Source organism: Reichenbachiella carrageenanivorans (genome assembly GCF_025639805.1).
Classification (GTDB): domain Bacteria; phylum Bacteroidota; class Bacteroidia; order Cytophagales; family Cyclobacteriaceae; genus Reichenbachiella; species Reichenbachiella carrageenanivorans.
In genome coordinates, this window is record NZ_CP106735.1 from 3,884,632 (window position 1) to 3,999,974 (window position 115,343).

Annotated in this window: 109 protein-coding genes, 3 tRNA genes and 1 other RNA gene (2 of these 113 only partly in view); 55 read left to right on the forward strand and 58 right to left on the reverse strand. The window is 40.9% G+C overall.

Going from position 1 to position 115,343, the window contains the following annotated elements; all coding sequences use genetic code 11:
* Positions 1 to 518, reverse strand: the 5' portion of a protein-coding gene (locus N7E81_RS15760) for an SH3 domain-containing protein (RefSeq protein ID WP_263050559.1). Its footprint begins 229 nt before the window's first position; the window shows 518 of its 747 coding nt (coding positions 1-518); its start codon is at positions 516 to 518; its stop codon lies beyond the left edge, outside the window.
* Between the two features lie 74 nt (positions 519 to 592).
* On the opposite strand from N7E81_RS15760, the gene N7E81_RS15765 reads away from it, so the two are divergent.
* Positions 593 to 665, forward strand: a tRNA-Lys gene (locus tag N7E81_RS15765).
* Positions 666 to 796: 131 nt separating this feature from the next.
* Positions 797 to 869: transfer RNA gene (locus N7E81_RS15770), tRNA-Lys, on the forward strand.
* Positions 870 to 926: 57 nt separating this feature from the next.
* Here N7E81_RS15770 and N7E81_RS15775 read toward each other — a convergent pair.
* From N7E81_RS15775 to N7E81_RS15790, 4 genes are all read right to left on the reverse strand, one after another.
* Entirely contained in the window at positions 927 to 1,523 is a 597-nt protein-coding gene (locus tag N7E81_RS15775) for an EF-hand domain-containing protein (RefSeq protein ID WP_263050560.1), read from the reverse strand.
* A gap of 58 nt (positions 1,524 to 1,581) precedes the next feature.
* Entirely contained in the window at positions 1,582 to 2,481 is a 900-nt protein-coding gene (locus N7E81_RS15780) for a PorP/SprF family type IX secretion system membrane protein (RefSeq protein ID WP_263050561.1), read from the reverse strand.
* Positions 2,482 to 2,485: 4 nt separating this feature from the next.
* Positions 2,486 to 5,683: a gliding motility-associated C-terminal domain-containing protein gene (locus N7E81_RS15785; RefSeq protein ID WP_263050562.1), complete on the reverse strand. Its 3,198-nt coding sequence runs from the start codon at positions 5,681 to 5,683 to the stop codon at positions 2,486 to 2,488.
* Positions 5,684 to 5,819: 136 nt separating this feature from the next.
* The gene (locus tag N7E81_RS15790; protein ID WP_263050563.1) at positions 5,820 to 6,827 is read right to left on the reverse strand and encodes an amidohydrolase family protein; all 1,008 of its coding nucleotides are present in this window, start codon (positions 6,825 to 6,827) and stop codon (positions 5,820 to 5,822) included.
* Positions 6,828 to 6,952: 125 nt separating this feature from the next.
* Between N7E81_RS15790 and N7E81_RS15795 the strand changes: the two genes are divergently transcribed.
* Entirely contained in the window at positions 6,953 to 7,387 is a 435-nt protein-coding gene (locus N7E81_RS15795) for a peptidylprolyl isomerase (RefSeq protein WP_263053095.1), read from the forward strand.
* A gap of 125 nt (positions 7,388 to 7,512) precedes the next feature.
* Positions 7,513 to 8,394, forward strand: a complete 882-nt coding sequence (locus tag N7E81_RS15800) for an SMP-30/gluconolactonase/LRE family protein (protein WP_263050564.1) — start codon at positions 7,513 to 7,515, stop codon at positions 8,392 to 8,394.
* Positions 8,395 to 8,443: 49 nt separating this feature from the next.
* Here the strand turns inward: N7E81_RS15800 and N7E81_RS15805 are convergent, their stop codons facing one another.
* Entirely contained in the window at positions 8,444 to 8,995 is a 552-nt protein-coding gene (locus N7E81_RS15805; protein WP_263050565.1) for a hypothetical protein, read from the reverse strand.
* 160 nt (positions 8,996 to 9,155) lie between these two features.
* Between N7E81_RS15805 and N7E81_RS15810 the strand changes: the two genes are divergently transcribed.
* A complete protein-coding gene (locus N7E81_RS15810; protein ID WP_263050566.1) occupies positions 9,156 to 10,571 on the forward strand; it encodes a TonB-dependent receptor in 1,416 nt (471 codons plus the stop codon).
* Between the two features lie 155 nt (positions 10,572 to 10,726).
* Positions 10,727 to 12,118 (forward strand): sodium-dependent transporter, encoded by a 1,392-nt coding sequence (locus tag N7E81_RS15815; RefSeq protein ID WP_263050567.1) that lies wholly within the window; start codon positions 10,727 to 10,729, stop codon positions 12,116 to 12,118.
* A gap of 69 nt (positions 12,119 to 12,187) precedes the next feature.
* Here the strand turns inward: N7E81_RS15815 and N7E81_RS15820 are convergent, their stop codons facing one another.
* Positions 12,188 to 12,961 carry a hypothetical protein gene (locus tag N7E81_RS15820; protein ID WP_263050568.1) on the reverse strand — a complete coding sequence of 258 codons (774 nt, stop codon included), beginning with the start codon at positions 12,959 to 12,961 and terminating at the stop codon, positions 12,188 to 12,190.
* 75 nt (positions 12,962 to 13,036) lie between these two features.
* Positions 13,037 to 14,266 carry an ABC transporter permease gene (locus N7E81_RS15825; RefSeq protein WP_263050569.1) on the reverse strand — a complete coding sequence of 410 codons (1,230 nt, stop codon included), beginning with the start codon at positions 14,264 to 14,266 and terminating at the stop codon, positions 13,037 to 13,039.
* 302 nt (positions 14,267 to 14,568) lie between these two features.
* Here N7E81_RS15825 and N7E81_RS15830 point away from each other — a divergent pair, with 302 nt between their 5' ends.
* From N7E81_RS15830 to N7E81_RS15845, 4 genes are all read left to right on the forward strand, one after another.
* Positions 14,569 to 15,825, forward strand: a complete 1,257-nt coding sequence (locus tag N7E81_RS15830) for an asparagine synthetase B (RefSeq protein ID WP_263050570.1) — start codon at positions 14,569 to 14,571, stop codon at positions 15,823 to 15,825.
* Between the two features lie 80 nt (positions 15,826 to 15,905).
* Positions 15,906 to 16,730: a prohibitin family protein gene (locus N7E81_RS15835; protein WP_263050571.1), complete on the forward strand. Its 825-nt coding sequence runs from the start codon at positions 15,906 to 15,908 to the stop codon at positions 16,728 to 16,730.
* 75 nt (positions 16,731 to 16,805) lie between these two features.
* Positions 16,806 to 18,095, forward strand: a complete 1,290-nt coding sequence (locus tag N7E81_RS15840) for a citrate synthase (RefSeq protein ID WP_263050572.1) — start codon at positions 16,806 to 16,808, stop codon at positions 18,093 to 18,095.
* Between the two features lie 100 nt (positions 18,096 to 18,195).
* Positions 18,196 to 18,645: a hypothetical protein gene (locus N7E81_RS15845; protein WP_263050573.1), complete on the forward strand. Its 450-nt coding sequence runs from the start codon at positions 18,196 to 18,198 to the stop codon at positions 18,643 to 18,645.
* On the opposite strand, the gene N7E81_RS15850 is transcribed toward N7E81_RS15845, so the two are convergent.
* The 3 genes from N7E81_RS15850 to N7E81_RS15860 are packed head-to-tail and all read right to left on the reverse strand — an operon-like array spanning position 18,642 to position 21,994.
* Positions 18,642 to 19,217 (reverse strand): Maf family protein, encoded by a 576-nt coding sequence (locus N7E81_RS15850; RefSeq protein WP_263050574.1) that lies wholly within the window; start codon positions 19,215 to 19,217, stop codon positions 18,642 to 18,644. The genes N7E81_RS15845 and N7E81_RS15850 overlap by 4 nt on opposite strands.
* Entirely contained in the window at positions 19,192 to 20,493 is a 1,302-nt protein-coding gene (locus N7E81_RS15855; protein WP_263050575.1) for a DUF1015 domain-containing protein, read from the reverse strand. The genes N7E81_RS15850 and N7E81_RS15855 overlap by 26 nt, the downstream gene beginning before the upstream one ends.
* Before the next feature lie 13 nt (positions 20,494 to 20,506).
* Positions 20,507 to 21,994 (reverse strand): acetyl-CoA carboxylase biotin carboxylase subunit, encoded by a 1,488-nt coding sequence (locus N7E81_RS15860; RefSeq protein WP_263050576.1) that lies wholly within the window; start codon positions 21,992 to 21,994, stop codon positions 20,507 to 20,509.
* Positions 21,995 to 22,163: 169 nt separating this feature from the next.
* Between N7E81_RS15860 and N7E81_RS15865 the strand changes: the two genes are divergently transcribed.
* The gene (locus N7E81_RS15865) at positions 22,164 to 23,411 is read left to right on the forward strand and encodes an aminotransferase class I/II-fold pyridoxal phosphate-dependent enzyme (RefSeq protein WP_263050577.1); all 1,248 of its coding nucleotides are present in this window, start codon (positions 22,164 to 22,166) and stop codon (positions 23,409 to 23,411) included.
* A 106-nt stretch (positions 23,412 to 23,517) separates the two neighbouring features.
* Positions 23,518 to 23,694: a histone H1 gene (locus tag N7E81_RS15870; protein ID WP_263050578.1), complete on the forward strand. Its 177-nt coding sequence runs from the start codon at positions 23,518 to 23,520 to the stop codon at positions 23,692 to 23,694.
* A gap of 35 nt (positions 23,695 to 23,729) precedes the next feature.
* Here the strand turns inward: N7E81_RS15870 and dapA are convergent, their stop codons facing one another.
* From dapA to ligA, 3 genes are read right to left on the reverse strand one after another with little or no spacing between them, the layout of a single operon-like run.
* Positions 23,730 to 24,623 carry a 4-hydroxy-tetrahydrodipicolinate synthase gene (gene dapA / locus N7E81_RS15875; protein WP_263050579.1) on the reverse strand — a complete coding sequence of 298 codons (894 nt, stop codon included), beginning with the start codon at positions 24,621 to 24,623 and terminating at the stop codon, positions 23,730 to 23,732.
* On the reverse strand, positions 24,616 to 25,134 hold the full coding sequence (locus N7E81_RS15880; RefSeq protein ID WP_263050580.1) for a DUF6913 domain-containing protein: 519 nt from the start codon (positions 25,132 to 25,134) through the stop codon (positions 24,616 to 24,618). Before N7E81_RS15880 ends, dapA begins: the two co-directional genes overlap by 8 nt.
* Before the next feature lie 9 nt (positions 25,135 to 25,143).
* On the reverse strand, positions 25,144 to 27,153 hold the full coding sequence (gene ligA, locus N7E81_RS15885) for an NAD-dependent DNA ligase LigA (protein WP_263050581.1): 2,010 nt from the start codon (positions 27,151 to 27,153) through the stop codon (positions 25,144 to 25,146).
* A 255-nt stretch (positions 27,154 to 27,408) separates the two neighbouring features.
* Here ligA and der point away from each other — a divergent pair, with 255 nt between their 5' ends.
* Positions 27,409 to 28,725: a ribosome biogenesis GTPase Der gene (gene der, locus N7E81_RS15890; RefSeq protein ID WP_263050582.1), complete on the forward strand. Its 1,317-nt coding sequence runs from the start codon at positions 27,409 to 27,411 to the stop codon at positions 28,723 to 28,725.
* Positions 28,726 to 28,727: 2 nt separating this feature from the next.
* Entirely contained in the window at positions 28,728 to 29,342 is a 615-nt protein-coding gene (locus N7E81_RS15895) for a transcription elongation protein SprT (protein ID WP_263050583.1), read from the forward strand.
* On the opposite strand, the gene N7E81_RS15900 is transcribed toward N7E81_RS15895, so the two are convergent.
* Both N7E81_RS15900 and N7E81_RS15905 read right to left on the reverse strand, forming a co-directional pair.
* Entirely contained in the window at positions 29,339 to 30,355 is a 1,017-nt protein-coding gene (locus tag N7E81_RS15900; protein WP_263050584.1) for an agmatinase family protein, read from the reverse strand. The genes N7E81_RS15895 and N7E81_RS15900 overlap by 4 nt on opposite strands.
* Positions 30,356 to 30,358: 3 nt before the next feature.
* Positions 30,359 to 30,862, reverse strand: a complete 504-nt coding sequence (locus tag N7E81_RS15905; RefSeq protein ID WP_263050585.1) for a SixA phosphatase family protein — start codon at positions 30,860 to 30,862, stop codon at positions 30,359 to 30,361.
* 115 nt (positions 30,863 to 30,977) lie between these two features.
* Between N7E81_RS15905 and topA the strand changes: the two genes are divergently transcribed.
* The gene (gene topA / locus N7E81_RS15910; protein ID WP_263050586.1) at positions 30,978 to 33,383 is read left to right on the forward strand and encodes a type I DNA topoisomerase; all 2,406 of its coding nucleotides are present in this window, start codon (positions 30,978 to 30,980) and stop codon (positions 33,381 to 33,383) included.
* Positions 33,384 to 33,389: 6 nt separating this feature from the next.
* On the opposite strand, the gene N7E81_RS15915 is transcribed toward topA, so the two are convergent.
* A complete protein-coding gene (locus tag N7E81_RS15915; RefSeq protein ID WP_263050587.1) occupies positions 33,390 to 34,034 on the reverse strand; it encodes a Crp/Fnr family transcriptional regulator in 645 nt (214 codons plus the stop codon).
* Positions 34,035 to 34,185: 151 nt separating this feature from the next.
* Between N7E81_RS15915 and N7E81_RS15920 the strand changes: the two genes are divergently transcribed.
* The 3 genes from N7E81_RS15920 to N7E81_RS15930 are packed head-to-tail and all read left to right on the forward strand — an operon-like array spanning position 34,186 to position 35,787.
* On the forward strand, positions 34,186 to 34,716 hold the full coding sequence (locus tag N7E81_RS15920; RefSeq protein WP_263050588.1) for a CopD family protein: 531 nt from the start codon (positions 34,186 to 34,188) through the stop codon (positions 34,714 to 34,716).
* Positions 34,709 to 35,356, forward strand: a complete 648-nt coding sequence (locus N7E81_RS15925; RefSeq protein WP_263050589.1) for an SCO family protein — start codon at positions 34,709 to 34,711, stop codon at positions 35,354 to 35,356. Before N7E81_RS15920 ends, N7E81_RS15925 begins: the two co-directional genes overlap by 8 nt.
* Positions 35,353 to 35,787 carry a c-type cytochrome gene (locus tag N7E81_RS15930; RefSeq protein ID WP_263050590.1) on the forward strand — a complete coding sequence of 145 codons (435 nt, stop codon included), beginning with the start codon at positions 35,353 to 35,355 and terminating at the stop codon, positions 35,785 to 35,787. Before N7E81_RS15925 ends, N7E81_RS15930 begins: the two co-directional genes overlap by 4 nt.
* Here the strand turns inward: N7E81_RS15930 and N7E81_RS15935 are convergent.
* Both N7E81_RS15935 and N7E81_RS15940 read right to left on the reverse strand, forming a co-directional pair.
* The gene (locus tag N7E81_RS15935) at positions 35,784 to 36,215 is read right to left on the reverse strand and encodes a hypothetical protein (protein WP_263050591.1); all 432 of its coding nucleotides are present in this window, start codon (positions 36,213 to 36,215) and stop codon (positions 35,784 to 35,786) included. The two genes, N7E81_RS15930 and N7E81_RS15935, sit on opposite strands and share 4 nt — an antisense overlap.
* A 251-nt stretch (positions 36,216 to 36,466) precedes the next feature.
* Positions 36,467 to 37,018: a DinB family protein gene (locus N7E81_RS15940; protein WP_263050592.1), complete on the reverse strand. Its 552-nt coding sequence runs from the start codon at positions 37,016 to 37,018 to the stop codon at positions 36,467 to 36,469.
* Between the two features lie 253 nt (positions 37,019 to 37,271).
* On the opposite strand from N7E81_RS15940, the gene N7E81_RS15945 reads away from it, so the two are divergent.
* Positions 37,272 to 38,522, forward strand: a complete 1,251-nt coding sequence (locus N7E81_RS15945; RefSeq protein WP_263050593.1) for a cation:proton antiporter — start codon at positions 37,272 to 37,274, stop codon at positions 38,520 to 38,522.
* Between the two features lie 2 nt (positions 38,523 to 38,524).
* Here N7E81_RS15945 and N7E81_RS15950 read toward each other — a convergent pair whose 3' ends face one another.
* Positions 38,525 to 39,364, reverse strand: coding sequence for a universal stress protein (locus tag N7E81_RS15950; protein WP_263050594.1), 840 nt, complete (start codon positions 39,362 to 39,364; stop codon positions 38,525 to 38,527).
* A 294-nt stretch (positions 39,365 to 39,658) separates the two neighbouring features.
* On the opposite strand from N7E81_RS15950, the gene N7E81_RS15955 reads away from it, so the two are divergent.
* From N7E81_RS15955 to N7E81_RS16045, 19 genes are all read left to right on the forward strand, one after another.
* Positions 39,659 to 40,588 (forward strand): glutaminyl-peptide cyclotransferase, encoded by a 930-nt coding sequence (locus N7E81_RS15955; RefSeq protein WP_263050595.1) that lies wholly within the window; start codon positions 39,659 to 39,661, stop codon positions 40,586 to 40,588.
* A 1-nt stretch (position 40,589) separates the two neighbouring features.
* On the forward strand, positions 40,590 to 40,886 hold the full coding sequence (locus tag N7E81_RS15960; RefSeq protein WP_263050596.1) for an SCP2 sterol-binding domain-containing protein: 297 nt from the start codon (positions 40,590 to 40,592) through the stop codon (positions 40,884 to 40,886).
* Between the two features lie 96 nt (positions 40,887 to 40,982).
* Entirely contained in the window at positions 40,983 to 41,525 is a 543-nt protein-coding gene (locus tag N7E81_RS15965) for a YfiT family bacillithiol transferase (protein ID WP_263050597.1), read from the forward strand.
* Between the two features lie 84 nt (positions 41,526 to 41,609).
* A complete protein-coding gene (locus N7E81_RS15970) occupies positions 41,610 to 42,197 on the forward strand; it encodes a TetR/AcrR family transcriptional regulator (RefSeq protein ID WP_263050598.1) in 588 nt (195 codons plus the stop codon).
* Positions 42,194 to 43,537 (forward strand): FAD-dependent oxidoreductase, encoded by a 1,344-nt coding sequence (locus tag N7E81_RS15975; RefSeq protein WP_263050599.1) that lies wholly within the window; start codon positions 42,194 to 42,196, stop codon positions 43,535 to 43,537. Before N7E81_RS15970 ends, N7E81_RS15975 begins: the two co-directional genes overlap by 4 nt.
* Before the next feature lies 1 nt (position 43,538).
* Positions 43,539 to 44,612 (forward strand): 1,2-phenylacetyl-CoA epoxidase subunit PaaE, encoded by a 1,074-nt coding sequence (gene paaE, locus N7E81_RS15980; protein ID WP_263050600.1) that lies wholly within the window; start codon positions 43,539 to 43,541, stop codon positions 44,610 to 44,612.
* A 51-nt stretch (positions 44,613 to 44,663) separates the two neighbouring features.
* Complete coding sequence (paaA, locus tag N7E81_RS15985; RefSeq protein WP_263050601.1) at positions 44,664 to 45,602, forward strand: 1,2-phenylacetyl-CoA epoxidase subunit PaaA; 939 nt, start codon at positions 44,664 to 44,666, stop codon at positions 45,600 to 45,602.
* Positions 45,603 to 45,622: 20 nt separating this feature from the next.
* Positions 45,623 to 45,910: a 1,2-phenylacetyl-CoA epoxidase subunit PaaB gene (paaB, locus tag N7E81_RS15990; protein WP_263050602.1), complete on the forward strand. Its 288-nt coding sequence runs from the start codon at positions 45,623 to 45,625 to the stop codon at positions 45,908 to 45,910.
* Position 45,911: 1 nt separating this feature from the next.
* On the forward strand, positions 45,912 to 46,670 hold the full coding sequence (gene paaC / locus N7E81_RS15995; RefSeq protein ID WP_263050603.1) for a 1,2-phenylacetyl-CoA epoxidase subunit PaaC: 759 nt from the start codon (positions 45,912 to 45,914) through the stop codon (positions 46,668 to 46,670).
* A 2-nt stretch (positions 46,671 to 46,672) separates the two neighbouring features.
* Complete coding sequence (gene paaD / locus N7E81_RS16000; RefSeq protein WP_263050604.1) at positions 46,673 to 47,158, forward strand: 1,2-phenylacetyl-CoA epoxidase subunit PaaD; 486 nt, start codon at positions 46,673 to 46,675, stop codon at positions 47,156 to 47,158.
* A gap of 15 nt (positions 47,159 to 47,173) precedes the next feature.
* Entirely contained in the window at positions 47,174 to 47,953 is a 780-nt protein-coding gene (locus tag N7E81_RS16005; RefSeq protein ID WP_263050605.1) for an enoyl-CoA hydratase-related protein, read from the forward strand.
* A 62-nt stretch (positions 47,954 to 48,015) separates the two neighbouring features.
* Positions 48,016 to 49,173, forward strand: coding sequence for a 3-hydroxyacyl-CoA dehydrogenase NAD-binding domain-containing protein (locus N7E81_RS16010; protein ID WP_263050606.1), 1,158 nt, complete (start codon positions 48,016 to 48,018; stop codon positions 49,171 to 49,173).
* Positions 49,173 to 49,586 carry a hydroxyphenylacetyl-CoA thioesterase PaaI gene (gene paaI, locus N7E81_RS16015; RefSeq protein WP_263050607.1) on the forward strand — a complete coding sequence of 138 codons (414 nt, stop codon included), beginning with the start codon at positions 49,173 to 49,175 and terminating at the stop codon, positions 49,584 to 49,586. The genes N7E81_RS16010 and paaI overlap by 1 nt, the downstream gene beginning before the upstream one ends.
* 3 nt (positions 49,587 to 49,589) lie before the next feature.
* Positions 49,590 to 50,795: a 3-oxoadipyl-CoA thiolase gene (gene pcaF, locus N7E81_RS16020; RefSeq protein WP_263050608.1), complete on the forward strand. Its 1,206-nt coding sequence runs from the start codon at positions 49,590 to 49,592 to the stop codon at positions 50,793 to 50,795.
* Between the two features lie 29 nt (positions 50,796 to 50,824).
* Positions 50,825 to 51,418, forward strand: a complete 594-nt coding sequence (locus tag N7E81_RS16025) for an acyltransferase (protein ID WP_263050609.1) — start codon at positions 50,825 to 50,827, stop codon at positions 51,416 to 51,418.
* A gap of 89 nt (positions 51,419 to 51,507) precedes the next feature.
* Positions 51,508 to 53,574 carry a phenylacetic acid degradation bifunctional protein PaaZ gene (paaZ, locus tag N7E81_RS16030; RefSeq protein WP_263050610.1) on the forward strand — a complete coding sequence of 689 codons (2,067 nt, stop codon included), beginning with the start codon at positions 51,508 to 51,510 and terminating at the stop codon, positions 53,572 to 53,574.
* A gap of 48 nt (positions 53,575 to 53,622) precedes the next feature.
* Positions 53,623 to 54,378, forward strand: coding sequence for an enoyl-CoA hydratase/isomerase family protein (locus N7E81_RS16035; protein WP_263050611.1), 756 nt, complete (start codon positions 53,623 to 53,625; stop codon positions 54,376 to 54,378).
* A gap of 55 nt (positions 54,379 to 54,433) precedes the next feature.
* A complete protein-coding gene (locus tag N7E81_RS16040; RefSeq protein WP_263050612.1) occupies positions 54,434 to 56,521 on the forward strand; it encodes an alpha-ketoacid dehydrogenase subunit alpha/beta in 2,088 nt (695 codons plus the stop codon).
* Positions 56,522 to 56,589: 68 nt separating this feature from the next.
* On the forward strand, positions 56,590 to 57,078 hold the full coding sequence (locus N7E81_RS16045) for a pathogenesis-related family 1 protein (RefSeq protein ID WP_263050613.1): 489 nt from the start codon (positions 56,590 to 56,592) through the stop codon (positions 57,076 to 57,078).
* On the opposite strand, the gene N7E81_RS16050 is transcribed toward N7E81_RS16045, so the two are convergent.
* From N7E81_RS16050 to tsaD, 5 genes are all read right to left on the reverse strand, one after another.
* On the reverse strand, positions 57,075 to 58,409 hold the full coding sequence (locus N7E81_RS16050) for a sensor histidine kinase (RefSeq protein ID WP_263050614.1): 1,335 nt from the start codon (positions 58,407 to 58,409) through the stop codon (positions 57,075 to 57,077). The genes N7E81_RS16045 and N7E81_RS16050 overlap by 4 nt on opposite strands.
* A gap of 112 nt (positions 58,410 to 58,521) precedes the next feature.
* Positions 58,522 to 59,031 carry an HNH endonuclease gene (locus N7E81_RS16055; protein WP_263050615.1) on the reverse strand — a complete coding sequence of 170 codons (510 nt, stop codon included), beginning with the start codon at positions 59,029 to 59,031 and terminating at the stop codon, positions 58,522 to 58,524.
* A gap of 101 nt (positions 59,032 to 59,132) precedes the next feature.
* On the reverse strand, positions 59,133 to 59,900 hold the full coding sequence (locus tag N7E81_RS16060) for a C40 family peptidase (protein WP_263050616.1): 768 nt from the start codon (positions 59,898 to 59,900) through the stop codon (positions 59,133 to 59,135).
* 1 nt (position 59,901) lies between these two features.
* Positions 59,902 to 60,363, reverse strand: coding sequence for an SsrA-binding protein SmpB (gene smpB / locus N7E81_RS16065; RefSeq protein ID WP_263050617.1), 462 nt, complete (start codon positions 60,361 to 60,363; stop codon positions 59,902 to 59,904).
* 73 nt (positions 60,364 to 60,436) lie between these two features.
* The gene (tsaD, locus tag N7E81_RS16070; protein WP_263050618.1) at positions 60,437 to 61,441 is read right to left on the reverse strand and encodes a tRNA (adenosine(37)-N6)-threonylcarbamoyltransferase complex transferase subunit TsaD; all 1,005 of its coding nucleotides are present in this window, start codon (positions 61,439 to 61,441) and stop codon (positions 60,437 to 60,439) included.
* Between the two features lie 142 nt (positions 61,442 to 61,583).
* Between tsaD and N7E81_RS16075 the strand changes: the two genes are divergently transcribed.
* The 4 genes from N7E81_RS16075 to N7E81_RS16090 all read left to right on the forward strand — a co-directional run bounded on the left by N7E81_RS16075 (position 61,584) and on the right by N7E81_RS16090 (position 68,230).
* Positions 61,584 to 66,146: a translocation/assembly module TamB domain-containing protein gene (locus N7E81_RS16075; protein ID WP_263050619.1), complete on the forward strand. Its 4,563-nt coding sequence runs from the start codon at positions 61,584 to 61,586 to the stop codon at positions 66,144 to 66,146.
* 75 nt (positions 66,147 to 66,221) lie between these two features.
* A complete protein-coding gene (locus N7E81_RS16080; RefSeq protein ID WP_263050620.1) occupies positions 66,222 to 66,608 on the forward strand; it encodes a YbjN domain-containing protein in 387 nt (128 codons plus the stop codon).
* A gap of 47 nt (positions 66,609 to 66,655) precedes the next feature.
* Positions 66,656 to 67,055: RNase P RNA component class A (gene rnpB, locus N7E81_RS16085), an RNA gene on the forward strand.
* A gap of 14 nt (positions 67,056 to 67,069) precedes the next feature.
* Positions 67,070 to 68,230: a sigma-54-dependent transcriptional regulator gene (locus tag N7E81_RS16090; RefSeq protein WP_263050621.1), complete on the forward strand. Its 1,161-nt coding sequence runs from the start codon at positions 67,070 to 67,072 to the stop codon at positions 68,228 to 68,230.
* Between the two features lie 273 nt (positions 68,231 to 68,503).
* Here the strand turns inward: N7E81_RS16090 and N7E81_RS16095 are convergent, their stop codons facing one another.
* Entirely contained in the window at positions 68,504 to 69,358 is an 855-nt protein-coding gene (locus N7E81_RS16095) for an acyl-CoA synthetase family protein (RefSeq protein WP_263050622.1), read from the reverse strand.
* A 227-nt stretch (positions 69,359 to 69,585) separates the two neighbouring features.
* On the opposite strand from N7E81_RS16095, the gene N7E81_RS16100 reads away from it, so the two are divergent.
* Positions 69,586 to 70,425: a hypothetical protein gene (locus N7E81_RS16100; protein WP_263050623.1), complete on the forward strand. Its 840-nt coding sequence runs from the start codon at positions 69,586 to 69,588 to the stop codon at positions 70,423 to 70,425.
* 4 nt (positions 70,426 to 70,429) lie between these two features.
* Here the strand turns inward: N7E81_RS16100 and N7E81_RS16105 are convergent, their stop codons facing one another.
* Positions 70,430 to 72,838 (reverse strand): alpha-ketoacid dehydrogenase subunit alpha/beta, encoded by a 2,409-nt coding sequence (locus tag N7E81_RS16105; RefSeq protein WP_263050624.1) that lies wholly within the window; start codon positions 72,836 to 72,838, stop codon positions 70,430 to 70,432.
* Between the two features lie 317 nt (positions 72,839 to 73,155).
* Between N7E81_RS16105 and ald the strand changes: the two genes are divergently transcribed.
* Positions 73,156 to 74,268 (forward strand): alanine dehydrogenase, encoded by a 1,113-nt coding sequence (ald, locus tag N7E81_RS16110; RefSeq protein ID WP_263050625.1) that lies wholly within the window; start codon positions 73,156 to 73,158, stop codon positions 74,266 to 74,268.
* Here the strand turns inward: ald and N7E81_RS16115 are convergent.
* Complete coding sequence (locus tag N7E81_RS16115) at positions 74,265 to 74,717, reverse strand: type I restriction enzyme HsdR N-terminal domain-containing protein (RefSeq protein ID WP_263050626.1); 453 nt, start codon at positions 74,715 to 74,717, stop codon at positions 74,265 to 74,267. The genes ald and N7E81_RS16115 overlap by 4 nt on opposite strands.
* Before the next feature lie 128 nt (positions 74,718 to 74,845).
* Here N7E81_RS16115 and N7E81_RS16120 point away from each other — a divergent pair, with 128 nt between their 5' ends.
* Positions 74,846 to 75,619, forward strand: coding sequence for an AMP nucleosidase (locus tag N7E81_RS16120; protein ID WP_263050627.1), 774 nt, complete (start codon positions 74,846 to 74,848; stop codon positions 75,617 to 75,619).
* Here N7E81_RS16120 and N7E81_RS16125 read toward each other — a convergent pair.
* From N7E81_RS16125 to N7E81_RS16190, 14 genes are all read right to left on the reverse strand, one after another.
* A complete protein-coding gene (locus tag N7E81_RS16125) occupies positions 75,597 to 76,895 on the reverse strand; it encodes an MFS transporter (RefSeq protein ID WP_263050628.1) in 1,299 nt (432 codons plus the stop codon). The two genes, N7E81_RS16120 and N7E81_RS16125, sit on opposite strands and share 23 nt — an antisense overlap.
* A gap of 91 nt (positions 76,896 to 76,986) precedes the next feature.
* On the reverse strand, positions 76,987 to 77,445 hold the full coding sequence (locus tag N7E81_RS16130) for an ExbD/TolR family protein (protein WP_263050629.1): 459 nt from the start codon (positions 77,443 to 77,445) through the stop codon (positions 76,987 to 76,989).
* Between the two features lies 1 nt (position 77,446).
* Positions 77,447 to 78,088 (reverse strand): ExbD/TolR family protein, encoded by a 642-nt coding sequence (locus tag N7E81_RS16135; protein ID WP_263050630.1) that lies wholly within the window; start codon positions 78,086 to 78,088, stop codon positions 77,447 to 77,449.
* Positions 78,089 to 78,092: 4 nt separating this feature from the next.
* Positions 78,093 to 78,416: a hypothetical protein gene (locus N7E81_RS16140; RefSeq protein ID WP_263050631.1), complete on the reverse strand. Its 324-nt coding sequence runs from the start codon at positions 78,414 to 78,416 to the stop codon at positions 78,093 to 78,095.
* A gap of 26 nt (positions 78,417 to 78,442) precedes the next feature.
* Entirely contained in the window at positions 78,443 to 79,288 is an 846-nt protein-coding gene (locus N7E81_RS16145) for a MotA/TolQ/ExbB proton channel family protein (RefSeq protein ID WP_263050632.1), read from the reverse strand.
* A 66-nt stretch (positions 79,289 to 79,354) separates the two neighbouring features.
* Positions 79,355 to 79,442 (reverse strand) — tRNA-Ser (locus N7E81_RS16150).
* 87 nt (positions 79,443 to 79,529) lie between these two features.
* Positions 79,530 to 80,603 carry an asparaginase gene (locus N7E81_RS16155; RefSeq protein WP_263050633.1) on the reverse strand — a complete coding sequence of 358 codons (1,074 nt, stop codon included), beginning with the start codon at positions 80,601 to 80,603 and terminating at the stop codon, positions 79,530 to 79,532.
* A 9-nt stretch (positions 80,604 to 80,612) separates the two neighbouring features.
* Positions 80,613 to 81,377 (reverse strand): TatD family hydrolase, encoded by a 765-nt coding sequence (locus tag N7E81_RS16160; protein ID WP_263050634.1) that lies wholly within the window; start codon positions 81,375 to 81,377, stop codon positions 80,613 to 80,615.
* Between the two features lie 21 nt (positions 81,378 to 81,398).
* Positions 81,399 to 82,388 carry a glycosyltransferase gene (locus N7E81_RS16165; RefSeq protein WP_263050635.1) on the reverse strand — a complete coding sequence of 330 codons (990 nt, stop codon included), beginning with the start codon at positions 82,386 to 82,388 and terminating at the stop codon, positions 81,399 to 81,401.
* A gap of 86 nt (positions 82,389 to 82,474) precedes the next feature.
* Positions 82,475 to 83,038 carry a polysaccharide deacetylase family protein gene (locus N7E81_RS16170; protein ID WP_263050636.1) on the reverse strand — a complete coding sequence of 188 codons (564 nt, stop codon included), beginning with the start codon at positions 83,036 to 83,038 and terminating at the stop codon, positions 82,475 to 82,477.
* A gap of 60 nt (positions 83,039 to 83,098) precedes the next feature.
* Positions 83,099 to 84,313: a PP2C family protein-serine/threonine phosphatase gene (locus N7E81_RS16175; protein WP_263050637.1), complete on the reverse strand. Its 1,215-nt coding sequence runs from the start codon at positions 84,311 to 84,313 to the stop codon at positions 83,099 to 83,101.
* Positions 84,314 to 84,565, reverse strand: coding sequence for a hypothetical protein (locus tag N7E81_RS16180; RefSeq protein ID WP_263050638.1), 252 nt, complete (start codon positions 84,563 to 84,565; stop codon positions 84,314 to 84,316). It lies immediately after the preceding gene.
* Positions 84,566 to 84,591: 26 nt separating this feature from the next.
* Positions 84,592 to 85,704 (reverse strand): glycosyltransferase, encoded by a 1,113-nt coding sequence (locus N7E81_RS16185; protein ID WP_263050639.1) that lies wholly within the window; start codon positions 85,702 to 85,704, stop codon positions 84,592 to 84,594.
* Positions 85,701 to 86,642, reverse strand: coding sequence for a lysylphosphatidylglycerol synthase domain-containing protein (locus N7E81_RS16190; protein ID WP_263050640.1), 942 nt, complete (start codon positions 86,640 to 86,642; stop codon positions 85,701 to 85,703). The genes N7E81_RS16185 and N7E81_RS16190 overlap by 4 nt, the downstream gene beginning before the upstream one ends.
* Before the next feature lie 123 nt (positions 86,643 to 86,765).
* On the opposite strand from N7E81_RS16190, the gene ruvC reads away from it, so the two are divergent.
* Positions 86,766 to 87,317, forward strand: a complete 552-nt coding sequence (gene ruvC / locus N7E81_RS16195; RefSeq protein ID WP_263050641.1) for a crossover junction endodeoxyribonuclease RuvC — start codon at positions 86,766 to 86,768, stop codon at positions 87,315 to 87,317.
* Here ruvC and N7E81_RS16200 read toward each other — a convergent pair whose 3' ends face one another.
* Positions 87,318 to 87,767, reverse strand: coding sequence for a CBS domain-containing protein (locus N7E81_RS16200; RefSeq protein WP_263050642.1), 450 nt, complete (start codon positions 87,765 to 87,767; stop codon positions 87,318 to 87,320).
* 302 nt (positions 87,768 to 88,069) lie between these two features.
* Here N7E81_RS16200 and N7E81_RS16205 point away from each other — a divergent pair, with 302 nt between their 5' ends.
* A complete protein-coding gene (locus N7E81_RS16205; RefSeq protein ID WP_263050643.1) occupies positions 88,070 to 88,942 on the forward strand; it encodes a sigma-70 family RNA polymerase sigma factor in 873 nt (290 codons plus the stop codon).
* Positions 88,943 to 89,200: 258 nt separating this feature from the next.
* Here the strand turns inward: N7E81_RS16205 and N7E81_RS16210 are convergent, their stop codons facing one another.
* From N7E81_RS16210 to N7E81_RS16220, 3 genes are all read right to left on the reverse strand, one after another.
* A complete protein-coding gene (locus N7E81_RS16210; protein WP_263050644.1) occupies positions 89,201 to 90,406 on the reverse strand; it encodes a sensor histidine kinase in 1,206 nt (401 codons plus the stop codon).
* Between the two features lie 161 nt (positions 90,407 to 90,567).
* On the reverse strand, positions 90,568 to 92,391 hold the full coding sequence (locus tag N7E81_RS16215) for a LysM peptidoglycan-binding domain-containing protein (RefSeq protein ID WP_263050645.1): 1,824 nt from the start codon (positions 92,389 to 92,391) through the stop codon (positions 90,568 to 90,570).
* Positions 92,388 to 93,029, reverse strand: a complete 642-nt coding sequence (locus N7E81_RS16220) for an O-methyltransferase (RefSeq protein ID WP_263050646.1) — start codon at positions 93,027 to 93,029, stop codon at positions 92,388 to 92,390. Before N7E81_RS16220 ends, N7E81_RS16215 begins: the two co-directional genes overlap by 4 nt.
* Before the next feature lie 135 nt (positions 93,030 to 93,164).
* Between N7E81_RS16220 and N7E81_RS16225 the strand changes: the two genes are divergently transcribed.
* The 4 genes from N7E81_RS16225 (at position 93,165) to N7E81_RS16240 (ending at position 97,116) form a co-directional block, all read left to right on the forward strand.
* Positions 93,165 to 93,797, forward strand: a complete 633-nt coding sequence (locus tag N7E81_RS16225) for a deoxynucleoside kinase (protein WP_263050647.1) — start codon at positions 93,165 to 93,167, stop codon at positions 93,795 to 93,797.
* Between the two features lie 103 nt (positions 93,798 to 93,900).
* Positions 93,901 to 95,919 carry a dipeptidyl peptidase 3 gene (locus N7E81_RS16230; RefSeq protein ID WP_263050648.1) on the forward strand — a complete coding sequence of 673 codons (2,019 nt, stop codon included), beginning with the start codon at positions 93,901 to 93,903 and terminating at the stop codon, positions 95,917 to 95,919.
* Positions 95,920 to 95,994: 75 nt separating this feature from the next.
* The gene (locus N7E81_RS16235) at positions 95,995 to 96,588 is read left to right on the forward strand and encodes a TetR/AcrR family transcriptional regulator (protein WP_263050649.1); all 594 of its coding nucleotides are present in this window, start codon (positions 95,995 to 95,997) and stop codon (positions 96,586 to 96,588) included.
* Positions 96,589 to 96,717: 129 nt separating this feature from the next.
* Complete coding sequence (locus tag N7E81_RS16240) at positions 96,718 to 97,116, forward strand: hypothetical protein (protein ID WP_263050650.1); 399 nt, start codon at positions 96,718 to 96,720, stop codon at positions 97,114 to 97,116.
* 56 nt (positions 97,117 to 97,172) lie between these two features.
* On the opposite strand, the gene N7E81_RS16245 is transcribed toward N7E81_RS16240, so the two are convergent.
* A complete protein-coding gene (locus tag N7E81_RS16245) occupies positions 97,173 to 97,658 on the reverse strand; it encodes a hypothetical protein (RefSeq protein ID WP_263050651.1) in 486 nt (161 codons plus the stop codon).
* 142 nt (positions 97,659 to 97,800) lie between these two features.
* Here N7E81_RS16245 and N7E81_RS16250 point away from each other — a divergent pair, with 142 nt between their 5' ends.
* Positions 97,801 to 100,227 (forward strand): ABC transporter permease, encoded by a 2,427-nt coding sequence (locus N7E81_RS16250; RefSeq protein WP_263050652.1) that lies wholly within the window; start codon positions 97,801 to 97,803, stop codon positions 100,225 to 100,227.
* A gap of 216 nt (positions 100,228 to 100,443) precedes the next feature.
* Positions 100,444 to 101,010: a carbonic anhydrase gene (locus tag N7E81_RS16255; protein WP_263050653.1), complete on the forward strand. Its 567-nt coding sequence runs from the start codon at positions 100,444 to 100,446 to the stop codon at positions 101,008 to 101,010.
* A 75-nt stretch (positions 101,011 to 101,085) separates the two neighbouring features.
* On the opposite strand, the gene N7E81_RS16260 is transcribed toward N7E81_RS16255, so the two are convergent.
* From N7E81_RS16260 to N7E81_RS16305, 10 genes are all read right to left on the reverse strand, one after another.
* Positions 101,086 to 101,523 carry an outer membrane insertion C- signal gene (locus tag N7E81_RS16260; protein WP_263050654.1) on the reverse strand — a complete coding sequence of 146 codons (438 nt, stop codon included), beginning with the start codon at positions 101,521 to 101,523 and terminating at the stop codon, positions 101,086 to 101,088.
* 162 nt (positions 101,524 to 101,685) lie between these two features.
* Entirely contained in the window at positions 101,686 to 103,212 is a 1,527-nt protein-coding gene (locus N7E81_RS16265) for a peptide MFS transporter (RefSeq protein ID WP_263050655.1), read from the reverse strand.
* 176 nt (positions 103,213 to 103,388) lie between these two features.
* On the reverse strand, positions 103,389 to 105,152 hold the full coding sequence (locus tag N7E81_RS16270) for a peptide MFS transporter (RefSeq protein WP_263050656.1): 1,764 nt from the start codon (positions 105,150 to 105,152) through the stop codon (positions 103,389 to 103,391).
* A gap of 515 nt (positions 105,153 to 105,667) precedes the next feature.
* Complete coding sequence (gene trpA, locus N7E81_RS16275) at positions 105,668 to 106,438, reverse strand: tryptophan synthase subunit alpha (protein ID WP_263050657.1); 771 nt, start codon at positions 106,436 to 106,438, stop codon at positions 105,668 to 105,670.
* A gap of 36 nt (positions 106,439 to 106,474) precedes the next feature.
* Complete coding sequence (gene trpB, locus N7E81_RS16280; protein ID WP_263050658.1) at positions 106,475 to 107,656, reverse strand: tryptophan synthase subunit beta; 1,182 nt, start codon at positions 107,654 to 107,656, stop codon at positions 106,475 to 106,477.
* A 7-nt stretch (positions 107,657 to 107,663) separates the two neighbouring features.
* The gene (locus tag N7E81_RS16285; protein WP_263050659.1) at positions 107,664 to 108,275 is read right to left on the reverse strand and encodes a phosphoribosylanthranilate isomerase; all 612 of its coding nucleotides are present in this window, start codon (positions 108,273 to 108,275) and stop codon (positions 107,664 to 107,666) included.
* Positions 108,272 to 109,066 (reverse strand): indole-3-glycerol phosphate synthase TrpC, encoded by a 795-nt coding sequence (gene trpC / locus N7E81_RS16290; RefSeq protein WP_263050660.1) that lies wholly within the window; start codon positions 109,064 to 109,066, stop codon positions 108,272 to 108,274. Before trpC ends, N7E81_RS16285 begins: the two co-directional genes overlap by 4 nt.
* A 3-nt stretch (positions 109,067 to 109,069) precedes the next feature.
* The gene (gene trpD, locus N7E81_RS16295) at positions 109,070 to 110,083 is read right to left on the reverse strand and encodes an anthranilate phosphoribosyltransferase (protein WP_263050661.1); all 1,014 of its coding nucleotides are present in this window, start codon (positions 110,081 to 110,083) and stop codon (positions 109,070 to 109,072) included.
* Positions 110,084 to 110,087: 4 nt separating this feature from the next.
* On the reverse strand, positions 110,088 to 110,654 hold the full coding sequence (locus N7E81_RS16300) for an anthranilate synthase component II (protein ID WP_263050662.1): 567 nt from the start codon (positions 110,652 to 110,654) through the stop codon (positions 110,088 to 110,090).
* Positions 110,654 to 112,090 carry an anthranilate synthase component I family protein gene (locus tag N7E81_RS16305; RefSeq protein WP_263050663.1) on the reverse strand — a complete coding sequence of 479 codons (1,437 nt, stop codon included), beginning with the start codon at positions 112,088 to 112,090 and terminating at the stop codon, positions 110,654 to 110,656. The genes N7E81_RS16300 and N7E81_RS16305 overlap by 1 nt, the downstream gene beginning before the upstream one ends.
* A 325-nt stretch (positions 112,091 to 112,415) precedes the next feature.
* Here N7E81_RS16305 and N7E81_RS16310 point away from each other — a divergent pair, with 325 nt between their 5' ends.
* Positions 112,416 to 112,835, forward strand: a complete 420-nt coding sequence (locus tag N7E81_RS16310) for a tellurite resistance TerB family protein (protein WP_263050664.1) — start codon at positions 112,416 to 112,418, stop codon at positions 112,833 to 112,835.
* Between the two features lie 50 nt (positions 112,836 to 112,885).
* Here N7E81_RS16310 and N7E81_RS16315 read toward each other — a convergent pair whose 3' ends face one another.
* Positions 112,886 to 113,701, reverse strand: a complete 816-nt coding sequence (locus N7E81_RS16315) for a PorT family protein (RefSeq protein ID WP_263050665.1) — start codon at positions 113,699 to 113,701, stop codon at positions 112,886 to 112,888.
* A gap of 254 nt (positions 113,702 to 113,955) precedes the next feature.
* Here N7E81_RS16315 and N7E81_RS16320 point away from each other — a divergent pair, with 254 nt between their 5' ends.
* A protein-coding gene (locus N7E81_RS16320; RefSeq protein WP_263050666.1) for a PorP/SprF family type IX secretion system membrane protein crosses the window boundary here: on the forward strand, positions 113,956 to 115,343 show its 5' portion. Its footprint extends 190 nt past the window's final position; only the first 1,388 of its 1,578 coding nucleotides appear in the window; the start codon lies at positions 113,956 to 113,958; its stop codon lies beyond the right edge, outside the window.

Genomic DNA, 115,343 nt, shown 5'->3' on the forward strand with positions numbered 1-115,343 from the left:
AAAACTACCACCGCAGAAATGGCATAAGGTTTGGCATTAGACCCTGACTTAAATTTGCGATACAGCACCACAATAATTAAGAATAAGACCACACTGAATAACAGGATATTGAACGCTAAATAATACTTATTAGCCAACCCTTTGAACCTAGTCGTATCGGTCAATGAAAAGCCAAAAAGCTCATGCTCATCGGCCAGTTCCTGCATCTTATTTTGTGCTCTTTTGTCAGAAGTCTGCAAATAATATTTATTCAGATAGATCAATGCTTGACTATAGTCTCCCAAGCCTTCTTTGATATAAGCCATCTTCATCAGCATCTGTGGTGATGCTTCATTCTGCTCAGTCATCAATTCATCATAAATTTCGAATGACTCCGTATACTTTTGAAGCTTAAAAAGGGAATCTGCCCGTGCTAATTTTCCTTCAATTTCGCCTCCAAAGGAGAAAAATGGAGTCATCAAGAAGCTGACAAAAAGTATTGTAATAAAATTGAAGATATTGTTTTGTTTTTTACTCATCTCGTGCCTACATTTGCAACCGCAAAATAAGGGAAGGATTGACAAAAACGAAACTTTCCAGTGCGAAAAAGTATGATTCGTTAGCTCAGTTGGTAGAGCAACGCCCTTTTAAGGCGTGGGTCCTGGGTTCGAGCCCCAGACGAATCACTGATAGTGAAAGCCTTTGACAAGGCAAGGAATTTAGTTCGATTTAAGTTAGATTAAACTCAATAATTCTAGGACAAATCACTTTCTAAAATAACCTTGGTAAAAGCCGAGTATTATTGTCCGCGTTTAATGATTCGTTAGCTCAGTTGGTAGAGCAACGCCCTTTTAAGGCGTGGGTCCTGGGTTCGAGCCCCAGACGAATCACTCAAGCACCGAGAATACTTGGTGCTTTTTTTATGCCTTCATTCTAATCACTCACCATCACACTTCAGTATACAATGTCCTTCGGGTATCGAACTGATAGTTTTCTGGATTACCAAACAAAAGATTTCCAGGCTTCTTCGTATCTTCACTCAAGAAGAACTCTTTAATCGCCCCTACTAATTCTTCTTTACTCAGTTGCAAATCATTGTTGAGGTCTAGTTTTTTGAAACAGATATCTACAAATTTGATCTCCACTCGCAATGAAACAAAAAAGCACATATACTCTTGCTTAGACAGGTAGCCGTTTTTGTCTTTATCATAAATGTAAAAAATATCGTCAGCAGCTTGCTGGGCAATTTTATCAAAAGGACCATAAATTTCACCTACAACTACAGCTTCAAGGTATTTCAACCAATTGGTCAAGTTGCACCTATTCGGCGTCTGACTACTTAAGAAATCCCTCAGCTGCGTCCAAAAATCCTGCCCCCTCTGAGTAATAAAGTCCTCCACCTCAGAAGGAGGCATCAGACAACGAAAAATCGCTACATTCTCACCCAAACTCATGAAGTCCCGCTCCTGAAGCAGTCCGTCATGATCAAAATCTAAAATTTTGAAAAGGTGTGTATATTTTTGAGTTAGTCTATCAGAAAGCATGTTTGAAATTACGCTTTTTCAAGCTTAATTTCAAACATGCACTATTTTGGGTACTATATTACTCTACATGAAATGGGTTGTACTTGATCATCAATCCATGCATATTGCTCCATGCATTTGGGTTTTGATCCAAAGTGGTATCATAGTGATACACCACAAAAAACTGATTAGTGATATGCAAGCCAATCAAAAAATTGACCCCAGCAACCGAGCGATAACCCACACCTGCTTCAAATTTTCCACTATATTCTATAATGGCATTGACATCAAACTGAATAGGCGCTCCTGAGACATATTTGACCAACATAGCTGGTTTTAAAAAATAATCTCTTGCCAGAGCCGTTTTATATCCAGCTTGGAGATAATAATGATTTTGCAAAGACAGGTTTGCATCTGCGCTAAACATTGACCCTGTAATTCTCGGCGCAGATAGCCCTACATAAAAATGCTTTTGGCTATAAAAAACGCCCATACCTATGGTCGGCAGAAAGGTATTAATGTCCTGCGCATACTCAGGATCATTGACCACACCCAAGTCCGTCAATCTCTCGCTCACATGACTCATCCCTGCCTGAATCCCAAAAGACAAAACGCTCGGATAAAAACCCCAGCTTGTATATGAGTTTCGATTTCTCGAAAACAACTTATAACTATAAGCCATCGAAAACTCCGTATTGCTATACACCCCCACTTTATCTGAAGTAATGGTTGCCCCTAAGCCCACACTTCTTATACCTACAGGACTATTGATAGTAAAATTACCAAACTGCGATCCTCCTTCAATAAACGGCACAGTCCTCGTGGCCTCAAGTGCTACATCTAAATGACCATAATATCCCGCATAGGCAGGATTGACCGTCATCAGATTATAAGTATAGGTCGATAGTACAGGTACTTGCTGCGCCAATCCAGCAATAGACTTGACCAACACCAACAATAGTATAACTCTAGTTTTCATTCTATTATCTTTTAATCATAATATATCCATCTGTTTTTTCTATATCATGCCCGGATGGAATATCGATATGATAGAAATAAGTACCTTCTGGCAATTGCCCTGTGCTTAAACCAGTGAGGTTATTGGCTTGTCCGTCAAATGATCTAGATTGATTGTCATAACCACGTTGCTCATAGATCAGGTTGCCCCAGCGGTTGTAGACATATACCGTATTATCTGGATATTTCTCAATACCTTTAATCTGCCAAGTATCGTTGATTCCGTCTCCGTTGGGAGAAAACCCAGAACTAAAAACAGGCTGCTCTACCCATACCGTTACCTGATCTTCTCCTACACAACCCTCTACTGTTTCCAACTGGACAGTATAATCCGTGGTAAACTCTGCTGTAGTAGTAGGCGACATGGTTTGGGTATCTGCCAAGCCATAGTTTGGTGACCAGGTCACTACTCCACTATGTATCGAACGAACCGATAGCTGTGTAGACTCTCCCTCTAAAATGACCTGATCTTCGCCAGCATCAACTTCAATGTCTTCAATTTGAATTTGAAAAATACAGCTAGAACTATTACCATATGAATCAGTAGCTACAAGTTCCACTTCCGTATCTACCACAAGTATCTCCCCTGCTTTTGGCGACTGTGTTACCATCTCGATCTCTGCACACACATCGGTTGCCCTTAAAGAACTCGTAAAGTCTGGCATTAAATTTCCACAAGTGAGCACCTGATCGGAGGGGCAGTTTAAGACTGGCCCTAGCAAATCCTCTTGTACCAAAATCTGAAATGTGATCTCATAGAAATTACCCGCATCATCAAGACCCTTTATATCCACAAGCATACCATCCACCACTTCTACCCCAGCTGCTGGCGACTGAATCAGCTGAATGTCTATATCACAATTGTCGGAGACCGAGGTCAGACTCGTATAATCTTGCAAAAGCGTACCACAACCCACTGTTTGGTCATCAATCGTTGACAACATGGGTGACTCTACATCGGCATGAATAAACACCTGAAAAATAAAATCATCTGCATTGCCTACTGCATCAGTAGCCGTAAGGGTCACAGTCATGCCGTCTGTCACAGCCGTACCGATGGCTGGAGACTGGGTAACCACAGGTGCCGCATCACAGTTGTCTATCACTGTACCTAGCGTCCTATAGTCAGACAATACCTCTCCACAATTCACGATTTGATTGGTCAGTCCCACGATGCCAGGGGCAACGGCATCAGGTTTAATATTTACCACAAAAGTATAATCCGCGGTATTGCCAGCATCGTCTGTAGCACTGAGCGTGACGATCATACCATCTACCACTGTACTACCAACTGCTGGCGACTGCACCACAGATGGAGATAGGTCGCAGTTATCAGACACAGTTCCTAATCCTGTATAATCCAACAAAACGGTATTACAATTCACATCTTGATCGGTAAGACCAGTGATCACAGGATCTTCTGCATCAGAAGTCAAAGAAACCATAAACGTACATACATCCGTATTGCCACTGTTATCTGTAGCCGTAAGAGTCACCGTCATACCATCGACAGCCATGCTGCCTACAGCAGGCGATTGAGTTATAGTAGGATTTGGGTCTACATTATCTGTAGCAGTTGCCAATGAAGTATAATCTGGTAATATAGTCGTACAACTAAGGGACTGATTAATAGGACAAGTAATATCAGGGTCAGTAGCATCACCAAAAGTATTGACTATGAATGTACACGTATTATTTACATTGCCAGAAGCATCGGTAGCGATTAGTGTCACTGTCATACCTGATATAACTGCAGTACCTACTGCTGGTGATTGTGTAATCACAGGCGCACTATCACAGCCGTCCCAAGCTGCCGCACTAGCAGTATAGTCTAAAAGAGTAGAACCTGCTGTTACAGACTGGTTTCCTGGGCAAGTGGTGAAATCAGGTGCACGCACATCGTCAGAGCACGGAGAAATAGCCGCCAACCATACATTGCCTACTACAGACTTATTACCTGATGCAGAAGTTTGATGCGTACTTGTTGCCATCACATAGTGATCAGGACTAATTTCTAGTACATGAGCATAATAATCAACAGAAGCTGACCCATAGAGTTCTTGCCATTCTATTTCTCCAGAAGCATCCAGCTTGACCACCACATTGTCGTACGAACCAAACGCTCCAGCATGATTGAGAATCCTACCACCCACGATGTAACCACCATCACTGGTTTCTCTCACACTCAGGCAATACTCTTCAGAGACGCTTCCGATTGTCCTGCACCACTCTTTGTTTCCTGAGGCATCTACCTTCACTATAAACATGTCATTGCCTCCAAATAAAGTAGCAATATCATGGTCACTTGAATTCGTACTCCCATACGTAATGAACCCTCCATCAGAAGTAGCCAAAACACCAGCTGTGTAGTCATTGCCACTGCCTCCAAAATTTTTCTCCCAAGTAAGGTCTAAATCCAGGTCCGTTTTCAGTACCCAAATATCAGAATACCCCCCGTAATGATTACTTACATCTCCGCTTGCATGAGTAGCCACTCCTGATAGGATTACTCCTCCAGATTGACTCACAGCCACATAGCCATCTCGCTGTATACCTGATGAGCCATAGCTACCAAAATCAAGGGTATTACCATCAGTATCTATCTTTAAAGCATACAAGGTCCCATTGCCGCCTCCAATCGTCTCATCTATAAAATCTAAATCTTGAGAAAACGTTCTTCCCGTAATCACAAAATCTCCGGAAAGCATCTTAGCCACACCGAAAGCCTCATCTAGACGTGTCCCTCCAAAGTTTTTGTTCCATACAATATTGCCATCTACATCAAATTTGACGGCCCAAATATCATCTTGTATACCATAATTACCAGGCACATCACCATCATCAGATTCAGTAGACCCCACAGCGATATACCCACCGTCGTCAGTGAGGGCTACCTCAATAAAATCGTCGGCCGAAGTCCCACCAAGTGTATGTGTCCACACCTCTGCTCCTGCATCGTCCACTTTCATAATAAAGGCATCTGAGGGGTAATTTTGGCTGGCTCCTACTAGGATGAATCCTCCATCTTGGCCTGGCTTCATGTCACGGATGTAAGCTCTATTTACCACTGTATGGCCAACTTCCCACTCCACATAATTTTGGGCATGACTATTAGCACTCAATGTAAGTGCTAGCAATAGCAATATAACTGGCAACCTTTTCATAAATAATACACATAAATCTTAAATATGTGCAAAATTCACTTTTAGTCAACTCAAATACATCGCCAGAAAATAGGGTTTTTAAAACTCACTAGAAGTAGTAGGTTTTGGAATAATTAAGGTTGCAAATCAACTCATGTTATATCTCCACACTCAACCAGTCCAAGGTAGACTGATACATGATATTGTCTTTATCTTTTTGAGCAATGTCACTGTCTTCGATAAATTTACCAATCTCCAAATCGCCTAACGGGAAAGGGTAGTCTGAGCCAAGCGTGATCTTATCTGAACCAATCATTTCCATGATGTATTTAAGATAAGGAAGGTCATGCGTAATACAATCCACCCAAAACTTACCCAAATATTCACGTGGATTAATCGAATTATCAATGGCAACTAAGTCTGGACGGCAATTGAATCCATGCGCTACCCTACCAATAGTCGCCAACAAAGAACCTCCCGCATGAGAGAAGTTGAACCTCACCTTAGGAAATTTCTCCAGTACCCCACCGAATATAAGTGAACAGGCTGCTCGCGAAGTTTCGGCAGGCATACCTACCAACCACGGCAACCAATACTTACTCATGTGCTCGCTGCCCATCATCTCCCACGGATGAATCATCACCGCCAGACCCAACTGCTCACAAGCCTCCCATATGGGATAAAACTCTGGCTCGTCAAGATTTTTATTATTGATATTCGATCCGATTTGAATACCAGGCAAGTGGAGTTCATTTTTTATTCTTTCCAGTTCTTGTACGGCATGCTTGGGCGATTGCATAGGTATCGTACCTAGCCCCAAATAGTGTTTGGGATAAGCTGCCACTACCTGAGCAAGGTGGTCATTCAGAAATTGAGAAATCTCTAGCCCATCCTGCGCTTTAGCCCAATAGCTAAACATGACAGGAATGGTACAAATAACTTGATACTGCGTGTGATACTGAGCATACTCAGCTATTCTTATTTCAGGATCCCAACAGTTTTCGTTGATTTCTCTAAAAAACACTCCGCCCTTCATCATATCGGCATACTGTGGGCGCTTATGCACGAGGTGTATAAAATCTCCATACCCAAATTTCTTTGCAAAATCAGGCAATTTCTCTGGCAAGATATGCGTGTGCATATCAATCTTCAGGCTTCTACTCATGGGATGCTGTTTCTTGGGTGGATGAATCAAAAAAATCAGTTCAATCCATTTCCGAAATTAATAATTTAAGTCAGCATTTGCGCCAAAAGCATTTAGATTTGCATTTTTGAAATTACAATTAAGAAATTATGACCGCAGAAATCCACACCACAAAAGGTGTAATGAAGTTGGAGTTTTTTGAAAAGGATGCTCCTAATACAGTTAAAAACTTTACCGACTTAGCCAAAAAAGGCTTTTATGACGGGTTGACTTTTCACAGAGTTATTCCTGACTTCGTTATCCAAGGCGGATGTCCTGACGGTACTGGCGCTGGCGGCCCAGGCTACCAAATCGACTGTGAGCTTGATGGCGACAATCAATTCCACGATCGTGGCGTACTCTCTATGGCTCATGCAGGTAGAAACACTGGTGGGTCTCAATTTTTCATTTGCCACAGCCGCACCAATACCGCTCACTTGGACAGAAATCACACCGTTTTTGGCAAAGTAGTAGAAGGTCTGGATGTGATCGATGAGATCAACCAAGGCGACAAAATGACCAAAGTAGTCGTGATCGACTAATCTTCATAGAAGCTGTTTGAGAGCTGATAAGTACTCTCGATGTATTTGCTAATCTCAAACAGCTTCTTATTATTACCCATGGGTTTTATTAATTTAGTAGCTCTTCAACTAATAAAATAAAACCTATGAAAACCAATATCCTTCTTGCTTCTCTACTCCTAGCAGGCATTGCTTGCACACCTACCAAAAATAAAGAAGAAGCACAGACACCACCCAAAACCATCACTCCTCCCTCCCTCTCCAAAGTATGGGAAACAGATACTGTGCTTACGACTAGTGAATCCGTGATCTATGATCCATTTCGCAAGGTGCTCTACGTATCCAATATAAATGGCGTACCGCCCACAGCGAAAGACAACGACGGGTTTATCTCTATCATTAATACTGACGGTACAGTAGCCACACTCAAATGGATCACCGAACTCTCTGCCCCCAAAGGCATGGGCATTGTGGACAGCAGTCTATTTGTCGCCAACATAGACGAAGTGATAGAAATCGATATCCCTAGTGGGGAAATCATCAAAAGGCATCCCATCGAAGGCGCGCAGTTTCTCAACGACATCACAGTATCCAAAGACGGCGATGTGTTTATTTCCGACACCATGACCAACAAAATTCATTTACTCAGCAAAGGGGAAATGACCACTTGGCTAACCGATAGCACTATGAAAGGTCCTAATGGTTTGCTACATCAAGGCAGCCACATCATGGCATCTTCCTTTGGTGGCGACGAATACTATCGAATAGATATCAATACCAAAATGATAGAGACTCTTACTGACTCTATCCCCGCGGGAGATGGTGTGACATCGTATCACGAACATTACTTTGTATCCAACTGGAATGGAGAAGTTCATTTTGTAGACAGCACCAACGCAAGAACAATTCTAATCGACACTAAGGAAATCGGTCAAAATGCCGCAGATATTTATTACCTGAAAGAAAAAGGCCTGCTGCTTGTGCCTACTTTCTTTGCTAATACCATAGCCGCCTATCAGGTAAAATAATATAGTATTAGAAAGTCCGAAGGAACCTCTAGAGGTTCCTTCGGACTTTCTAATAATTCAATTCTTTACTTTCTACGTTTCTAAACATACCTTCCGACTTGTAAAATGCACCACCTTCAATCATCCCAATATATTCGGTATGTTCCTCACGCCTTTCATACACATAGTGACGACCTAAATTGTCCAACGAATACAAATCGAAGCCCATTGATATATCTGAATCTCTAACAACGAGCGCATCGAAAAGCATTCCTGTATGCGTTTGATAATTGTGGTCAATATAGAAATATAAAACATGCCCTTTTTCACCAACAGGGTCCAATACATATTCAGCCTCCATCTTTGTCTGAATATTTTTCATTTTCAGCTTTCGCCAAATAAAAAACGGAGCACCCTTACTCGCCAACAACTTCCACTTGTACCAATAAGTAACCTCTACATCTCCCATCTTAAACGCTACCTTTCGATAATAAAACAGATTGAGAGAATCGATATAAATTGCGATGACCCCCAGTAAAAAAACAGTAAAAAAAAGCAAACCTCCCCAAAGAAGCCAATCGTTCGAATGCCCAGTGGCGTAGAGTAGAATGGTAGGATTCAAATTGCTATACAGTTGGTTATATCATGCTAAACGTTCATTTTCAATGGAAATTGACCTCCAGCAGCTCATAATTAAATTATTATCCAAAAATAGCAAAATCAAAGGGTTCCTCCTTTCAATTCGGCTTCCTTCTGGATAGTTTTGTACAAGCAAATATATTATGGAAGCAGGCATACACACCACCAAAGAAAAAGCACTCTCGCTCAATCTCAACGAATCCATTTATGGCACATTAGCCGAAATCGGTGCAGGACAAGAAGTAGCATCCAATTTTTTCAAAGCTGGAGGAGCCTCTGGTACGATTGCCAAAACCATGTCGGCCTACGACATGAAATTTTCTGACGCCATCTATGGCGCTACCAAGCGCTACGTATGTGAAGAAAAACTCCTCAAAATGCTTGACAAAGAATACCATTTGCTCTCCAAGCGACTCAACCACCGAGCAGACGAAACCAGATTTTTTGCTTTTGCCAATACAGTAGAAACTATCAACTACCAAAAAACCAACGAAGGACATGGCTGGGTTGGTGTTCGGTTTCAATTAACTCCTTTTGCAGAACCTAACGATTGTATTATTCACGTGGTACTCAAAGACCCCGACATGATCTGGCAACAAGAAGTGTTGGGCAAAATCGGAGTCAACCTTATCTATGGCTGTTTCAATCATTTTGCTGACCCAGAGCAGCTGATGATCTCTATTGGAGACAATTTCAGCAAAGATCGAATTGAAATAGACATGTTTAGACTCGAAGGCCCTGCCTTTGATGGGATCGACAACCGATTGATGAGTTTGAAACTAGTAAAGCATGGACTCACTAAAGCAGCTATTTTCAACCAACACGGAATTGTAAAACAGCCGACTTCATTCCTATACAAGAAAAATGTATGCGTACTACGTGGCAGATTTAGACCCGTCACGCATGTCAATGTGGACATGATGATAGCTGGTGTACGCCAATTCAAAAAAGAACTAGACAACAAAAACGAAAGCTTTGATGTGATCGCCGAACTCACACTTAGAGACCTTACTCTCGGAGGTGAAATAGATGAACAAGATTTTCTAGATCGTGTAGACCTATTGAATTCACTAGGTCAAACGGTATTGATCTCCAACTATCAGGAGCATTACCGGTTAGCTGTTTACCTGAGTAGAATCACCAAAAAAGGCAAGATTGCTTTCATACTCGGCACCAACAACCTCTCTCACCTGTTTGAGGAAGAGTACTACACCAATCTGCCTGGCGGTATTATGGAAGCTTTCGGGAAATTGTTTGCCGCCAATCAACAAGTATTTGTATACCCTAGTCTATCCCCTGATACTAAGGAGGTTCGTACCAGTCAAAATTTCGAAGCAGCAGACCACTTAAAACATCTCTATCAGCATCTCGTCACCAATCACTTCATTCAAGATGTAAAAAATGCTAAAGTGGAAAACCTCCATATCATTTCTGATGATGTACTCGCCATGATCAAAAAAGGCGAAGCAGGCTGGGAAGAATTCGTACCATTCAAAGTAGCCCACATGATTAAGGAGAAAAAAATGTTTAAGTACAAAGACCTAGCAGCCAAAGTATAAGTCACCAATCCTCATAATCCGCCTTTGTTAAAAAAAATGTGGGTTATTCCGTTTCGTCTTTTATATTCGTGTTTTCATGCGATTGTATAAGGAACGGTATATTCTGTATATGGCACCTTTACTACACGCCGTACGAACTCATTAAACAACAAAAAATGGCAGGAAGAGGAAATTTCAGCAACCGATTAGGATTTATTTTGGCAGCAGCAGGCTCAGCCGTTGGCCTTGGCAACATTTGGAAATTTCCTTTCGAAGTAGAAGCTGGTGGCGGAGCAGCCTTCGTCCTTATCTACCTTATTTTCTGCTTTGTACTCTGTTTCCCCGTCATGGTCACCGAAATTGCTATTGGTAGAAAAACCAATAAAAATGCAGTAGGCGCTTTCAATGCTTTAGGATACGACAAATGGAATATCATTGGCAAAATGGGCATCCTCGCAGGAGTAGTCATTCTTTCCTTTTACAACGTAGTCGCAGGCTGGGCTTTCGGGTACTTCTTCGAAATGGCTCAGGGCAATTTCAGTGTGGGCAAAACATTCGGAACTTATGTTTCCGATGCTGGCACTACAGGAGTATATGCTTTGATCTTCATGTCATTTACCGCATATGTAGTCTCTAAAGGAGTCTCTGCTGGCATAGAAAAAGGGGCTAAAATCCTGATGCCCACTTTGATCATTATGATTCTAGGACTACTGGCTTATTCACTCACACTACCCAATGCCATGACTGGTGTCAAATACTATCTCATCCCTGAGTTTTCTGAGTTGAATCTCAAAACCATAGGAGGTGCATTACGACAGTCATTTTTCTCACTCTCATTAGGCATGGGCACTATCATTACATATGGCAGCTATTTATCTAAAAAAGAAAACATCGTCAGTGCTTCGGTATCAGTTACTTTCTTTGATGTAGGTATTGCTCTTTTAGCTGGGCTCATGTTATTTCCTCTGGTGGCTTATAGCACAGGCGGCGACATGTCCAACATTCAAGGTGGTGCAGGATTAATTTTTGCTGCATTGCCTAGCGTATTCGAATCGTTGGGCTCTGGGCTCGGTAGTATTCTTGGCGCCTTATTCTTCTTATTGCTGTCCTTTGCTGCACTTACCTCTACAGTATCTCTACTAGAGGTTCCTGTATCTTATGTAGTAGACGAACATAAGATAAGTAGGCCAAAAGCCACAGCCATTACCGCTGGCATAGTCTTTCTAGTAGGCCTACCTTCTCTTTTAGGCAATGGATATAGCGACACATTTACTTCATTCATCACCTATATAGGCGCTGAAAATGCTGTCACTTTTATGGATTTCTTAGGCCATTTGGCTGACTGCATGTTGCTTTTGGGAGGGTTCTTGATCGTTACCTTTGCTGGATATGTTTGGAAAAAAGAAAACCTCAACGAAGAATTAGCCATTGGCTACGAAGGTTATGAAAACTCTAAAGTAAAAGTATTTCTAGGGTTTGCGGTTCGCTACCTCTGCCCCGCTCTTCTCGGTCTCTTGTTTGTATTGGTGGTTTTGAGCAACTTCTTCGGAGTAGATATTATCAACTAGCCTAATAGACGATCTTCATTTCAAACCTTCAGGAGGTAAAAGCCCTGAAGATTTAACAAACCATTTTTTTTATTTCTTCACAAAACCCTCTTCCTCGCCACCATTAAGCACGATCGTGTAGTCACCAGGAGCTAACATGCGCAAGGGGATTTCTTTGGCTTTGCCTTGCAGCACACTTTCATCTCCTCTGAATATTTCGTAAGAGGCTTCTTGTGAAAAAGTCATTTTATCAGTAACGATACGAGGTGAAAAAGTCACACTTTCTGGATAGTGGTAAAATTCCATTTCCATAGAATACAGATACCTGCCTTCTGGCAATTCATATTTGATTCTATATTTATTGCCCCCCTCTACATGCTCAGGGAAATACACATACTGTGCCCCGTCAAACCTACCTTTGGCTCGCATCACTTTCACCACATCCCAATAATCATTCTTTAGTTTTTCGATCTTAAACTTGCCATCTCGCCGATCTCCTTTGGTATACCAATGCATGATGGAATCGTTGAGTACAAGGCTATCAAACTTAAAATTGCTATGATAAAGTACCGCCTCTGGATTCACTATCCGTGGCCTACAACTGTCGCCATGCATGATTTTTACTGAGACTGGCGTGTACAAATCCACCCCTTTGAAATTCAACCGAACAGCTGTAAGCTGTAGATTGGTGCTGGTTTTCTTACCATTCACTAAAATGGACTGCACACAAAATTGCCCAGAGTCTGCCTGATATGGATTTTGTATATAAAGACCTTCACCTTTATATACGCCACTAAGCAGCAGCTCTTGACCGAAGGTCGTTTGTGAGATTAAAAATATAAGAAAAATTAAATAACGCTTCATTGTATACTATGGGAATGACGTAAAGCTCGCAATATTTTTAGTTCTAACGAAACTCCATCCCAAAATAATACAATTCTATTCAAAACGTAAAGAAACGATTGGATCTAACTTAGAAGCTTTATAAGCTGGCAGATATCCAGAAAGCAAGCCAACGATCATACCGATCCCAAAACCTACCAACATCCACAGCCAAGGCACCACAAAAGTATCTGCCAAAAGTGTAGAAATGATATTACCTACAATAAAGCCAAGCAGAACACCTCCCAGTCCACCGATTTGTGTGATCACTATCGACTCGATCAGAAACTGCTGTCGGATACGCTTAGGTGTAGCTCCCAAGGCTTTCCGGACACCGATTTCCCTTGTGCGTTCTGTCACTGATACCAGCATGATATTCATCAGACCAATAGAAGCTCCCAGCAGCGTGATAAAACCAATAGTAAAGCCCCCAATACGCAAATAGCCTGTGATCTCTCCGAGCCTTTCGGCTAATGATTTCTTCTCCTGGACATCAAAGGATTTTTCACCCCCTGGCGTATCTTTTCTAATCGCTTTCATCAGACCTGTGGCTTCGCCCATGAGGTGATCCATGTTCGTAGGATCTTTTACCGACACACCTATTTTATAGTTTAGCGAACGATTTTTTGCCAGCCGTCTGGCTACACCCAAGGGGACGATCACTGCTCGATCTGCTCTTCCGCCTTCTGTCCCTTGTTTAGCCAATACACCTACTATTTTAAACTTCATACCCAAAAAAGAAATAGACTTATTTAGGCTTTTTTCATTCTCCTTAAAGAGCGTATTTAATACTTCATGACCAATCAGTGCAACGTTAGCACCGTTTTGGTGTTCGAATGCAGAAATGCTTCTCCCATCTTCGATATCATACCCTTCTACATATAGATAATTGATGTCTCCCCCAATCACCGACACATTGGGGTTAGTCACTTCCGATCCATACTTCACTTCAGCATTACGTGTCACCGAGGTGTACAATGCCGTCACTTCCCCTACTTTATAGTGATCCACAAATTGCGAAACCTGATCAAAAGTCAGCCTAGGATAGTTTTTTTGTGCAACGCCACCTTTTTTACCTCGCTCTAGACGAATGTCTTCTATCACGAAAGTATTAGACCCTAAATTGGAAAAACTATCATTGATAGAATTTTGAATACCATCTATTGCCGTAAGGATACCTACTAAAGAAGTGATGCCAATTGCAATAATGGCAGCCGTCAAGGTGGTTCTGAGCTTATTGGCCATAATAGACTTCACAGCCTCTCGGATATTTTCTATTTGATTCATAGGCAAACGCTTCGTGCTTTAGTCGCAAGTCAAGGTAGTTTATTACAGCGAATCAACTAATATTTACCTTAAATTGTTATTAGAAATTTATTCCTTACATAATCTCCTCAAAACAGTCACTACATTTCGTTTTATCCCTTTTATCATAACGATACTTTGCTTCTTTCGTAAGATTCCCTGTAGAAAACCACTGATTTACTCTGATTTACAGACTCATTGCAACGTTCTAATGACAAATTAGGGTTTAAAGTTTGAGCTTTAAAAAATAGGAGTTTGTAAATTGGCCTCAAAATACGATGTACATGCGCAAAAGCTTAGTTCTATTTCTCTTATTAATTTCATTTGGACTCAAAGGGTCTCACCTTCTACTTCCGATGGACAATACCCAATCTAATCATTTGAAGGCTTATGGCATCGCCTATTGGGTCTTACAAAAAGAGATAGAAGTAGATTGGCTACTCAACTATAAAGGAGGAGCCTTTATGTTTAAATATTTCCAAGACTTTGAAAATGAACTAATCATTCGTGGCGTGAGCTACCAGGTAATCTCTGATGCTCAGGCCAATGGCATACTCAGTGAGATCGCAAGTCCAGCGTCCAATATGGACGCTATGAAATTGGAGAAGTACCCCAAGATTGCTGTGTATTCGCCTAAAAGCAAACAACCTTGGGATGACGCTGTTACCCTGGTATTGACCTATGCAGAAATCCCCTATGATGTGGTGTTCGACGATGAACTGATGTACGATGAGCTACCCAAATACGATTGGCTACATTTGCATCACGAGGACTTCACAGGACAATACGGTCGTTTTTTTCGAGTGTATCAGCACTACCCATGGTACCAGCAGCAACAGCGTGAGTATGAAGAGTCTGCCCGCAAACATGGCTTCTCTAAAGTCTCTCATCTCAAATTAGCCATCGTCAAAAAAATACAGTCTTATGTAGCTAGTGGTGGTTTTCTATTCGCCATGTGCTCTGCTACAGACACCTACGACATTTCGTTGGCAGCCGAAGGCATAGACATTTGCGAAAGCATGTTCGACGGAGACCCTGCCGACCCACAGGCACAAAACAAATTAGATTTTAGCAAAACCTTTGCTTTCGAAAACTTCACCATCGAACGAAACCCCTACATCTACGAGTTTTCTAACATAGACAATCAACCCAATCAACGAGGTCTTACAGAAGATAATGACTACTTCTCTCTCTTCCAGTTTTCTGCCAAATGGGATCCCATTCCTACCATGCTCACACAAAACCACGAACACATCATCAAAGGCTTTATGGGACAGACTACAGCGTTCAAAGACCGTTTGGTTAAATCAGATGTAGTACTACTCGGAGAAACCAAATCGATCGAAGAAGCCAAATACATTCATGGTATTTTTGGCAAGGGATTTTGGACTTTTTATGGCGGACACGACCCTGAAGACTACCAGCATTTAGTCAATGAAGAACCTACAGATCTGAACCTACACCCCAACTCACCTGGATATCGGTTAATACTGAACAACATCCTCTTTCCAGCCGCCAAAAAGAAAAAGCAGAAGACTTGATCTAGCCATACTTTAACCCTCATTTAACCAATACTTTATATTACATTTGGCTCCTAAACATTTAACAAAATCTACTTCTCATGGATAACAGAAAATTTTTACCCTTTTTAGTCATTGCAGCCGTTGGTCTTTTTGTAATCGTCGGTCTGTCCTCTAGTTTGTTTTACACACTCGGACCAGCAGAAAGAGCGGTGGTGTTCTACAAATTTGGCAATGGCCTAGATAAGGAAAATGTAATCGGGCCTGGGTTCCATGTGAAGGCGCCTTGGAATAATGTCTATGTATTTGACGTATCAGAAAACAAAGTAGAAGAAGGCATGGATGTGCTCGATAAAAGCGGCTTATCTGTAAGTGTAGACGTATCTGTAAGATTCACCCCTATGCCTTCTAAAATCGGATACATCCAAGAAACCTTCCAACAAGACTATATAAACAGATTAGTCATTCCAGAAGTACGCTCTTCGGTTCGACAGGTCATGGGTAGATATACTGCAGAAGAAATCTACTCTACTAAGAGAAGTGAAGTAGAAGGTGCTATCAAAAATGAGACAGCAGCTATACTAAGCGCAGATGGCAACAATGTAATTATGAAAGCATTCTTGATACGTGCCATTAATCTACCTGCTCAGATCAAGCAAGCTATTGAAAACAAACTACAACAAGAACAAGAGGCTTTGGCTTATCAGTTTAGACTAGACAAAGAACTAAGTGAAGCAGAGAGAAAAAGAATTGCAGCAGAAGGAGAAGCTGCTGCCAACAAAATTGTTAACTCAAGCTTAACACCTGAATTACTGAAAATGAGAGGAATTGAAGCTACCATTGAGCTTTCAAAATCACCTAATTCGAAAGTTGTAGTGATCGGGGGCGGCAAAGAAGGCCTTCCATTAATATTAAACAATAATTAGACTTTAAAATAAGTCAACAATTCACTATTTTCGCGTTAAAATTTTATTAGTCCTTTCACTTAATCAGAAAAATCAATGGCAGAAGAAACCGCAGAAATTAAAGTAGGAGATAAGAGCATTGAACTTCCATTAATCACCGGCACCGAAAATGAGACCGCCATCAATATTGGGGCGTTACGGGCGCAAAGTGGACTAATCACACTTGACCCTGGGTATAAAAACACAGGAGCGACCAAAAGTGCTATTACGTTTTTGGATGGAGAAAAAGGCATCCTAAGGTATAGAGGTTATTCGATAGAAGAACTAGCAGAGAAATCTACATTTCTGGAGGTAGCTTATTTATTGATATATGGCGAATTGCCAGATACAAAAACGCTTGAGGAATTCAAATCAGGAATTACTCACCACACCTTAGTACATGAAGACATTAAGAAAATCTTGGAAGGCTTCCCTTCTAATGCACATCCAATGGGTGTACTTTCTTCTTTGGTGACTTCATTGACTGCTTTTTACCCTGAATCATTAGATCCAAATAGATCAGCAGATGCTGTGGACCTAAGCATCATTAGAATACTGGCTAAAATGCCAACATTCGCCGCATGGGCGTACAAAAATGAAGTAGGCCAACCAGTAGTATATCCAGACAATGGACTAGACTACTGTAGTAACTTCTTGAAAATGATGTTTGCTCTTCCTACAGAAGAATACAAAATTGACCCAGTAGTAGCGAAAGCACTTGATACACTACTTATTCTACATGCAGATCACGAACAGAACTGTTCTACTTCTACTGTAAGAATTGTAGGCTCTTCTCAAGCCAGCTTATACGCTTCACTATCAGCAGGTATCAATGCGCTATGGGGCCCACTACACGGTGGGGCCAATCAAGCAGTAATTGAAATGCTAGAAAACATCAAAGCTGACGGTGGAGACACTGAAAAGTGGATGAACAAAGCAAAAGACAAAAACGATCCTTTCCGTTTGATGGGCTTCGGACACAGAGTTTATAAGAACTTTGATCCAAGAGCTCGAATCATTAAGAAAGCTGCTGACGATGTATTGACTAAATTGGGTGTAGTAGATCCTGTATTGGATATTGCTAAGGGCCTCGAAGAAGTAGCATTGAAAGATCCTTATTTCGTAGAAAGAAACCTCTACCCTAACGTAGATTTCTACTCAGGCATCATCTACAGAGCACTCGGTATTCCTACCGAAATGTTTACCGTGATGTTTGCCCTAGGCAGACTACCAGGTTGGATCGCTCAGTGGAAAGAAATGAGAGAAAACAACGAACCAATCGGTCGTCCAAGACAAGTATATGTAGGCGCAACTGAAAGAGGTTACACCGATATTAACAAGAGATAAGTAGAACCTACGTACTCTTTAGAAAATAAACCCTGGCGAAATCGTCGGGGTTTTTTATGGTCTGTATTACCTTAGCCTTATCACTATCAATTCAACATCTATGTATACTATTATATTATATACTCACTCCTGGCTCAGGTGGGTCGTTTTGATCCTAGCCCTAGTCAATATCTACAAATCCTTTGTTGGGTTTAGAGGGGCTTTACCTTACGGTAAATCAGAAAAAAGCCTGGCAGCCTCGTTCGTTGGCACCCTGCATTTAACCTTTGTATTAGGTCTAATTCTTTATTTTATTAGCCCATATGCCTATCAGGCATTCGGCGGATCAGAATCTGTGATGAAAAACCCAACCCTTAGGTTTTGGGCTGTAGAGCATGCATTCGTCATGATACTAGCCATAGCCGCCGCTTCGATCGGAAACGCCAAAGCCAAAAGAGCAGCTACTGACCCTGAAAAATTCAAAGCTCAACTGATATTCTTCTCTATTGCTTTGATCTTGATATTATCAAGAATCCCTTGGGGAGAAGCGGGGAGATTGTTCAGGTTTTAAACTGGATAGATACCAAAATCTGATTTCAGCATTTGATATACCCGATGGATGGGCAACCCCATGACATTATAAAAAGAGCCTTGGATAGAATCAATGCCAACCATCCCAATCCACTCTTGAATACCATAACTACCAGCTTTGTCATAGGGCTGGTAGTTTTTTATATAATACCTAATCTCCTCTGGAGACAAGCCCCTCATTTGCACGGTAGTGACCTCGCTAAAACTCACCTTATGATCTGGGCTAGAAATACAAACACCCGATACTACCTCATGGCTATACCCAACTAGACTAGTGATCATTTTAAAAGCTTCTTTTTCATCCTTTGGTTTACCCAAAATCTGCCCCTTGGAAATCACCACTGTATCCGAGGTTAGTACAACTTCGTCTTTGAATAAAGCTCTATAAGCTTTGTTTTTCTTTTCTGCCAAAAACTCAGCTACTTCCAAACTAGCCACTCCTTCTTCAAGCGACTCGTCTACATCAAGTACATGTACATCGAATTGGAATCCAGCATCTTTCATCAGTTGTTGACGACGAGCAGAATTAGAAGCTACGATCAATTTTTGCATGGTTATCTTCTGGTTTAATAGACCCAAACAAGTATCCACAGATTACTTTAGGGTAAAAATAAGTTGATTTCTGAGGCAGTGTATAGCCTGAAAAGCAAACGTCTTTCACCGTCTGCATGGGGATTTCTTGGGTAAGTATGGCTGCCTGTGCTTTTCCAGAGATTACCTCCTTCACACAAGCGGACAGATTTCGCTCAAACCTGATCTTCTTGGAGATGGGCTGTTTTTCCTTCTTGATCTCCAGTACTTTTTCCATGATAAAATAATGCAAAATGGTAATGTCCAATTGCTTGAGTATATCAGGGATTGCCCAAGCAATCTCATAGTATTTTTCCTGTCTCAGTCTAATTTTATAAACATCATCTCCGATCATTAGCCCAAAAGCCCACTTTTTTCCTGCTATTACAGCCATGATATCCTCATCATTGTCCATCGATCGGATATGAAAATATTCAGACAAATCATCCAAAAACTGTTCTGCCGAAAATTCATTAATCCCTTGAATCAACCTATGTGTAGGAAATATGCGTAGATCGTCCGACTCGGTATTGGTCAAGTACATGGTGTGAAAATTATACGGTTCGTTGCCCGTATGCAGCTTATCTTTTGCTTTTTGCTCCTTCAGGTAAGCCAATGCCCCTTGGTACCGGTGATGCCCATCGGCTAATATCACCTGTTTGTCTTTGAGCAAAGACCGAATCTTTTGAATTACCTCATAATCCTGAATGACACCCAACACATCACGTACGCCTTGATAGTCCTCACTGTCATACAAAGGTGATTGCATCGCATCTTCCATATATTGTTCGATGGATTTGTCTACATCCGTATACAGTCCATGCGTAGGGCTCACATGCATATGAGTATGCTCTAGCAATTTTTTTCGATCATTCACTGAATGTGGCATGGTGTCCTCGTGGCGAAGTATTATCTGCTCTTCCCAATCATACAAGCGAATATTACACACAATCCCTTTCCTACAAAAAGACCGTGTATGGCCTGGTAGTTTGAAATGCTGATAGTACACATAGATCGCAGGGGTCTGATCTTGTACAATCACTCCCTTTGCTTTCCACTCTTCGATTCGGTGCTCTAGCAGAGCTCCATCAGGCCCTTCTAAAGGCACGGATATATGAATACTATTGTATTCGCTTTGATATAGTTTCTCTCGATACTTTTCCGAAACCACATCGAAAAGCGGAGACGTAAGTTTATCAATATTTTCGCCTAAGGCCTGATTATACCTAAAGGCGCGAAAGGGTTTAATTTCTGCCATAGTTAATGCCTTTTCAACGATAGCTACTACGAGATTTCCACACCTTAGAAGGCTCGTTTGACTTCATTACTCTGCCCCTATTTTCTCCCAAAGCCATCACTGCCATGATCGCAGCAACCTGCTCTTCCTCCACTGTACCAGCATCAAGAAATTCTGGTTTAAAATGAGTATCCACGAATTTGGTGTCGAAGTGGCCACTCACAAACGCCTCATGATTGATGGCAAATCGACAAAAAGACAGAGTAGTTTCTATCCCATTGATTTGAAATTCGTCAATAGCCCTAGTCATACGGTCGATAGCTTCTTTTCTAGTGGCTCCTTTAGTGATCAACTTGCCAATCATCGGGTCATAATAAATAGGAATATCCATACCTTCTTCATAGCCATCGTCTACCCTTACGCCTGGTCCATGCGGGCGTTTGTAGGTCAATAGTTTCCCAATATCTGGAAGAAAATTAGTTTTAGGATTCTCCGCATAGATCCGAACCTCAAGGGCATGCCCATTGATTTTCAAATCATCTTGAGAAAAACTAATCTTTTCCCCTTGAGCTATTTTGATTTGCTCTTTGACTAAATCTATACCTGTGATTTCTTCTGTCACACAATGTTCTACTTGGAGACGTGTATTCATTTCTAAAAAGAAGAAATCATGATTTTCGTCTACAATAAACTCGACGGTACCCGCTCCTACATAATCACACGCTTTGGCTACCTTGATCGCAGTCTCTCCTATAGCCTTTCGCTTGGCTTCGCTAAAAATAGACGACGGAGCTTCTTCTATTACCTTCTGGTGGCGACGCTGTATACTACACTCTCTTTCGAATAGGTGTAGTATGTTGCCATGCTCATCACCAAGCACTTGTACCTCTATATGTCTGGGAGAGGCTATGTATTTTTCTATAAAAACTGACCCATCACCAAAAGCAGACTTAGCTTCGCTAATGGCACGAGTCATACCCTCTTCCAATCCATCGGCGTCTTCTACTACTCGCATCCCTTTGCCACCACCACCAGCACTGGCCTTGATCAATACTGGGTAGCCTATTTCATCTGCTACTTTTTTGGCTAAAGCCAAATCCTCTATAGCCTCATTGATCCCTGGTACCATAGGAATGTCGTAGGTCGCAACGGCTTTTTTAGCGGCAAGCTTATCTCCCATTACTTCCATAGATTTAGCAGATGGGCCAATAAGAATGACTCCTGCTTTTTTCAAGCGTCTTGCAAACTCTGCGTTTTCGGAAAGAAAACCATAGCCTGGATGCACAGCATCTACGTGGAGTGCCGTACATACTTTGATGATATTGTCTATCACGAGATAGGATTCAGCAGAAGCCGCAGGACCAATACAAATGGCCTCATCTGCTAACTTGACATGTGGTGCCAGTCGATCTGCCTCACTAAAAACAGCCACTGTAGTTATACCCATTTCTCTCGCCGAACGAATGACGCGGATAGCAATCTCACCTCGGTTAGCGATTAACACCTTCTTAATATTCTTCATTTGGGATAAAGTATTGTTCGAAATTTCTATGTAATAGCGAATATAGAGGAAAATACGCCAATGAAATTGCTCTGGGGAATATCAAATAATATTGCGTAAATGTTAAGAGAAATGTTAACTTTGCAATCGTTTTTAAAACAGCATTGTTGCATTAAATCAAAGCAAATTAATGGATTTATTTGAAAAATTTAATGAGGATAGAGGCCCTCTAGGTCAGCATTCCGACATGGATCATACAAACTTTTACATGTTTCCAAAGTTGGAAGGACCCATCGCCCCTCGTATGCAATTTCGAGGCAAAGAGGTCTTGACTTGGAGCTTGAACAACTATCTTGGTTTAGGCAATATGCCTGAAGTAAGAGAAGCCGACACTCAAGCTACCGCTGATTGGGGCTTAGCCTATCCTATGGGTGCCAGAATGATGACTGGCAACACAAAATATCACGAACAACTAGAGAATGAGCTAGGAGACTTTGTACAAAAGGAGTCTTGTATGCTTTTGAACTATGGATACCAAGGCATCATGTCGATCATCGATGCGGTAGTGAACAGAAAAGATGTGGTAGTATATGACGCAGAGTGTCATGCTTCTATCATCGATGGTCTCCGACTACATGTAGGTAAGAGATTTGTATACTTGCACAACGACATGGAAAGTCTAGAAAAGCAACTCGTAAGAGCTGAAAAACTAGCCAAAGAAAATGGCGGAGGTGTATTAGTAATCACCGAAGGTGTATTTGGCATGTCTGGTAGCATGGGCGACCTAGCTGGAGTTGTGGCTTTGAAAGAGAAATTCGAATTTAGAATTTTGGTAGACGATGCACACGGGTTCGGCACTATGGGTAAAACAGGTGCTGGTACAGGAGAAGAACAAGGCGTTCAGGATGGTATAGATCTTTACTTCTCTACGTTTGCAAAATCAATGGCAAGCATTGGTGCTTTCGTAGCAGGAGATAAAAATGTGATCGAATACTTGAAATACAATGTAAGATCTCAAATCTTCGCTAAGTCGCTCCCTATGCCATTGGTTATCGGTGCATTGAAGAGACTTGAGCTGTTAAAAACTCGTCCCGAGATGAAAGACAAGCTATGGACCATCGTAAATGCTATCCAACAAGGCTTGAGAGATAAAGGGTTTAACCTAGGCAAAACACAATCGCCTGTAACTCCCGTATTGCTAAATGGTGGCTGGAAAGAAGCTGCTAATATGATTACCGACCTTAGAAACAACTACAACATTTTCTGCTCTATGATTGTGTATCCAGTTGTACCTAAGGGAGTTATTATGTTAAGAATTATACCAACTGCTGCGCATTCTTTGAATGATGTGAAAGAGACTATTCAAGTCTTTGAAGTGATCAAAGGAAAGCTTGACGCAGGTGTATATAGAGATGCAGAAATAACACAATTGGCATAACTTAAAAAATTATTAAAAATCATGGCCTACGTCATTGATTTATGGTTTTTTAATATAAATTGCCAGTTCTTGTTTAATATTCAATAACCTTAAATAGTAAATTAATATGAAAAGATTTAATGAAGTAAGAGACCTTATCGCTTCTTTAGAAGGGGATTTCGAGAAATTCTACGACAAAAAGAACCAGGCTGCTGGTACTCGTGTAAGAAAAGGGATGCAGGATCTTAAGAACCTTGCTCAGGAAATCAGAATCGAAGTTCAAGATATCAAGAACGAAGGTTAATCCACTGATTACTATAAGACATAAAAAAGGGATGATTAAATCATCCCTTTTTTTGTGTCCAATACTTTGTATTCATTGGCAATTTTTTCCTTGAGCCCCTCACTGGCCTCTACCAACGGCAACCTGAGTCCTCCATTTCCGATCCCCATCTGCCTTAACAATTCTTTTACTCCTGTGGGATTGCCTTCTGAAAAGAGCAACCCAAGAATCTCTTCCATATCATTGGCCATGACTTTGGCCTTAGAATAATCTGCTGCTAATGCCGCATTGACCAAATCTGAAGTATGACCAGGCAATGCATTGGCTATCACGGAGATCACACCATGCCCCCCACATTTGATAAACGGAGTAATCAAATCATCGTCTCCAGAAATCAGCAAAAAGTCATCTGGCATTTTACGTGCGATCTCTTCAGCTTGCACCACTGTATCTCCTGAGGCTTCTTTGATACCTATGATGTTGGGATGCTGAGCCAGTGCCACTACCGTCTTTGCTGTCATGTTTACGGACGTGCGTTTCGGTACATTGTAAAGAATAACAGGCTTCTTTGCAGCAGCAGCGATGGCTTCAAAGTGCAACTGCAAACCACGCTGAGAAGGCTTGTTATAAAATGGACATACTACCAAGAAAGCATCCACATCTTCTTGGAATTTCTTGAATTTAGAAACCAAAGCCATCGTATCGTTGCCACCTAACCCATAGACAACAGGAAGATTTTTGTGATTCTTCGATTTTACAAATCGCAAAACCTCCAACTTCTCTGCGCCTGTCAATGTAGGCGATTCGGCCGTAGTACCCATGACTACAAGGTAATCTACCCCTCCTCCACTCACATGATTGACCAACTGTTCTAATGCGGTATAATCCACACTCAGATCCTCCTTAAATGGCGTCACTAACGCCACTCCTGTCCCTTTAAATTTATCCATTTCTTACGTTTGTTAAATAGTGATAGACCTCATCCATATACGACTCATACTTGTCATCACTAGGATTTATCATCATTTCAAAATACTGGCTCTTGCCTTCTTCGTACCTCCCAACTCTACATTTGGCTTTTGACCCAGCCAGTATATTTTGTGTATACTTATTTTGACTCCAGTCTAAACTGACTAAAAAATCAAAAGGCGTGTTACGAAACTGCGTAACGGTCTCTTTTGTCCAATTGCCTCTGGTATTCAAATCCTTTTCATCAAAATAAGCATAACCAGGATCTGTTATTTTGGCTGCTACGGGCACAAAAGTCATCGTAGACACATCCTTTTGGTCAGATTCAAATTTGGCAATCAAACTACTTAGCATCGCCTTAGACCTGTTGTCATCCAAACTATAAATCAGGCCAATCGACTTCGCCTCTTTATAGGCATCAGACATCCGAAACGCATCATTTTTTTTGAGCGCAAGAGCGGTTTTAAGTTTTACTAAAAATTTACCTATCATTTTCTGAAGTCAATTGATCATCTCCTCAAATTGAGTTTCTGATATGATGTTAATGTTAAGTTTTTCTGCTTTTTCGAGTTTAGCAGGTCCCATTTTATCTCCAGCCAGCAGGTAGTCGAGCTTGGCTGAAATAGAACTTACTACCTTACCCCCATGATCTTTAATGATCGATTTGAGCTCGTCTCTTCCGTACTTTTCAAATACCCCCGAAATCACAAAGCTCTTCCCTGCCAACACATCACTACTGGTTTGATATTTACTTTCGTCTATTTGAAAATTGAGACCTGCAGCCTTTAGTTTTTCAATCAAAACCTGATTTTCTTCTTTCGAAAAATATAAAATCAGGCTTTCTGCAATTCGATCTCCTATTTCTGGAACTTCTATTAACGCTTCAAAATCAGCCACCATTAAGGCGTCCATGCTTTTGAAATGCACAGCGAGCTTCTCTGCTACTGTCTTGCCCACAAAACGAATACCCATACCAAATAGTACTTGCTCGAATGGCGCTTGCTTTGACTCGGCTATGCCTTTGAGTAAATTACGAACACTCAAATCCTGAAACCCTTCTAAGTCAATCAGGTCTTCATATTTCAAATCATATAAATCTGAAATATTGGTAAGTAGTCCCTTCTCATACAGCGTTTTGATTGTCTGCTCACCCATCGAGTCTATATCCATCGCCTTTCGGTGAATGAAATGCTCAATTCTTCCTTTGATCTGTGGTGCACACCCGTCTATATTAGGACAGTAATGATTGGCTTCACCTTCATACCTTACCAACGGCGTCTTGCATTCTGGACACGCGGTAATGTAATGAAACGCTGTACTATCCAAAGGTCGCATGGTCAAATCTACCCCTGTGATTTTAGGAATAATCTCTCCTCCTTTTTCCACATATACCTGATCTCCTATCCTCACTCCAAGTCGTTCGATCTCGTTGGCATTGTGGAGCGACGCTCGCTTCACTGTAGTCCCAGCCAACTGCACAGGCTCCAGCTCTGCTACTGGGGTTACCGAACCCGTTCGCCCTACTTGATAGACTACTTCTTTGAGTCTGGTCATGGCACTTTCTGCCTTATATTTATACGCAATCGCCCATCGTGGGCTTTTGGCGGTAAAACCCAAATCATTTTGCTGCTTCAGGCTATTTACTTTGATCACAATCCCGTCGGTATCTACAGGCAGTTCTTTTCTTTTTTCGCCCCACTTGTCTATATACGCCAAGACTTCTTCGATATTTTGACATTTTTGATAAGTAGGCGATACATTAAAACCCCAATCGCTAAGTGATTCTACAGCATCGAAATGAGTAGCTACCACATGTCTATCCGTCATCAAACTATACAGATAACAATCCAATTTCCTAGACGCTACAATACTAGAGTCTTGCATCTTCAATGTTCCTGACGCGGTATTTCTTGGGTTTGCCAGCGGCTCTTCCCCATCAGCTATTTTTTGTTTATTAATTTCTTCGAAAGCTGATATTGGCATATATACTTCTCCACGTACCTCGAAGCGCTCTGGGTAGCCCTGCCCAATCAATCGCAAAGGAATAGAGCGAATAGTTTTTGCATTGGCAGTCACATCATCTCCTTTGGTTCCATCACCTCGAGTCACAGCACGCACCAACTGTCCCTGCTCATAAGTAAGGCTGATAGCCACACCATCAAACTTGAGTTCACATATATATTCGTAAGCCTGTCCTTCTAGTCCTTTGCTTACTCGAGTATCAAAATCTCTTAAATCTTCGGCTGAATAGGTATTAGACAACGACAACATCGGATATTGATGCGTGACCGTTTCAAAATTTTTAGTAATCGTACCTCCCACTCGCTGCGAAGGTGAATCGGGTAATTTTAATGCTGGAAACTCAGTTTCGAGCTGAATAAGGCGCACCAGCAACTGGTCAAAATCATAATCAGATATCTCAGAAACACTTTCCTGATAATACTTTTGATTATGATAATTGATTTGCTCGCTTAAGGAAGTAATCTCTTTTTTGGCCTCTTCTGCTAACATACAATTTCACTAGTATAAGAAGACAAATCTATAAAGACTTTAGCTTTTCAAATCGAGTTCTGTTCATTTATAAACAGTGATTTTAAAATATTAACTTATTCATTAAAAATTGTTAGAAAGAAAAATGAGTTCTTCTGAATTTAGAGCCATCTATCAAGATTTATGTTTTTGATTTTGGCATTTGAAATTTAGCATTTCCATGCCGCTTATAGCCGATAATGTCTAAATTTGCGACTTCAAAAAAATCATATCGCTTTGTCGAATATATTAGCAATTACTGGTCGCCCTAATGTGGGTAAATCAACACTTTTCAACAGGTTAGTGGAAAGAAAAAAAGCCATCATGGACAATGAAAGCGGAGTAACTCGCGATCGGCATTATGGCTTTGGCCAATGGAATGGCAAATACTTTACGATCATAGATACTGGTGGGTATGTGACTGGCTCCGATGATATATTCGAAGAAGCCATCAGAGACCAAGTAAAGCTAGCACTAGACGAAGCTAGCGTCATCCTTTTTATGGTAGACTGCAAAGACGGCCTCACCGACATGGATCAAGACTTTGCCAACATCCTAAGAGAGTTGAAAAAACCCGTATTCGTGGTTGCTAATAAAGCGGACAACCCTGACTTGATCATGATGGCTAATGAATTTTATGGACTGGGGCTAGAGAGCGACATTCATGTGATTGCTTCTACTTCTGGTGCTGGCACTGGAGATTTGCTAGACGCAGTAGTGGAGCATTTCGAAGACAGCGACTTGGAAAACCCAGAAGAGGGCATTCCTAGAATCTCTATTTTAGGAAGACCTAACGCAGGTAAGTCCTCTTATCTAAATGCACTTTTAGGCAAAGACAGGTCTATCGTCACTGACATTGCTGGCACGACCAGAGATGCCATCAATACGCGATACAAACTATTCGGCAAGGATTTTATTCTTACCGACACTGCGGGTATCAGAAAGAAATCAAAAGTAAAGGAAGACATCGAATTCTACTCGGTACTACGTGCCATACAGTCGCTCCAAGACAGTGATGTATGTATCGTAATGATAGATGCTGAGCGTGGATTTGAAGCCCAAGACATGAACATTATCACCCTTGCAGACAAGTACAAAAAGGGGATTATGATCATGGTAAACAAATGGGATTTGATTGAAGATAAAACCACTAATACGGCCGAAAATTTCAGAAAAGACATACAAGAAAAACTAGGAAATCCACTCTCTTATATCCCTATCATTTTTACTTCTGTCACACAAAAACAAAGAATTTTCCAAGCGATAGAATTAGCTATCGAAGTCAACACGAACCGAACTCGAAGAATTACTACCTCTGAGCTCAATGATGCCATGCTAGCCGAAATCGAGCACTACCCACCACCAGCACTCAAAGGCAAGCACATCAAAATCAAGTATGTAACCCAGCTCCCTACGCGTACTCCGTCATTTGCATTTTTCTGCAACCTACCACAGTACATCAAGGAGCCTTATGAAAGATTTTTGACCAATAAATTACGTTCTCACTTTGATTTCAGAGGAGTTCCAATCAAAATCTACTTTAGACAAAAATAAGATTGTCCGAAGCCAAGCATCGTCGATTGTTTGAAAACCACTTGCCTGAAAAGGCTGTGGACTATTGCTATGCGCTCTGGCAAGAACTCGGGTTTAATTTTCGAATTACGAAGAAGCGACAGTCAAAGTATGGCGACTACCGGTACGACCCAACCTCCCAATCTCATCACATTTCGGTCAACCATGACCTGAATTGCTATGCTTTTTTAGTCACCTATATTCACGAAGTTGCTCACAAAGTCACTTTTGAAAAACACAAAAGAGAGGTCTTGCCTCATGGACTGGAGTGGAAACATGAATTTAAAAAACTCATGCTTCCACTGCTCAGAGAAGATATATTTCCTATGGATGTCTTAGGCCCTCTGGCCAGACACATGAAGAACCCAAAAGCTACTAGCACATCAGACAAGGCTCTTTTTGTAGCCTTGCGCAATCACGACAAAAATAAAAGTGGTTTATTATTGAAAGAGGTGGAAACAGGCGCTAAGTTTTTATTCAACAAAAAAGTCTATCGCAAACTCGAAGTAAGAAGAACCCGAAGTCTATGCGAACTCACCACCAATCAGCGGAAATATTTGATTTCAGAGACAGCTCCTGTGCAGGTTTTCAAGAATTAAACCAACCCACAAAGCGCATATAAAACCCTCGCCGCTACATTGGCATTCCATTCTTTATCGTCTGGCTGTGGCGCCACTTCATTCAGATCAAAACCAATGACTTCTCTACCCGAAGCTTTCACTTGATTGATTAAATAAACGGCCTCTTCGAAGCTCAAACCTCCTGGAACTGGGGTGCCTGTACCTGGACACAAGAAAGGCTGTAGCCCGTCGATATCAAAACTGATATAAACTTTATCTGGAAGCTGCGCTACCATTTCTTTGCACAAAGATTGCCAGGTCGTTCCTTCAAACTGTTGCCATTTCAATTCCTGATCGAAATACACGGCTACACGCTCATCAGACTTGACCAACTCCATTTCTTCCTCGCAAAAATCACGAATACCTACCTGCACGAGCTTGGAGATATTTGGCAACTTCAATGCATTGTACATGATGGAAGCATGGGAATGTTTGAAGCCCTCGTAGGCTTTACGCAAATCTAGGTGTGCGTCGATTTGAAGAATCCCAAAGTCTTCGTACTTATCGTTTAGTGCTTCCAGATAGCCCAGAGGCGTACTGTGATCGCCTCCTAGCAAACCAACTATTTTACCTTTATTAAGATAGGCTAAAGCTTGATCTTTGAGTTGTGCTTTTAGTGCAGTCGTGCCTTGGTCTACAGCTGCAATTACTTCCTTAACCTTTAAGTATTCTTGACCTGCTTCCAACGCCTCTATATAGGGTTCTACTACAAGTCTTAAATCTTGACTCTTGTTTCTAATTTCTTCATCAATCGGTGCCATCCAGATGCCTTGTTTCCATGGAGCTTCTCTTCCCACTACTTCCAGGTCCAATTGGGCGGAAGCATCTAGAATAGCCTGTGGCCCTTCGGCCGTACCAGCCGAATAAGAAACTGTAGCATCCCAAGGCACAGGAAGAATCACCACTTGGGCATCAGCTTCTTCAAAAGGTAAACCAAAAATAGATCCTCTTACTCCTACAGCACTGGGATCATAATTTTCACTCGTTGACATGTCTTAATTATTTTCTGAGCGAGCAGCTGGCTTATAATATTTAACCAAATCCATATTGTTTTGTGAGACCTCTGCCCAAGCACCATCAAACTTCAGGTGAACTAAACCCGCAGGAGACACATTGCCAATAACAGCACCCGTCACATATTCTGCCAAGTAGGTAATGGCAGGATTGTGCGCCACGATAACCACTTTATTATTTTTATCTTCCAACTCATTAATCACCCTAAGAAGTATCCTTGTAGACGACTCATATAAGTCCTCATCATAGTCTACATTCACGGGATCATAACCCAGTTGTTCAGCGAGCATAGCGGTAGTAGTACGCGTTCTCACTGCCGTACTCGAAAGGATCAAATCTGGCGTACCAAGCAAATCAACCATCATCTTACCTAGTTTAGACGCGTCAATTTCACCATCCGCCGTAAGCGGTCTTTCGATATCCTTAATATCAAAATTAGTAGCGTCTGCTTCTGCGTGCCTTACCAAAAAAAGTTCTTTGTTCATGTGATGTAATCCGTCTTACAAATGGGCAATTTATTTAGAAATCTAATTTTCGTATTTGCTAAAATCAATTTTTTTTAATCATCTTTGGCGCTTTTAGGAATTAATTTTGAATTCTATGTCGAAGAATCTGGTAATAGTAGAGTCGCCCGCCAAGGCGAAAACGATCGAGGGGTATTTGGGTAAAGACTACAAAGTAGCATCTAGCTACGGCCACGTCCGAGACTTACAAAAAGGCAATAACGCCATCGACATAGCAAACGGGTTTACCCCTACTTATGAAGTATCTAAAGACAAAAAGGAAGTCATTAGAGACTTAAAAAAATTAGCCAAAGCCGCCGACACTATCTATCTAGCAAGTGATGATGACCGCGAAGGAGAAGCCATCTCTTGGCACTTACAAGAGACTTTGAAATTGGAGGAATCCAAAACCAAGCGAATTGTATTTCATGAAATTACTAAAAATGCAATCAGCAAGGCCATCAATAATCCTCGTGCACTCAATGTAGATTTAGTGAATGCGCAACAAGCCAGACGCGTACTGGATCGTTTGGTCGGATTTGAGCTTTCTCCTATTCTTTGGAAAAAGATAAAAACAGGTTTGTCTGCAGGACGGGTTCAGTCTGTAGCCGTACGGCTGGTCGTAGACAGAGAGCGAGAAATTGATGCGCATCAGGCCGTATCCGCATTCAAGGTCACTGCAGAATTCTCTTTAGATAAAGGTAAAATACTCAGTGCCGAACTGCCTGCTAAATTCAAAACAAAAGAAGAAGCCGAAACATTTGTAAATGACTGTGTAGGTGCTTCGTACGACATTAAAAATTTGGAGAAAAAGCCAGGAAAAAAAACACCTGCACCTCCATTTACCACCTCTACCATACAGCAGGAGGCCAGTAGAAAATTAGGATTTTCTGTAGCTCGTACCATGAGCGTAGCTCAGAAACTATACGAAGCTGGTAAAATCTCCTATATGAGAACTGATTCATTGAACCTATCTGACGAAGCTATAGCAGGTGCTAAAAATGAAATTACTAGCAGCTACGGTGAGCATTTCGTAAAAACCCGAAAATACAAAACCAAAAATGCCTCAGCACAAGAAGCTCACGAAGCCATTCGGCCAACCAACTTCTCTGACCGATCTGCTGGTAGCGACGACAGTGAAAGAAGGCTTTATGAACTGATCTGGAAACGCGCCATTGCCTCACAAATGGCGGATGCTGAAATAGAAAAAACAGTAGCTACCATAGGCATATCTACTCGAAAAGAACACCTTACAGCCACTGGTGAAGTGGTGAAGTTTGAAGGTTTCTTGACCGTATATACCGAATCTACAGACGACGATACCGAGGAAGAAGAAAACAAAGGCATGTTGCCTCCTTTGGAAATCGGACAAGATCTGGATTTGAATATCATGAAGGCTAAAGAAGGCTTTACACGTCATGCAGCCAGATATACTGAGGCAAGCTTGGTGAAGAAAATGGAAGAGATGGGCATCGGAAGGCCGTCTACATATGCTCCAACTATCTCCACCATTCAACGACGTGAATACGTTGTCAAAGAAGCAAGAGATGGGCACGAAAGAAAATACGCCGAAATTACTTTACAAAATGACAAAGTAGTGTCAAGTGAAAAAACTGAAATCACTGGCGCAGAAAAGAACAAACTCTTCCCTACCAACATTGCCATGATTGTCAATGACTTTTTGGTAGACTACTTCCCTAATGTGATCGATTACTCTTTTACGGCCAACGTAGAAAAGGAATTTGACGAAATCGCTCATGGGCTGAAAAATTGGAATGCGATGATCGAATCGTTTTATGGAGGATTTCACAAAACGGTAGAAGAGACTGAGCAAGTAGAAAGATCTGAAATAGGTAAAGTACGTGAGCTAGGTGATGATCCTGCCACAGGAAAACCTATTATCGCTCGCATGGGCAGATTTGGTGCCATGGTACAAATGGGAGAAACCAGCGAAGATGAAGAAGCTGAAAAACCTAAATATGCTAGCCTAAGAAAAGGACAGTTTTTAGACAACATCACTTTGGAAGATGCTTTGGAGTTATTCAAACTTCCTCGTCAAGTAGGTGAATTAGAAGACAAAGTCATGACAGCAGCCATCGGTAGGTTTGGTCCATATATCCGTCACGATGGCAAATTTGTGTCTATCCCCAAGGATATGGATCCATTGCAGATCACCGCTGATGAAGCGGTTGAATTGATCATGGCAAAAAGAAAATCTGATGCCGAGAAATTCATCAAAGGTTTTGACGAAAACCCTGATGTACAAGTACTTAATGGCAGATGGGGGCCATATATCAAGTTTGAAAAGAAAAATGTAAAAATCCCTAAGGACAAAGAACCAACAGAGCTGACCTATGCCGAATGTGTAGATCTGGCTGAGAAAACTCCAGATAAAAAAGGCCGTGGAGCAACAGCTAAGAAAAAAGCCCCCGCTAAAACTACCGCCAAAGCAACAAAACCGAAAGCTACAAAACCCAAAACAACTAAGGCTAAGAAAAAGTAAGACCGCCTACACGAGCAAATTCACATCTCGAATCAAAATACGTCGTCGATCAAAATTGATGACGTTTTTTTCTTTAAGTTGATTTAAAGTAGTTGTCACCGTCTGGCGAGAAGTGCCGGTCAGATTAGCAATATCTTTATGAGTGAAGTTGTTTTGAATCAAGGTTTCAAAACCTACTTTCTGTCCACTTTCAATGGCCAATTCTTTCAAAAATTCTACAATTCTAGTTCGAGAATCTTTCGAAGTAATCGCCTCCATACGCTTATCGAGCTTTTCTATTCTACGCCCCATAAGCCCCAGTATATAAGCAAATAGCGTTTCGTCTAATTTGGCTGCGTCTAACAACTCACGTACAACTAGCACACGTACAATAGCATCTTTTGACATAACACGAGCATATTCTGTCCGCCTAGGCTGCCCTGCCAAAGACATCTCCCCAAACACACTACCTTCACTCAAAATAGACTTAACGACCTCTTCTCCATCCCTCCCTTCTTTAGCCACCTTCACACTCCCCTTTTCTATAAAGTAAATCAAGTCTGACGGTTCGTTAGCCTTAAACACGTAATCATCTTTTTGGTAAATGATTTGACTAGATGAAAGAATTTTTTCACCAAACTCTAATAGTATATCTGCTCCGTTGTGTTTCATATGTTTGTGATATTGTGATTTCTATCAACTGATTATATAAACACCCTAATAAAGGCTTACCACTACTTGAAGTGACAGTAGATTTTTCTTTATTTCCATATGGCATTGGGTTTATATACATCAGATTTATATTTGCGGCAGATTTAGCGCAATGACCTATTTATATTTAAAATCCCTGCATATCATCTTTGTTGTCACCTGGTTTGCCGGCTTATTTTATATGGTCAGGTTATTCATTTATACGACAGAGGCTCACCATCAAGAAGAGCCTAAAAGGAGCATCCTACTAGAGCAATTGCTTTTGATGCAAAAAAGACTGTGGTACATCATCGCATGGCCTTCTGCTATCATCACACTTATAGCAGGTACATGGCTAGCCATAGAAAGTGGTTTCTGGACTATGCCATGGTTTCACCTGAAGGTTTTGTTTGTGATTGGATTATTTCTTTACCACATCCTTTGTCAAAAACTGTATACTCAAATGACAAAAGGCTTATTCAAATATTCCTCTGTTCAATTACGCATTTGGAATGAAGTAGCCACACTTTTTCTCTTTGCCATCGTATTTATCGTGGTACTCAAGAGCACACTGAGTTGGATATGGGGAGTCATTGGCCTTGTCCTTATCGGCATATTACTCATGCTCGGCATTAAGATTTATAAAAAAATAAGAAATGATTAAAAACACATTCCCATCCCTTCTTCTGATTTCAATTCTCCTTTCTTGTAGTCAGCCTTATGGCAAAAACGAACTCCCTGTAATGGGCAGGCAACAAATCGTAGAAAAAGAAGTGAACGGACAAATAGTCATGGATACAGTAGATCACATGATCGCTGATTTTGCTTTCTATGATCAAGACAGTACATTGATCTCCAACGAGACTTTCAAAAATAAAATCTATATAGCTGATTTTTTCTTTACTTCTTGTCCTACCATCTGTCCAAAAATGAAAAAGCAACTACTCAGAGTGTATGAAAAATTTGAAGACACTCCAGAGGTTGCCATATTATCACACACCATCGATCCTAAATATGACAACGTGCAAGTACTCCACGACTATGCCAATGCTTTAGGTGTGAATAGTGCCAAGTGGCATTTTGTGACAGGAGAAGAAAAGGACATTTACCACATTGGAGAAAAGAGCTATATGGTAACTGCTGGCGAAGATAGCGAAGCACCAGGAGGGTATATTCATAGCGGAGCCTTTCTATTAATAGATAATCAACGCAGAATACGTGGCGTATATGATGGAACCATGGAAAACCAAGTAGATTTATTGCTCGCTGATATATCGGTACTCCTCAAAGAAATACGAAAATGATCCGAACCGCTGCTTTCATTTTTGGTTTGTTTCTATCCTCTCTATTGTTCAGTTGTCGCTCAGACAATCGCTATTCGGGACGTGAGGCAATCAAATATGACCAATACTTATTCCAAGGAGAACAATTGTATCAAGCTCATTGCTTGAATTGCCATCAAAAAGACGGCACAGGACTAGGCAAACTCATTCCTCCGCTCACGACAGATTTCATCACCTCAGAAATGGATTTGGTAATCTGTAGCATCAAACATGGCCTAAATGGCCCTATAGAAGTGAATGGCATCACCTACAACGGAGAGATGCCTAGCAACCCTCGACTCACTCCATTAGAAATAGCCGAAATAATGACCTACATCACCAACACGTGGGGTAACGAATACGGAATGGTTAATATTTCAAAAGTGGAAAAGGCCTTAGCCAACTGCAATTAGTCTTTTGAAAGATATGCTTCGGCTTCTTTTTTAGCATTTAGCATATCGTCTTTCACTTGCTGGATCAGTTTACGCTGTTCAGTCAAATATTGCATTGCTTCGTCATGCGGAGTCCCATCTTCTATTTGCTCAAAATTTCGCATCCACACCATCATGCCTTCATTTGCATTGGTGAGTTGCTCAGAAAGGCTTCTTATCTCAGCCACTTGAGTAGAATGATCAGCTAACGAATCGGCAATCAAGGAATCCGCTTGCTGAGACAACTCTTGGGCGAGCCCTCTTAGTTTATCCATCTTAGGCATCACGTCGTCATGTACTAGCATGACCTCTCCAAACAATGCCTGTTGTTCCTTCTTTTCAGAACCACATCCAACGACAGTTAATAGCAAAAAGAAAAGAGCTAAGGCAAAATGCGATTTACGAGTCATAGAAGTCATATCAGTGTAATAAAAAGTTATCATGCAATTTAAGATCACAAATTTATCATTTCAAAACATACGACACTGCAAAACATACATTAGTCTATATATTTTGATAAAGCGCAGATTATCAGTAAATTGAATAATTGAGACAAATAAAAATTACTAGCTATGGTTTCTATTCTGTTATTTTTCTCCATTGGGACATTGTGTGTTTGCTATTTTAGATATAAATCAATTTTGAAAAAACAGCATCACAATTAATCCTTCGAATTACCCCTATCCTCAACCTCCCTTAGAATGCGATCTATTTGCTTTAGATGGTGACTGAAATGGTGATCCAAAAAAGCCACTGTCTGAAGCAAAGAAAATCGTCCTGCAAACGGGTGTTTAAAAACCAATAAATCCAACCCTTCTTCTGGAAATGACTCAAGCAAAACTCTTAGTTCTTCTCTATGTTTAGAAAATTGCATTTTCAATTCCTCATACGAGATATCGCTAGTTGGTGGCGGCAGCTGTTTAGGCATTTTGAATTTTAACGATGATTTTAGCATCCATTTTAAAAACACAGCTCTCAACTGAGAAAATGCATCACGTGACTTCAATGAATCCAACCCTTGCATTTTCTTCTTTACATAACGCAGTGTACCCAACTCAGAAATAGACAAATGAGTCAACACTTGATTGACTGACCACAAGCCTTCCTTTTCGGGTATCGTCAAAAACCCAGAATCTACCCCATCCAAACGGCGAAATAAATCAAGCCTATTTTGCTCCAATACCTCAAAAGCCTTCAAAATTTCAGTTCTCATATGCATAAGTGTTATTTTATAATGATATCAAATAGGTTAAACACACAAAACCCGATACAAATATCTTATTCGTAATATTTGTATTTTTCAAATACTATAGGCAATTCAATGTTCTTTATTTAATACGTAATGTTGAATTTTTTATATTTTTTTAATTAATATAGCGGTCAAAATACATCACGATTTGTATTAATATTGTAATGGAAAAGTAACCACCACCACTTTAACATCAGGACATTCTTAATACAACAGCATGAACATTTTAGATATTTTAGCCCTGTTTATTTGCTTAGCGGGCATCTTTATCTACGTCAACACCTATTATTTGAAACTCCCTTCTTCTGTTGGGCTGATGATATTGGCTCTGGGGCTTTCTCTTGCCTTGTTGATCATAGAACAAATTATCCCAGAATTCAAATTAGGCACTGAGCGTATCTTAGCCGATTACGACTATCACGAGGTTCTGTATCAGTTAGTATTGAGCTTTATGCTTTTTGCTGGAGCACTCCAAATTGATTTCAAAAAACTTGCAGAGGAACGCACCCCTGTACTCATACTGGCACTCGTCGGTGTACTGATCTCTACCTTCATCATTGGTTCGGCCGTTTACTACCTATTACAGTGGATCAATATCCCGTTGGATTACATGTATTGTTTGGTATTTGGGGCCTTGATCTCTCCTACCGACCCGATAGCCGTCACAGCTACTATCAGAAAATACAGCCTATCTAAAAATTTAGAAACCAGAATTGCAGGAGAATCATTATTTAATGATGGCATCGCTGTGGTTATTACACTTACACTGCTTGATTTGGCTCACGCTGGTGAAGACCACTTCTTGGGCATCGTAGATATCGTCTGGGTATTTGGCACAGATATCACTGGAGGAATTGTAATTGGCCTATTCTTGGGATATCTCGGTTATAGAATATTAAAATACATTGACAATGACGAAGTAGAAGTAGAAGTATTGATGACTTTAGCCCTAGTTATGGCTGGTACTCAACTAGCAGAATTTGCACACGTATCGGCCAAGCAGGCCGTAGTAGTCATGGGCCTTGTCATTGGAAACGAAGGAAAGAGCGGGCATGTCACAAGTGCCGCTGGAGACTATGTCTTCAAATTTTGGCACTTAGTAGAAGAAACTCTAAACGCCATGCTATTCGTACTTATTGGGTTGGAAATGCTGATTATTCCTTGGAGACTTGACTATTTCGCTGCAGGATTTTTTGCCTTCAACATTGTATTGTTTGCCAGATACGTAAGTGTGAGTTTGCCTATTGCAGCCATGAGTACTTATCGAAGTTTTGAGAAAAACACGATACATGTACTAGCTTGGGGAGGACTGAGAGGTGGTATTCCTATTGCATTATCCTTGTCACTACCTGAGTTTGAAGGAAAGGAAGTGATTATCACCATGACTTATACGGTAGTAGTTTGCTCTGTGCTTTACCAAGGACTTACTATACCTAAGTTGATGAGAATCACATTCCCTAAAAAATAAGCTTACCTTATAGCCTTAGTCCAGATTGGGCGATGGGCATGATTCACGACATTTTTAGATACGTGGCTTGCTATCAAATGAAGCAGTCCGTGTCTATCGTGTGTACCAATGGCAATCATTCCAGCATTAATTTCCGAAGCATAATCCAAAATGGCCTCAGCCATATCGCTAGACATTTTTACCGCAACTGAACAATCCGTCAAGCCAAAATAGTCTACAAACTCATCTGCACGCTTCTTTGCTTCTGCTACAGTAGTCCACTCAGAATTAAAAACTTTCAGCAAGTGTAATTTAGCTCCAAAATGACTTTGCATTTCTTTTAAGTCATCTATAATCTGTACATGATCATCATTAAGGTCTGAAGCATAAACAATATCCTTTATATTGCCTAGCTCACATTTGTCTTTCACCACGATCACTGGACAGGTAGCGTATCGCACCGTTTTATCGGCAACAGACCCTACTAAAATTTCTTGTAAGCCCGAGGCACCTTGAGACCCCATAAAAATAAGACTCGCTTTGTGGCTTGCTATATTTTTTGCTATCGAAGAGTAAGCATTACCAATGTCTACTTTATATGTGATTTTGATATCAGCCATTTTAGGATCATTCACAAGGGCTTCTAGTCTCTGTTTTGTCTTATCCAACAGAAGCTTCACAAAGACATTCTCCATAGGGTCGTAATGAGCCTCTCCCGAAATTTTCATAGACTCAATATTTGGATCTTCTACAATATGAAGAACCAAAATCTCCGAATCTGTGTCTTTTGCTAATGAATGTGCGGCATCCAAAGCATTCAAAGATTCCTTTGAGAAGTCAACAGGAACAAGTATTCGTTTCATAAATAATTAGTTTAGAAAATAAAAATTCTTAAGGTTCAAGCTAAATTTAATGAATCCCTTTCGGAACTTACATGATTTAATGCATAATTCATTTTTGTAAGCAGTTCAATCATTATATAATTGCCCTGCTTAATTCAAGAATCTAAAATGAGTCCATTCAAATCACTATTTTTCTTAAATATTTTACTGTTATCCTCCTTATTTGGATGCGATACAAATAAAAAAGAAAATCAGTCGACCAGTCCAAGAATAAAAAATATCAGCCTAATCGAACAACCCAGAAATGGTGCTCGAATGACTGTTGGAGATACCATTCAATTTAAAATCTCCTCCAATGATCCAACTATTCAAATAGACTCCGTAAGCATCTCAACCAACGGAAATATACTAACCAACCCACTCGCTTGGAATACATCCAATGAAACCCCTGGTAAAAAAAATCTACTGGTATCTGTGTTCTTATCCAATGGTACAGAGGAAAAGAAAAGGCACAGTGTCACGCTATTTTCAGACATAGAACCTGTGGCATACACCTATCGCACCATCAACACCTATGTACATGATCCAGATGCCTTCACTCAAGGCCTGCTGGTAGACAATGGACAACTTTATGAAAGCACAGGAGAAAAAGGCCACTCTTCAGTAAGAAAGGTGGATATAATGTCTGGGAAAGTAATTCAATCAACCGAACTTTCCTCTCAATACTTCGGAGAAGGTATTGGTCTGGTCAACGACAATATATATATGCTGTCCTGGAAGGCTAGAACTGGTTTTATCTTCGACAAAAATAGCCTAGAACAAACTGGCCAATTCACCTACGCCACCGAAGGCTGGGGCATGACAACCAAAGACGACACGCTCATCATGAGTGATGGTTCGCATCGACTCAGATTTATGGATCCAGTAAGCTTTACCGAGCTTCGTCAGATAGAAGTATATGATCAGACAGGCCCAGTAGACTTCCTAAATGAGCTTGAATACATCAATGGTGATCTATTCGCTATCCGATGGCAAACAGATTTGATCTATATCATTGACCCTATCAGTGGCAAAGTAAAAGGCATACTGGACTTAGAAGGCATTTTTGATTTTGCTAACTATGGCAGAAGAAATGATGTGCTAAATGGTATAGCTTACGACAAAGATTTAGGTAAATATTATATCACAGGAAAGTGGTGGCCCAAACTTTTTGAAATACAACTCATCCCCAAAAACAACATTTGACATGACATTAGAAGAAACAACATCCAAAGTGCAACACCTAGCGACAAAAAAAAGTGGCGCTATTGGTTCTAAAATTAAATTTCAATTCGACGAAGGGGTAATTTTCCTAAACGACTCCGTCTCACCCAACGTAGTATCCAATGTTGACGAACAAGCCGACTGTACAGTACGTATGAGTCTGAGCAATTTCAACAAACTGATGTCGGGCGATATGAATGCCATGGGTGCGTTTATGATGGGCAAAATCAAAGTAGATGGAGATATGTCTATTGCTATGAAACTCTCCAACCTTTTTTAAACCTTGCAATAAACTAATCTAACCTATTAGTTCTTCTCAAAGAATAGCCTAGTTCTCTTCAAAGGTTTCTGCTTTCTTTATCAAAAAAAGAAAAACATGAGTGAAGAAGAACTAGAAAAATTGAAATATCCAATTGGTAAATTTCAGTTTCCAACCAGCTATTCAAAGGCAGATACTGACAATCATATACACACCATCTGCCATTTTCCTCAGATACTGAGAGAAAGCGTCAAATATCTCACAGACGAGCAATTGAATACCTCCTACCGACCCGACGGGTGGACCATTCGTCAAGTCATACACCACCTAGTCGACAGCCACATAAATAGCTATGTGCGATTCAAATGGACACTGACTGAACACCAGCCTACCATCAAAGCATATGACGAAAAGGCTTGGGCTGAGCTCAGCGATGCCAAATACGACGCGATCGAGCCTTCTCTATTATTGCTGACCGCCTTGCACCTAAAATGGAGTAACATGCTCAACAACCTCACTGAACAAGATTTGAAAAAAACATTTATCCATCCAGAATCTAAACGCGAGATACTATTACATCAAAACATAGCACTGTATGCTTGGCATTGCGATCATCACTTGGCACATATTATGAATTTGGCTGAAAGAAATGGCTGGTAAGCTACCAGCCATTCAGATAAAACTTTTAAAGTTAAGTGTATCAATCTTTTTCTATTCAACTAACAATTGTTAGTTTTATAGAAGATGGGACAATCCAAACCAAAGAAGAGCAAAAAACAGATCATACTAGAAGAAGCTGCTACACTGTTTCGGGAGAAAGGGTACGCAGCCACAACCATGCGAGACTTGGCTGCCAAAGTAGGGGTAGAAGCCGCTAGTCTATACAATCACATCAAATGTAAAGAAGAAATACTTTCTCAAATCTGTTCTTCTCTGGCCGACACCTATACTTCTAAAATGGTGCTCATTAATGCCACTGACGCAACTCCTATAGATAAAATCAAAGAACTTCTTCTACTTCACGTAGAAATCAATGCCATGAGTTCACCATTGGCCAGTGTAATGAACGATGAGTGGCGCCATCTGACAGAACCAGAGCGAAGTGACTTCCTCCTTAAAAGACGCAGTTATGAGAATCAATTTCTTAACATCATCGAACAAGGCATAGCTGACGGTTCCGTGCAAGCGACCGACGCTAAAATCGCTCTATATACCATGTTATCATCTATCCGATGGCTACAACACTGGTACCATGCCAACAGAGACATGGATGTAGAAGCAGTAAAAAGTACCATCATTGGCCTCTTAATGAACGGAATCCAAAAATCATGAGCCAGCAGGTAACCATAGTGGGCGCAGGCCTTGTGGGTGCCTTATTCGCTGCCTTGCTAGGCAAAAGAGGTTATCAAGTCCACGTATACGAGCGGCGATCTGATCTTAGAAAGACTACCATTTCAGCTGGAAAATCCATCAACATGGCTTGCTCCGCCCGAGGCTGGAAAGCTCTCGATCTAGTAGGTGTAGGCGACCAAGTGAGAAAAGCAGCCATTGCCATGAAAGGACGAATGATACACGGCACAGACGAATCGCTCACGTTTCAGCCTTATGGCAAAGCAGACGAAGCCATCTACTCCATTTCACGCACAGGACTGAATCAGATCCTTATAGATCATGCCGATCAATACGAAAACATTCATTTCCATTTTGATCACAAATGTGTGGATATCGATTTAGATACACCGTCGGCTAGTTTTGAACTGCCAAACAAAAAAGTAACACACATCAAATCCGATTTGATTTTCGGAACAGATGGAGCTTTTTCAGCTGTTCGATCTGCTATGCAAAAGCTCAAGCATTTCAGTTTCTCACAAGAATACATCAGTCACGACTACAAAGAACTGAGTATAGAAGCTAAAGCAGGAACCTTTCAAATGGAAAAACACGCCTTACACATTTGGCCTCGAGGCAGCCATATGCTGATTGCCTTACCAAACCCAGATGGCAGTTTTACTTGCACACTTTTCCTCCCCTACAAGGGAGACCATTCATTTGAAAAACTGAATAAAGAACAAAAAATACAAAGTTTCTTCAAAAACAAATTTCCAGATGCACTCAAACTGATTCCTAACCTAACCACGTTGTTTTGTAAAAACCCTACTTCACCTTTGGTAATCATAAAATGCTTCCCATGGAGTCACAAAGGCAAAGTAGCCATCCTTGGTGATGCCTCACATGCCATTGTTCCATTCTATGGTCAGGGTATGAACGCAGGCTTTGAGGATGTAACTATCTTAGATGAACTATTGGATAAACATGGAGGTGATTGGCCTACTATTTTATCAGCATTTGAAACCAAAAGAAAAACAGACGCAGACGCCATCTCCGATCTGGCTTTAAAGAATTTTATAGAAATGAGAGACCTTGTTGGGCAAGCATGGTTTCTAAAAAGAAAGCAAATCGAACATGCACTCTATGAAGCATTCCCTGACCAATTCATACCTCAGTACTCTATGGTCTCCTTTACCCATACGCCATATAGTGATGCCGTACGCCGAGGCATCCAACAAGACCTAATACTCGATCGTCTAGCCAACGATGAGGATATACTCGACATCATAGCCTCAGGCAAGCTCAAGACCTACATCGAAACGAACAACATGATCCCGAAATAAAATGCACCATTTTCACCCACTTACCATATCGAAACTCATCAAAGAAACAGACGACTGTGTTTCTTTAGAGTTTGATATCCCTGACGCAAACAAATCCTTGTTTGAGCACAAACAAGGACAGCATGTAACCTTGCGAAAAATCATCAATGAAGAAGACGTACGCCGATCCTATTCCATCTGTACCAGTCCAAAGGAAAACAAACTCAAAGTAGCTATCAAAAAAATAGCTAACGGCGCTTTTTCCACATATGCCAATGAAGTACTGACAGCTGGTGACGTGCTAGAAGTCATGCCTCCTTCTGGCAGTTTCAACACCGAGCTGAATCCAACACAAGCAAAAAACTATGTTGGGTTTGCAGGCGGCAGTGGCATCACTCCTATTATCTCTATTATGAAAGCCGTGATGGACACAGAATCCCAAAGCACCTTCACCCTCGTCTATGCAAACCGCAGTACAGATAGCATGGTTTTTAAAGAGGAAATCGAAGGATTGAAAAACAAATATATCAACCGACTCAACATCATCCATATATTCAGTCAAGAGCACATTGGAATCCCTTTATTCGAAGGTCGGATCGATCAGAAAAAGGTACATGCACTAAACAAAAATGTGGTAGACCTAAAATCGGCAGACGAGATTTTCATCTGTGGCCCTGAAGCAATGATGCTAGCCATCCAATCGGCATTGATAGATTTGGATATTGACAAATCCAAAATACACATGGAGCTATTTACCAGTCCTGTAGGAAAACTTGGTAAAAGTGAGCATAGTATAAAAGAAACTTACGAAGAAGTAAAAGCAAAAATCACCATCCAAATCGATGGCGTAAAAATGGATTTCGACTACAGCAGCAACGATTCTATTCTCGACGCTGCCGCAAAAAAAGGGGCAGATCTCCCCTACGCCTGCAAAGGAGGTGTATGCTGCACCTGCAAAGCCAAAGTAATCGAGGGCAAAGTAGACATGGCTATCAACTATGCCTTGGAGCAAGACGAAATAGAACGAGGGTATATATTGAGTTGTCAGGCTCGTCCAAAAACAGACCGTATCATACTCAGTTTCGACGAAAACTAGCCATTGGTTAGTGAACAGGATATTCAGTAAATTTATACAAAGACCCAAAAGATGAACACGATAGATTTAGAAAAGGAATTTCAGCGTAAGCTAGACGCCGAAGAGAAAATCGAACCCAAAGATTGGATGCCCGATGACTATCGCAAAACACTAATCAGGCAAATCTCTCAACATGCCCACTCAGAGATCGTTGGTATGCTACCAGAAGGCAACTGGCTCACTCGTGCCCCTTCGCTCCGGCGAAAAGTAGCCGCCCTAGCCAAAGTACAAGACGAAGCTGGGCATGGCCTATACCTCTACAGTGCCTGCGAAACACTAGGCGTAGAACGAGACGAACTACTAGAACAGCTGCACACAGGGAAAGCCAAATACTCCAGCATATTCAATTACCCCACACTCACTTGGGCAGATATGGGTGCCATCGGTTGGCTAGTAGATGGCGCCGCCATCATGAACCAAGTACCACTATGTAGATGCTCATACGGTCCCTATGCCAGAGCCATGGTACGAGTGTGCAAAGAAGAAAGCTTTCACCAAAGACAAGGTTATGAAATCATGCTCACCTTATGCAATGGTACACCTGAGCAAAAAGCCATGGCACAAGATGCCCTCAATCGCTGGTGGTGGCCCTCTATTATGATGTTTGGCCCCAATGACGCAGACTCACCACATACTGCACAATCCATGCAATGGAAAATCAAACGATTCACCAACGACGAACTTCGTCAGCGATTCATTGATGCCACGGTGCCACAAGCCGATATCCTAGGGATCAAAATCCCTGATCCTGATTTGAAATGGAATGAAGAAACGAAACATTACGATTTTGGCTCTATCGACTGGGATGAGTTTTGGGCAGTAGTAAAAGGCAATGGCCCCTGCAACAAAGAGCGACTAGCCGCCAGAAACAAAGCACACGACAATGGCGCATGGGTACGAGAGGCCGCATTGGCATACACCGAAAAGAAAAGGAAAAAAACAGCAGCATAACCCCCAAAAAAACAACAACCATGAGTAACAAAAACTGGCCCCTTTGGGAAGTATTTATCAGAAGCAAATCAGGTATCAACCATAAGCATGTAGGTAGCCTCCACGCCACAGATGCAGAAATGGCTATAGAAAATGCCAGAGACGTATACACCCGAAGAAGTGAAGGCGTGAGCATTTGGGTAGTGCCATCCAACACAATCACTGCCTCTGACCCAGAGCAAGGAGACGAGCTATTCGAGCCCGCACAAAGCAAGGTGTACCGCCACCCTACTTTCTACAACCTACCCGACGAACTAAAAAACATGTAAGATGGCTACACAACAAGACACCTATGATTACACCCTGCGATTGGCAGATAACTGTCTGATTCTTGGTCAGCGACTAGCCGAATGGTGCGGACATGGCCCTGTGCTAGAGCAAGACATCGCACTGACCAATATTTCTTTGGACCTGATTGGTCAGGCCAGAAACTACTACCAATATGCCGCTGAGCTAACTGGTAGCAAGAAGAGCGAAGACGATATTGCTTTCCTCCGAAATGACCGAGAGTACAAAAATCTCCTTTTGGTAGAGCAACCCAATATTGATTTTGGGTACACCATCATAAGACAGTACTTCTTCGATGTGTTTCATTTTCATTTGCTTAATGAATTGGCGACAAGCCAAGATAAAACACTAGCTGGTATCGCCCAAAAGAGCCAGAAAGAAGTAACCTATCACAAACGGTGGAGTGGTCAGTGGGTATTTCGCTTGGGCGACGGCACAGACGAAAGTCACGAAAGAACGCAAGCCGCTTTGGATCATTTCTGGCCCTACGCTTTCGAAAGCGTGATTCCTGATACATTAGATAAAAACATGACACAATATGGCATTGGCGCTGACTTGAGCAAAATAGAAGAAATCGTAAAAAAGGAAATTACCAATCATTTGCGTGAAGCTACGCTAACCCTTCCTACCGAAACGTGGAATCAAACGGGAGGCAAAAACGGTCTTCACTCAGAACACTTGGGCTACTTATTGGCCGAAATGCAACATCTACAACGAGCCTACCCTGGAGCAGAATGGTAGACATGAAAACCATATCGCCCACCGTCATATTGAACTTGCTCCGCACTGTGATGGATCCTGAGATTCCCGTACTATCGGTAGTAGACATGGGTGTGATCAGACACATAGACGTGACGGATTATGTGACCGTAACCATCACACCAACCTACTCAGGTTGCCCTGCTATGAATAGTATAGAAGCGGACATCAAAAAATGTCTAATAGATAATGGCTACGAAAAGATAACGGTGAAAACGGTATTGCAGCCAGCATGGACAACCGACTGGCTCACCGAACACGGACGAAAACAACTCCTCGCCTATGGGATCGCACCTCCTCAAGGCAGCACGTCGAAACGGGCATTATTTCTCGAAGAGGAAACGGTACCTTGTCCGCAATGCCAGTCCAAAAACACGGTACTAGTGAGTGAATTTGGCTCTACTGCCTGCAAGGCACTGTACAAATGCCTAGACTGCTTAGAACCGTTCGATTATTTTAAATGCATCTAAAACATTAAAACAACAATGACCCAAACCCTACAATACGACATCCAAGACGGCATTGCCATCATTCGATTCAACAGACCAGACGTTTTCAATAGTTTCAACCGTGAAATGGCACTTGGCTTTCAAGACCTGCTCGATACGTGTGAAAAAAACAAAAGCGTAAGAGCCATATTCCTTACTGGAAATGGCAAAGCCTTTTGTGCTGGTCAGGATTTAGCAGAAGTGACCGCCTCAGAAGCACCCTTTATCGAAAACATAGTTGCAGAGCACTACAACCCCATCGTTAGACGCATTCGAGAAATAGAAAAGCCAATCATCTGTGCAGTCAATGGTGTAGCCGCAGGTGCTGGCGCCAATCTGGCTCTAGCATGCGACATTATAGTAGCCGTAGAAACAGCCACTTTCATACAAGCTTTTAGCAAAATAGGCTTAATTCCAGACAGCGCAGGCACCTTCTTCCTACCCAAACTCATAGGCTTCCAAAAAGCGAGTGCCTTAATGATGCTGGGCGACAAAATATCAGCAATGGAAGCCGAAAAACTAGGCATGCTCTACAAGGTATTCTCTACAGAAGAATTTGAATCTGCAGCTTTCGACATTGCAAAAACCATTTCAAAAATGCCAACACTAGGCTTGGTCTATACTAAGAAACTTTTGAATGCTGGATTGACCAACAACCTAAACGACCAACTAGACCAAGAAGAAATCTATCAATCCAAAGCAGGAAAAACCAACGATTACAAAGAAGGCGTTCAGGCTTTTTTAGAAAAAAGAAAACCTGAATTTACTGGAACTTAAGTACAAAAAATCGAAAAACTTTTTTGTATAAAACCTTGAGTTGAACATCTAGTATCTAAAAAATGAAAATAATAGGAATCATCGGCGCAGGATCCATGGGTAGCGGTATCGCACAGGTAGCTGCTACTGCTGGCCATGAAGTGGTCTTACTAGACAGTAGCAATACCATGCTACAAAAAGCCCAACAGGGCTTAAATAAAATATTGGCTCGGTTAGTAGAAAAAGGCAACCTATCCAAATTAGAGGCTGGAGCTATCTTAGACCGTATCCACTTTACGGGGCAACTAGAGGCCTTTGAAAACTGTGACCTAATCATAGAAGCAATTGTTGAAGATTTGAGCATCAAAAAACAAATCTTCAGAGAACTAGAAACCATCGTCAACAAAAACTGCATCCTTGCTACCAATACCTCCTCACTTTCTGTATCGGCTATCGCCAGTGCGAGCGAAAAGCCACATCGAGTACTTGGCATTCACTTTTTCAACCCTGCACCTCTCATGCCTCTGGTAGAAATCATTCCTGCCATTCAAACCGATCAAGCGGTGGTTTCAACAGCTAGAAAAACCATCAACAACTGGGGCAAAATCACCGTTTTAGCCAAAGACACTCCTGGATTTATAGTCAATCGTGTAGCCAGACCATTTTATGGTGAGGCTTTGAGAATCCTCGAAGAAGGTATCGCAGACGTGGCTACCATCGATTGGGCCATGACAGAAATTGGAGGGTTCAGAATGGGTCCCTTCACTCTTATGGACTTCATCGGCAACGACATCAACTACACCGTCACAGAAACCGTTTTCAAATCCTTCTTTTACGACCCTAGATACAAACCCGCCTTCACACAAAAGCGTATGGCTGAAGCTGGCTATTTAGGAAGAAAATCAGGTAAAGGTTACTACAACTACTCCGAAGGCACAACCCAGCCAGAGCCTGATTTCAATCAAATGTTAGGCAAAAAAATATTCAACCGCATTCTGGTCATGCTGATCAATGAAGCTGCTGATGCCCTGTTTTGGAACATCGCCAGCAAAGAAGATATCGACCTAGCCATGACCAAGGGCGTAAACTATCCCGCAGGCTTGCTAAGATGGGCTGATGAATATGGCATAGACAAATGTGTCAAGCAAATGGACAGCCTCTACAACGAGTATCTAGAAGACCGCTATCGATGCAGTCCATTACTTCGCAAAATGGTCAGAGAAAATAAAAAATTCTATTGATGACAAATCCCAAATCCATAGTAAAACACATGCTCACCCACGACACTTTCAGTCAGTGGCTGGGCATCCGTTTAGAGAAAATCGAACTGGGGTTCTCTCAAATATGTATGACCGTAACAGGCGACATGCTCAACGGGTTTGGCATAGCACATGGAGGCATAACCTATGCTCTGGCCGACAGTGCCTTTGCCTTTGCGGCCAACTCACAAGGCAAACATGCCATCTCTATCGAGACGTCGATCTCTCACACCAAAGCCGTACACGAAGGCGACCTTCTTACGGCTATAGCCAAAGAAGAAAACCTCTCCAATCGATTAGGGATTTACAGCATTACAGTCACCAACCAACACCATGAAATAGTAGCATTATTCAAAGGAACTGTATTTAGAAAAGACACGCACTGGAGTGAATAAATTATGAAAGACGCATATATCATAGACGGAGTCAGAACACCTATTGGCAAATTTGGAGGTACTTTGAGCACCATTCGTACAGACGACTTGGCTGCACATGTAATCCAAAAATTGATGGCTCGAAACCAATCACTAGACCCTGCTTTGATCGATGACTGCCTACTAGGCTGTGCCAATCAAGCAGGAGAAGACAATAGAAACGTAGCCCGAATGGCTGCACTACTTGCAGGACTTCCCTTTTCTGTACCTGGTGAAACTATCAATCGGCTGTGCTCATCTGGCCTTTCGTCCATCATACAAGCCAACCGAGCCATCAAAGCTGGCGACGGCAACCTGTTTATCACTGGTGGTGTAGAGCATATGACACGCAGTCCGCTGGTAATTGCCAAATCAGCAAAGCCATTTGGTACGGATGCTCAAATGTATGACTCTAGTTTTGGCTGGCGATTTATCAATCCAAAAATACATGAACAATATGGCACGGATGCCATGGGGATGACCGCCGAAAACTTAGTAGAAAAATTTAACATCAGCCGATCGGATCAAGATGCTTATGCTTTTCGGTCACAGCAAAAGGCAGCTACAGCCAAAGCCTCAGGACGCTTTGCACAAGAGATTGTCCCAGTATCCATTCCACAAAGAAAAAAAGATTCCATAATCTTCAGTGAAGATGAATTCATAAAAGGCGACACTACCTTGGATGGACTGGCAAGCCTTCGTCCCGCATTCAAAAAAGATGGAACAGTAACGGCAGGAAATGCTTCTGGTCTCAACGACGGTGCAGCAGCCCTATTGGTAGCTTCAGAAGAAGCCGTCAGAATGCATAACTTAAAACCACTGGCACGCATCGTATCTTCAGCCGTCGTGGGCGTTGAACCTCGAATCATGGGAATAGGTCCTGTTAAAGCTACTTTCAAAGCACTCGACAAGGCTGGGTTGACTATGGCAGATCTAGGTGTGATCGAACTCAACGAGGCATTTGCCGCACAAAGTCTGGCTTGCATTCGGGAATGGGGTTTAGCAGACGACGACCCTAGGATCAACCCAAACGGCGGAGCCATAGCCATCGGTCACCCATTAGGGATGACGGGTGCCAGAATCGCCTATTCAGCAGCTTTAGAATTGAAATTGACAAACAAAAAATATGCACTCGTGACCATGTGCATTGGTGTGGGACAAGGCTATGCAGCTATACTTGAAAAGGCATAATTTGATATTAAAGAATCAAAAACAAAGAAATGATATACGAGTTCAAAGGCTTAAAACCAGTTATTGACCCCAGTGCGTTTGTGCATCCACAGGCTACAGTGACGGGCAATGTCTTCATCGGCAAAGACGTATACATTGGGCCAGCAGCAGCTATTCGTGGCGACTGGGGCAAGATTGTGATTGAAGACGGTTGTAATATTCAAGAAAATTGCACCATTCATATGTTTCCTGGCACCACTGTCTACCTCAGAAAAGGGGCACACATCGGTCACGGTGCTGTCATTCATGGTGCTGAAGTAGGAGAAAATTCGCTCATCGGTATGAACGCCGTACTGATGGATCATGTAGTGATAGGTAAAGAATGTATTGTAGGTGCACTCACTTTTGTAAAAGGAGAAATGAAAATCCCAAATAGAAGCCTAGTCGCTGGCAACCCCGCCAAGATAATCAAAGAGGTAACAGACGATATGATCGCATGGAAAACGAAAGGCACTCAGCTCTATCAAGCCTTGCCAAAAGAATGCATGGATACATTGAAAATATGTGAACCGCTAACAACAGCAGAACCCAACAGACCAGAACAGGTAATTAATTTTAAAACTTGGAAAGAAACCAGCAAATGAAAAAAGCAGATCACTAAAACAAGTTTTCAATTAGAATAATGAGACGTTTAAAAAAAGAGCAAAGGTTACATACAACAACCAAATAACTCATGAACCCAGAACTAAATAACCAAATGCCACAAAAAATACAACACTACACCCAAGGACAATGGACAACCGGAACTGGAGACGGTGAAGCCTTACATCATGCCATTACAGGCGAACCGATCTTCACCCATTCAGTCAAAGGTTTAGATTTCAAAGACATCTTAGCTTATGGTCGAGCTGTAGGCAATCCCGCTTTACGCAAAATGACTTTTCAGGAAAGAGGTCTGATGCTCAAGGCACTCGCTATGCACTTACACGCCAAAAAGGAAATATTCTACGAACTCAGCAAAGCAACTGGTGCTACCAGAGTAGACTCATGGATAGACATAGAAGGCGGTATCGGCAACCTCTTTGCCTACGCCAGTCTCAGGAGGCAATTCCCCAACGAAGCCTACTATATAGATGGAGAAACTGCTCCTTTATCTAAAGGAGGTTCATTTGTGGGGCAGCATATCATGGTACCCAAAGAAGGCGTAGCAGTACACATTAATGCTTTCAACTTCCCCATCTGGGGCATGTTAGAAAAAGTGGCCGTCAACTGGCTTGCAGGTATGCCAGCCGTAATAAAACCTGCCGAACAAACCTGCTTCCTCACAGAGCTGATGGTTAAAGAAATCATCAATTCGAAAATTCTACCTGAAGGAGCCTTACAACTCATTGCAGGATCTGGCAAAGGCATCTTAGACCATATAGAAATGCAAGATGTAGTAACCTTTACAGGATCCGCCAAGACTGGTCGTCTACTGAAACAACACCCCAATTTGGTAGAGCATGCTGTGCCATTTACGATGGAGGCAGACTCCCTAAATTCCTCTGTCTTGGGTGAAGATGCAGTACCTGGCACTCCCGAATTTGACCTTTTCATCAAAGAGGTAAAAAAAGAAATGACCATAAAATGCGGTCAAAAGTGCACCGCTATTAGACGAATTATCGTTCCAGAAAAATTAATAGAAGATGTACAAGCCGCCCTAAGTAAAACACTAGCCCAAACCACCATTGGTAACCCTGATGTTGAAGGGGTTCGGATGGGCGCATTAATCAATCATACACAGGTTGAAATAGTAAAACAGCAAATAGAGGCGCTGAAAAAATCATCTGAGGTAGTATATAGCAACGATGACTTCGAAGTGATGGGAGCAGATAAAAACAAAGGAGCCTTCATCTCTCCTACGCTCCTAGTTAACCAACACCCAATGACTAGTGAGGAAGTCCATACAATCGAAGCCTTTGGCCCTGTGAGTACCATTTTGCCCTACAAAAATTTAGACGAAGCCATCGCCATTTCTAAAAAAGGACTCGGTTCTTTGTGTTCTTCTATCGTGACGGCAGATGATCGAATTGCCAAACAATATGTATTAGGTTCGGCCTCACACCATGGAAGGATCTTAGCACTCAACAAAGATTCTGCTAAAGAAAGTACTGGGCACGGGTCGCCCCTACCACTCTTAACCCACGGAGGGCCCGGCAGAGCAGGTGGCGGCGAAGAAATGGGTGGCAAACGAGGCGTGATGCACTACATGCAGCGATGCGCTGTACAAGGCCATCCCACTACAGTCACCGAAATCACCAACGTGTACCAATATGGAGGTGCATACAAGGAAGATATAGCGCACCCGTTTAGCAAGCACTGGGAAGAACTGCAAATAGGCGAAACCTATATCTCTGCCAAGCGCACCGTAACCGAAAGCGACATTGTGAACTTTGCCAATGTGAGCTGGGATCATTTTTATGCACATACCGATGTGACCGCACTCGACGGCACCATTTTCGAGCAGCGCGTGGCCCATGGCTACTTCATCCTATCGGCAGCGGCAGGACTATTTGTACAAGCCAAAAAAGGCCCCGTATTACTTAATTACGGATTGGAAGAATGCAGATTTACAAAACCTGTTTATGCAGGTACGACTATTGGCGTACGCCTAACAGTGAAGGAAAAAATAGATCAAGAAAAGAAAGACGGTATCGCTAAAGGTATCGTGAAGTTTTTAGTGGACGTCTATGACGAAACAGGAGAAACGATTGCCATAGCAACAATTTTAACAATGGTCAAAAAACTGAATCAGGAATAGTAACCTTTTATGACAGGTATCACCTACTCGATAAAAAAGACTAAAAAAATGAACGGAACTGTAAATATTGAAATCAACCAAGGAATAGGCTCCATTACCTTCTTTCATCCGCAAAGCAACTCGTTGCCTAGTGAGATCCTGAACTTACTCGCCGACACCATCACATCTGCAGGGCAGAATGAAGAGGTGAAGGTGATCATACTCAAAAGCGAAGGTGACCGTGCATTTTGTGCAGGTGCCAGCTTTGATGAATTGATAGCCATTAAGGATTTAGAAACAGGCACACAGTTTTTCTCTGGTTTTGCCAAAGTAATCAATGCAGCTAGAAAGTGCCCTAAGTTAATTATCGGCAGAGTGCAAGGTAAAGCAGTAGGTGGCGGTGTAGGACTTGCGAGCGCCGTAGACTATTGCATGGCGACTCAGTATGCCTCAGTGAAGTTGAGCGAACTCGCCATCGGCATTGGGCCATTTGTAGTAGGCCCCGCTGTGGAACGCAAGATCGGCGTATCAGCTATGTCTCAGTTGGCCATCAATGCCACCGAGTGGCACAGTGCCCAATGGGCACAATCCAAAGGCCTGTACACAGAAGTGTATGACAACATAGAAATCATGGACGAAGCCATACATGCATTGGCTCAAAAACTAGCTACATCAAACCCTGAAGCCATGCGGTTGCTTAAGCAAATATTCTGGGAAGGCACAGACCATTGGGACACGTTGCTAACTGAAAGAGCTGGCATGAGTGGTCAACTGGTACTATCAGCGTTTACACGCGAAGCGATAAACTCATTTAAAAACAAATAACAACCCTATTCGTCCTAAACAAGGACGGTCGATAAACAACATTAAATACCCAATAATGGCGACGACAAAAAACACGAATGATAAAACAACCCACATAGGCAAACCGAAACTCCTGAAAGCATACAAGCTCATGGCTACAGCCAAAACACTGGCGGATAAGTATGAGGAAACTTTCAAGACGGTATCCAAATATGTACATGCCACCTCTCGCGGGCATGAGGCCATACAAATTGCCACCGGTTTACAACTTTTACCACAAGACTACTTGTCGGCCTACTATAGAGACGACGCTATGCTCCTTTCCATTGGCTGTACACCGTACGAGCTTATGCTGCAACTCATGGCCAAAAAGGACGACCCCTTTTCGGGCGGACGTACGTATTACTCACACCCTAGTCTCAAAGACGATGACAAGCCCAAAATCCCTCACCAGTCATCAGCTACAGGCATGCAAGCCATACCTACCACAGGTATCGCCATGGGCATCCAATACAAGGAATTGAGAAATATGGACAAAAAGTATAAAGAAGCACCTGTAGTAGTTTGCTCCCTCGGTGATGCCTGCATCACCGAAGGTGAAGTATCAGAGGCCTTCCAAATGGCGGCCCTCAAACAACTCCCCATCATCTACCTAGTACAGGACAACGAATGGGATATATCTGCACATGCCAGTGAAATACGTTCTGCAGATGCTAGCGAATACATTAAGGGATTTCCTAAAATCAAGGCCATGAAAGTAAATGGCACTAATTTTTTAAAGTGCTATAAAACCATGGAAGAAGCTATTCAGTATGCCAGAAAAGAAAGAAAACCCGTACTCGTACATGCTAAAGTCCCCTTACTCAACCATCACACCTCTGGTGTAAGAAAAGAATGGTACCGCGACGATATGGACGAACACATGGCCTACGATCCTTATCCTTTTTTTAGAAAACAATTGATTGAATTAGGTATTCCGCCATCAGAATTAGATAACCGTGACGAAGACGCTCGTTTACTGGTAGATGATCATTATGACCGAGCATTGAAAGCCGAAGACCCTAGCCCACAGGACTTGTTTACGCATGATTTTGTCCCTACCCCCATTACCGAAGAGAGAGGAGAACGTGCCCCTAAAAACAAAGAAAAAGCCGTAATGGTAGACAGCGCTTTGTTTGCCATACAAGAACTCATGGAGCAACATGCAGAATGTCTGCTATACGGACAAGACGTTGGTCTCCGACTAGGAGGTGTATTCAGAGAAGCAGCCACTTTGGCTCAAAAGTTTGGAAAAGACCGTGTATTCAATACCCCAATTCAAGAAGCCTTCATTATTGGCAGTACGGTAGGCATGTCGGCGGTCGGTCTAAAACCCATTGTAGAAGTACAATTTGCCGACTACATCTGGCCTGGGCTCAATCAACTATTCACGGAGGTAAGTAGGTCTTGCTACCTTAGCAATGGCAAATATCCTGTAAGTATGGTGCTGAGAGTACCAATAGGTGCCTATGGTAGTGGCGGGCCGTATCATTCCTCTAGTGTAGAATCTGTAGTAGCCAATATTAGAGGTATCAAAATCGCCTACCCAAGTACTGGAGCGGACATGAAAGGCCTGATGAAATCGGCTTACTATGATCCTAATCCTGTTGTCATCTTTGAACACAAAGGCCTGTACTGGTCTAAGGTAAAAGGCACCGATGCGGCCAAAACTATTGAACCTGATGCAGACTATGTGATTCCATTTGGCAAAGCCAGAATTGCCCTTGAGGCTTCTCAAGCAGCGATTGAAAAAGGAGTAACCATGACCATCATTACCTATGGCATGGGAGTACATTGGGCACTCAACGCCGCTAAGCACTACAAAGGCAGGGTAGAAATCGTCGATCTTCGCACCTTGCATCCCTTGGACACAGTCACCGTCTTTGATACTGTGCGCAAACATGGCAAGTGCCTAGTATTGACCGAAGAACCTGTCAACAACACATTTGCGCAAAGTTTGGCGGCACGGATTCAAGAGAATTGTTTCACATATTTGGATGGCCCTGTCAGAACCATGGGGTCTGAGAATCTGCCTGCAATACCCTTAAATTCGACCTTAGAAGCAGCCATGATACCCTCTATAGAGAAAGTAACTTCATTTATAGGCATGATGCTTTCGGATTAATAAAATTTTCAGTGGCAAAGACTTGAAAGTAGCCTTTAGATTTATGTAACTTGAGTAAAAAAATTACAATGAAATATTCTGCCTTTCTAGTCATTGTCTTCTTGTGTAGTACTCACCTGTCATTTGCACAGAAAGCTGATGAAACAGAGGTAGAACTCCTCATAGATCGTCATAATTTTTGGCGAGCAGATGTGGGAGTAGCACCTATTAACTATTCAGAGGAATTAGCTGAGGTCGCCAACAAATGGGCGATTCAATTGAAATCCCAAGGTTGTGCCTTCAAACATAGCCAGAATGCCTATGGCGAAAACCTATTCAAAGGAACTGTAGGGTATTTTACAGCTGGAGATGCTGTAGACTCATGGGGCTCCGAAAAACAAGACTACGATTACAAAAAAAACAAGTGTACTACTGGGAAAATGTGCGGGCATTACACTCAAATCGTATGGGAAAACACAACCGAAGTCGGCTGTGCTAAAAGCATCTGCGACGGGTCTGTGATCTGGGTGTGCAATTACAACCCCGCAGGCAATTATGTAGGACAGCAGCCGTATTAGGTATCTATTACTGGAAATTCCACACCAAAAATAGACCCTTTCCCCACATCTCCTTCATACCAAACTCGTCCATTGAGCAACTCTGCATATCGCTTGACCAACGATAAGCCCAAACCAGAAGAACTCTCTCCGTCTGTAGGGCGAGCACTCAATTTTGTGAATTTCTTAAATAAATTCAATTGTTCATTCTTGCTAATCCCTGGCCCTTGATCTTTCACAATCACCTGAGCATGTGTGTCTGTAACATTTATCTCAATATTGATTTCTGTCTTAGATTCTGAAAACTTGATCGCATTAGAAATCAAATTCTCAAATATTAATGGCAAATAAATCCCATCCCCATGAATTAGATCCTGATCCGTATTTACTCCCAGTTTGATTGCAATCTCTTTTTTGTGAGCACTCATTTCCATATGAGACACTACCGACTCTAATACCTCTTTGAGACGCACTTCTACTCCATCCATTTTAAGATTTTTCTGATCAGTCAGCTCCATTTCCAATACTCGATTGATCAAATCTTGAGATTTATTAGCCGACTGACTAATCATCTCTTCATACTTTCTTCTCAACTCAGGATCTTTCTCCTCAGCTAGGATAGCTACAAGGCCTGAGATATTGTTTAGAGGACCTTTTAAATCATGCGCCAATATCCGTATGATATATTCCTTCTCCTCTACATGTTTTTGTAAATCAGTCGACTGCATACCAATCGTTTCTTTCTGCTGATTCAGCATAACATTTTTCTCCTCTAGCTCTTGTAAAGCCTTCCGCTGAATAGTTTCGAACACGTAAGCGATAAATAACACCATCAGTAGCAAACCTGGAAGGATAGAGGCAAACCAAGCCGTCCTCATTTCAGGGTTGTACTCTACTGGCAGTTCTTTGCCCTCCAAAGCCATCATCCCAAACCACTGCATGACTAAATATGATATGCCTCCCCAAGCCAAACCAGATAGTCTATTGACAACAAGAATAGCCAAAACAGGAATAGACACAATCCAAGGGTATATGGCCGACCAGAGGCCTCCAGAAAAATAGGTCAATACAAAAACAGCAACGGCGCCCAATAACACATAAATATTTCCCAAAAATGTGATAGGCAGTCGTGTCTTTGACAAGAATGGTAGTAAGCAAAAGCCAACGACATTAAAAACCATCAACTCTACACCTTTTTCATATTCAAAATAGACACTCAACCATACATAGGTATGAGAAAACAGGCTTGTCAGAAAACAGGCTCTGATAAAAAGCCTTGCTTTTCTCAATAAATTGAGATCAGAATAGTAATTAGGGTGGATGAAGTAATCAATGAAATCTGAGACCTTCATACATAGCTTTTAGTAAAAAATATAACCTCTGCACTAAATATAAGTGCGAAATTGGATTCATCACTAAATATTGAAATTTATTCAAAAAAATGACTCGAAATATTTATCTTAATCAAGCTACTGCTGTGGCATTAAGATAAGGCGCCCACTCCTTATTCATAGCACCCAAATTATTTCGCAAAAACATGATATATGACGGTTTGAAAGGTGGTCTTTTCAAAACCAGGCCTGCTTCGGCTAATGAGTAGTTTCCTTTCTTCGCATTACAAGTTTTGCAAGCCGTAACTAGATTATTCCATGTTGATTTACCTCCTTTGGATCTGGGGATCAAATGATCCAACGTCAGGTCTCGATCTACACCACAATACTGGCACCTGCCTTGGTCTCTCTTAAAAATATTTTGTCGGGTGAGTACTACCCCTCGGTATGGCACATGAACATAGTTTTTGACTTTTATTACGGCAGGTAACGGATAGGCTTTAGACACCGTTCTGAGTTTGCTACTTACACTGGCTTCTATCAACTCCGCTTTACCCAAAAAGACAAGCAAGAAAGCACGCTGAATAGTGCACACAGTAAGGGGGCTGTAATCCTGATTCAATACAAGTACTTTTCCTAACATGGTTCTTGTTTGACTATGCAGATTGTTCGATCAACCTGTATGATGCAATGAAAATAGCCAATTCTAACCTAAATCCGAAAAGAAATCAGAAGCATCGCATACTAAGACTGCTCAGGCACTATTTTTTTAAGTAAAATTCTTCGAGCTGTGCATTGATCTCCTCCTACTTGGAGAGCCGTGATTTTTTTCACTTCACCACCGTATATACCTACGTATTCGTCCCCTCCCAAAAAGACATAACCAGCAGCTGGCTGATCGGTAGGAAAGATCAAATCCCCAGGAATGATATTTTCTAAACCTGCGACCTCTTGTCCAGATTTGTACTGCTCTGCTATAGTACGCGGCAACTTATAACCACAGATTTTGAATACTTGCTGAATAAATCCACCATGATCAATCCCAAATGGTGTTTTCCCACCTTGTCGATAGGGTGCATTCAAATATTTTTTAATTACCTCTTTCATGTATTCAAACTCACGCTTTTGCGAAAGGCTTTTTGATTCTCCATTGAAAGCAACTTGTTCTTCCAGCTTGAATAGTTCATTGGTAGAGATCGGTAATACACTTCCTAGCAAAATATGGACGTGCTTTTTCTGAAAGTAGATCGTACCACTCAGGTCTATGCATACTTTGTAGTCTGATAGATTTACTTGGTTGAAATATTCCTCACTGATAGGCGTATACTGGTTCTTATGTATCCAACCTGTGGAGTGATCGAAGTGCAATTGGATTTGCACCATTTCATTTTTTTCACTCAACACCGTATAATGTTCTCCAAACAATAATTCAGACACCAAAACTGAATCCAGTTTGGCTGTGGCTCTCATGGGCACCACGCTGAGGCGGCAGATACCCTTACCTTCGTTCATGTCAATATTGATTTCGTTCTAGCTCTCTTTTTACATCTTTCTCTTTGATGCTGTCTCTTTTGTCATGGATTTTCTTTCCTTTAGCTAGCGCCAATTCTAATTTGGCATATCCCTTATCATTGATAAAAAGTCTGAGAGGGATCAACGTAAGCCCTTTTTCCTGACTCTTGGTGTCGATCTTATCTAACTCGGTTCTGTTTAGCAAAAGTTTTCTTTCTCGTAGTGGTTCATGGTTATTAAAGGTCCCTTGCTCATACACAGCAATGTGCATGCCTTTGATAAACATTTCTCCTCTTGAAATATAGCAATACGCTTCCTGCAAACTCGCTTTTCCTTCTTTTATAGACTTGATCTCGGTACCTTTCAGTACCAGACCTGCTACATATTTATCTATAAATTCGAATTCAAAACTCGCTTTTTTATTTCTTATGTTTACTTGATTTGAAAACCTCCCCTTGCTCATCGTTACGCTATCAAAATAAAGTGATAATATCTATTAAATCTGGCACATACCCAAAAAATGAACGGTGCCTTTCTTAAAATTTCATTCGCGGCATGGGCGATGCCGTCAGCTGGGCAGTGTCTCCTGCTAGCCACTGGTAGTGTGCCGTCATCCCTATCATACCTGCATTGTCTGTACAGTATTGAAACTGGGGTATAAAAACCTCCCACCCTTTTTCTACCGCCAGCTGCTCTAGTTTGGTACGCAGTCCACTATTGGCAGATACGCCGCCTGCTATAGCTACCTGCGACACCCCTTCTTGTTTTACTGCCATTGCCAATTTGCTCAGTAGCATATCAATCAAATGGCGTTGGATGCTGGCACACAGATCTTGTTTATGCTCTTCTACAAAATTGGCATTTTTCATCTTCTCTTTATTCAGAAAATTCATAAAACCAGTCTTGATTCCACTAAACGAATAGTCTAATCCAGGCATCGATGTTTCATTGAAGGTAAAAGCATTTTCATTCCCTTCCTTGGCTAGCTTATCTACTAGTGGTCCTCCTGGATATGGGAGTCCCATAAGTTTAGCACATTTGTCGAAAGCTTCTCCTACAGCATCGTCTGTAGTTTGTCCCAATACTGTCATATCCAGATAGTCATCTACCCTGACAATCTGCGTATGCCCACCACTCACCGTTAGGCACAAAAACGGAAACTTCGGTTTAGGTTTTTCTATGAAATGTGCCAATATATGTGCTTTCATATGATGTACCCCGATCAAAGGAATTCCGAGCGCAAGGGACATTGATTTGGCGAAAGCCCCTCCTACCAACAACGCCCCTAATAAACCAGGGCCTTGCGTAAAAGCAATGGCGGTAAGATCCGACATTTCGACATGAGCAGTTGCCATGGCTTCTTTCACCACAGGGCCAATGGCCTGCTGGTGAGCTCTGGAAGCCAATTCAGGCACTACTCCTCCATACTTACTATGAATTTCTTGAGTAGCTATTACATTGTTCATCACCTTGCCATCTATGCAAATGGAGGCGGAGGTTTCATCACATGAAGACTCTATAGCCAGAATAACATTTTTCACTATAATACTTGTTTTTATTGCATTCGTGGAGATACCAAAAGTACAAATCTGGGCATATTTTTTGTACCATCATTCAAAGTTGCGTAATTACCGATGATTATTATTTAAATAATCCAAATTACTTTTGCGGAGCAGCAGTTTCATGAAGGAAAATTCTCAGAAAAATTCAAAATTAAGGCGTAGGTTATCCAGGCTGTTTTTATGGCTGCCTGTTTTGTTGGTGGCTTTGGGCATCCTACTCTTCTCTGTATTACAGATTCCGAAGGTTCAAACCAAGCTGCTCAACAAAGTCTCTTTTCTCATCTCTGAAAATACTGGATTCGATATCAAAGTAGGCCATGCCAATCTGACTTGGTTTGACCACATGATCATCAAAAATGTACGGCTATATGATCATCAAAATGACAGCACATTAATTTTTGTTGAGAAAATACAAATTAATCTCAAATTGTACGATTTCATCATGCACAGAAGACTGAATGCTGATCGACTCGAACTCGATAGGATACAGGTCCACCTAATCAAAACAACCGATTCCACGGAAGTCAATATTTCTAGATTCATTGCTGATCTTAAAGGCATTTTTAAAAAAAATAACCAAAATAAGAAAAAGAAAACGACTCTTACGTTAGACGAAGTGACGATACGTGATGGTCTGTTTACATATAACGACCTCCGATTTGATACTATCCAGAATGGGAAAGACTACCATCATTTTGCCTTCGACTCCATTCAGTCTAACATTAGCAACCTCACCTTTTCCAATGATAGTTTAGGAATGAACATCGAACAGTTCGTATCTATTGATCCTACTGACCAGCTCAACATCAAGCGTTTCATCAGCGACTTTTCGTACACTAAACAACGCATGACTTTTGGTAACCTGGACCTCAAAACAGACAACAGTAGAATAGGTAATTCGCTGGTATTCGAATACGCTCATTCGGGTCAGTTCAAATATTTCGTGGACAGTATCTCGTTCTACTCCCACCTGAATCAATCCTTGATTAGCTCCGACGACATTGCCTTATTTAGTCCTTCACTTAAGGAGGTCAATAAAAAAATTGATTTTACTGGAGATGTCTATGGTTCTGTGGGACGGCTCAAAGTCAAAAACTTCAACATCAGATCTCAGGGTAGCTCCTACCTCTTGGGTAATGCCGAATTTTATGGACTCCCTACCCTCAAGGAGACTTTCATGAACTTAGAAGTGGAAAAATCAATCGTCGACCCCGTGGATGTATCTAATCTTATCTCAAAAAAATACTTACAAGAAGTTTTAAATATTGGGAAAGCCAATATCGACGGTCACTTCATGGGATTTTTGTCTGATTTTGTGGCGGATGGTGAAATATCTTCTTCGGTAGGAAAGGTCAAAACGGATATCAATTTTAAAATCCAAAAAGACAACAGGGCTTGGTACAAAGGTTCACTAGACCTTCTAAACTTTGACTTAAGAAGCATCTTACACCAGCAAGAGCAGCTCAAAGAAATCACACTCAGCGGCAAAATTAAAGGACACGGCTTGACCATAGACAATGCAAATTTCAACCTAGATGCAAAAGTAGATTCTCTCAAAATTAAAAATTACACCTATCACAATTTGTCCACCAATGGTGAGTTTAAAGTGGGTTTTTTTAATGGTACGCTAGCAGCCAAAGACCCTAACTTGATCTTTCAAGGAAAAGTATCTGTAGATCTTAAAGATCAAAGAAACAAAGTCAATATCAAAGCCAAATTGGACACCATCAACCTACGTCCACTAGGGTTTAGCTCCGAAGAAATAGGAATATCCTCTTTGATCGACATCGACATGAAAGGCTTAAAAACCGATGACTTGGTTGGGTATATATCATTATATGACAATCACATTTCATACGATAAAAAAACATTAAATGTGGATTCTATCAAGTTTCTCTCTTCTTTGATAGGTGCTAATCGGATTATACATTTCGAAACAGACGGATTGACTGGTGAAATGAAAGGAGAATTTCGCAATAGCGTATTCCTCAAAACAATCAGTGAATTTTATAAAGAAATCAAACTCAATATACTAAACAATGAAGAAGACCTACAGGCCTACTACACCAGCAAAATCAACAACACACTAGAACCCTACCACGTAAATATCGACTTGAATTTCTGGGATCTCAATAGGTTTGTACAGCCTTTTTATCCCGACTTCAATATTTCTAAAGAAGTGAAAATTCATGGATCTTTTATACAGGACAGTACCTCTAGGCTCAGTTTACATGGTGCGATAGACACACTCCAAGTATCTAAGACCACTTGGGCAAAAAACTATCTTGACGTGAATATTTCTAAAGAATACTATGATAGAAACACGCTCGCATCAGCCTTTGCCTCTTCCAATAAGCAATTTTGGTCAGACAAATACGAAACGGAAAATACCTTTACCGACATCATCTGGTTCGAAGACAGCATGTCTGTCACGCTCAATATAGAACAGCCCCAATTCTCCAACCGGCTTGCCTTAGCGTCTTCTGTTCGATTTTTTACAGACTCTACGAGGCTGCATTTTCATAATTCAGATATTGAAATTTTAGGCAAGGAATGGATTTGGAACAAACAAAACAAAATCGTACACAGTAATGGTGAATGGAGCTTCAAGAAATTTACAGCTTCTAACGGCCCCGAAAGACTAGAGATTTCTGGCATGTATGCCGAAGCACCTGAAAAATCTCTATTCATTGACCTCAAGGAGTTTAAAATTGAAAACATTCAATCTATCCTAAATAGTAAAATAGAAGGCACTGTGGACGGAAGGGTAAAAGTAAAGCGCCAACCGACCTATGATTTAATAGAAGGCAATCTGATTGTCAACACTCTAAAAATAGAAGATTATCTGATCGGCAATGTGTTTGGGCTCTCTACCTGGGACAGTGAAAATGAGCGCCTTGCGATGAACCTAGATCTCATCCAAAAAGACAAGAAAAAAATTGAAATCAAAGGACTCTATTACCCCAAGAGAGCAACGGAACAACTCGACCTCAAAGCTCGATTTGACAGCGCCAACCTGAAAATAGCAGAACCCTTTATCAAAAAAAGCTTTACTCAAATCAACGGCTTTGCCTCTGGACAATTCACCATCCGAGGCACTCCTAAATACCCCATACTAAAAGGTACGGGCACGATATCCAATGGATCCGTATTGATCAACTACCTGAACACTCGGTACAAATTTAGTGGGCATCTGATTTTTGATGAAAATGAAATTAGCACTAAAAACCTTACCCTCTGGGACAGCGAAGGGCACGTTGCCCACCTGAATGGAGGAGTCTTTCATGACGGATTCAAAAATCCCGTATTAGACTTCAGTGGAGACTTTGAGAACTTCAAGTTATTGAACACCGCAGCTACAGATAATAACGCTTACTATGGCGTGGCCTATGGCACAGGACACATTAATTTTCTTGGTGCCATAGACAATATTAAGATCAGCGCTGAAGCGCAAACGACAAAAGGCACAAGACTTTCTATTCCACTAGGAGAATCATCAGACTCGAGAATCGAGCAAAAAGAGTATATAGAATTCATCGACCTCAAGGATGAACGAAACGTACAAAAAGTGATTGAAGAGGTACATACCCAAGAAAAACTAAAAATCAAAGGGATAGAACTCGACTTAGACCTTGAATTTACACCAGATGCATATGTCGAACTTATATTCGACGTACAAGCTGGCGACATTATCAGAGGTCGAGGCAATAGCAACATCAAACTACAAATCAACACAGACGGTGATTTCACCATGTTTGGTGACTATACCATTGAAACAGGGGGATACAATTTTACGCTTTACAATATCATCAATAAAGAATTTGACATTAAAAAAGGAAGTACCATCTCCTGGTATGGAAACCCTTACGGAGCCAATTTGGACATATCAGCTTCATATCGTCAATTGGCTTCTCTCGCTCCACTCATGGTTAAGTTTCTAGACCCAGATGATACCAATTCACCTGAAACCAGAAAAAAATACCCCTCGATAGTAGATCTCAAATTAAAAGGAAACCTACTTACTCCTGAAATCAAATTCGACATCAATATAGAAGACTATCCACCCAACAACCAACTCCCCAACTCATCAGTCACATTGGATGAAGTGGTCACGGCTTTTAAGGCTCGATTAAAAAACAACGAGCAGGAAATGAACCGCCAGGTCTTTAGTTTGATTATCCTAAGAAAATTCTCCCCAGAAAACAGTTTTCAAGTCAATAGTCAAACTCTTGGCAACAGTTTAAGTGAGTTCGTATCCAACCAACTCAGCTACTGGGCCACGCAAGTCGACGAAAACTTAGAAGTAGACGTAGATCTGGCAGGCTTGTCAGACGACGCCTATAACACCTTTCAGCTTAGACTCTCCTATACATTCTTAGACGGGAGGCTCCGTGTGACTCGTGGAGGCAACCTACCCAATCAAGAGACCAAAGGCGATGTATCCACTATTATTGGGGACTGGACCGTTGAATACTTACTTACGGAAGACGGGAGATTTAGGGTAAAGATGTATAGCCGGTCAGATTTAGATGAAATAGACACCCAAGTAGGTGAAAGCAATTTTGAAACTGGTTTTAGCTTACAATACATCAAAAGCTTTGATCAACTCAATCAAATTCTATCAGACAACAGAAAAAAAAATCTATCTAAAAGAAAGGAAAAAGATCAAGAAAAGGAAATCTAAAATATTCTCTATCAACGCTTTATCTAACCCCTAAATATGTGTATTTTTAACTACGTATAATCAAACCACCAATCAATGGAATTGAACAATTTCATGAAGTCCTACGCTGAAGAGATCAAGGGAAACTTCTCTGAATACGACGATCAACGCTCAGTTATAGTAGTACCGCTCGAAATGGAGAGGCAACAAGCCGTTGTAGGCGAAATTGATCTGGAAAACAATCTCATATCCATCTCTTCTAAGGTATGTGTAGCTGAAGACAATATCAAATACAAAGATCTACTCGTAGAAAATCACAAATCCACCTTTGGCAAGTTCACCATTGTCAATGACTTTTTGAAAGTAGAATCACGCTCACCAGCTGACATCACATCTAACGAAATGTTGAAATGTGCGATCCAAGAAGTAGCCAAACTTGCCGATAAATGGGAACTCAATATCACAGGACGTGATATTTTTTAATTTCTATCAACCCTCCTCTCGACTGCATTATTTAATTAATTTTGTCCAATAGGCTGCCTTATCGTTCCGACCTCGATCATGATCGGGAATTCGGAAAGGAAAGTCCGGGCAACGTAGAGCATCGTACTTCCTAACGGGAAGTCTTTCGACCTAGTCGGAAGGAGAAAGTGCAACAGAAAACAAACCGCCTTGAACTAGTTGAAAGGTAAGGGTGAAACGGCGAGGTAAGAGCTCACCGCTCTGGTAGCGATAGCAGAGGCATGGTAAACCTTACGAGTTGAAAGATCAAATAGGTCCTGCAAGAAGTGGCTCGCTTCGATCTGGTTTTCGAATCAGAATGTAGGATGGGTAGATTGATAGATTCCGACAGCAATGTCGGAGCCAGATAAATGATAAGGATCCCGATTCGTCGGGATACAGAACCCGGCTTATAGGCCTATATTTTTTTATTAATACCAAATATGACAAAGATTTTAATAATTGATGACGAAAAAAGCATTCGTCATACCCTCCGCGAAATACTAGAATACGAAAAGTACCAAATAGAAGAAGCTGAAAATGGTAAAGTAGGTATAGAAAAACTAAAAGAAGAAGATTTTGATGTCGTATTGTGTGATGTAAAAATGCCCGAAATGGACGGCATAGAAGTGCTCGAAAACGCGCGAGAATTAGATCATACGCCACAATTCATTATGATATCGGCTCACGCTACTATAGATACAGCTGTAGACGCCACAAAAAAAGGCGCATATGACTTTATCCAAAAACCACCCGACCTCAATCGCCTCCTCCTAACCATCAAAAACGCACTAGACAAATCTAACTTGATTCAGGAAACTAAAGTACTGAAGAAAAAAGTATCCAAGTCTCAGGAAATCGTCGGTGAATCTACCCCAATCATGGAGGTAAAAGAAATGATTGAAAAAGTAGCTGGTACAGATGCACGAGTCTTAATCACAGGAGACAATGGTACAGGCAAAGAACTAGTAGCTAACGCAATCCATAAGCTAAGCAGCAGAAACAAAAAGCCTTTAGTAGAGGTAAACTGTGCAGCTATACCATCAGAGCTCATCGAAAGCGAATTGTTTGGCCATGAAAAAGGATCGTTTACTTCAGCTGTAAAACAGCGTATTGGAAAATTCGAGCAAGCAGATAATGGCACTTTATTTTTAGACGAAATAGGAGACATGAGTCTATCGGCTCAAGCCAAAGTATTACGCGCATTACAAGAAAATAAAATCACTCGCGTGGGTGGCGAAAAAGAGATCAAGGTCAACGTGAGGGTACTAGCAGCCACCAATAAAAATCTAAAAGAAGAAATTAGCCAAAAGCGCTTCAGAGAAGATCTATATCATAGACTCAGCGTCATACTGGTCAAGGTTCCTTCTCTCAATGAAAGAGCAGAAGACATCCCCCTCTTGGTGGATAAATTCCTGAACGACATTGCTGCAGACTATGGCACTAGCAAGAAGGAAATAGAAGACGGTGCACTTGAACATCTCAAAAAGAGAAGCTGGACAGGCAACATTCGAGAACTTCGAAATGTAGTAGAACGACTAGTCATCATGTCTGAAAAAACCATCACAGCTAGTGATGCAAAAAAATATGCGGATTCACAATAAAGTGATCCGCATAGTATTATAATATCTTAACGTCTTTTCTTATTTAGACAATTCTGTCGAGTTTACATCACTTTTCGCATATGTAGGGCACGTTCTTTGGGTACATGCACTCATTGCAAAAACTACCAGGGCTACTATAAGTATCTTTACTTTCATCTTTTGTTATTATCAATTACCTGCTTCAATTTTAGAACATAAATATATAAAAAATATTACACTTTACGCCTAATAATGTTTTTCTCTGAAATATTTGATGCCATATTCGACGAACATTTAGAGCACCATCAAATTACATCCTCTGATCTCCGAATTATCCAATCTTCCCAGCACTTCAAACTCACCCTCACTTGTCAATCTCCCTAAGTCACTCGTTTCTATAAAAGCACAAGAATGCACATTGGCTAAATCAATGATATTGACACCTCCTGTTCTTCCTGATGCCAAATAACTAAATGGATCTTCAGGGTCTCTAATCAATACTTTCATTTGCTTTGGCAAGCAATACGAGACTTCATTAAAAGAATACGCTTGCGAGAGCAATTCTGTCATCCCATACTCTGATTGAATTTTTACATCTCCCATACCTTCCTTTAAAAGGGCATAAAATTCACTTTTCACCATATCCTTTCTCCTCCCTTTCATTCCTCCAGTTTCAATAATAGTAAGACCATCTAATCGCACACCTGCACGTTTTACATGCTCCACCATATCCAAAAGCGCATACCCTACACCAAATAGCACAATAGACCGGCTGCTGGTCTGCAACTGCTCCGAAAGATCAGTAATCAACTGCGCTGTCCGATCCAAATAAAAGCCGCCCACTTTATCTGACTGACTCTGTGAAATGAAATAATCTACCATTTTCACCAAAGAAGAATTACCCTGCTCTTGATAAGACGGCAACAACGCAAAAAACAACTGTTCATGGAGTGGTTGATACAGCTTTTCAAAAATCTCTTTCGTATTATTCAGATAAAATTCAGCGTCTTCGATATAGTGCCGACTCCTTATACTTGTAGTAGTGCCACTACTCATATATACTTCCTGAGGGATCCAATGACCTGTTTTTACTTCATGGTGTTTGAAGAAATCGACAGGTAAAAAGGGTATTTGAGTTAGCTCTTTCACCTCCCGAGGATCAACTCCTAAACATCCTAAATATTCCTTGTAAACCTGACATTGATCAGATTGATATTGAAATAATTCAATAGCCAGTGAATGAAAAGTTTGGGTATTTATTATACCACTCTTTTTTTTGAAACTATTTAAAAGCTTCATAAGTTAGAATAAGTAAGGGATCCTGAGCGGTCAATTGTATTAATATCAGTAATTTTAGCAAATGTAATTTTTATTGAATGAAGGGAAAGTCAAAATATTGGAATAAAATTTCGCAACCACTCATATTTTTGGTTATTTGTCTCATTCCAATAATCCAGTCTTGCCAAGAGCCCGATCCCTTCCCTATTACCCCACAAATCCAATTCAATAACATCCAATACATAGAGCTGCTTGAAAACGGAAACCCCGACTCTCTCATATTGTATTTCGATTTTCAAGACGGCGATGGGGATTTGGGACTTGAAGGGTACGAAAATGGTTCTCCGTATCAGGATTACAACTTCTATCTCGATTATGACTCGATTCCTATTACCTACAATCAAACCAATATTAAATATCCTATTAGAATATACGACCCAGTAAAAGACAAACTAACAATTGTAGGAAGCCAAGACATTAGACCTTCATATGATTGTATCAATTACGACATCTTATATATGGACTATATCAACAAAGAATACCTCGCCCCTGGCACAAATCCTGATGACGTAGATCCCAATATTTATGACTTAGACACTATTTTCCTAGAAAGGAACCGATACAGGAATAACATAGAAGTGAAATACTACAGAAAACGTGGCACAAATAACTACGAAGAAATAGACTGGAGATACCTCACCAGCGAGTATGGTTGTGGGATTTCATTCGACGGCAGATTTCCTATTCTTGATGCCGAACAAATGAACGACTCTGGATCACTAGAAGGTACGATTAGATATGCGATGGTTTCTACAGGATTTCGTACGGTCTTAAGAAAAGACACTTTCAACATCAAATTTCAAATCATTGATAGAAGTCTGCATATAAGTGACATCGCTGAGACTGGTGATATCACTCTAGACCAGATCATCAGATAAGGGATTAGTAAATCTCTGGGTAGCTTTCGGGGTCGACTTCGCTCATCATTTCATATACCTTATCAAAGACCGTCTCTACACTAGGCTTTGAGTAATAGTCTCCATCTGACCCATAGGCTGGGCGGTGTTCCTTGGCTGATATAGTCATCGGTTGGCTATCTAAATATCTGAAACATTCCTGCTCTACCACGAGTTTTTCTAAAATATAAGCCGATGCCCCTCCTGGCACATCTTCGTCAGCTACAATCAAACGATTGGTCTTCTTGATGGAAGAAATAATGTTTTGATGTCTATCAAAAGGCAATAACGTTTGCACATCTACAATCTCCACCTGTATGCCATAATTAGCCAATTCACTAGCAGCGTCCATCACTATTCTACACATAGAGCCATAAGTCACTATTGTCACATCCGCACCTTCTCTAATGACTTCTGGAATACCTAGAGGAACTTTAAACTCCCCCACATTGTCAGGCATTCTTTCTTTCAAGCGATATCCATTTAAGCACTCTATCATCAAAGCGGTATCGTCAGATTCCAGCAAAGTATTATACATCCCTGCTGCTTGCGTCATGTTCCTTGGCACCAGCACATATATTCCACGCAGCGCATTGATAATCATACCCATAGGCGAACCAGAATGCCATACTCCTTCTAAACGGTGACCTCTAGATCTTATAATCAAAGGCGCCTTTTGTCCTCCTTTCGTCCGGTAATGCAAAGACGCTAAATCGTCAGACAAGGTCTGCACAGCATACAACAAGTAATCCAAATATTGAATTTCTGCTATCGGGCGTAGGCCTCTAAGTGCTGCTCCAATCCCCTGCCCCATAATAGTAGTCTCTCGAATCCCTGTATCTGTCACTCTCCACTCACCATATTTCTCCTGCAAGCCAGCAAATCCTTGGTTGACATCACCAATTTTCCCAACATCTTCACCAAAAGCAAAAACCAACGGATTTCTATGCAATGCCTCGTCAAAACAGGCCTGTAAAACTTCACGCCCATCTACCATTTTGGACTGATCTGAGTATCTGGCAGCCTCTGTTCCAATCGCCAATGCAGAATACTTCGACTCACTATATAAATGTGATGAATATTCATCATATCTTTTTTCTTCGTTCTTTTTGAGCCAATGAATAAGTAAATCACGGCTTCTTGAAGGCTCTTGTCTTGTCAACCTTAGTGCTTTTTTAGCACCTCTGGTCATTTCCAACTTGTTGATATTCAGACCTTCTTTCAAATTCTTTGCAATAGAAAGCAACTTAGATTTTTCTGCACTACGCTCTGCCACAGTCTCGACCATCCCAATCAGTGAAGCCAAATCCGTATCTATAGCAGCAGTATATGCTCGCCACGCCTCCATTCTAGCTGTTTTAGCCAATTGCTTTGCTTCATCTTCGATAGCATCTAACTCCTTAGACGTGGCTAGTTTTTCATCCAAAATCCACTCTCGCATTTTCTTGATACAATCAAACTTGGCCTCCCAGTCTAATCGCTCCTTAGACTTATATCTTTCATGCGAACCTGAAGTAGAATGTCCTAAAGGTTGGGTCACCTCTAATACATGAACCAACACGGGCACATGTTCATTTCTAGCTATTTTCTCTGCTTTCTCGAAAGTCTTACACAGATCCACATAATCCCATCCTCGAGTAGTCATAATCTCAAAGCCATTTTCTTCAGCGGTACGCTGAAGACCCGACAATGCTTTAGAAATACTGCCTTTAGTCGTATGAAATTCATTAGGTACTGAGATACCGTATTCGTCGTCCCAAATAGCCATGACCAAAGGAACCTGCAGCACGCCTGCTGCATTCATCGCCTCTAAAAAATGTCCTTCTGAGGTTGAAGCATTACCTATCGTTCCAAATGCCACTTCATTTCCATTAGCAGAAAATTGCTTGTACTTTTTTAAAGCGGGATTATTTCTGTACAACTTAGACGCATACGCCAAACCTAATAATCTAGGCATCTGCCCTGCAGTGCAAGAAATATCTGAACTAGAATTCTTCATCTTAGTCAGGTCTTTCCAATCGCCATTCTCATCTATCGACCGAGTACCAAAATGTCCATTCATCATCCTTCCTGCAGAAGCAGGTTCGTCCGCTACAGAAGTGTGCGCATATAGCTGAGCAAAAAATTGCTGAGAAGTGAGCTCCCCGATCGCCATCATAAAAGTCTGATCACGGTAATATCCCGAACGGAAATCACCGTTACGAAAAACCTTAGCCATAGCTATTTGAGGCAATTCTTTTCCATCACCAAAAATGCCAAATTTGGCTTTCCCCATAAAAACCTCCTTGCGACCAATGTAACTATCCTCCCTACTTTCTATCGCTATTTTATAATCATTTAAAATTTCCTTTTTAGAGGACATGGTACTGGTAGATTTTTCTGAAACTTTCACCATTTGAAGTTAAGATTTTTAGGACGATTTTAAAAGAACCCTACTCCACAAATTTAATAAAGACACCACATCATTCAAATACTTTTAATAAGATTACAAAATAATATTATATTTGAAGCAAATAAAAAAGACTAAACAGAATATAATTTGGATAAATTAAATTATCCATATTGAATCAAATAAAAATTTAGTTTTTTAAAATTTAAATTTCTATCCCTGAGTCGGAACGTCAAATTATATTTCGAATCAGGGGCCAGGTGTAGTATATTATAAATAACAATTATTGTCGTACATTTTATTGTAGTTAAACAATTTATGCCATGATTATCGGAGTACCCAAAGAGATTAAAAACAACGAAAACCGTGTGGCATTGACCCCTTCTGGAGTGAAGGAACTCAAAAAACACGGACATCAAGTATTTGTGCAAATGACAGCCGGTGATGGCAGTGGATTTGCAGACGAGGAATACGCCAATGTAGGTGCAGAACTTTTGCCTACCATCGAGGAAGTTTACAGCAAGGCCGAAATGATCGTAAAGGTCAAAGAACCCATAGAGGCAGAATACAAGTTGATCAAAAAAGATCAATTGGTTTTCACTTATTTTCATTTTGCTTCACACGAGCCCCTAACCAGAGCCATGATAGATAGCAAATCAGTTTGTCTAGCTTACGAAACAGTAGAGAAGGCCGACAGGTCTCTTCCACTCCTAGTACCTATGTCGGAAGTAGCTGGTCGAATGTCGATCCAGCAAGGTGCCAAATACCTAGAGAAACCACTCAAAGGCAGGGGCATACTACTTGGCGGCGTACCAGGTGTACGCCCTGCCAAAGTCATGATCCTTGGAGGAGGTATCGTAGGAACAGAAGCTGCTAAAATGGCTGCTGGCATGGGCGCGGACGTCACAATCTTAGACTTAAGCCTTCCAAGACTTAGGTATCTTGACGATGTGATGCCTGCTAATGTAAAGACTTTGATGTCTAGCGAATATAACATTAGAGAGATGATCACCGATCATGATTTAATTATTGGTGCCGTATTGATCCCAGGAGCCAAAGCCCCCAAATTAATCACAAGAGACATGCTAAAAGACATGAGACCTGGGACAGTATTAGTAGATGTAGCCGTAGACCAAGGTGGTTGCTTTGAGACGACAAAACCTACAACGCATCAAGACCCTATCTACATCATAGACGACGTGGTACACTACAGCGTCGCCAATATGCCAGGCGCTGTCCCATACACTTCTACTCTAGCGCTTACCAATGCTACTTTGCCATATGCCATACAGTTGGCAAACAAAGGTTGGGAAAAAGCATGCAAAGAAAGCAATGAACTGAAACTAGGGTTGAATATAATTAAAGGAGATGTGGTGTACAAAGCCGTATCAGACGCCTTCAATCTCCCATATACTCCATTAGAGAAGTATATTTAGTTTTGATAAACCGGAATCTTCTCTACGAATTGGAAGGTTCCGGTTTTTAATTCCTGCTCACAACAAAAATGATCTAACCCATTAGTAATCACTAAGTACCGAGCCTTCAAAGTTTGATTATAAATAGCCGCCTGCTGAAAAGTGTCATTAGATATTTTCACTTCTGGTGCTTTACATTCCACCACCATCAATGGTTGCCCCAAATTGTCATATGCCACTATATCAGGTCGTTTTTTCAATTTATTGTATTTGATTTCAAATTCTGTCCTAAGCAGTGATTTAGGATACCCTAGATGAACATTTAAGAATTTTAAGAAATGCTGACGCACCCACTCTTCAGGAGTAAGCAGCACATACTTTTTTCTAAATTCATCCCAAATAGCTCTCCCTTTTTCTGTCTCTTTTACTCTGAATTGAAACTTGGGAAGATTCAATTCTTCCATATTCATCGGTCATTTAATTGTCAATATTAATACAATTCAAGTACATTTAATCAAACCAAGTCATAAACGAAGAAAGTTATATTACGTAAAACACGGACATACTTTCAACAAACAATCAAGTACACAACCCCGATATGAAAACAAAAAAAGAAATAGTAGACAATTGGCTTCCCAGATATACTGGCGTAGAATTGGAAGACTTTTCAGAATACATCCTTCTCACAAATTTCTCTAACTACGTTGAAATATTCGCTGAAAAATTTGGCGTAGAAGTAGCTGGAGCAGACAAGCCTATGCAATCAGCCACTGCCAACAATATTACCATCATTAATTTTGGAATGGGTAGTGCTATGGCTGCTACAGTAATGGATCTACTCTCTGCCATCTCACCAAAAGCAGTCCTTTTTCTAGGAAAATGTGGAGGATTGAAGAAAAAAACTCAATTGGGAGATCTCATCTTGCCTATAGCAGCCATTCGAGGGGAAGGTACATCCAACGATTACTTACCTATAGAAATACCTGCTTTGCCTTCCTTCCGGCTGCAACGAGCCGTTTCCTCTATGATCAAAAAACATGAATTGGACTACTGGACGGGCACTGTATACACCACTAATAGGCGCGTATGGGAACACGACCGTAAATTCAAAAAGTACTTGAGGAAAATACGAGCAATGGGTGTAGATATGGAGACTGCCACTCTTTTTACTGTTGGATTTATCAATGAAATCCCTAGAGGCGCCTTACTCTTAGTATCAGACAATCCCATGACACCTGCTGGTGTAAAAACAGATGCCTCAGACAAAAAAGTCACTTCTCACTTTGTAGACAAGCACATTCAAGTAGGTATTGACTCACTACTGGAGCTCTACAACTCAGGAGATTCTGTCAAGCACATGAGGTTTGACTAATTCTATGGACTTTGGAATAAAGCAAAAGCCCTACCGACACGACGAAGAATAGCATTAGAGCAATGGTGCTATTCCTCATTGACCCTGTAAGGTGTTCGATAAAACCAAAAGAAAACGTACCTACTACAATTGATAGCTTTTCCACGACATCATAAAAACTAAAATAAGAAGTGTTATCAATCGTCTCTTTAGGAATCAACTTAGAGAAAGTGGATCTTGACATAGATTGAATTCCTCCCATAACAAGACCAACCACCACAGCCAATCCATAAAACTGAAATTCTGTCTGAAGCACATACGCATATCCACATATACCAATCCAAATCATAAGCATAATTAATATGGAAATACCATTGCTGAATTTCTTTGATAATGCAGCAAATAGATAAGCTCCTGCAATGGCCACAATCTGAATAATCGTAATAGTAATAATGAGTTTAGATGCTTCCAACCGCAATTCCTTTTCCCCAAAAATAGCTGCCAAGTGCATGACAGTCTGCACTCCCGCACTATAAAAGAAGAAAGCCAACAGATAGACTTTCATCATTTTCAATTCTTTTAGCGAATGAAAAACAATTTTAAGTTCCTTCACTCCTTTCCAAAACAAACTTTCATCTTTCTTCTTTCTGTCCTTATTATCAGGCAGGTAGTAAAAGCTATACTGAGCAAAACCAAACCACCAAATACCTACAAGCAAAAATGAAATGCGTACAGCATCGGATTTAGCACTGAGGCCTAATGGCACATGAAATTGCACCAATGCAAAGCTCACTAACAGCAACAATACACTTCCTATATAACCATAAGCATAACCTTTAGCGCTCAGCTTATCATACTCACTTGCAGAAGATATCTCTGGTAAATATGAATTGTAAAACACCAAACTTCCTGAATAGCCTATACCAGCTAAAACAGAACAAATAACCCCATATTCTACATTTTCACCACGAAACCAAAATAAACCAGCTGTAGATACCGAACCTATATAGGTAAATAACCTTAGAAAGAATTTCTTTTTTCCGCCATAATCTGCCATTCCAGAAAGCCATGGAGAAATAAAAGCCACAATCAAAAAGGCTACCGACACTGCGTAAGAATAAAGCACAGAATTAATCACCTCTACACCAAAGAAACGCACTGTTTCAGAATCAAAAGCACTGCGCGTAGCACCGTTGAAATAGATAGGAAATAAAGTAGAGGAAATAACCAGCAAGTAGGCTGAATTGGCCCAGTCATACATACACCAGGCGTTCTGTGTTTTTTTCGTTTGGTTCATAGGATCAAGCAACCCTGACAGGGTTCATGGGTTGGACAAAAAAAAGGCCTCGATAAATCGAGACCTTTTTATATTATTAAAGATTAGTAAGTTAATCAACTCTCTTCGAAGAACTGTAAAGTACTTTTCTCGCATTTGCTTCTTTAAACTCCTGCTGAACGTCAGTTACGATACCCATTTTAGCATCTATATCTACTTTCATAGACATGGTAATCTGATCTCTTTCTACTTCACTCAATTTATCCTTCTCTTGGTTTACAAACCTAACCACATCCTTCACTTCAATAAACACGTCATTGACTTGAATTTTAGGCTGAACACCGTATACGGCTGTTCTCTTAGGTTTACCAATATAAATGTAGCTCACCAACGATTTTCGTTCCAATTTACTCAACTGAGTAGATTTAGGAAGCTTCTGCTCCACCATGATTGTTGTCTCTCTCAATACGGTTGTCACCATAAAGAAAAACAACAACATAAAGATAATATCTGGTAATGCAGCTGTTGGAATTTCCTGAGTAGTTCCTGAACTTTTCTTAAACTTTGCCATATCAACCTCCTATTTTATTTGGTTCAGCAATAGATATCGCTCTAGGAATACCCGATCGCGCTTTGTCGTACATTTCTTTTTGCTCAGGATCTTTTTTATCCAATTGCAAAAATTCTTCTGCCGTTATCCCCACTCGCTCGCCGTATATTTCATTGTAAGCAGCATTGACTTCATCCAATACACGAATGTATAATTCATAACTGGTACCTCTATCTGCTTTGAATGAAACTACTGCTTTGCCAGGCTCATCCGAAGAACTTGCACTTCTACCACTTGAGTTTACATGCTTACGCAATGTAGCTGGAAGCTGGTTATACAAGTTTCTTCCGTCAGCTGACGGTTTACCAAAGTTCAAGACAAAGTCTTTCACCATTGGTCTGAGTTTCGTAACGTCTCTCATAGGCTCATCTTCTACAAGCAATTGGTCATTAGAGTTAGCCAATATCTTGAAGATATTCCTATCGTGCATTTTTATATCTGTCTCCGGCTCATTAGGATCCGGTTTCGGAGGCAAAAGCATCGCTATTCCTTTGTCATTTGCAATCGTGGTCGTAACCAAGAAGAAAATCAACAAAAGAAAGGCAATATCCGCCATCGAACCCGAGTTTACCTCGGCCGCAGGTCTATTTTTACCTTTCGCCATATTTTTATTTTACTGCTTTAGAAACTTCTGTAAAAACAATTCCGCAAAGTGCACCTATGATCAAAATGTACATCATAGTCAACAATCCTCCGATAAATTTAGATAGACCTTCGTCTACACCTAGTTCAAGAGCGGAAGCCGTCACTTCAGATCCGGCCAATGCATATGAGATCCCAAAAACTACAACCAATGCTAAAACGCCTGCGCCAGCTTTAGTCAAAGATTTCGGATCACTTACTGAATTTATTATTGGAAAGACAATCGCAGCTAATCCTGCTAGGATCGTCAATGTGTATGACACATATAATGCTATATCTATAGAATCCATATCTCTTTCTTTTTTAAGTGAAAATCTTATTTAGCAGAATGCTTAACCAAGATATCTACTAAAGAAATAGAAGCATCCTCCATAGAGTTAACTAGTGAATCAATTTTAGAAACAAGGTAGTTGTAAAACAACTGTAGGATAACCGCAACGATCAAACCACCAACAGTAGTCAAAAGTGCAACTTTAATACCACCAGCAACCAAGGCAGGAGATACATCACCAGCTTCAGCGATCGCATCAAATGCGTCGATCATACCAATTACTGTACCCATGAAACCAAGCATCGGAGCCAATGAGATGAATAGTGAAATCCAAACCATTCCTTTTTCCAATTTGCCCATTTCTACAGAACCGTAAGCAATGATAGATTTCTCAACCATTTCAACACCTTCTGACATTCTCATCAAACCTTGAACGAAGATAGATGCTACAGGACCTTGTGTATTTCTACATACATCTTTTGCAGCTTCTACACCACCAGCGTTCAAAGCACCTTCTACTTGCTCCAACAATTTCTTAGTGTTAGTAGTTGCTAAGTTCAAAGTGATAATTCTTTCGATGGCAACAGCCAATCCTAAAATTAGACACAACAATACGATGCCCATGAACTGCCATCCACCTTGGATAAACTGATCTTTCACGATTTGATGAAAACCTGGCTCTTCTACTGCTACTTCTTCATACTCCGCTGGAGCTACTTCTTCTACTATCTCTTCTTCAGCTACTTCTTCTACGGCTGTACTGTCTCCTTCAGCTACCATATCAGTAGAATCAGAGGCTACTTCTGTAGCTACTTCATCCTGTGCCATTGTCTGTAGGTGGCTCATTGTAAACACACCAGTCAACATCAATAAAATTACTAATCTTTTCATAGTCTAATTTTTAGTAAATCTTTAATAAAGGTTTAAAAGTTATTCTTTTCTAATACTAATTCAGTGCAGAGAGGAAGGGATTCGAACCCCCGGTGCCCTTGTGGGGCACACTCGCTTTCCAAGCGAGCACCTTAAGCCACTCGGCCACCTCTCTGGAACTTTTTAGTTTTCTCCAAGCGACAAATAAATTATAAAAATACACTATTTGCAAATTGTACCATATTATTTTAGATATCGCCAATTAAATGGTCATTTCGCCCCGTATGGGAATGCTAAGTTTCTTTTTTACTTGATCTAGAGACTTTTCCGCACCTAACAAATGCATCATTTTCGCAACAGCTGCTTCTGTGGTAATATCCAGTCCACTAATTACTCCTATTTCTGTCAATTTCTTACTGGTTTCGTACCTTCCCTGTATCACACTGCCTCCGATACATTGCGATACATTAAGTATCACAATCCCTCGATTGATGGCGTCTTCAAGCAAATCATTAAACCAATCGTAGTTCATCGTATTGCCTGACCCATAAGATTCTAAAATCACCCCTCTGAGTCCTGGAATACTTAGCATTCCTTTTACTACTGCAGGGGAAATGTTCGGGAATATTTTCAATATTGCCACATTTGAATCTAAATCTGGACTGTAGGTCAATTCTTCATCTTTGAATTTCTTCAAAAAGGATTCATTATACACGATTTCTACACCAGACTCTGCGAGATAGGGGTAGTTTTCTGATTCGAAAGCAGCAAAGTTGCTACTTCTTATTTTTTGTGCCCTGTTGCCTTTTAGTAAATAATAATTAAAGTACAAACAAACTTCATTGATCATCGCATGATCACCATTGCGCTCAGAAGCAATTTCAAGGGCGGTAATCAGATTTTCTCTTGCATCCGACCGGGTAGCACCTATCGGGATCTGTGCACCAGTAAAAATGATAGGCTTGTTTACTCCTTTGAGCATAAAACTAATCGCAGATGCAGAATAAGCCATGGTATCAGTCCCATGGAGAATTACAAATCCATCATACTGATGATAATTATCCTTGAGGATAGAAGCCATATCTTTCCATTGCTCCACATTGATATTAGAAGAATCTACAGGCTCTGGAAACGAAATAACCGTAAGCCTCAAGTCCAACTTATGCAGTTCTGGAATTTTCTCAAGTACAAGGCTAAAGTTGAAAGGAGCTAGTGCCCCTTCTTCATCGTACACCATACCAAACGTTCCCCCTGTATATATCAAAAGGATAGAAGATTTGGGATCTTCCGAACTGGTCGCAATGTTGACTACTTTAAATTTACTGGTTTGGGCCATTATTGTTGTTTAATTGAAAATACGATACGCATTTTCAGTGGTAGCTTTCGCTACTTCATCTTTGGTAATATTTTTCACCGCAGCTATCTTATCAGCCACTAATTCAAGAAAAGCAGGTTCGTTTCGTTTGCCTCTGTGCGGAACGGGCGCAAGATACGGACTATCTGTCTCCAATACCAAATGATCTAAGGCGATCGCTTCTAGCACAGGCTCTAGCCCACCGTTTTTGAAGGTAGACACCCCTCCTATTCCCAGAAGAAAGCCTAGCTCTATTATTTGATTGGCCTGATCTACAGAGCCTGAGAAGCAATGGAAAATACCTCTGAATTTTTCGGTTTTCAAATCAGACACCAACGCAATCGTCTCGTCGATAGATTCACGGCAATGAATTACAATAGGTCTATCTTTTTCAATTGCCCATTTGGATTGGATATTAAAAGCTTCTTTTTGCTGTGCGAAATAAGTCTTGTCCCAATACAAATCAGTGCCCATTTCTCCTATAGCCACAAAATCCCTCTTATTAAGCCAATCTTCTACAACATACAGCTCTTTTTCAAAATTTTGATCTACTGAACATGGATGCAAGCCCATCATCGGCACACAATATCCCGGATAACGGTGTTCGAGCTCCAACATAGCATCAATAGACTCACTATCTATATTGGGCATGTAGATTTTCTCCACTCCTTGTTCTCGCGATCTTTCGATCACTTCAACGATATCATCCTTAAATTTATCTGAATAAATGTGTGCGTGGGTCTCTACTAACTGCATTCCAAATTGACGATCAAAAAGCTACTGATATTTTCTCCCCTTCCAAACGATTTGGGTTGGAAACAGGTAGAACGCAAATGTGAGGAAATAAAAAACCAATTCATAAATTTCGAAGATCAGAAGGTGTGTAATAGAAAAATGACACTTGGTTAATTGAGTTATTCTATTAAACACCAAATACTTGGATCCTAAAAGTAGAGCTACCAAACCCCACGCTACTTGTGACTGAAGCAGTAAGAATAGCAAAGAAGGCCAAATCAAAAGTTTGACAAATCCCGCAAGCCAAATCCATATACTGGCATGAGACAACCCTTGCATCCACCGCTTACGCTGATGAAACAACGCCACCCATGTAAGCTCTGGCTTAGTGGATGCGACTGCCTTCGGACATGTATTAATGACCAATTGTCCACCATTAGCTTTCAGCCGCTGAAGCAGCGCAACATCTTCCACAATAGTAGGATCGAGCTGACTATGTCCCCCTATACTTTCATAGGTTGATTTGGCTATAAGCATATTATTTCCCCATGCAGTCAGCCCTACACCTAATTTGGAGAAAAACACCAACACACATTCATTAATAAGCCAATCCATGTTTTGCATCTGAGCAAACCAACCCTCACCATCGACCTTTGTTAACCCTACGGTCAATGCCTGCTTCGAGTCCGCACGAATCAACATTGCTTGAACCCACTCTGGATCAAAAATCATGTCTGCATCGGTAAACAAAACATAAGTGCCTTTGGCTTGAGTCGCCAAAGCAGACAAGACCCTTTGCTTCCCGTAAGCACCAGTATCATCATTACTATAGGAAAATATTTTTGCCTGATCAGGCTTATGCTTTTTCAATTCTTCTAGCGTATCGTCCTCCGAATCATCATTCCCAAAAAGGATCTCAAACTGACCGACTGGGTAGGTCAATGACTTCAAACTCTGGCAAAGTGCTGGCACGTTATTCTGTTCATTGCGCAAAGCGATCAATATGGAAACAAAAGGTGATTGAGTTGCCATATATTCCTTTGATCGAATTGGATATACACTCAGCATAAGCCAAAAAAACAGCCCAATCAATACAACAATAACGGCCACAGTGCTCATCATTTCTCTTGAGGTAAAAGTTCAAATTGAAATCCTTGATCAATACAATATTTCAGATACTTAGGCAACACCCATTTCAACTTCTCATGAGATTTTTCATGATCATGAAAAACAATAATATCCCCAGACCTCGTAAGGGAAATCAAACGATTCAAACATTTTTCTTTGGTCAATTGCAAATCAAAGTCACCACTCATCAGCGACCACATCACACTTGACGTTCGGCCTCTAAAATGGCCATAGGGCGCACGAAACCGCAAACTATCCTGTCCGCTTACGGATCGAATAGCATGATTTCCTTTGGTCAAATTATCTTGATAAACTTGCTTTGAAATTTTCCACCCATCGAGATGATGATAGCCATGATTACCTAAAAGGTGTCCTTCTGCTATTATTCTTTGGGTCAATGACGGATATGCTTCCACCTGTTGGCCCAGGCAAAAAAAGGTAGCCGGCACCTTAAATTCCTTCAGCGTTTGGAGCACAAAATCTGTAGCTATCCCAACTGGCCCATCGTCGAAAGTAAGAAAAACTTGTTTTTTCTTACTGGGAACACGCCACAAATGGTTGGGCAAAAGTTTTTGAAATAGAGACGGTATTCTATGAAAATAGAAAGTCAAGGACTACGATTTAAATTTTGCAGAGAGAATGGTCACATCGTCACGATATTCCTGTCCTTGTCGGAAACTATTTACAGCATCCATCATGGCCTGATTGAGTTGATTCGGTTTTGTATCTCGACCAGCTTCGATCACTTCTAGTATTTTTCCTTCACCAAACTCCTCTTCACTAGGGTTAATAGCTTCATTCAGCCCATCTGTGTAGCAAAACAAGTAGAACGAGTCCAATTGCTCTATTTTTCCTATTTCCACAAAAGGCAATGGATCAAACATACCCAGTACGGTAGTGCCCTTAGTCAACTCAAACAGATCCTTACCATTGGCTTCTATCCAAGGCGGATTGTGTCCGCAATTCACATATTGCATGGTGTTTTCTGCTCGACAAAAAATCGCTGCGAAAAACGTGATAAATATTTCACCATTTCCACTAATTTTGATCTGATGATTAAGTTCAGACACAATTGTTGTCAGGTCATTGGTTTGCCTAACAAGGGTATGCAGCGAGGCTTGAAAATTGGACATCATTAACGCAGCTGGCACACCCTTTCCCGATACATCAGCGATACAAAGCAAGAACTTACCTTCATCGATCTGAATATAATCATAATAATCGCCCCCTACATTATGATGAGGCTGATAATAAGCTGCTACCTCGAAGGCTTCCAAACTTGGTAAGTCCTTAGGAAACAAGTAGTTCTGTACCTGTTTCGCAATTTCTAATTCCTTTCTAAAAGCTTCTTGTTCCAACTGTTGGCGCGCCAACTTTTTATTTTCAATCGCTACTAATATGATATTAGTCAGTGCCTCCAAAAACGTGGTAGCCGAACTACCTTTAATGCCTACTTCCATCTCAGCAACATCTCCCACAAACACCAAAGCTAGCAATTTGTTTTTGTGCCTCACAGGTATGATATGATCGAAATCCGCACACTCTGCTTGGCGCAACGATTTGACTTTCATCTCCTCTTCAAATCGGTCTACAGGAATCGAACCTACGACTTTAGCATCCACCCCAAAAAAAACCTTGCAACTCCATCTATCATCGGATTCTACAAACAAGGCCAGTTTTTTCACTTTGAGATTAGCCAATAATGTGAAATGATAAATCTTATATAAAGACTCTTCTGGCAAGTTGTTATTGATTGCTTCTGTTACTTCCAACAGTGCGTTCAATTCCAATTCTTTAAGATTCGATTCTATGATTTTGGTTTGTAGCATTTAGCTTGTGTGAGCCTTGAGTCCCTCTTTGGAAGCGAGGTAATAATAATTTCTAAATTTAATTTCTATGTCAATGCTAGCTGGGTCGAGTTCGACGTCTGGTTCTTCGTAGCAGCGCAGCCAATTTTTCCTCAGCATTTTTGCCAAGATAGGCTTCAAGTCCTCATCAGATAGTCCTAAAGCACTTTTCAACTCATTGTAATGAATCAAAAAATACAACTCGTCTAGTATATCAAATTCGAGGTCACTCATGGCAGAAGGTTTGTTTTAGATTGGTGCTAGATTTTATGGCTTCTTTCTCTCCAACGATAGCTCCCAAAATTAGACGCTACCCCAAAGAATACCACGTAAATAGGATAAATAATTTGAAGTATTACAAAATTGAATATGGATATGGTTCTGTTTTGAATCCGACTTGCTGTCGATATATAAGCATAATCTATTCCGGCTTTCACGAATAAAATCCCTATAAAACTCCAATTTCGTTCATACATGGAGGTCGCAATAAAACCACACCAGACTGCATATGCAAAAAACATAAAAACAGGTGCCACCCAAGAAGACCAGTCTTGATGAAATTTCCATTTGGAAGCCCATCGCCTACGTTGGTGATAGAATGCAGATAGGCTAGCAGGGGGTTCACTTACCACCAATGCTTGTCTACTCTTGATAAAGCGAATTCGATCTGGGTAGGCTTTGAAGATTTTCCGAAGCAAAAACTCATCATCTCCTGTCGCTATTTTTTGATTCCCATCAAAGCCCCCCACTTCACCAAACACTCCTTTTGCGAAAGCATAGTTGCACCCATTGATCATGGTAGGCTTACCCATCTGCAAGGTAGCGCCCCCCATGGCCACTAATGCCGCCAGCTCTTGATTGAGTATTTCAATACCCACTTTTCGAGAATCATTAAATAAGACTACAGGACCGAAAGCCAATTGAGCACCTGATTGATACATCTGGCGATATTCTACAAGCCACCCCTCCGCCACTTCGCTATCGCCATCGGTACATACGATCCACTCCCCCATTGCTAGGTCTACTCCATAGGCTATTCCTGCTTTTTTACCTTCACTGCCTGTAGGCAGTTGTGCCAGTTGCACATTAGGATATTTGTTTTTCAAGGATTTCACTACCTCTACCGTATTATCCGTAGAATGATCGTCTATTACGATAATTTCATAAAGAGCTGAACGAGTGGTACCTTCTTGAATCGAACGAATCAATCGATCTAGGTTTATAGATTCATTCCTTACGGGAATGAGCACCGTTGTGAAAAAATCATCTACTACATTGGCTTGGCTCTGCGGAATTTTGACCCATTTCCAAAGCATAAGCAGTACAAGCACACCATAAACTACCGTAACAACAATGGCCAATAAATATATCAAAACGAGCGTTTGAGTTGTGAAACAAAAGGAATACCCACTAAAGCTGGCAAAACAATATTGACCAACCAAACCAAAAAACTAGCTACAATGACCAGTCCTACATCTAGTGTGAAAAAACTAAAGAATAATACAGCCGACAACTGTCGCTTGACCAAATCGCCCAGCACGGAGATATTCGGAACTAGTGTTTTAATCAAGAATATCCACGCCACTCCTAAACACAACACTGTAAATGACAGATCTGCACCCAAACTCCAAAAGATGAGCAGAAATTGTATAGAAAACACCGCATATCGTGCCACAGCAAGCGTCATAATCTTAAGAATTTGTCGTGTATCTAGTCGCATTATCAACTGAGCATATTCTCGCAAGTCAGCCCTATACCACCAACCCCAAAGCCCTAAGCATGAAAACAAAACACCTGCTACAGATACGGTCAACAGAATTGAATTGACAGGAACAACAAATCCATGAGCCAATAAATAAAAAACAGATCCTGCTCCAAAAACCAGCGTTGGCAATAGCTGTGAGAAACGATCCATCAAAAGCGCTGCATATATTTGATTTCGACGTGCCGTGGCAATACCAAAGTACCGGGCAAAAGCATCTCCTATCCCCAAAGGACTAATCACATTCAGACTTTTTCCACTCAAAATCACCTTCACGCAATCTTGGAGAGGTTTATATTCAATTGGTTTAAGAATCGACTGCCACTTCCATGCCTCCAAAACTACATTGAACGGAAGCAAAAACAGACAAAACGCCAATCCTGCCCAGTTAGAAAATCGAACTTGTAGCAACTGATTCAGCTTATCAGGGTCATTGATCAACTTCAAAGCAACAACCCCTAAAATAAAAGCTGGCAATAGCCAAACCCAAGCCCAGTTCAAGGCTCTTCCCCATCCAGTATTCCTACTTTTAGCTAAAACTCTAATCATTTAAAGAAATGAATACAATGCCTTTTGTTTAATTCCCTTTCGTAAGAGGTTCTTCGTAGTTATTTCATCAATCTCACACAGCTTGAAAGGTAATATTTCTATCTTGCAATGCTATTCAACCCCATGAAGAAACCAAAAGAAAAAATAATATTAGGAATAGACCCTGGCACCAACGTGATGGGTTATGGTGTGATCCTAGCAGAAGGCAGTAAACTCACCACTTTGCAACTAGGCGTTATTCACCTAAGCAAATATAACTCTCATGAGTTGAAACTAAAGAAGATATTCGAAAGGGTGACCCATGTCATAGAGGAATTTGGCCCAGATGAAGTAGCACTAGAAGCTCCATTCTTTGGGAAAAATGTTCAATCCATGCTCAAATTGGGTAGAGCGCAAGGAGTAGCTATGGCAGCCGCACTAATTCGTGACATTCCTATCACTGAATATGCACCAAAGAAAGTAAAGCAATCTGTAACAGGCAATGGAAATGCCTCCAAGGAGCAGGTAGCTGCAATGCTGCAATCAATATTGAAATTTAAAGAAATTCCAAAATTATTAGATGCCACAGACGCCCTGGCCGTTGCGCTGTGCCATCATTACCAAGGAGGTAAACCTCAGACCTCTGCTAAAAGCTGGAAAGCCTTCTTGTCCGACAACCCTGGCAGGGTAAAGTGACTACCAAGTAGTCGCTTTGATTTTCTGAGCAGCTCGCATAATGTCTCTTCTACTAATCTGACCTTTGAGAATTCCATTTTGAGTGACTGGAAATCTCCTAAAATAAGTATTCAAAAACTCATTAGCGCAAGCCACCACATCAGTATCCATTTCTAATGTTTTTACATTCTCAGACATATAATCCTTGACCAGCCCTTTTCCACTTGGCATATTATGATATGAAGACTGCACGAGTACTTTCAAACAATCCTTTTCAGACAGCATACCTACTAACTCACGTTTTTCATTGAGCACTGGCCCACCAGAGATTCGCTTAGTCAGCATAATATCTATAGCCTGAGCAATCTCCTGATCTGGAGTGAAAGTGATCAAATCTGTAGCCATATAGTCAGCAATAGTTTCATACTTAATTGCTTGATCTGAAGCTACACGTGCACCTTTAAAATTCATTACCATGGTTGATTTAGTTTAAGGTTGAATATTAGACGAACTCTTATATTACCATAAATTCCATCAATTCGCAAGTAAATTCCTTATAAAATACAATTCCGATAGGATTATTGCATTAACTTTTGTAGTTTGACACAAGGTCATGAGTCTGGCACTCAGATTGCAATGGGAACTTTATCTTAAAGAGATGCATTAATTATATCAGAATAGTTAATCTCTTATTAGAAATAAACCGTATAAAATATTAAATTTGCGCGCTCGTTATTAGCGGGTATTGCCCTAATTAAAGGAAAAAAAATCATATGAGACAGCTTAAGATCACACAATCGATTACTAACAGACGTGAAAGTCATACGCTTGAGAAGTATTTTACTGAAGTTAGTAGTGTGCCAATGATTACTCCTGATGAGGAGGTAGAGTTAGCACAAAGAATTAAACAAGGAGATGATCTTGCTCTTGAAAAATTAGTAAAAGCAAACTTGAGGTTCGTAGTGTCAGTAGCTAAGCAATATCAAAACAGAAGCTTACCTTTGAATGACCTGATCAACGAAGGAAACTTAGGTCTGATCAAAGCAGCTAAGAAATTTGACGAAACGAAAGGATTTAAGTTTATTTCATACGCCGTATGGTGGATTCGTCAATCAATCATGCAAGCACTAGCTGAGCAATCCAGAATTGTAAGATTGCCAATGAACAAGTCTGGTGCAATCAATCAAATCAGAAGAGCTTATGCTGAACTAGAACAAAAATTCGAAAGAGAGCCTACTGAAGAAGAATTGGCTGAAATTTTGGATATGAAGCCTAGTGAAGTAAGAAACACACTCGGTGCGGAAGTGAAGCAAATGTCTATGGACGCTCCTTTCGGTGAAGACGAGTCTGGTTCGTTGCTTGATGTATTAGAAAACAAAACGACTGTACCTACAGATGGACAGATGGTATTCAACGATTCGTTGAAAGTAGAAACCATCAGAGCTTTGTCTACTTTGACAGCTAGAGAAAGAGAAGTCGTAAGAATGAGCTTTGGCATTGGATCTGACAACCCCTTCACCCTAGAGGAGATTGGCGACATTATGGGCTTAACAAGAGAACGTGTAAGACAAATCAGAGAAAAGGCACTACAAAAATTAAGAGAGCCATCTAAAAATCAGCGATTGAAAGAGTTCTGCGCTAGCTAATTAGCTATTGCTAAGTTTAAAATATTAGAAGTCCCGCCTACAGCGGGATTTTTTTGTCTCCACATTTTTACGTCACCCCTTCTCAAGTAAAAAACAAATGATCCTCAGGCAAGCCCACGACGCATTAACTTTCTAATCGGTTAATTACTTCGACCCGAAGGTTGGGAAATTAAACCCAATGGGCTATCGCCCTGCGATTAAAGCCGTGAAAATACTCGTATATCTCATCTAAGGCTCATGAAGCCTCAAAGCAAACCTCTAGAACTGGTTTGTAGTATAAAAAGTAAAAGTGGTGCCTTCTTTCTCTTTAGAGGTCACTTTAATTGATCCTCCTAAACTTTCTACTAGTTTTTTAACTGTAGCCAGTCCGATACCTGTACCCAGTTCTCCTCTTCGATCTTTCATTCCTGATACAGCAAACAGATCAAAGGCACGAGCAATAAATTTTTCAGGCATGCCGTCACCATTATCAGACACAATAAAAGTATTAAGCTCTTCTTTTCCCACAATGGAGATATGTACTTTACGTTCAGCTTTAGTATTGTACTTCAACCCATTCACAATTAGATTCAGCATTATTTGCATAATAGCAGCTCGGTTAACAGCAATGGTATCCACATTACTTTCGTAGGTTAAGTTAGAAGCGGATTTAGTGATGGTGATCTCTTTCAAATCAGTCATCAGGTCTGCTACACTTACTTTTTCACTTTTGTGATGAAGTAATTCTTCGCTATGGTAAAATTCCAAAATACCATCAACATACCGACGTAGCTGATTGGAAGACGAACGCAAATGCACCAAATAGCTTTGGGCGTCTTCCGTCAGCTTACCTTTGCTCTCTCCTTCCAGCAAATCCGTTAGTGAGCTAATATTAGCTAAAGGAGACTTAAGGTCGTGAGAGACTGTAGCTGCAAACTTTTTCAACTCCATATTCCTACCAATCAACTGCTCCTGTAGTCGCATCAGTTGGAGATTTTTGTATCGCTGATCAAACAAATTGATCACCTGCTTCGACATGGCTTTCATGGCTTTGAGCTGATCAGCATTGAGTTTTCTAGGCTTATGATCGTAGACACAAAGCGTCCCCAGCTTGAACCCAGAAGGGTCTACTAAAGGCACCCCCGCATAAAAAACAGCCTGCATCTCCGTTACTAGCGGATTATCTACAAATCGTTTATCCTGTCGAGCATCTTCTATAATGGTGATGTCTTCAACGGCATTGATGGCATGCCCACAAAAAGAAATAGAGCGAGGAGACTCGCTAACGTCTACACCATGATGCGACTTAAGAAAGTTTCTGTCATGGTCGAGCAAAGTAATTAAAGAAATAGGTGTCTGACAGATATAAGCCATCAACGAGGTGATATTGTCATAGCTTTCTTCAGGGATAGTATCTAAGAGTTGGTATTTTTCTACGGCCTTTTGCCTAAATTTTTCATTACTGGGTAGTTCGGGTTCGATCATTCGCTGGTTGTTATCGGTTTTAGCGACCAGAAGCCCATTCTTCTTTCCGCTTAGCTAAATATAACTAAATATACGAACAAGCCAACGGCTATGGATTTCATTCATCATGCAGAAATCAGTAGTCCCTGCAAAGATTAGAAATAACGTCCAAACCCCATTCACTATCTCACCCTCAACCGCTCTCCTATATCCAGATTGAGATTATCTTTTTGATTCATATCCAAAATCTGCTGAATTGAAACACCATATTTTTTAGAAATTCCATACAACGTTTCTCCAGGCTCCACTATATGGAAATTGACTTCTGATTTGTCTGGTTTTTGGGTATTTTCTTTTACTGTACCATGTACGATTAACTTTTGTCCTAATTTAAGAGAGGTATCATACAGATTATTCCATTCTACTAGGTCTTCTACCGACACGCCCATGCTTTTGGCAATACCGTACAGTGTTTCCCCTTTTGCCACTACATGACTGGTAATTTCCATAGGTTCATCCAATTCAGACACGGTCTCTATCACTTCATCTATTTGTTCAGTTACTGTTTCTGCTATTTCATCACTAGCCTCTTTCACTTCCTTTTGTGCTTCCTTTTGTGCTTCCTTTATCGGTGGTATTGGGACGACTGCTACAGGAGCTGTTTTTTTCACAGGAACGGCTTCATCCACTTGCATTTTTGGCAATTCCCTATATTCTATTGGCATATTTGCAGGGCGCTTTTTGTGCAGCCACAGCACTCGCCCAGGCTTAATCTCATCGATGGTAGCCATGCGATTGAGTTTAGCCAATTTCACTAATTTGATCCCAAACTTCTGAGAGACATCCCACAGGGTTTCCTTAGGCTGTACGGTATAAAAATAGATCTTAGCCCTATTTCTTTTCGATCGAGTATAATAAATTTCTCCCTCTTTGATGATTGAATTCATATTGAGGTCATTGTATTTGGCAAACCGCTCCGGTGTGAGATTGGCTTTTTTAGCCAAGGCATTGATACCATCTCCTCTTTTAGCCAAAATAGATGGCAAACCATTGATTTTAATATAGATCGTTCCTGAGATATTCAGATCCTTATCTATAGTAGGGTATATCTTCACAGCGATCAACCCATCATTACCACCTTCTTCACCCTTTTGCTGAGGCACTGTCCGATCTGTCCTTATTTTCGGTGCTTTGCCCCTCACTGGCAGCATCACTGAATAGGGCTTTTCGTCTGGTACTTTATTGGCCTTTAGCCATTTATTGTATTTAACTAGCTCTTCTTGATCTACTTTGGTTTCTTTGGCTATAGACGAAAGCGTTTTCCCTTTCCCATTTCTATATTCTACCAAGCTCAGCCCTTCCGTACTAGGCCCTCCAGTAATACCTTCATAGGCTATTTTGTGTGCCAAAAACCGAATCACATACCAATGCGTCTTACCATCCAGCGTCATGTGCTTCTTTCCAAAATTGCCTTTATCTACATACTTGCCTGCTCCACCTCGACCCGTCATGTGCGCCAAAATGGTATATACCCAATTGTCGAAATAGAAGTTATGTCTTTTGAAATATTTGGCAGCACCGTGTGTGGAAGCCACAATATTGAGACGTTCGTCTACACTACGATCGATCCTGAGACCTACTTCCCTCCCAGTAAAATCCTTGAACTGCCAAAATCCCACAGCATTAGACGACGAGACCGCATCTGAAATCAAAGCACTCTCTTGGAGAGCCAAAAATTTGAAATCAGAAGGAATACCCTCTTCTTTAAAAACCTGCTCTATGATAGGAAAATAGATACGAGCCCGATCCGCCTTAATCTCCATAAACCTGGGACTCTTTGTGAGAGCATCTACATCTTTTTGAATGTTTCTTCGGGCACCTTCAGATATTTTGAGTTTCATGTCTCCGAGTGTGATCTCGGACGGTACTCGTACTCGCCTCACATCATCGTCTGCATAGATCGCCGTTGAAAAGAGGCAAACAAATAAAAACAAATAGTTTTTCATAATACACGTAAAATCATCAACCCATCTCTGACTGCCAGCAATACATTTTCTACACGCGTATCTTCATGAACTTTCTTGTTAAACTCTATCAAAGCTAAAGTGTCTTTGTCGTTAGACTTAGGTGTGGTAGTAACTTTTCCACTCCACAAAATATTGTCCGCAATGATAAAACCTCCTGCATTCATTTTAGGAAGTATCAATTCATAGTAGTTGAGGTAATTAACTTTATCCGCATCGATAAATACCAGGTCAAACCCTTTCTCTATCGTAGGTATCAAATCCATGGCATTGCCTATCAGGTATTTCAATTGGTCCGCATACGGCGAGACCTGAAAATACCCCTCAACAATAGGCTCCAATTCCTCATTAACATCTATTGTAATAAGCTCCCCATCACCCTGTAACCCTTCCGCCATGCACAACGCCGAATACCCTGTATAAGTGCCTATCTCAAGAATGCGATGAGGCCTGATCATATGTGAAAGCATAGACAAAATTCGCCCTTGTACATGACCCGATAGCATCCGAGGCCTAAGTACATTCACATGAGTTTCTCTATCTATTTTTTCCAACAGGTCATTGGCTGCAGCGGTGTGCCTTGCCGAATAGTCCTGAATGTCTTTTTGTATAAAATCCAATCTACTTCGCTGATCTGAGGTTCAATTTTGATTCAAAAATATATACAAATTGGTAGATCTAAAGGGCTGAAAGAATTTATCCACTTTCCAATTTTGATCCTTAGATTTCTCCACCCACCCATTACCTTTGCTCACATGGCTATTCATCCCAAACACATTGCTGTATCTGGCAACATAGGAGCTGGAAAAACCACGCTCACCGAGATGCTTGCTAAACATTATGGTTGGCAAGCCGAATTCGAAGACGTAGATGACAATCCCTACCTGTCTGACTTCTACAGCGACATGAGCCAGTGGGCTTTTCACTTACAAGTCTATTTTCTAAATAGTCGTTTTGAGCAGGTAAATAAAGTAAGAGCGGGTGAGCATACGGTGATTCAAGACCGAACCATTTATGAAGATGCTTATATTTTCGCCAAGAGCTTACATCATCAGGGCTATTTCAACGACCGCGATTACAATAACTATCTCTCCCTTTTTGAATCTATGATTCAATTTGTAAAGGCACCTGACCTACTCATCTATCTCAAATCCGACATTGATAAACTGGTCAGGAATATAGAAAAGCGTGGCCGAACATATGAAAGTGCCATTAGGATAGACTACCTACAAGGACTAAATACCCATTACAATGATTGGATCTCATCCTATAAAGAAGGTCGACTGCTCGTGATAGATGTAAACCCTCTCGATTTTGTAAACAACCCTGATGACTTTGCATCCATTGTATCAAAAATCGATGTAGAGTTGCATGGACTATTCAGCTAATCATCAACCCATAGCCCCACTCCTCAAAATTTGATGGTATGAATTCCGTTGCGAATCGTATATTGCGAAAATCAATAACAATAAAAACAGACCCATTATAGACATGAGAAAAAAGTTAGCTTATTTATTATTAATCCCGTTGGCGTGGGCATGTACCCCTTCCGCCAAAGAAGAACAAACTACAGAAGAAACAGACAACTTTGTATGGCAAACCGAACAGTTTGCAGATCTCAAAATGATTCGCTACCAAGTACCCGGTTTCGACAAACTCAGTTTAGATCAAAAAAAACTAGTTTATTACCTCACACAAGCTGGCCTGTCAGGTCGAGATATTATCTGGGATCAAAATTACCGTCATAACTTGACTATTCGTACGGCACTGGAAAATATCGTTCGTAATTACACAGGAGATAAAAACAGCGATGAATGGAAGCATTTTTTGGTCTATACCAAAAGAGTTTGGTTTTCTAATGGTATTCACCACCATTATTCAATGGCCAAAATAGAACCAGAATTTGGACAGGAATATTTCCAAAGTCTATTATCGGCCACAAACACGACTTTAGACGAAGAGATTATTCAGGTTATTTTTGATCCAGTGATCGACAACAAAAAAGTGAACCTCAACCCAGAAAAAGGGCTTTTGACTGGGTCGGCTACCAACTTTTATGATGCTGATATAACTGCCGAAGAAGTGGATGCTTTCTATGCACAGATTACAGACAAAAATGCAGAAGAGCCCATCTCTTATGGGTTAAACTCGAAACTGATCCGTGATGAAAATGGGCAATTGCGAGAAGAAATATGGAAATCTGGCGGCATGTATGGATCTGCGATTGATCAAATCATCAGTTGGTTAGAAAAAGCCACAACTGTAGCCGAAAACGACGCACAGAAAAAAGGCTTTGAGCTATTGATCGAGTATTACAAAACAGGTTCCCTCAAAACATGGGACGATTACAATGTAGTCTGGGCAGCAGCAACAGCTGGCGACATCGATTATATTAATGGTTTTGTGGAGGTTTACAACGACCCCAAGGGCTATAGAGGGTCTTACGAATCCATCATTCAAATCAATGATTTTGATGCCTCAGCACGCATGAAAGTATTGTCTGAAAATGCCCAATGGTTTGAAGATAACTCTCCTATCATGGATGAGCACAAAAAAGAAAATGTAGTAGGTGTAAGCTACAAAGTAGTAAACGTAGCGGGCGAAGCAGGCGATGCCTCCCCATCTACTCCGATTGGGGTAAACCTACCTAACGCCAACTGGATCAGAGCCAAGCATGGCTCTAAGTCGGTAAGCTTAGGTAATATCATAGATGCATATGACAAAGGAGGTTCTTCTGGCCTCACAGCCGAATTTTCATATAACGAAGCTGAACTAGAAAGGGCAAAAAAACACGGTGAAATAGGTGACAAAATGCACACTGCTTTGCACGAAGTGATCGGTCATGCTTCTGGAAGAATCAACCCAGGTGTAGGCACTCCAAAAGAAACCTTGAAAAACTACGCTTCTACGATAGAAGAAGGCAGAGCAGATTTGGTAGGCTTGTATTTTTTGATGGACAACAAACTAGTAGAACTAGGTCTGATCGAAAGCCTAGAAGTAGGCAAGGAAGAATACGATGGTTATATCAGAAACGGTATGATGTCGCAACTTAGAAGATTGAAACTAGGAGAAGACATCGAAGAAGCCCACATGAGAAATCGAGCATGGGTATCTGCCTGGGCGTATGAGCAAGGTCAGGCAGACAACGTAATCGAAAGAAAACAAAAAGAGGGCAATACCTATTTTGTGATCAACGACTATCAAAAACTAAGAGAAATCTTTGGTAGATTGTTGCGCGAAACACAGCGCATGAAATCTGAAGGCGACTATGAGGCCGCTAAAGCACTCGTAGAAGGCTACGGAGTAAAAGTAGACCCTGAGTTGCATCAGGAAGTACTAAACAGAACAGCCAAACTCAAAGGGGCTCCATATGGAGGGTTTATCAATCCCGAGCTCGTGCCAATAATGGATGAATCTGGCAACATCACAGACATTACTGTGACCTACCCTGATGATTTTGCCAAGCAGATGCTAGGTTATAGTGAAAAATATGCGTTCCTGACGAAATAAAATACCAATGTAGCCCCCCTAAATAGGATCTATTTCAGGGGGTCTACATTTATTTAAATAATATAGAATAGCCAAATGGCAGATAAGAAAGAGCAAATACTAGACGCAGCCAAACAACTTTTTGATAGACAAGGCTATGCCAAAACAAGTGTAGATGACATCTCTCAGGCCGTGGGCATGCGCAAGTCTTCTCTCTACTATTATTTTAAAAACAAAGAAGACCTTTTCATGTGCTCATTTCGAAATGACTGGCATGAAAAGTTCAAAATCTTCGAAGCCGAAGCCAACAAGGAAAACACCCCCACTCGTAAAATACTGACCTACATTACCCAGTCGCTCAACTACTACGAAAAGGTGGTCATTCACCACAAAATCCCTGTCAAATCCCTAATAGAAACCAGAAATCTGTACCGATCATTCATCAATAAAATAAATAGAGGAGGGATTGAATTTTATATTGAAGCCATCAACGAAGGCATAGAAAACGGTGACTTCAAAGCATGCGAAGTAAACAAAGTAGCCGAATCCCTATTCTTGATAAAATTTTCCATTCAGTACGACCAACTCAGCATGTTTATACATACCTACCCTACAGAAGCCGATTGGACGCATATTCGAGAGCAAATTCTTTTTGCCATCAGCCTAGTCTTAGACGGTATCCGACGGTAGCGGTTAATCTTTTTCGAACAAAACAACATTTTGTTCGAATCATCGTTTAGATTTGTAATTATCCCTTTCTGGGATTTTATTTTGATTGAAATTCGAACGTTTAACCCATTTGTTCTAAACATCTAAATCATGAAAAAAATACTACTTCTTCTCACTATAGTGGCATGGTCTTCTATCGTGACAATTGCACAAGAAATTCCTAAGAAGGAATTTACCATTTCGGTGTCCGACAACGACCTAGCGGTAAAGCCAGGTGAAACCAAAAAATACGAAGTGACTTTAAACAGATCAAAGTCTTACAAAAAAACGACTATTGATCTTGTGATTGATTCTACCCTGCCTGATGGTGTGACCGTAGCATTCGAGAATGGTGCAGACTCTATGATCAATCGTATAATGGTGATATCTGTAGCAGATAATGTAGAGCCATTCAACAAAGCCATTATCCTAAAAGGTAAATCACTAAGAGCGAGCAAAGGTGTCATGCTAAACCTCAGCACCAACACTGAAGCCTATACCGCCAACTAAAATATCATTATTGTTTTGTTAAGTATGAAGAGACAGCCAACTTAAGGCTGTCTCTTTCATTTATAAGCGTTTCTTATTTTATCCAAACTCTCCTGATAGTCATACTGCAAGTCTTCGTGCATGGTGGATAGCGCTTTTTCGATCTTCCTGACTTGATTATCCAATAGGTTCATCATGACTTTGCTATCACTAAGGTTAAGATCAAGATCGATCAAAGACTGGCAGAAAAATATCAGAACCTCCACTTCGGTCTGTTTAATCCCAGAAAATCTAATTTGCTTAGTAGCCAACCTCAACACCTTGCGAATGGTTTTTTTAGCTAGATACATACTCGATGCGTTGACCGTTTCAAAAGCTTCGGTGATATCACTTTTTACTTGTTCAATATAGAAAGATTCATTCCCTGCCTCCAATAGCATATAATGCAACAATTCCTTATTGTCTTTTTTATACTTGGCCAGCCTTAAGCAAATTTCTAACAGTTTCTCTTCAGGCAAATACTTGAGTTCCTTTTTGATTTCGCTCAATGAAGCTGTGTACATAGTCAATCGTATTGTTGATGTAATAAATTCTAGTTTCTTACGTCTAACCATGCAACCATTAGATACGCAAAGGCATCTTACTTTGAAATTGCAGTGACCTTGCAATTTCAATAAGAAAACTCAAATCAAAAAACTCAAACTCATGCTTAAAAATTTTTATCTCACGGCTATCAGAAATATGCTCAAGCACAAAAGCTATTTTCTGATCAATATCTGCGGTTTGGCTATTGGTATTGCCAGTTTCATTTTCATAGCGCTCTACATTATTAATGAAATGAGTTATGATAAATTTCATAGCCAATCGAAAAACATACACCGCGTACATGTAAAAGGTCAAATGATGGGTCAAACCATGGACATGGCCGTAACTGCCACGCCTATGGCTCAAGCACTGATAAGCGAATACCCAGAAGTTTCAAAAGTGACTAGAGTCAAAGAAAGCGGAGCATGGTTTATCGGAAGAGATAATAAAAAATTCAATGAAGATGGCGTACTGTTTGCCGATTCTACATTTTTCGATGTTTTCGATTTTAAATTTCTGTCTGGAAACAAAAAAACAGCACTGATTCACCCCAGGTCGGTCGTACTGACAGCGTCCTACGCCAAAAAATATTTTGGCAATGAAGACCCTATAGGACAAAAACTCACCGTAGAACAAGATTCTATTTTCTATACCGTAACAGGCGTGATGGAAGACGTGCCTGACCATTCACACATACAATTTGATATGATGGGCTCTCTGAGCACCTATCCCCATTGGCTCAATAACCAGCAATGGGTCAGCCACAATAATTATACTTATGTGGTTTTGCATGAAAATGCAAACATCTCCGCACTAGAAGACAAATTGCAAGCCTTGGTTTACAAATATGTAGGTCCTCAGGTAGAACAATACCTCGGCACCACGATGGATGCTTGGGAAAGTGCAGGCAATTCTTTCGGATACTACCTGATGCCGCTCGAAGACATATATCTCTACTCTAATGTAGATGAAGAGCTCGAGGCAAATAGCGACATCTCCTACATCTATATTTATTCACTAATAGCTATTATATTACTTTTTATAGCCATTATCAATTTTGTGAATTTGGCTACCGCCCAATCCTCTTCTCGGGCAAAAGAAGTAGGCATTAGAAAAGTAGTAGGCTCTAGCAAGCAGCGCCTCATCGGCCAATTCATCTTCGAATCTATTGTGATTTCAAGCTTTGCTACCATAGTAGCTGGACTTTTGGTATTTTTCCTTACGCCTGCATTTACCCAACTGATAGGAAAAGAAATTGCCTATCAGCTGACCAGTAGCCTTTGGAGCTTCTTTTGGCTTGGATGTCTCGCTATACTCATTGGGGTATTGGCTGGCTTCTACCCTGCCTTTATCCTTGCGGCCTACCAGCCTGTAGATGTGCTCAAAGGCACTATGAGCGCTGGAGCCAAAGCTAGCTGGATGCGAAATCTACTAGTGGTTATTCAATTTACGGCAGCCATCATCATCATCATAGGCACGGTAGTGGTTTACAACCAAATCGACTTTATGCTCAACAAAAACTTGGGGTTCAACAAAGAACAAATCGTGGTCATCAGGCGGTCAGATGTATTAAGAAACAATTTAGAAACTTTCAAAAACGACCTCTTGCAAAATCCGAACATCAAAGAAGTAGCCAACGCCATGTCGCTGCCTGGCAAAGATCGGTATAACAACAATGCACATATGACTGAGGAAAGTCCCGATTCTCCTTATTTACTGTATGAAAACCATGTCAGTTTTGGCTATGCGGAGCTGATGAATTTGGAATTGGTCGAGGGTAGGTTTTTCTCCAAAGATCATCCGTCGGACTCTAGTGGCGTCATCATCAATGAATCGGCTGTAAAAACCATAGGCTACACAGACCCTATTGGAAAGAAATTTCTAAACCCAGATGATGATGGCCCAGGCAAACCAATGACCATCATAGGCGTAGTGAAAGATTATCACATAGAATCTCTACATAAGCGCATAGAGCCGACCATGCTGAGACTGATGGCTGGCAATTGGGAAGGCTACGTCACGGTAAAACTAAGCAACACACACAATGTCCGAGAGACAATACAATTTATTGAAAACACATGGTTTGATCATTCGTATAACAAACCCTTTCAGTATTTTTTCTTTGACGACGACTATGCTAATCTCTACAACTCTGAATCTACTACTGGACAAGTTTTCGTAGTGTTTGCCAGTCTATCTATCTTTATTGCATGCTTGGGACTCATTGGTTTAGTGACCTACACTGCAGCTATCAGAAAGAAGGAAATAGGCATCAGAAAAGTACTCGGAGCTAGTACGAGTACTTTGATCAAACTGCTATCTAATGAGATTGTCAAACTAATCGTAATCTCTACGCTGATCGCTTGGCCTCTGGCCTATTTGGCTACGGACTACTGGTTACAAAATTTCGCAGACCGTCTATCAATCAGTCCTTGGATATATCTAGGATCTACTTTCATTGTGGTTTTTATTGGCAGTCTAGCCATTAGCTTCCAAACGATCAAAGCCTCTAGAAGTAATCCTGTAGATTCTTTGAGACAGGATTAAAACCTACTACAGATAAGTTTATCTCAAAAGAGACAAACAACCTCTTAGTATTTTTAGATAGAAAAAATTGCGGAAAATACGGATTGAACTTGTCCTTGTTGAGGAGGCATCTTTGTTAAGTAATGATTAAAACTCCAGTTATCCTTTGAGTATAGACGCTGGCGATTTATTTTCATTTAAAATTACAATTGTCATTTTTCAAAAAACATTAAAAATATGAACTGGAAAGAAGCACTGCAACGACTCAAAGACGGAAACGAGCGTTTCGTAGGCACTAAGCCCTCTACCCCTGCACAGGATCAAACAACAATCAAAGGCTTGGCGAATGGACAAGCACCTTACGCCATCATACTATCCTGTGCTGATAGTCGAGTAGCGCCAGAGCTTGCATTTGATACTGGTCTGGGTGAGGTATTTGTAATAAGAGTAGCTGGAAACGTAGCCAACACTTCATCTATAGCAAGTATAGAATATGCTGTAGCACACTTAGGCACCAAGCTGATTGTAGTAATGGGACACCAGAGCTGTGGTGCAGTAGGTGCTGCCATACAAGGCGGCGACGCAGGACCAAATCTCAATAAGCTTGTGAGTTATATCCAACCTGCCGTAGAAAAACTAGGGAAAGATGCTCCTGTAGGAGATATCGTAAAAGAAAATGCAAACATCGCTGCTGGCACGCTAACTGCCAAGTCTGACATTATAGCCAATGCAGTGGCTAGCGATGGGGTGAAAATAGTAACAGGCTACTATCACTTAGACACAGGCTCTGTAGACTTCGAATAACAAATCTGCTATATAATAAAAAAAGGTTCGTTAGATACTCTAACGAACCTTTTTTTATTATTTCTTTTGGTTGGTTTATTTGCCAAATACGTATCTAGCATTAAATCCAAAGCTACTCCCGTTAAAATCAGTATCGTCGATGATCCAGAAAGTAGGTCTCCAATCAAGCCCTAAAGCCAAAGGAAAATCAAAGTGATATTCCAATCCTACTTCACCACTTACTCCTAACCATACAGGGTCACCTAAGTACAAAGAAGGTCCTGCTCCTACATACCAATCCAACCCTTGCACGTCACCTAAAGGTCTATACAAAAAGTCGTATAGCACTTCAATTCCTACATCGTTTCCAAAGCTCACATCAGCATGTAATCTACTGAATTCGCCTAATGAAAAAATACCATCGATAGCCACGTCGTTACCTAGAACGTCACCAAACCTGATACCCAATTCCTGCGCACTAGCAGCAGACATAGAAGCAATAAAAATTGCCGATAAAACTATTAATTTCTTCATGTTAAGATATTTTAAAGATTAAGTAATTGAAGCCGCAAAAAAGCCTCGCTTCATTGAATAATACAACAACTTAAGGAATAAGTTTATATTAAAAATAGTGATTTCTACACTTTCATCAAGAGATTACTCAAAGTAATGCTGAAAATCCCCCTATTAACAATGCTAATGCACTTCGTGCATGAGTCTCTTTAGAAATGGCGCAAGTACCAAGGCCACTACTCCTAGTCCTAATCCAAATAATCCGATCTTTTCAAATCCCTCGATATATATTTGAAGAGAATCCATCCCTGATGCCTCAGACATATCCTTAGTATTGATCGCCATACTACGACCAATCCATCCACCAATGTTAAAAGCATAGGCTACAGCCAAAAACCAAATCCCCATCATAAAACCTACTAGTCGTTTAGGTGTTAATTCTGTAATCTTAGACAAGCCTACTGGCGACATATTCAGCTCCCCCACTACAAAAAGGAAGTAAGCAGCTACCAAAAAGAAAAAAGGCACACGCCCTCCTTCGTCCGCAAATGCTCCACTAAGTGACAACACATAAAACCCAGTGCCTATCAATATTAAACCAAATGCAAATTTGAACGGTGTTCTTGGGTTCAGATTCCTGCGCTGCATTGCAATCCACAATGCTGAAAAAGGTATAGCCAGCAACACAACAAATATGGCGGTGATGCCATTAGTACCTGCTGCGGTAAACATGACAAGGTTTACATTTCGATCGGCAAACAGGGTTAGCAAGCTACCTGTCAATTCATAAAAAGCCCAAAATACAGTCATCAAAAGCGTCATATACAACACCATAACTAGCTGCTGTCTTTCTTTGCCAGAGATCTGAGTAAACATCCATAGCAGATAACCTGCAACACCTAGCACTAGAATATTGAATATAAATGATACAATCGTACCTTCAAACATCACTTCTCCAAAGGCAGTGAGAGCGATCTCTCCAAATTGAATTAAAAAAGCAATAACTGGAACTATAAGCACTGCCGCTATTGGCACCATGTGCTTTTTCTTTATGCCAAATACTTTTTCATTAAGAGTTCCTTCTGATGGTGGCAATCCATGATCTCCGAACACGCCTGCCTTATTGCCCTGCCAAAACACAACCAAGCCAGTAAGCATCCCGATACCAGCAGCACCAAAACCATAATGCCATCCATAAGTAACCCCTAACCATCCACAAAGAATAGGCGCCACGGCTGCTCCTACATTAATACCCATATAAAATATGGTGAAACCCGAATCTCTTCTTACGTCGCCTTTTTCATAAAGCGTACCCACAAATGACGATATATTGGGTTTAAAAAAGCCATTACCTACAATCAACAATGCCAATGCCGTGTAAAAGAAAATAGGATGTTCTATAGCCAAAACGAAATGGCCTAACGTAAAAAACACAGCACCCAACATCACCGATCTTCTAAACCCTAATAAACGATCTGCCAACACACCACCAATAGCAGGCGTGGCGTAGACAAGCATGCCATACGAGGCATAAATACCAAATGCAATGGTATCGCGTTCAGCATAGGCACTAAACATCTCATTGACCATGTATAACGTAAGTAGCGCACGCATGCCGTAAAAACTAAATCGTTCCCACAGCTCGGCGAAAAATAGATAAAACAGGCCTTTGGGATGACCAAATAATTCGGGTTGTTGTTTTGCTTCCATATCTTAAATTAAAAATTTATCGAATATAAGAAGAATGGCTTACATGATTTGAATTCATGATGTCATTGGCTCATTTACCATTTGAGTGGGGAAATTGAACAAAAAAATCCTCTCAACCTGACAGTATTACTGACCGATTAAGAGGATCTATATATTTTATTAAAAGCGTTTTACTCTTATTTCACGCCATGCATGCCTTTTTTCATGAGTGGCGTCAGTACAAAAAGCACAAGACTAATAGCCACACCTACCCACATGAGTGATGAGAAAAAATCTGCATAGACAGTACTTGCTGCAGCTACATCGGTCACTATTCCTCCTTCTGTGTCGATCGCCGCAAACTTAGCTAACTGTGCTGCTACTAGTTCCGAGTAAGCAGTAGCCAAAAACCATACACCCATCATAAACCCTACAACCTTAGGTACGGACAACTTAGTCACTGCCGATAATCCAACAGGAGATAAACATAACTCTCCTGTGGTATGTAATAGATAGGCCAATACGATCCATATATAAGCCACTTTGCCAGATGCATCTGGCATGGTAGCTCCCAGCACGAGTGCACCAAACCCTAAACCTGCTTGAAGGATACCCAGCCCGAATTTCAAAGGCGTACCTGGTTCCATTTTGTTTCTACTAAGAAATGTCCACAACCAAGCAAACAAAGGGGCAAGCAGGAAGATAAACATTGCGTTGAGCGAACCTGTTTGTACTGCTGTCACTTCCCACCGCACAGGCAAGCCTGCAGCAGACTCTGCCACGGCTCCTGCAAATAGAATGGTATCGATCCCTAAATAGATCAAAACACCCGAAATGGCAACAAAAATACTTCCTGTGATTTTTCTCTCAGAATCATTCATTGTACTGAATTTCGTCCTTCCTAAAAACACCACCAAAATAGGAATAGCGATCAAAGCTACCGCCATTAAATACAGTCCAAGTGTTTCGCCTGGCAAGTAGATAGTATCTATCAATACTCTATCTACTACTCTATCTGCATACAATGTCATAGAAGCAGCACTCTGCTCAAACAAAGCCCAAAACACTACGGTAAATAAAGTTAGAGAAGCCAGTACCGTCATGCGGCCACGCTCCACCCTATCACATTCTTTAAACAAAAACCATATTAACCAAACCAATACACCAAATGCCATCGCATTGAGTGTGTTGTGTACGATGGCATTAGATTGTACAAGAAACCAAATCACTGGTACAGAAATCAATGAACCCACATAAATAGTTACTTCCTTGTTTAGCCCAAGGAAACCATTCTCTTTCAAAACCTCTGGTTTTTCGGGCTCTGCATGTCCATGCAAAAAGCGCTGTCCCCACAAGAAAACAACAAGGCCAAACAACATACCAATACCAGCTAGACCAAAGCCATATCCCCAGCCATAATTTTCACCTAAATACCCACAAAGTAAAGTGGCAGTAAACGAACCTAAGTTGATCCCCATGTAAAAAATAGTGAAACCAGAGTCTCTTCTTTTGTCGCCTACCTCATAAAGTTTTCCTACAATAGTTGAAATATTTGGCTTCAAAAAACCTACACCAACAATAATTAGTGCAAGTGATAAATAGAAAATATTTAAGGCAAAATCATCTTGTACCCTTATCCCATCTATCATGGTCGCTTGATCCCCTTCGAATGCCAGACCGAGATGCCCAAAGCAAAGCATAATCCCTCCGAATATCACTGCCTTTCGCATACCCAAATACCTATCTGCAAGCATGCCTCCAATCACTGGCAAAGCATAGACCAAACCAGCATAAGCACCTAACACATCGAGACTACCGCCATCTGTGAAAAGATGATATTTAGTAAGGTAAAGTAGTAGTAAAAATTTCATTCCGTAGAATGAAAACCGCTCCCACATTTCTGTAAGGAAACAAATATAAAGTCCCTTGGGGTGTCCAAAAATTTCTTGTTCTTCTCTCATTTTCCTGTTTAGAATTCTAGTTCAAATCTCCTACTACCAACCACACTTTCATCTCCTACTTTCATGCTTTAAAATGAAACATCATTCACCGCTCATCCATACAGAAGTCTCTAGAAAAGTACCACTAGAGTTAGCTAAAAACAAACGAAGTGAACAGGAAAGGTTAATCAATTTTGGGTGTTGTTTGGTCTTGTACGAAACACCAAAATAAAAAGAATAATCCTAAAACAAATAGAAGCACTGTTTTATTCAGACCTGATATATAGAAAGCATCAGGCCTTGACCTAGGAATCAAAAACAGAACAGAAATAAAAGACAAGCGTGAAAGAGCACTTTTGACATTCCAAGAATCACCAATCAGGGTAAGAAAAGTGAATTAACAAACTCCTCCCACCCATCAAGCCTCCATTCAATTATTAATTCATCTAACACCTAATATATAAACATATAAACACACTGAATTATAAGTATTTATAAGTGAATTTTTAGACAAGACTAAAATCAAAAAAAGCTCATTAATTAAACTGTTTCATGAATTTTTCAATATTAGTCATCACATCATCAGATGCTGCAATTGCCTTTACAAAAGCACTCCCGATAATCCCCCCTTTCGAGTACCTGCATACTTGATCAAAAGACATTTTGTCTTTGATACCAAATCCCGTAATCAAAAAATTCCTTAAGCTCATAGCCTCCAGTCGTTTGGCGAAATGCTCAAAATCAGAGGTGAACTTTTTGTTTTCACCTGTGGTGCTAGACGAAGATACCATGTAGATAAATCCGTCCGTATTTTCATCCACTAATCGAATTCTTTCGTCCGTTGAAGCTGGTGTCACCAATATGATATTTCGCAACCCATTCTCTTCTACCATAGACTTATAATGCTCAATATATTCTTCGACTGGAAGGTCTGGGATAATCAACCCATCAACATCTATTTCCTTGCATTTCTTACAGAAATTTTCAAAGCCATATTGCATGATTGGGTTCAGCGAACTCATCATAATCAATGGAACATCTACCGACTTCCTTATGTCTTTCAATTGCTCAAAAAGCAATTTGACAGTCATCCCATTTTCGATAGCTACTGTATTGCTATGTTGGATCGTAGGACCATCCGCTACTGGGTCTGAAAACGGCACACCAATTTCCAATAAATCAGCACCTGAATCTACTACTTTCTTAATGATATCAGTCGTGTCATTAAGGTTAGGATAGCCAGCCGTAAAGTAGATAGATAAGAGATTATCTTTCTTTTCTAATAAGTTATTTATTCTATTTTCCATCTTAGAAATTAATTCAAAGTAAGTGTTAGTAAAAAATTACAACGACTGAAGATACGTCTCCAAATCCTTATCTCCTCTACCCGACAGATTCACCACAATGGTCTCTCCTGATTTGACCTGGATCTTATCTAAAGCAGCCAAAGCATGAGCGGATTCTACTGCAGGAATAATGCCCTCAAGCAGACAGAGTTCCTTCCCTGCAGCTAAGGCATCAGCGTCTGTAATAGCTTCATACTTTACTCTACCTGATTCGAACCAGTGCGCCAGCGCAGGTCCAATCCCAGGGTAATCCAAGCCCGCAGAAATCGAATGAGGCTCCACTACCTGCCCATCATCAGTTTGCATAAAAAGAGTTTTGCTACCGTGTAAAATCCCACTCTTTCCTTTGAATGTCGCTGCTGCTGTAAAGCCAGAATCCAAGCCCTTGCCTGCCGCTTCCGCCGCGATCAATTCCACTTGTTCCTCCTTGATAAAATGAAAAAATGCACCCGAGGCATTGCTCCCACCACCTACACAAGCGATCACTCGATCCGGAAACTCTGTCCCCGTAGCTTTTAGCAATTGCTTTCTAATTTCTTCGCTGATCACGGACTGAAATCTCGCCACCATATCCGGATAAGGGTGTGGCCCTACCACAGACCCAATAATGTAATGCGTATCGAACGGATTGCTAATCCAGTAGCGCATAGCCTCGTTGGTCGCATCTTTGAGCGTCTTGCTACCTGATGACACAGGCACTACGGTAGCGCCCAACATCTTCATCCGACCAACATTTGGTGCCTGACGAGCTACATCTACTTCTCCCATAAATACCACACACTCTATTCCCATTAGCGCACAAGCCGTAGCAGTAGCCACACCATGCTGACCAGCACCTGTCTCTGCAATAATCTTCTTCTTACCCAATTTCTTAGCTAAGATGATTTGACCCAGTGCATTATTGATTTTGTGAGAGCCTGTATGGTTCAGATCTTCCCTTTTTAGGTAAATATTGGCTCCATACTTCTCAGACAGCCTAGTGGCTAAATAAAGCGGCGAAGGACGCCCCACATAGTCAGAGAGTAGTTTTTCAAACTCTTCCTTAAACTCCGTACTGGCCATGATTTGCTCGTACTGCTCGCGCAGTTCGGTCACATTGGCCTGCATCATCTCTGGGATAAATGCACCTCCAAAACTACCGAAATAGCCCCTTTCGTCTGGTATCAACTTGGTTTCCATCTATTTTTTATTTCTTCAATTCTTCAATAAATACTTTTAATTTTTGCTCATCCTTTTCGCCTGGAGCCAATTCAAATCGACTATTTATGTCCACTGCAAAAAGTTGAGGATGTCGAATAGCTCTAATACTTTCCACATCCTTTGGTCCAATGCCACCACTCAAGACAAACGGCTTTTCTAGCTTGTACTGATCCAAAACTGACCAATCAAACTGAGCACCGTTTCCACCATACGCTTTGCCTTTGGTGTCAAACAAAAAACAATCAATATGCGGTTCGTAATCCTCTAACCCGTCAGGCAACTGATCCTTGAGCGCAAATGCTTTGAATAGTTTATAGCCTTTCGTTTTCAATGTTTGGCAAAACTCAGGAGACTCATCTCCGTGCAACTGGATATAATCAAGTCCATACATCCTAGCCAACGTCTCTATTTGCGCTATACTTTCATTAACAAACACCCCTACTTTCTGTTTTTGGGTATCTATACCATTCAGCAATTCTCCTTCATTGAAATTTCGACCGGATTTATCATAAAAAATAAAACCAATGAAATCCACCGCTGAATTACTCAGAAAAGTAAGGTTGCTTTGGGTTCGAATGCCGCAGACTTTGATTTTCATCCTTTGGCCATCTGAGTAGTCATAAATTTCTTCAACTCTGCTGCAGGGTCTTCGTGCTTCATAAACTGCTCCCCGATCAAGAAGCCTTTGTAACCCTCTGCCGCGAGAATATCCATTTCTTTGGTAGACGAAATTCCACTTTCTGAGATCTTGAGTTGATCTTTAGGTAGAATCTTTGCGAGATCAATAGAATTTTGAATAGTCGTCTTAAATCGCTTTAAATCTCGGTTGTTTACACCTAATATATCTACAGCCTCATAATAACCCTCTTGATACTCCTCTTCGTTGTGAATTTCCAAAAGCACCTCCAAACCAAGTTGATGTGCCAAATCTGTAAACCTTACAATCTCTTCTTTAGTCAAAATAGCTGCAATCAAAAGCATTAAATCTGCCCCTATCGCCTTGGTTTTATAAATCTGATATTCATCAATAATGAAATCCTTGCGCAACACTGGACACGACATGTGTTTTCTAGCGCGCTGCAAATCTTCAATACTTCCTCCGAAATAATCTCTATCCGTAAGAATGGAAATAGCCGATGCACCAGCTTCACAATAGCCCCTAGCTACTTCAGTCACCTCTGCACGATCATTGATAATCCCCTTGGACGGAGACTGCCGTTTAAACTCAGATATAATACCATAAGGAGCTGCCTGCTCCAGGTTTTGCACAGTAGAAAAACACTTTCGATCGAAATAGCTTGATTTGATGATGTTATCAATAGCTACTAGTGACTTCTGATAAGCCACTTCTTCCTTTTTGGTCTGAACTATTTTTTCTAGTACATTCATGACTTATGTGATTGGAATTTGAGTTTTACTCGGATTTAAAAATGTCTTGAAGGATTTGTAAGCAGCACCAGAAGCAATAGACTCACGAGCCATCTCCACCCCCTCTTTGATAGTTGATAGCCCCTTACCTATCGTAAGTGCCAAACCTGCATTGGCCAGCACTACCTCGGTTTGTGCGAGAGTAGCTTCCCCCTTGAGTACATTCAAAAATATCTGCGCAGACGCCTCAATACTATCCCCACCACTAATTTGATCTTGTGTGACCTGCATCAACCCAATCTGCTCAGGACGATAAACTGTTTCGGCTTGATTGGTAATCACTTTAAAAGCTCCTGTGAGGGAAATTTCGTCATACCCATCCAAAGCATGTACGATGGCACAATCACGATTTTCGCTCTGATGCAAATATTGGTACAAACGAGCCAATTCTAGGCTATACACACCTACGAGCTGTTTCTCTGGGCGACTAGGGTTCGATTGTGGCCCCAGCATATTGAAGAATGTTTTCAAACTTAGATCACGCCTAACAGGTGCTACATTTTTCATCGCAGGATGAAACAGCGGCGCATGCAAAAAGCAGATTCCAGACTCGTCCATGCTTTGCTTAAGCTCACCCTCATTGGCCGTAAATTCATAGCCCAAATGCACCAACAAATTAGAAGACCCACACATAGACGATACGCCATTATTACCATGCTTCGCTACATTTTGGCCTGCACCTGCCACCACAAAACATGAAGTAGTTGAAATATTGAATGTATCCTTGCCGTCACCACCCGTACCACACATATCCATGGCATCGTAGCCTTGCAAATCTATCGGCGTACAAAGCTCCAACATCGCTTCTTTGAAGCCTGCCAACTCATGTGTGCGAATACTGCGCATCAAATAAACAGTCATAAAAGCTGCCATTTGGCTTTCATTGCAATGTCCATTAGCTAACTGCACAAGAGAATCTTTTGCCTCCTGCTGCGTCAGTATGTAATTATTCGTTAGTTTTTGAAGTATCTCTTTCATTTCGTTAACCTTTGATCCAGTTTTCCATGAGTTTAATGCCGTGCTCGGTCAAAATAGATTCTGGATGAAACTGCACCCCTCGCACATGATATTCTTTGTGCGCTACCGCCATCACCTCTCCTTTATCATCCACAGCTGTTACTTGCAGATCACCTACCTGCTTGGGATCTATTGCCCAACTGTGATATCTACATACTTTAAAGTTTTCAGGCATGTCACTGAAAATCAAATCAGGTTGTTGCACTTTCACATTGGTAGCAATACCATGCAACACAGTAGGCAAATTGTAGAGTTTTCCACCAAAAACCTCCCCTATGGCCTGATGCCCCAAGCAAACACCAAAAATAGACTTATCTTTTGCGTAGGTTTTGATTACATCCAACAAGATCCCACTTTCTGATGGCAAGCCTGGCCCTGGTGAAAGCAGTATCTTATCATATTTAGCTACGTCTTTCAAACTGATTTCGTCATTTCTAAAGACATCCATGCTTTCATCCCCTTCCAATTCACGCAAGATGTGCACCAAATTGTAGGTAAAGGAATCGTAATTATCTAAAACTAAAGTCTTCATTATTTCTGTGCTTCTAATTTTTGATTGATACTATCTGCTTTTTTGATGGCCGACTGTAGCGCACCAACTTTATTGTATACTTCTTGCACTTCGCTATCTGGATTAGATTTGGCCACTACTCCTGCTCCTGCTCGAAAATGCAATTTATTGTCTTGACTAAGGAAAGAGCGTATAAGAATAGCATGATTAAAATTGCCATGAAAATCCATCAAACCAATCATACCTCCATAATAACCTCGCTGTGTCGATTCATACTCATCGATCAGCTGCATCGCCCGATGCTTAGGCGCACCAGACAGCGTACCCGCAGGAAAAGTGTCCGCAGCCAAGTCTATAGCTGATTTACCATCCTTCAAAAACGTGGTCACTTTGGACACCAAGTGGATCACATGAGAGAAAAATTGAATTTCTTTAAACTTCTCTACCGTTACCCGGTCTCCTGACTTGCTCAAATCATTTCGAGCCAAATCCACGAGCATCACATGTTCAGAGGTCTCTTTTTCATCTTCCGACAAAGCCTTGGCAGCTACAGCATCTTGCTCATCGTCTCCAGTACGACGATACGTACCTGCTATAGGAAAAATAGCCGCATGTCCGTCGTTAACCTCTAACTGTGCTTCTGGAGAAGAACCGAAAATTTTAAAAGAGCCAAAATCAAAGTAAAACAAGTAAGGGGAAGGATTGATGCTACGCAACGCACGATAGAGTAAAAATTCATCGCCTTTAAACTCCGTACTAAAACTACGGGAAAGCACCATCTGAAAAGTATCACCACGCTGACAGTGCTCTATAGCTCTGACCACACTAGCTCTATACTCTGCATCTGTCATATTAGACTCCACCACGCCATTGGATTGAAATGAGTACTCGGGCGTGTTATTAGAGGAGATTAGCATTTCCACAGCATCCAGACTAAGTTCTTGACTTTCGTCTTTCAGCGCATTGTGTGTAATGAAAATTTTATTAGAAAAGTGATCAAATGCAATCACATATTCAAAAAAGAAGTATTGCATAAGCGGCACCTCAAACTCCTTGATTTTGGCCTGATCAAAGGTGATATTTTCAAAAAGTTGAACGCCCTCATAAGCAGTAAACCCAAACAAACCAGCTTTGGTATAGCCTTCTTTTTCTACTCGCTCTGCCGAAAAAGTCTCAATAAAATCATGAAACTCTTTAATGGCTTCTACATCTCCCAAATCACTCATTACTGATTTCTGATCTGGCAATTGACTAATTACTTGACCTTTGTCCACTTTAAATTCAGCCAGAGGAGAAAACGCAATGTATGAAATGCTATTCTCCTTAGCATGGTAGTCCGAACTTTCGAGTAAAAACGAATTAGGGTATCGGTCCCTGATTTTCAGGTAAATACTCACTGGTGTAAGTATATCTCCTAGAATCTCTCGTGTCTTAGAATAAATTTTAATTTCTTTCATGTCGATTTTTGGCAAAAAAAAAGCCCCGATGACCGGGGCTTTTGTTATCTATATTTTTCAATACATACTAGTTCCGATCACATTTCGCTTGCAAAATGCTCCACCACCAGTTTGTATTGTTGTTTATCATTTTCATGACTGCAATAATATTTCAGGAATCAAATAGAACCAAAATTATATTCGAATTTTTAAAAATTATTTTTACTCGACACAGGCATTGGTAATTTTAATATTTCAAAAATTCAATTAATTTGAATATTAGAAACAAATTACTGAACTTGTACTTTATTTTACAATCAAGAACACAGCCTAAATCAATTTATATATGTCTTCAGAGTTAGATGTAAAGCAACAATTAAGTTTGCTCGTTCACCTGTCAAAGGTCGATAATTTTATCGCAGAGCCTGAGTCCAAGATGATCCATTATCTTGGCAATTTGCATGGTCTTACAGAAGACGACGTGGAAACGGTGATAGACAACCCCATGCCGATCGCTGATTTGCACGACCTACATCCTGATACCAAGTTTGAATACCTATTCAACATTGTACAATTGATGAAGGTCGATGGCAAGGTTTTCCAATCTGAAATTGATTTTTGCGAAAAGATTGCTTTAAAATTAGGCTACAAGCCTGGTGTAATTGCTGACTTATCTGCTTATGTATATAGTGACCCCACGATCAACACTAGCAAAACCTTCCTTAGAAGCATCGTAGACGAGCATTTAATGCCTCGTAAGAAATAAAAAACATTCAACAAAGGCTGCTGACTGATCGATCAGCAGCACCCCCTCTTTTATTTTCTCTTAGTCTTTATTTTCAAGGTACTCTTACCTTTAGCTGCTAGTGCTGGATTGTATCCAAACATATAGGCAACTGAAACCATGACCATATGGGAGCGATACTCTAAATCCTCATTATATTCTGTAATACTAGAAAAGGCAACACCGTCGTTAAAAGCCATATTCGAATGCGCAAAACTCACTTTAGCATCGACAATCACACGTTGAGAAGGTGTAATATCAAACAACCAACCTACCCCAAAATCTAAGGCGTATTGCAACCTATTAGGTTTGGTCACTAGTAGCTTATCTGTATAGTCTGTCACTTCTATATCTCCCATTTCGGCTTTCACAAATTCCACTTTAAAATCAGCAGGCTGCCCTGGCACCGAAGCATTCTCTTCAATTTCATCAGAATTTAAAGTGCCTTTACCCCCTAACCACCAACTCAAACGAGGGCCAGCCTCTACAAACACCTTAAATCGACTATTCTGCATAAAAACTACTCGAGCCATCAAAGGTGCTGTCAGAAAGTGATTAACAGTCTTGCTATCTATACTCTGATCCGGATAAAGACTCTTAGACTGCGTTCTATTATTTACCCTTACATAGACCAACTCAGTATGTACCTCGAAGTGCCCCTCAGTACTATAGTCCATAGCGACTCCTGCATGCCAGTTAATTTCATTAGACACTTTGAAAGAGTCCGCATGTGCTTTAGCTTGATATTGCGGTATAATCACCTGAGTGCCAAATTTGGGGCCAAACCAGAACTGTGCCTGACTGGAATATGAAATGAATACGAAGGCTAGTATTAAAAATCTTTTCATGTTTCTACTATTGATAATCATTGTAAGTATCAAGGCTTGCAAATTACAATAATTAAATCATTATCATTAATCCTAACCTACAATGCCATAAAAATTATTCGTGTTTTGATAATAATATTGAAATTTCAGAATTATTGTATTGTGTCGAATCCAATTTACGTAGTTTGTTAATTTTCAATTAGATTTGACTTTACAAATGTCTAAATAAAAGAGAGTGATATTCTACTTTTATTGAACCAACAGGTGTGTAACGTATGAAAAAAATTATATTGGTATTCCTGCTATCAACTTTTTTTGCAGGATATGATCTATTAGCACAAGATCAGAAGGTTTATAGTCAGTTTTTCATGAACCCTTATGTTATCAATCCAGCCTATGCAGGATCCACGGGGTACACTACTATTTTTGGCGTTCATCGCCAGCAATGGTTGGGATTAGAAGACGCTCCTTCTTATTCTCACCTCAGCTTCAGCGCACCGTTAGAAAACAACATCTCAATCGGAGCTATGGCTTACAACAATACCGAGACACCATTACAGACTTCAGGAGCAAAAATCACAGGAGGCTATTTATTACAACTAGACCGCAAGCAATTCATCCGGTTTGGGATGTCTATCGGTGGCGGCTATACCAGTTACGATGTAGATGCAGGAGCAGACCCTACACTGCTTGCATTAGAGAGTACTTCGTATTTGATGGCAGACCTTGGGGTTTCTTATTACTATGAAAATTTCAATATAGCACTTGCTATCCCCAACCTCATCGGACGCAACACTGTAGACGCAAACGCATTCAGCGACATCAAAGTAGCTCCTTACCAAAATCTTACACTACAAGCCAATTACAAACATCTGGTCAATAAAAATTTCGCGGTTGAACCACACCTTATATATAGATTTGCCACCAAAGATATGCCACAGTATGAAGCCGCAGTGATCGCTCACATAGGCCACGTAGTCTGGGCAGGACTCAATTACCGACAAGATGCAGGTATGGGCGCTCTTTTCGGGATCAAAATTCAAGAAAAAGGAGCCATTGGTTTTGCTTATGAATATGGAAAAACTGAATTGGACGGGTTTTCTTCTGGTACTTTTGAAGTCAGCCTAGGCCTACAACTGGGAGACAAAAAGAAAAATCAAAAGCAAGCAGTTTCGTTTATTCATAGCTTCAAAAAATCAAGAAATGAAAAATCAAAGAGCTCAGCTCGCAGCCAGTATCTAGCTCAACAACGAGCTAAAGCAGCAGAGAAAAGAGCACAAGAAGCGGCCGCTGCTGCAGCAGCGGCCAAGGTAGCAGCAGCTACGCCTGTAGAAACTCCTACCGAAGTAGAACCAACAACACCAACTACTACACCAACAGAAACTGCCACATCGACAGCGATGGTTGTACATGAGGCCATTGACCATGATACTCCCCTGCAACACAGAACCACAAATGAAGGCGTTTGGGAAATTGGTGCTACTTACATCCAAACACGAGTGGACAGCACCAAAACGAAATCCGTAAAATGGCACGATGCATTGACTGACACACCAGAGCATGAAGAACTACCAAAAAACACGGTAAGAAAAGGAAATCACTTTCTAGAATTACCTGCTGGTCACCACGTAGTAGCAGCTGAGTTTCCTGAATTCCAAACAGC

Coding starts and splice junctions, on each gene's coding strand:
- N7E81_RS16210 (WP_263050644.1), bottom strand. CDS start 90,406: ATGATCGAACCCGAACTACCCAGTAATGAAAAATTTAGGCAAAAGGCC.
- N7E81_RS16060 (WP_263050616.1), bottom strand. CDS start 59,900: ATGAACGAAGGTAAGGGTATCTGCCGCCTCAGCGTGGTGCCCATGAGA.
- N7E81_RS16130 (WP_263050629.1), bottom strand. CDS start 77,445: ATGGCAAAGTTTAAGAAAAGTTCAGGAACTACTCAGGAAATTCCAACA.
- N7E81_RS16140 (WP_263050631.1), bottom strand. CDS start 78,416: ATGGATTCTATAGATATAGCATTATATGTGTCATACACATTGACGATC.
- N7E81_RS15965 (WP_263050597.1), top strand. CDS start 40,983: ATGAGTGAAGAAGAACTAGAAAAATTGAAATATCCAATTGGTAAATTT.
- N7E81_RS16025 (WP_263050609.1), top strand. CDS start 50,825: ATGATATACGAGTTCAAAGGCTTAAAACCAGTTATTGACCCCAGTGCG.
- N7E81_RS15900 (WP_263050584.1), bottom strand. CDS start 30,355: ATGTCAACGAGTGAAAATTATGATCCCAGTGCTGTAGGAGTAAGAGGA.
- N7E81_RS16005 (WP_263050605.1), top strand. CDS start 47,174: ATGACCCAAACCCTACAATACGACATCCAAGACGGCATTGCCATCATT.
- N7E81_RS16175 (WP_263050637.1), bottom strand. CDS start 84,313: ATGCTACAAACCAAAATCATAGAATCGAATCTTAAAGAATTGGAATTG.
- paaA (WP_263050601.1), top strand. CDS start 44,664: ATGAACACGATAGATTTAGAAAAGGAATTTCAGCGTAAGCTAGACGCC.
- N7E81_RS16100 (WP_263050623.1), top strand. CDS start 69,586: ATGAAGGGAAAGTCAAAATATTGGAATAAAATTTCGCAACCACTCATA.
- trpB (WP_263050658.1), bottom strand. CDS start 107,656: ATGGAAACCAAGTTGATACCAGACGAAAGGGGCTATTTCGGTAGTTTT.
- N7E81_RS16160 (WP_263050634.1), bottom strand. CDS start 81,377: ATGCAGTTAGTAGAGACCCACGCACACATTTATTCAGATAAATTTAAG.
- dapA (WP_263050579.1), bottom strand. CDS start 24,623: ATGGATAAATTTAAAGGGACAGGAGTGGCGTTAGTGACGCCATTTAAG.
- paaD (WP_263050604.1), top strand. CDS start 46,673: ATGAAAACCATATCGCCCACCGTCATATTGAACTTGCTCCGCACTGTG.
- N7E81_RS15855 (WP_263050575.1), bottom strand. CDS start 20,493: ATGGCAGAAATTAAACCCTTTCGCGCCTTTAGGTATAATCAGGCCTTA.
- paaZ (WP_263050610.1), top strand. CDS start 51,508: ATGAACCCAGAACTAAATAACCAAATGCCACAAAAAATACAACACTAC.
- paaE (WP_263050600.1), top strand. CDS start 43,539: ATGCACCATTTTCACCCACTTACCATATCGAAACTCATCAAAGAAACA.
- N7E81_RS15920 (WP_263050588.1), top strand. CDS start 34,186: ATGACCTATTTATATTTAAAATCCCTGCATATCATCTTTGTTGTCACC.
- N7E81_RS16265 (WP_263050655.1), bottom strand. CDS start 103,212: ATGGAAGCAAAACAACAACCCGAATTATTTGGTCATCCCAAAGGCCTG.
- N7E81_RS16105 (WP_263050624.1), bottom strand. CDS start 72,838: ATGGTGAAAGTTTCAGAAAAATCTACCAGTACCATGTCCTCTAAAAAG.
- N7E81_RS16240 (WP_263050650.1), top strand. CDS start 96,718: ATGAAAAAAATACTACTTCTTCTCACTATAGTGGCATGGTCTTCTATC.
- N7E81_RS15945 (WP_263050593.1), top strand. CDS start 37,272: ATGAACATTTTAGATATTTTAGCCCTGTTTATTTGCTTAGCGGGCATC.
- N7E81_RS15935 (WP_263050591.1), bottom strand. CDS start 36,215: ATGACTCGTAAATCGCATTTTGCCTTAGCTCTTTTCTTTTTGCTATTA.
- N7E81_RS16120 (WP_263050627.1), top strand. CDS start 74,846: ATGAAAACAAAAAAAGAAATAGTAGACAATTGGCTTCCCAGATATACT.
- N7E81_RS15840 (WP_263050572.1), top strand. CDS start 16,806: ATGGCAGAAGAAACCGCAGAAATTAAAGTAGGAGATAAGAGCATTGAA.
- N7E81_RS15930 (WP_263050590.1), top strand. CDS start 35,353: ATGATCCGAACCGCTGCTTTCATTTTTGGTTTGTTTCTATCCTCTCTA.
- N7E81_RS16205 (WP_263050643.1), top strand. CDS start 88,070: ATGAGACAGCTTAAGATCACACAATCGATTACTAACAGACGTGAAAGT.
- N7E81_RS15820 (WP_263050568.1), bottom strand. CDS start 12,961: ATGAAGCGTTATTTAATTTTTCTTATATTTTTAATCTCACAAACGACC.
- N7E81_RS16305 (WP_263050663.1), bottom strand. CDS start 112,090: ATGAAAGAAATTAAAATTTATTCTAAGACACGAGAGATTCTAGGAGAT.
- N7E81_RS16300 (WP_263050662.1), bottom strand. CDS start 110,654: ATGAAGACTTTAGTTTTAGATAATTACGATTCCTTTACCTACAATTTG.
- N7E81_RS15810 (WP_263050566.1), top strand. CDS start 9,156: ATGGAAGCAGGCATACACACCACCAAAGAAAAAGCACTCTCGCTCAAT.
- N7E81_RS16315 (WP_263050665.1), bottom strand. CDS start 113,701: ATGAAAAGATTTTTAATACTAGCCTTCGTATTCATTTCATATTCCAGT.
- N7E81_RS16040 (WP_263050612.1), top strand. CDS start 54,434: ATGGCGACGACAAAAAACACGAATGATAAAACAACCCACATAGGCAAA.
- N7E81_RS15970 (WP_263050598.1), top strand. CDS start 41,610: ATGGGACAATCCAAACCAAAGAAGAGCAAAAAACAGATCATACTAGAA.
- N7E81_RS15835 (WP_263050571.1), top strand. CDS start 15,906: ATGGATAACAGAAAATTTTTACCCTTTTTAGTCATTGCAGCCGTTGGT.
- topA (WP_263050586.1), top strand. CDS start 30,978: ATGTCGAAGAATCTGGTAATAGTAGAGTCGCCCGCCAAGGCGAAAACG.
- N7E81_RS16200 (WP_263050642.1), bottom strand. CDS start 87,767: ATGAATTTTAAAGGTGCACGTGTAGCTTCAGATCAAGCAATTAAGTAT.
- N7E81_RS15950 (WP_263050594.1), bottom strand. CDS start 39,364: ATGAAACGAATACTTGTTCCTGTTGACTTCTCAAAGGAATCTTTGAAT.
- N7E81_RS15905 (WP_263050585.1), bottom strand. CDS start 30,862: ATGAACAAAGAACTTTTTTTGGTAAGGCACGCAGAAGCAGACGCTACT.
- N7E81_RS15780 (WP_263050561.1), bottom strand. CDS start 2,481: ATGAAAACTAGAGTTATACTATTGTTGGTGTTGGTCAAGTCTATTGCT.
- pcaF (WP_263050608.1), top strand. CDS start 49,590: ATGAAAGACGCATATATCATAGACGGAGTCAGAACACCTATTGGCAAA.
- N7E81_RS16010 (WP_263050606.1), top strand. CDS start 48,016: ATGAAAATAATAGGAATCATCGGCGCAGGATCCATGGGTAGCGGTATC.
- N7E81_RS15940 (WP_263050592.1), bottom strand. CDS start 37,018: ATGAGAACTGAAATTTTGAAGGCTTTTGAGGTATTGGAGCAAAATAGG.
- N7E81_RS15880 (WP_263050580.1), bottom strand. CDS start 25,134: ATGATAGGTAAATTTTTAGTAAAACTTAAAACCGCTCTTGCGCTCAAA.
- N7E81_RS15815 (WP_263050567.1), top strand. CDS start 10,727: ATGGCAGGAAGAGGAAATTTCAGCAACCGATTAGGATTTATTTTGGCA.
- N7E81_RS16215 (WP_263050645.1), bottom strand. CDS start 92,391: ATGAAAAACTATTTGTTTTTATTTGTTTGCCTCTTTTCAACGGCGATC.
- N7E81_RS15860 (WP_263050576.1), bottom strand. CDS start 21,994: ATGAAGAATATTAAGAAGGTGTTAATCGCTAACCGAGGTGAGATTGCT.
- N7E81_RS15850 (WP_263050574.1), bottom strand. CDS start 19,217: ATGCAAAAATTGATCGTAGCTTCTAATTCTGCTCGTCGTCAACAACTG.
- N7E81_RS16285 (WP_263050659.1), bottom strand. CDS start 108,275: ATGAAAATCAAAGTCTGCGGCATTCGAACCCAAAGCAACCTTACTTTT.
- N7E81_RS16245 (WP_263050651.1), bottom strand. CDS start 97,658: ATGTACACAGCTTCATTGAGCGAAATCAAAAAGGAACTCAAGTATTTG.
- smpB (WP_263050617.1), bottom strand. CDS start 60,363: ATGAGCAAGGGGAGGTTTTCAAATCAAGTAAACATAAGAAATAAAAAA.
- ligA (WP_263050581.1), bottom strand. CDS start 27,153: ATGTTAGCAGAAGAGGCCAAAAAAGAGATTACTTCCTTAAGCGAGCAA.
- paaB (WP_263050602.1), top strand. CDS start 45,623: ATGAGTAACAAAAACTGGCCCCTTTGGGAAGTATTTATCAGAAGCAAA.
- N7E81_RS16045 (WP_263050613.1), top strand. CDS start 56,590: ATGAAATATTCTGCCTTTCTAGTCATTGTCTTCTTGTGTAGTACTCAC.
- ruvC (WP_263050641.1), top strand. CDS start 86,766: ATGAAGAAACCAAAAGAAAAAATAATATTAGGAATAGACCCTGGCACC.
- N7E81_RS16075 (WP_263050619.1), top strand. CDS start 61,584: ATGAAGGAAAATTCTCAGAAAAATTCAAAATTAAGGCGTAGGTTATCC.
- N7E81_RS16115 (WP_263050626.1), bottom strand. CDS start 74,717: ATGAATATGGAAGAATTGAATCTTCCCAAGTTTCAATTCAGAGTAAAA.
- N7E81_RS16145 (WP_263050632.1), bottom strand. CDS start 79,288: ATGAAAAGATTAGTAATTTTATTGATGTTGACTGGTGTGTTTACAATG.
- N7E81_RS16055 (WP_263050615.1), bottom strand. CDS start 59,031: ATGTTAGGAAAAGTACTTGTATTGAATCAGGATTACAGCCCCCTTACT.
- N7E81_RS15830 (WP_263050570.1), top strand. CDS start 14,569: ATGCGCAAAAGCTTAGTTCTATTTCTCTTATTAATTTCATTTGGACTC.
- N7E81_RS16260 (WP_263050654.1), bottom strand. CDS start 101,523: ATGAAGAAATTAATAGTTTTATCGGCAATTTTTATTGCTTCTATGTCT.
- N7E81_RS15790 (WP_263050563.1), bottom strand. CDS start 6,827: ATGAGTAGAAGCCTGAAGATTGATATGCACACGCATATCTTGCCAGAG.
- N7E81_RS15825 (WP_263050569.1), bottom strand. CDS start 14,266: ATGAATCAAATAGAAAATATCCGAGAGGCTGTGAAGTCTATTATGGCC.
- N7E81_RS16250 (WP_263050652.1), top strand. CDS start 97,801: ATGCTTAAAAATTTTTATCTCACGGCTATCAGAAATATGCTCAAGCAC.
- N7E81_RS15785 (WP_263050562.1), bottom strand. CDS start 5,683: ATGAAAAGGTTGCCAGTTATATTGCTATTGCTAGCACTTACATTGAGT.
- paaC (WP_263050603.1), top strand. CDS start 45,912: ATGGCTACACAACAAGACACCTATGATTACACCCTGCGATTGGCAGAT.
- N7E81_RS16190 (WP_263050640.1), bottom strand. CDS start 86,642: ATGATTAGAGTTTTAGCTAAAAGTAGGAATACTGGATGGGGAAGAGCC.
- trpA (WP_263050657.1), bottom strand. CDS start 106,438: ATGGAAAATAGAATAAATAACTTATTAGAAAAGAAAGATAATCTCTTA.
- N7E81_RS16225 (WP_263050647.1), top strand. CDS start 93,165: ATGGCTATTCATCCCAAACACATTGCTGTATCTGGCAACATAGGAGCT.
- N7E81_RS16050 (WP_263050614.1), bottom strand. CDS start 58,409: ATGAAGGTCTCAGATTTCATTGATTACTTCATCCACCCTAATTACTAT.
- N7E81_RS15775 (WP_263050560.1), bottom strand. CDS start 1,523: ATGCTTTCTGATAGACTAACTCAAAAATATACACACCTTTTCAAAATT.
- N7E81_RS16035 (WP_263050611.1), top strand. CDS start 53,623: ATGAACGGAACTGTAAATATTGAAATCAACCAAGGAATAGGCTCCATT.
- N7E81_RS16310 (WP_263050664.1), top strand. CDS start 112,416: ATGTCTTCAGAGTTAGATGTAAAGCAACAATTAAGTTTGCTCGTTCAC.
- trpC (WP_263050660.1), bottom strand. CDS start 109,066: ATGAATGTACTAGAAAAAATAGTTCAGACCAAAAAGGAAGAAGTGGCT.
- N7E81_RS16165 (WP_263050635.1), bottom strand. CDS start 82,388: ATGGCAACTCAATCACCTTTTGTTTCCATATTGATCGCTTTGCGCAAT.
- N7E81_RS16125 (WP_263050628.1), bottom strand. CDS start 76,895: ATGAACCAAACGAAAAAAACACAGAACGCCTGGTGTATGTATGACTGG.
- N7E81_RS15800 (WP_263050564.1), top strand. CDS start 7,513: ATGAAAACCAATATCCTTCTTGCTTCTCTACTCCTAGCAGGCATTGCT.
- N7E81_RS16180 (WP_263050638.1), bottom strand. CDS start 84,565: ATGAGTGACCTCGAATTTGATATACTAGACGAGTTGTATTTTTTGATT.
- trpD (WP_263050661.1), bottom strand. CDS start 110,083: ATGAAAGAGATACTTCAAAAACTAACGAATAATTACATACTGACGCAG.
- N7E81_RS16080 (WP_263050620.1), top strand. CDS start 66,222: ATGGAATTGAACAATTTCATGAAGTCCTACGCTGAAGAGATCAAGGGA.
- N7E81_RS15870 (WP_263050578.1), top strand. CDS start 23,518: ATGAAAAGATTTAATGAAGTAAGAGACCTTATCGCTTCTTTAGAAGGG.
- paaI (WP_263050607.1), top strand. CDS start 49,173: ATGACAAATCCCAAATCCATAGTAAAACACATGCTCACCCACGACACT.
- N7E81_RS15960 (WP_263050596.1), top strand. CDS start 40,590: ATGACATTAGAAGAAACAACATCCAAAGTGCAACACCTAGCGACAAAA.
- N7E81_RS16135 (WP_263050630.1), bottom strand. CDS start 78,088: ATGGCGAAAGGTAAAAATAGACCTGCGGCCGAGGTAAACTCGGGTTCG.
- N7E81_RS16230 (WP_263050648.1), top strand. CDS start 93,901: ATGAGAAAAAAGTTAGCTTATTTATTATTAATCCCGTTGGCGTGGGCA.
- N7E81_RS15955 (WP_263050595.1), top strand. CDS start 39,659: ATGACTGTTGGAGATACCATTCAATTTAAAATCTCCTCCAATGATCCA.
- N7E81_RS16090 (WP_263050621.1), top strand. CDS start 67,070: ATGACAAAGATTTTAATAATTGATGACGAAAAAAGCATTCGTCATACC.
- N7E81_RS15845 (WP_263050573.1), top strand. CDS start 18,196: ATGTATACTATTATATTATATACTCACTCCTGGCTCAGGTGGGTCGTT.
- N7E81_RS16235 (WP_263050649.1), top strand. CDS start 95,995: ATGGCAGATAAGAAAGAGCAAATACTAGACGCAGCCAAACAACTTTTT.
- N7E81_RS16155 (WP_263050633.1), bottom strand. CDS start 80,603: ATGGCCCAAACCAGTAAATTTAAAGTAGTCAACATTGCGACCAGTTCG.
- N7E81_RS15865 (WP_263050577.1), top strand. CDS start 22,164: ATGGATTTATTTGAAAAATTTAATGAGGATAGAGGCCCTCTAGGTCAG.
- N7E81_RS15915 (WP_263050587.1), bottom strand. CDS start 34,034: ATGAAACACAACGGAGCAGATATACTATTAGAGTTTGGTGAAAAAATT.
- N7E81_RS16270 (WP_263050656.1), bottom strand. CDS start 105,152: ATGAGAGAAGAACAAGAAATTTTTGGACACCCCAAGGGACTTTATATT.
- N7E81_RS16255 (WP_263050653.1), top strand. CDS start 100,444: ATGAACTGGAAAGAAGCACTGCAACGACTCAAAGACGGAAACGAGCGT.
- N7E81_RS15975 (WP_263050599.1), top strand. CDS start 42,194: ATGAGCCAGCAGGTAACCATAGTGGGCGCAGGCCTTGTGGGTGCCTTA.
- N7E81_RS15925 (WP_263050589.1), top strand. CDS start 34,709: ATGATTAAAAACACATTCCCATCCCTTCTTCTGATTTCAATTCTCCTT.
- ald (WP_263050625.1), top strand. CDS start 73,156: ATGATTATCGGAGTACCCAAAGAGATTAAAAACAACGAAAACCGTGTG.